We start from the raw sequence: 112,978 nt of genomic DNA on the forward strand, positions 1-112,978 counted from the left end.
GTGGCAGCGGTGCGCAGCCACCGCGAGCTGGAAGCGCTACCGCTGGTGTCGCCCGAGGTGCGCACGCCCATCGGCTTCATGACGCAGGACGGCGTGCGAAGTTCGCGCGCGCTCGACGCCGCACGGGCTTTCCTGCAAACGCCCGAGTGGCAGGCACAGGTGCAGCAGCACAGCGGCACGCTCGGCGCCTAGCGCATCGATCATTCAAAAATTGAATCGGGGCATGCGCTGATCGAATTTGACGGCGCATGAAGCGCTCACTCACACTCCGCGGCCAACATTCGGCAACAAATTACACATCAGGCGAACAAGGAGAAACATGGCAGGATCATCTGCAGGCGTTCTTGAAGGAGAGCGTATCGGTGGAGGCGGATCGCAACGGCAACCCGGCTTCCTGGAAAAAGAACGCATCATCGCGGGCCCCGGTTTCAACCGCTGGCTGGTACCCCCGGCCGCACTGGCCATCCACCTGTGCATCGGCATGGCCTACGGCTTCTCGGTGTTCTGGCTGCCGCTTTCGAAGGCGCTGGGCACTGCCGGCACCGGCGCACAGGCCTGCGCCAAGGACATGAGCTTCTTCGCGGAGCTGTTCGCCACCAACTGCGACTGGCGCGTGGCCACGCTCGGCTGGATGTACACGCTGTTCTTCGTCTTCCTCGGCTGTTCCGCAGCCCTGTGGGGCGGCTGGCTCGAACGCGCGGGTCCGCGCAAGGCCGGCGTGGTGTCTGCGCTGTGCTGGTGCGGCGGCATGCTGCTGTCGGCACTGGGCATCCACCTGCACCAGTTCTGGCTGATGATCCTCGGCTCGGGCGTGATCGGCGGCATCGGGCTGGGCCTGGGCTACATCTCCCCGGTGAGCACGCTGATCAAGTGGTTCCCCGACCGCCGCGGCATGGCGACCGGCATGGCCATCATGGGCTTCGGCGGCGGCGCGATGATCGGCTCGCCGCTGGCGGTCGACCTGATGAAGCGCTTCTCCACCACCACCGACGTGGGCGTGATGCAGACCTTCGTGGTCATGGCCATCGGCTACTTCGTCTTCATGATGGCCGGCGCGCTGGGCTACCGCGTGCCGCCCTCGGGCTGGAAGCCCGAAGGCTGGACGCCGCCCCCGGCGCAGACCAGCAACACCATGATCACGCAGCGCCACGTGCACGTGAAGAAGGTCTGGGGCATTCCGCAGTTCTGGCTCGTGTGGCTGGTGCTGTGCATGAACGTGAGCGCCGGCATCGGCGTGATCGGCATGGCGTCTCCGATGCTGCAGGAAGTGTTCGGCGGCGCGCTGATCGACCTGCCGGCCAAGTACGGCCAGCTCGACAAGACCCAGTTGGCGGCCATCGCGGTGGTGGCGGGCGGCTTCACGGCGCTGCTGTCGCTGTTCAACATCGGTGGGCGCTTCGTGTGGGCGAGCCTGTCGGACAAGCTGGGCCGCAAGCTCACCTACACGGTGTTCTTCGTGCTCGGCGCCGTCTTGTACGCGAGCATTCCCTCGTCGGCCGGCGCGGGCAGCAAGCTGCTGTTCGTGGGCGCATGCTGCGTGATCGTGTCGATGTACGGCGGCGGCTTCGCCACCGTGCCGGCCTACCTGGCCGACCTGTTCGGCACGCAGTTCGTGGGCGCCATCCATGGCCGCCTGCTCACGGCGTGGGCCACCGCGGGCATCCTCGGCCCGGTGGTGGTGAACTACATGCGCGAATACCAGCTGGGCCTGGGCCTGCCGCGCGAGCAGGTCTACAACCAGACCATGTACATCCTGGTGGGCATGCTGGTGATCGGCTTCATCGCCAACCTGCTGGTGCGCCCGGTGGCCGACAAGCACTTCATGACCGACGCCGAACTGGCCGTCGAGAAGAAGCTGGCGCACGAGAAGGCCTCCGCGGCCGAAGTCGGCAGCGGCTCTGGCCGTGCCGACACGGTGAGCCCGCTGGTGGTGGCGCTGGCCTGGGTGGCGGTGGGCATTCCGCTGGCTTGGGGCGTCTACAAGACGCTGGTGAGCGCGGCCAAGTTCTTCAACTGACCGCGGCTGTCCGGGCGACGCCGCCGCGCTTGGGCGGCTCGCACCGGGCAGACAATGGCGCTCCGCATTGGTTTACGCTTCGCGCCAACATGAAATCCAAAGTCCAGTTCCGCCTGCGCATCTACCGGGACGACGCCATTGCCATCGGCCCCGGCAAGATCGCGGTGCTCGAGGCCGTGGCCGAGACGGGATCGATTTCCGCGGCGGCCCGCTTGCTCGGCATGTCGTACCGCCGCGCCTGGATGCTGATCGACGAAATGAACAAGGCGCTGGTCTCGCCGGCCGTGAACACCGCCGCCGGCGGCTCGCGCGGCGGCGGCACCGCGCTGACGCCGGTGGGCGAGGAAATCGTCAAGCACTACCGGGCCATCGAGAACGCGGCGCGCCTTGCCGCATCGGCCGACATTCGCGCGCTGACGCGTCTGCTCGCGCCATGAAGGCCGAAACCCTCGAGCGCGCCGGCTGGTTCGGGGCCGGGCCCGATCAGCTGCCGGGCACGCGATCCGGCGACAGGATCGGCTGATCAGGGCGCAGCATGCGCTGCATTGCGGCGCAATACTTCGCCGATGTCGTTGGCGTCGGCCTCGGCCACCAGGAAAGACTGGCTCTCGCCGTCGGGCGCGGTGATGGACAGCACGAAGCCCGCGGCGTCCATGGCACGCTCGATGCGCCACTCCTGCACCTGCGTCACGTGGCGAAGCTCCGGCCTGCCTGAGATCGAACGGACAACGGTGTCGTGGGCGGATGGGCGCATGGGTTCCAGGGTGTCCAACGCTATATCCACCAGTATATGAAGACTCATCGGTTTGCGCACCCCCGTGACAACCTCGGGGCTGCGCGTGTAACAATCGCCGCCGTATTCCAATGAACACGACGAATTCACTCATCGCCTCGACCGACTGGTTCCCGCTGGTGCTGTCGCTCAAGGTCGCCGCCGTGGCCACCGTGCTGGCGCTTGTCGCCGGCGTGGCGCTGGGCTGGATCTTCGCCCGCAAGAAGTTCTTCGGCAGCAGCGTGCTCGAGGCCGTGTTCATGCTGCCGCTGGTGCTGCCGCCCACCGTCATCGGCTACGCCATCCTGGTGGCGGCCGGGCGCCGCAGCCCGCTGGGCGCGTGGCTGCGCGAGCACCTCGACTACACCATCATCTTCAGCTGGCACGGTGCCGTGGTGGCGTCCGCCGTGGTGGCGCTGCCGCTGGTGCTCAAGTCGGCCAGCGCCGCGTTCGCCGGGGTGGACCGCTCGCTCGAGGCGGCGGCCAGCACGCTGCGGCAATCGCCGTTCTCCGTGTTCCTGCGCGTCACGCTGCCGCTGGCGTGGCCCGGCATCCTGGCCGGCACGCTGCTGGCCTTCGCGCGCGCCATGGGCGAGTTCGGTGCCTCGCTGATGGTGGCCGGCTCCATTCCCAAGCAGACCCAGACGCTGTCCATGGCCATCTACGACGCGGTGCAGGCGGGGCATGACGATCTCGCGCTGCTGCTGGTCATCGTGACTTCGCTGCTGTCTATCACCGTGCTGGTGCTGTCGAACCGCTTCTTTTCTCTTCGCTGATTTCGTTTCAACCATCTGGAGTTGTCCATGCGTCCGTTTCGCCTTCTGTCGTTGGTTCTTGCGCTCGCCTTGCCGCTGGTTGCGGGCGCGCAGCAGATCACCGTGTCCGCCGCCGCCAGCCTGACCGACGCATTCAAGGAAATCGGCCCCAAGTTCGAGGCCGCCAAGCCGGGCGCCACCGTGCGCTTCAACTTCGCGGCCTCGGGCGTGCTGCTGCAGCAGATCGGGCAGGGTGCGCCGGTGGACGTGTTCGCCAGCGCCGACCAGGAAACGATGAACCGCGGCGTCGAGCAGAAAGCCATCGACGCCGCCACGCGAAAGGACTTCGTCACCAACAGCCTGGTGCTGATCGAGCCCGCCACGGGCGCCGTGGGCGTGAAGACCCTGCAGGACCTGGGCGGCGCCAGCGTCAAGAAGATCGCCGTGGGCAAGGTCGCGACCGTGCCGGTCGGCCGCTACACCAAGCAGGTGCTCGACGGCGCCAACCTGTGGACCACGCTCGAGCCCAAGTTCGTGCAGGCCGACAGCGTGCGCCAGGTGCTCGACTACGTGAGCCGCGGCGAGGTCGAGGCCGGCTTCGTCTACCGCACCGACGCGGCCGTGGCCGGCGACAAGGTCAGGATCGCCTTCACGCCCACCGGCCATACACCGGTGACATACCCGATCGCCGTGGTGGCCGACAGCAGGCAGAAGCCGCTGGCCGGCGACTTCATCGCGTTCCTGTCGACGCCCGCCGCGCAGGAAGTGCTCACGCGCTACGGTTTCGGCAAGCCATGATCGACGTCGATATGAAGCTCTCGGTGCAGGACGGGGCACGCCGCTTCGACCTGGCCGTGCGCTTTCAGACCGACGTGCCCTTTGCCGCGCTCTACGGCCCGTCGGGCGCGGGCAAGTCGCTCACGCTGCAGGCCATTGCGGGGCTTCTGCAGCCGTCGGCCGGCCATGTGCGGCTCGACGGCCGCACGCTGTACGACGCGACCCGGGGCATCGACGTGCCCGCGCCGGAACGCCGCATCGGCTACCTGTTCCAGGACTACGCGCTGTTCCCGCACCTCACGGTGCGCCAGAACGTCGGCTTCGGCCTGACCGCGTGGCACCGCCGCAGGCCGTCCGCAAAGGATGCCGAGCGCGTGCAGGCGCTGCTGGAGAGCTTCGGCCTCGCGGCGCTGGCAGACAGCCGCCCGCGCAACCTCTCGGGCGGCCAGCAGCAGCGCGTGGCGCTGGCGCGCGCACTGGCCTGCGAGCCGCAGGTGCTGCTGCTCGACGAGCCCTTCGCCGCGCTCAACCCCATGCTGCGCAGCGAACTGCGCAACGAGCTGGCCCAGGTGCGCAAGCAGTGGGGCATTCCGGTGCTGATGATCACGCACGACATCGAGGACGTGCTCGCGCTGGCCGACGTGGCCTTCGTCTACAGGGACGGCCAGGTGGTGCGCGAGATCGATCTGCACAACGCCGAAAGCCGCGAGTTTGCGCTGCATGACATCGCAGGCGCGCAGGTTGTTGAAGAGACGCCGCTGCGCAGCAAGCTGCGCGGGTTGCTGATGCAGGACGCGCGCGGCGCCTGAGGCCTCGCTTCATTTCCATTTTGAATCGCCGCATGTGCCGATCCAATTTGACGGCAGGCCCCCGCGCGCGAACACTCCCGGCATGAGCGAGCAGAAGATCGAGTTTTACAAGGGCCCCGCCGGCGGCTGGGGCGCTTTGCGCAGCGTCACGAATGCACTGCTGCGGCAGGACATTCCCATCAAGGGTGCGAAGACGCTGCTGTCGGCCAACCAGCCCGACGGCTTCGACTGCCCCGGCTGCGCCTGGCCCGACCGCAACCACGCCTCCACCTTCGAGTTCTGCGAGAACGGCGTCAAGGCCGTGGCCGCCGAAGCCACCGCGCGCCGTGCCGGCCCCGAACTGTTCGCGAAGCACACCGTGGCCGAACTGGCCGAGCAGAGCGACTTCTGGCTCGAGGACCAGGGGCGCCTCACGCACCCCATGGCCTACGACGCGGGCAGCGACAAGTACGTGCCCATCGAATGGGACGACGCCTTCGCGCGCATCGCGCAGCACCTGAACGCGCTGCCCGACCCGAACCAGGCCATCTTCTACACATCGGGCCGCGCGAGCAACGAGGCCGCCTTCCTGTACCAGCTGTTCGTGCGCGAATACGGCACCAACAATTTCCCCGATTGCTCGAACATGTGCCACGAGCCCAGCGGCAGCGGCATGCGCCCGCAGCTCGGCGTGGGCAAGGGCACGGTCACCCTCGACGACTTCGAGAAGGCCGACGCGATCTTCATCTTCGGCCAGAACCCCGGCACCAACCATCCGCGCATGCTGGGCGAGCTGCGCGCGGCTTCCAGGCGCGGCGCGCGCATCGTGAGCTTCAACCCGCTGCGCGAGCGCGGCCTGGAGCGCTTTGCCGATCCGCAGGACAAGCTCGAGATGGCGACCATGGGCTCCACGCCCATCAGCACGCACTACTTCCAGCTGCGCGTGGGCGGCGACTTCGCCGCCATCAAGGGAATGATGAAGCACGTCATCGAGCGCGAGGACGCGGCCGTGGCGCGCGGCGAGCCCTCGGTGCTCGACCATGAATTCATCGCCGCCCACACCGTCGGTTTCGAGTCGCTGGCGGCCGACCTGCGCGCCGAGTCGTGGGACATCCTAGTGCGCGAGTCGGGCCTGAGCGAGGCGCAGATCCGCGCTGCCGCCGACGTGTACCTGGGCGCCAGGCGCGTCATCGCGTGCTGGGGCATGGGCATCACGCAGCACCAGCATTCGGTGGCCACCATCCAGATGATCGGCAACTGGCTCATGCTCTGCGGCCACGTGGGCCGTGAGGGCGCGGGCGCCTGCCCGGTGCGCGGGCACAGCAACGTGCAGGGCGACCGAACCATGGGCATCTGGGAAAAGCCGCCGGCCGCGCTGCTCGACCGGCTGCAGCAGGTGTTCGGCTTCGAGCCGCCGCGCCAGAACGGCGTCGACACGGTCGAGGCCATCCGGCTCATGCTCGACGGCAAGGGCAAGGTGTTCTTCGCGCTCGGCGGCAACTTCGCGGCCGCCACGCCCGACACCTACCAGACCTGGAAGGGCCTGCAGCAGTGCGACTTGACGGTGCACGTGACCACCAAGCTCAACCGCAGCCACGTGATCCACGGGCGCGAGGCGATCATTCTTCCGTGCCTGGGCCGCACCGAGATCGACATGCAGGCCAGCGGCCCCCAGGGCGTGACGGTGGAAGACTCCATGAGCATGGTGCACATCTCGATGGGCATCAACCCGCCTGCGTCCGAGCACCTGCTGTCCGAGCCGGCCATCGTGGCGCGGCTCGCGGCCGCGACCATCGGCGCGCGCAGCAGGACGCCGTGGCTCTGGCTGGTGGAAGACTACGCGCGCATCCGCGACAAGATCGAAGCCGTGTTCGACGACTTCAAGGACTTCAACACGCGCGTGGCGCACCCCGGCGGCTTCCGCCTGCGCAACACCGCGAGCGAGCGGGTGTGGAACACCGCGTCGAAGAAAGCTGTTTTCTTCACGCACGCGGTGCCGCTGGACACCCATTCGCACCGCGCCCGCGCGCGCTTCGCGAAGAAGGGCGACACCATCGTCTTCACGCTGCTCACCACGCGCTCGCACGACCAGTACAACACCACCATCTACGGCATGGACGACCGCTACCGCGGCGTGTTCGGCCAGCGCCGCGTGGTCTTCATCAACAAGGAAGACATCCGCCAGCTGGGCATGAAGGACGGCGACTGGGTCGACATCCAGACCGTGTGGAGCGACGGCCAGGAGCGCCGCGCCGACCGCTTCAGGCTCGTGGCCTACGACATCCCTCGCGGCAACCTCGCGGCCTACTACCCCGAGACCAATCCGCTGGTGCCGCTGTCGTCGGTGGCCGAGAACGCGGGCACGCCGACCTCCAAGTCCATTCCCGTGGTGCTGTCGCTGCATGCGGCGCCTGCCCCGGCCCCGTCAGACGCTGATACCGTGGCGGCATGACCGCCGCTTCCTTCGACGCCGATTCCTTCTCCATCGCCATCCTGCGCGCCCTTGCCGAAGCGCCGGGCGAGGGCGGCATGTCGCTGCCGCGCCTGGGCAAGCGGCTGGGGCAGGGCGCGAGCGTGGTCATGCGCCAGCTCACGCTGATGGGCGATGCCGCCATCGGCGGCGTGCGCGGCCCCGGCTGGGTGCGCGTGGTGCAGCTGGACGACCGCTGGGTCGCGCACCTCACCGACGCCGGGCGCGCACGGGTCGACGCCCTGCCGGCTGACGAAAACCCCGGCTGAGCGGACAATGGCCGCGGCCATGCAAGACGACCCCATCCCCGAACCCGATTCCCTGCCGCCACTTGCGCGGCACGCCGTGCATGTCTTCGGCGAGCGCGGCCTCGCGCCCGAAGGCGTGGTGCGCGACGACACGCTGGCGTCCGAGGTGCCGGTGGCGCTGGTGTTCAACGGCGTCTCGCACGCGGTGATGATGGCCACGCCGCAAGACCTCGAAGCCTTCGCGCTCGGCTTCGCGCTGAGCGAAGGAATCCTCGACGCTGCAGCCGATTGCCGGGGCATCGACGTGCGGACGATCGATGCCTCCGATGCCGGATTGCCCCAGGGCATGCCCGGCATCGAAGTGCAACTGGAGATCTCCACACGCAGCTTCGAGCGCCTGAAAGACCGCCGCCGCAGCCTCGCGGGCCGCACCGGCTGCGGCGTGTGCGGCGTCGAGAGCTTCGCGGGGCTCGACCTCACGCCGCAGCGTGTGCCGCCACGCGACTGGATCGAACGCATCGACCTGGCGACAGTGCTTCGCGCCTTCGCCGCCATGCCGCCGCGCCAGGCGCTCAACGCAGAAGCCGGCGCAATCCATGCTGCAGCTTGGGCGACGGTCGACGGCGAGCTCACCGACCTGATGGAAGACGTCGGGCGCCACAACGCGCTCGACAAGCTGCTCGGCAAGCTCGCGCTGGCGGGGCGGCTCGAGGAGCCGGGCTTCGTGCTGATGTCCAGCCGCGGCAGCCACGAACTCGTGCGCAAATGCGCGCGCCTGGGCATCGCCGCGATGGCGACCATCTCCGCGCCGACCTCGATGGGCGTGCGCATGGCCGAACTCAGCGGCCTGCGTTTCTGGGGGTTGTGCCGTGCGCCGCGTGGGGTGCTTTATGCCGATGGGCTGAGCCCCGGCAACTGAAGTGCCGCCAACGCCCGACCATCGCGCGCTGATAACAAATGGTCGAATTCTGTTAATTCCAATGCCGGTGAGCAGCGCAACGGTGTTGCATATCTAACGAAATCTCCAGGAAATCTCCAGGAAATCTCCAGGAATTCTGCAAGTCACTTTTGGCCACAAATGTGCAGCCAAATGCGACATGACAATCCGCGCCCCGCAACGTATTCCTCGTTGCATTCGTCCGGGTTGTCATGCTCCTTCGATCACGCTTTCTCACGCCGCCATCACTGCGCGCAGTTTCTGTCGCTTGCCTGTGGCAGGGTGCTGCGTCGGGCGCTCTGGCTCAAGCCAACCCTTCGGCACCCCATCCCTTCGTAGAGCAACTGCGCCAGCAGGAGCGTGAGCGAGCCCTGCGGGAGCAGCAGGAGAAGTCGGTCGACAGCCATCTTCGACAATCGACGCAAAAAGATTCGGGCCGGCTGGCCGAGTCAGAGTCGCCTTGCTTTCGCGTCGAACGTCTCGCCCTGTCTGGTGAGCGTTCCGCGGACTTCCAGTGGGCGCTGGATGCCGCCGCGGGCCCGGATACAAACGACAGCCCGTTTGGCCGCTGCCTGGGCACGCAGGGCGTCAACACCGTCATGGCGCGGCTCCAGCAAGCGATCATCGCCAGGGGCTTCGTCACCACCCGTGTGCTGGCGGCGCCGCAGGATCTGTCCACCGGGCTGCTGACCTTCACACTGGTTCCCGGACGCATCGCCGCCGTCCGTGCCACTGCGGATTCGAGCACTCGCTTCGGCGGCAACCGTCTGCTGCTCGAAGGCGCGATTCCTGCGCGTCCCGGCGACCTGCTCAACCTGCGTGACATCGAGCAGGGCCTGGAGAACCTCAAGCGCACACCCACCGCCGAAGCCGATATCCAGATCGAGTCTTCGACCGCGCCCGACGCCCGGCCGGGCGACAGCGACCTCGTCGTCAAGTACACGCAGGCCCGCATGCTGCGAGGCACCCTGAGCCTGGACGACAGCGGCACCGAAGCCACCGGCAGATACCAGGCAGGCGCCACGGTCTCGGCCGACAACCTCTTCGACCTCAATGATCTTTTTTACGTCAGTGCCAACCACAGCGTGGACGGGCACGTCCTGGGCAACCCGCGACGCGGCACGGAGGGCCAGACCGCTCATTACTCGCTGCCCTGGGGCTACTGGCAACTCGGCTTCACTGCTTCGAACAGCCACTACCGGCAAACCGTGGCCGGCCTGAACCAGGACTACATCTATGCAGGCAAGGCCGACAACGCCGAAGTGAGGCTATCGCGCCTGGTCTACCGCGACCAGCGACGCAAGACCACCGTTGCGATCCGCGCCTTTCGCCGCGAGTCGCGCAGCTTCATCGACGACACCCAGATCGAGAACCAGCACCGCGTGGTCGGCGGTTGGGAGGCCAGCCTGAGCCACAAGGAGTTCATCGGCGAAGCCACGCTGGACGGCACCTTCGCCTTGCGCCAGGGCACCGGCGCCTTCGGTGCCAGGCGGGCACCCGAAGAGGCCTTCGACGAGGGCACCAGCCGCTTCCGGCTCATGACGGCAGACGTGAGCCTCAACCTGCCTTTCAAGCTCGGCGAGCAGAAGCTGCGCTATGCCGGCCAGTGGCGAGCGCAGTGGAACCAGACCCAGCTCACGCCGCAAGAACGCTTCGGCATCGGCGGGCGCTACACCGTGCGCGGCTTCGACGGCGAGACCAGCCTGCTCGGCGAGCGGGGTTGGCTGCTGCGCAACGACGTCGGTTGGGCCATGGGCCAGGGCGGAGCCGAGCTCTACGTGGGCATCGACTACGGCCGCGTGGCCGGGAGGTCGGTCGCATGGCTGCTCGGAAATCACCTGGGGGGCGGCGTGATCGGCGTGCGTGGTGCATGGCAGGGGCTGAACTACGACATCTTCATCGGCGCTCCGATCAGCAAGCCCGAGGGCTACCGCACGGCCGGGGTCACGACGGGGTTCAACCTCAACTTCAGCTTTTGAGGAGGAAGGCGCAACAGAGAAAAAGCCACATCGCATCACCCAATCAATCGCAATCACATCACACAAGATCCCATGAAAAACAAGATTCTCTTTTCGTTCTCATTGCTGTCACTTGGCCTGCTTCACGCTTGCGGTGGAGGCAGCGGCGGTGGAGGCGGCGGCATGCCGATGGGCGCCATTCCAGCCGTTGCTCCGTCGGCGACCGCAGAAGCGGCTGCAGCAGCGCCCGCAGCAGCCGACTCCGGCTCGGTCTCGGCACCGTTCGCTCGCGGCGAGCGGGCGCGCTACCTGCTGCTGGGTGTGGGTGCGCAGTCGTTCGGTGTGCTGTCGCAAAGCGAGCAGGCGGCCAGCGGCGCGATGACGCGCCTGAACGACAACACGCTGACGGGGTCGAGCGCGACGAAGGAAATCAACGGCGACGCGAACTTCGCGATCGGCCGTTGGACCGCCGGCACCGTCACGCGCAGTTCGGGCGCGGAAACCCTCACTGGCGGCGACAACCGTGCGTATCACTACCTTGCACTGAACGAGCTGAAGACCCTGCCTGAGAGCGGAAGCCCCACCTGCGATGCGGGCGTCTTCACCAATCCCACCTATGTGGGCGGCGGCAGCGGCGCCGCGGCCAACAGCGGCGCGGCCAGCGGATCTTCGACGCTGGCATTTGGCAGCGAAGGCGCTGCCGTCAAGGGCGCGGTAAAGGTAACGGTCGGCGACGCCGTCGGCTCGGTGAATTTCGATACCAAGGTCAAGTCGCCATCCAGCACGTCCGTGACCGGCAGCTTCCTGAGTGCTGGTGCGGGCGCCGGCATCACGCTGGGCGATCACGGCAGCGGTGCCTATGCGATTGCCGTGGGCTATTCGGCAACCCTTCCTTCCGGCGCGCGGTACATGGGCGTCGCGAAATTCCGCTGCGCTTGAGATCGTGAGCACGGAGCCGGAGTGACCGCGTCGCGGCGGTCATTGCCGGCTTCATTCAGAGGCCGAATTGCCGAGCCACCAGGGAGAGAAAAAAATGAACAGGCATCTTCACCGGATCATCTTCAACGCCGCGCGCGGCATGCGCATGGTGGTTCAGGAAACGGCCACCAGCATCGGCAAGGGTGCCTCCAAAGGCACCGTGGCTGCAGTCGCGCTCTTCGGCCTGTTGCTCGCAGGCGCCGTTCGGGCGCAGATCGTCGGGGCGCCCAACGTCCCCGGGCATCTTCGGCCGACCGTGCTCGTCGCGCCCAACGGCGTGCCGCTGGTCAACATCCAGACGCCCTCGGCCGCGGGCGTGAGCCGCAACGTCTACAACCAGTTCGACGTGATGCGCAACGGCGCCATCCTGAACAACAGCCGGGTGAACGTGCAGACGCAGCTCGGTGGCTTCGTCCAAGGCAACCCGTGGCTCGCGAGAGGTCCGGCGCGCGTCATCCTCAACGAGATCAATGGCGGCAACCCGACGCAGTTGCGTGGCCACGTCGAGGTGGGCGGGCAGCGCGCGGAGGTGATCATCGCCAATCCGGCGGGCATCTCCGTGGATGGCGGCGGCTTCATCAACGCATCGCGCGCGACCCTGACCACCGGCGTGCCGCAGTTCAGTGCGCTGGGCGGGCTCGACGGGTTTCTCGTGCGCGATGGCATGGTGAGCGTCGAAGGCGCCGGGCTCGACGCCGGCAAGACGGACTACGCGGCGATCCTTGCGCGGGCCGTGCAGGTCAATGCGGGCATCTGGGCGAACGAGCTCCAGGTGGTCGCTGGCGCCAACCAGGTCAGCGCCGATCACGGCAGCGCTGCGCCCATCGCGGGCAACGGGCCTGCGCCTGCCTTTGCGCTCGACGTTGCCGCGCTGGGCGGTATGTATGCCCGGAAGATCACGCTCATCGGCACCGAGACGGGACTTGGTGTGCGCAACGCGGGCAACGTCGGCGCGGGTGCGGGCGGCCTTGTCGTGACGGCGCAGGGGCGACTGGAAAACACCGGGACGCTCGAAGGCGCGCGGGTTCAACTCACCAGCGGCGCGGACATCGACAACCGCGGCGGCACCGTCCGGCAGACGAGCATGGCCGGCCTCACGATTGATTCGCCGGTGCTCAGCAATACGAATGGGGGCGTGATCGGCGCGGAGCCTTTTGCGCCGGCAGCGGGTGAGGGCGGCGCGTCCTCCGCCCTCGCCGGGGCACCTGGCGCCATCACCGCCGCGGGCACGGTCCGGAACGACGGCGGCCGCATCTACGCCGGCGGCCCTATCGCGCTCAAGACGCCGCAGATCGACAACACGGGAGGCACTCTCAGCGTGGCGACCATGGCCGTGACCGGTGCCAGGTTCAGCAACGCGGGTGGCACGCTCGACGTCAGCCAAAGCTTCAGCGCGAACGTCGGCCAGTTCGACAACACAGGCGGCAAGCTCAATGCGGGCAGCCTGCAGATCTCCACCAGCGGCGACCTGATCAATGTGGGCGGCACGCTCACCAGCGCCGGCGATGCGAGCCTCGCCGCCGGCGGCCGGGCCGACAACACGCGCGGGATCATCACGGCGGTTGGTCGCCTGACTGCCAATGTGGCGAAGGCCGTCGACAACAGCGCCGGTAAGCTGGTTGCAAATGAAGGGCTGTCGCTCGACGCAGGCGCGCTGCGCAACAGCGGGGCGATCCGCGCGGGCAACGACGTCAGACTCGCTGTCGCCGGTGCGCTTGTCAATGACGGCGGCATCACCGCCGGCGGCAACACCGCGATCACGGCTGGCAGCCTGGCGTCAAGCGGCGGCAGCGTGCTCGGTGCCGGCGTTCAAGGCGACGGCAAGCCGGGCCTTGCAGGTGAACTGAGCGTCGCGGTCTCGGGTTCGCTGGTTGCAAATGGCGTGAACCTGGCTGTAGGCGACGCAACGCTGCGAGGCGCGAGCGTCGATCTCTCGGGCAGCCAGACCGGCGCGGCGAACATTTCGGTGACTGCGACGCAGGGCAACGTGAAAACCAGCGACAAGGCGAAGGTGGTGACGCCGGGCGCCTTGCGCATCACTGCCAACGCACAGGCGGACCAGGCCTTGCTCAACGACGCCGGCGTACTCAATGCCGGCCGGCTGAATCTGCGGGCATCGAACATCGCGAACACCCGCGGCGGCGAGATCGTGCAGACCGGTGCCGAGGCCACCACGCTGGCCGTCTCCGGCATCCTGAACAACGATGGCGGGCGCATTGCCAGCAACGGCCGCGACCTGACGCTGAGTGCTGCCAGGCTGGGAAATGCCGGCGGCGTGGTCGAGCATGCGGGTGAGCATGCGCGCACCGGCACCTTGCGCATCGCGGGTGGCAGCTTCAGTGGAGCCAGCGGCCGCATCGCCGGCAACGGCGCTCTCGCCATCGACCTGAAGAACGGCTTCGAGCAAGACAACGGCCGTACTGAAGCCAGGCAGATCAGCATCGAGGCCGGTTCATTGAGCAATCGCGCCGGCAAGATCTTGGGACGCTCGCTGTCGGTCGATACACGCGGCGGGGACCTCGACAACGGCGCCAAGGGCACCATCGCCGCATCGGGAGCGCTCGTGCTGCGATCCGGCGCCTTGAACAACGACTCGGGCTTGATCCAGTCGGGCGAGTCGCTGCGCATCGACACCAACGGCCGGGTCCTCGTCAACACCAACGCGTCCGGCTATCGGACTCCACCGGCGGATTTGGCCGGAGGCATCACGAGCGGCGGCACGCTCATCCTGAAGACGGGCGAAGTCAAGAACACCGCCGGTTCCATCGATTCGAAGGGAGCGTTGATTGCCGAAACCCAGGCGTTCACCAACGCCGGCGGCAAGACGCTGGCCGTGGGCAGCCTGGACCTCGATGCCGGCAATGGAGCGATCGACAACACCGGCGGATTGATCCGCGCGAACGGAGCGGCCCGGCTCCGTGCCGGCAGCGTCGTCAATGCCAACACCTCAGGCGACGAGCAAGGCATCGAAGCAAGGAACGTCACGGTTCTTGGCGGGGCGGAACTGAACAACATCTCGGGGCGGATCGCCGCCGTGGAGGCGCTTGACGTCAAGGATCGGAACGCGGGCAACTCCGCGGCCAGGGGCCTGGCCATCACCAACACCGATGGCGTGCTCAAGGCCGGGATACCTGCTGCGCCCGGTGCGGACGGCAAGATGCGCAGTGGTGTCGGCGGCGTGTTCATCGACGCGAAGTCCTTCAGCGGCGACGGCCGGATTACCTCCGCCAACGACCTGAACGTTGCGCTCGTACAGGACGTCACGAACAACACGAAGATGGACGTCGATGGAAACCTGAACTTCAGCACCGCCGGCAAGTTCACCAACAACACGAAGTTGTCGGCAGGGCGCAAGCTCACGGTCGATGCAAGCGTCATCGAAAACGCGGCGGACGCCGAGATGTCGGGCAGGGACACCGCAGTGAAGGCGGCGACGACACTGACCAATCGAGGCTTGATAGACAGCCAGGGCGCGACACAAATCGACGCGGGCACGCTGCACAACATCGGCACGGGCCGCATCTACGGCAACGCGGTGTCCGCTGCGGTGGGCACGCTCGACAACTCTGCTGAAACCGTCAATGGCATCACCAAGGCCGCGACCATCGCGGCACGCGAGTCGCTGAACATCGGTGCCGACATCGTCCGCAACCGCGAGCACGCGCTGATCTTCAGCGCTGGAACAGGCGCGAAGGCACTGAACATCGGCGGCGGGCTCGACGGCAACCGCGAAGCCGCGACCAGCGGCAGTGCCCTGGAAAACCTGAGCGCGCGTATCGAGTCGCTGGGCGACATGAGTGTCTCGATGGGGCGCATCGACAACCTGGACACGCGCATCAAGCTCGGGCCGAAGACGACGACCAAGGTGTTCTCCAGAACCATCGGCGTGGAAGGCATCGGCCACTTCAAGCCGGAGGATGTTGTCTACACCGCGGGCGAGGCCGACCTCTTGCTGCGCAACCCCGATGGAAGCTGGAGGCCAGCCAATGGCCATGTCTGGGGAGTTTGGGACAAAACCGTTCTCACGACGACCGACACTGCCATCGACGCCGACCCGGCCGCCATCGTCGCCGGCAGGGACATGACCCTCACTGGCAACGGGCTGAACCGCGACAGCCGGATCACCGCCGGCGCTGTGCTGGACGCGCCCGGCATCAGGAACGAGGCGCTACAGGGGGAGCTCACCAAGCAGACCAGCTTCATCGTGAATTGGCGCGCCACCCGGCAGGCGCCGGATGTCATCGAACCCCTGTCGAGAGTGAGCAGGGATGTGGGCGCCTACGAGAAAACAGGCAACTTCAACGCCACCAAGGGATACGACGCGGGCAAAGGCTCCGGCGGTGCGAGCGGCCCGAGCCCTGTGGCGACAATCGTCGAGGTGCCGGCCAACGTCGGTGGCGTCGTGAATGCCGGAGGGCGCTCGGTCGATGCCGCCATCACCCAAGCAAGCAACGCCAAGGTGGGTGTCGGCCAGACCGTACCCATGGTGGTGCGCACCAGTTCGCCCCGCATCGATATTCCCCAAGCCAGTCTTTTCAATCTGAATGGCGGGCCGCGCGGCTATCTCGTCGAGGCCGACCCGCGCTTCGCCGGCTACCGGAACTGGCTCAGCAGCGACTACCTGCTGAACAACCTCGGCCAAGACCCCGGTAACACGCTCAAGCGCCTGGGCGACGGCTTCTACGAGCAGAAGCTCATTCGCGAGCAGGTCGCGCAGCTCACCGGCTATCGCTACCTGGGTGGCCACTACAACGACGAGGAGCAGTACACGGCGCTGATGAATAACGGGGCCACCTTCGCGCGGCAGCACGGCTTGCGGCCGGGCATCGGCCTGTCGGAAGTCCAGATGGCGCAGCTCACCAGCGACATCGTCTGGCTGGTCGAGAAGACGGTGACGCTGCCCGAGGGAGTCACCCGGCAAGTACTGGCGCCGCAGCTGTACGTGCGCGTGCGACCCGGAGACATCGACGGCTCTGGTGCACTGCTGAGTGCCGACGCCACCGTCATCAAGGGCGATGGCGATCTGGTCAACACAGGCACCATCGCTGGGCGCACGCTGGTCAGGATAGACAAGGACAATGTCGAGAACCCGGGCGGACGCATCAGTGGTGGCAGCGTCGGCTTGAATGCCAGGACCGACCTCAACAACGTCGGTGGGACCATCGATGCTCGCGATAGTTTGAAGATCGAAGCTGGGCGCGATATCAACATCCGCAGCACAGCCCGGGCCGACGGAATCAACAGATACGCTGACCGCATCGCCGGCCTCTATGTAAAAAACCCGGGTGGCGCGCTGGTTGCCAGCGCGGGCCGCGACGTGAATTTGATCGGCGGGATGATCTCCAATCAGGGTGCTGGCGGCTACACCTCCATCACGGCGAAGCAGGACATCAACCTCGGGACGGTGACCGAGAGGCGGGTGATGACCGGCTCCAGTGCGAGAACGTCGATGGCGATGGCCGGCTCAGCGGAGATCGGAAGCACCATCTCCACGAACGGCACGACGGTGCTGAAGGCTGGGCGTGACATCAATGCGCGACAGGCCGTTGTGGATGCGGGCCAGGGCCTGCTGAGCGTGCATGCGGATCGTGACATCAACATCGAGGCGGGCGAGGCCAGGATTGCCGGCAGCTACTCCGCGCGATGGACCGAAAAGAAAGTCTTCGGTCGCACGACCAACAACCTTTTCAGCAGCTTCGATGCGATGACGAGCGTGGAAAGCAAGTTCTCTGGCGGACTGGTCTCTGTTGGCGCGAAGAACGATATCAACATCGTCGGATCCAGCATCAGCGGAAAGGACGGCGTTGCCGTGGTGGCGAAAGGCAATCTCACGATTGTCGAAGGACGAAACACCTCGAGCGCCAGTTTCCAGCTGAATCAACAGAAAAGAGGGATCAGCGCACTGGGTGCCTCCATGGGCCTTGTGATGCCTTCCGGAAGGGCAACTGCAACAGGCAGCAAGGTTACCTCCGACACCGCAGCGTCCAGCAGCATCGCGAGCAGCAACGGGGGCATCCTGCTGCAGGGAGACAACGGTGTTTTCCTGCAGGGGGTGCGGGTGGATGCGGCCAAGGACGTCGCAATCAAAGGCGGCAACGTGGTCATTCAAGCGGCCACCAACCTATATACGACGATTGGAACTACAGCCAACAAGAGCGCTTGGTACGACTTTGGCAGCGCAGCGATCCTCAAGGATGTTGGCAAGGGGATCAAAGCCCAGGAGACGACCTCCACTGAGGTGGACGTCTCGACATTGACCCGTACAACCCTCAATGGCGCGAACGTCAACATCACTGCTGCCGATACGCTGGCGATCGCGGGAACGACGATCAACACGCCGGGCAAGGTCAGCCTGAGTGCGGACACGTTGCTTCTGGGTACGCAGACGACTGAAGCGACCACGCGCACGACCAGTCAGGGCCGCGATTTGGTGTACCAAGTCAACCGGGACAACGGCAGCACCAACCAGACAACGAACTACAACCAGATCAATGCGGGGAGCCTGTCCGTCGCGGCGAACCATATACAGGTCGGCCTGGGGGCTCGAGACAGTATTGAAGAACTGTCCAAGCAGCCGGGCATGGGCTGGGTGGATCAGTTGGCCAATGACCCGAAGCTCAGCGGCAAAGTCGATTGGCAGAAGGTCGATGAAGTCCACAAGAACTGGAACTACGACAAGCAGGGGCTGACTCCAGAGGGCGCGGCGGTGGTGACCCTCGTCGTTGCGTACTTCACGGCAGGGGCGGCCTCGGGGGTCGGGGGGGCCGTTGCATCAGGCGTGGGCGCAACCGGAACCACGGCGACCGTGGTGAGCGGCGCGGTCACGGCGGGTTTGACCGCGTTGGCCAGTCAGACTGCGGTGGCCGTGGTCAATAACCAAGGCGATATCGGCAAGGCCCTGAATGACCTTGGCAGCAGCGCCAACGTGAAGAGCCTGTTGACGGCCATTATTACGGGGGGCGTACTCGGTGGGCTCGACCTCAATCCGACGGGGTCGCCGACGGCGGGTGCAGGCAGCCGAGAATTCTTTACTCAGCTTGGGCAGAACTTGAAGGCTGGCGCGGCCCGTGCGTTGATTGGCACCGCGATCAATGGGGGCAGTCTAGAGGACAGCCTCAAGAACGGCCTCAAGACCGCCATCCTTGATACGGTGGCCGCGCAGGGCGCCATCGAGATCGGGAAGGAATTCCCTGTCGGCGGCTTCAGCAACTACGTGGCGCATGCTATTGCTGGCTGTGCAGTCGGGGCGGCCCGCGCCAGCAACGGCTGTAGCAGTGGGGCACTCGGAGCGGTGGTGGGCGAAGCCAGCGCTATCGCGTACAACGATGGCCGCAATGTCCTGACTGAGGGGTTGCGGGCCGAAACGGTGGCCTTCGCCAGCATGTTCGGAGGCTTGGCTGCGGCCATCGCGGACGGGAATGCGAGCCAGATTGACATCGGCAGCCAGGCGGCCGGCAACGCCGCGGCGAACAATTTCGCTCAAGCCGTGGCTCGAGGAGCTACCGTCTGCTTGGAATTCGCGCTCTGTCGCAACACTACGCTCTTGGCCGGAGCGGCTTTGGCCATCGACGCCAAGGTGCAATCGATACGCGCTGAACACCCAGACTGGAGCGACCGTACGGTCAACGCCTCGGCGATCGCTGACGTAATGAGTCGGGGGATGGTTGAAGGTGTCAGGAGCACGTACGACAGGTTTTCTGGTACGCAAAGGCCCGCTACCTCCGATACGGGCAACACCAACCCGCCGCCGAACTATGGACCGTCCCACACGGGCAATACGACGACGCCGCCACGCGTAGACCCGACCACGGGCGGCAGTCAGATTGCTCAACCAAACCAGGACCGAAGTAGCTCGGGCGGTGGATACGGAGCAGGGGGAGTTCCTAGATACGAGGGCCTGCTGACGACACCACACAATAGGCCAACAGGGCCGAACCTAGTGATGAGTCAGTCAAATTCGGGACAGCCCGTTTTTGATAATCAACTTCCGGAAAGGCTTCGAAGCGAGATCGCAATAGCAAACGCTGCTGGCGTGAAACCAATATCGCCGAATGATCCATCTTTTGGTTCTACTGTTAATCAAGGAAGGATAAAATTTGTCATTACGGTGGATGGAAATATATCTTTGGCGCCGCATACAAAAAATGGAGTAGAAATATCACATGCTGTCTTGTCAGGTGGAAAGTCAGTTATTTCTGCGGGCGAAGCTGATATTTCGGAATTTTCGGGCTCTTACTTTGGATTGGAGGTGCGACCTCATTCCGGGCATTTTTTAAATGGAGCAACAAAAGATCAAACTGAAGCTTCGGATCGTGCGGCCCGTGCCGCTTTTGAGCGGATTGGAATTAAATTTCCCCCAAATTGATTTGGAGAAGCTGGTATGAGTGATTTTGAGATTCTTGAGTGCAATGTCTGGAGTCAAGAGAATTTTGAAAATGCGATTCGAGAAAAATTTCCCCCGCCGGAGTACCGGGTAAGTTCAAGGAAATATCGAAGCGATGAGAGTTGCCCTCCTGGCGCTGCTCGTGCTGGGCTGCTCTTTGTAGTCAACGGAAAATGCAGATGCAAGTTTGGTAGTGACGAGATTCCAGTCGTTCTTGGTTCGGGACAGTATGTGAATTTTCCGGAGGGGCGTTATCAGATCGAGCCTTTGGAAGGGAAGGATGCAGAAATTGTTTTTGTTTGGAATGTCTCGAAATTATTCAAAGAAATACTCTCAGATAAATCTGGTAATTCGTCATAAAGTGCTAGGCCTCTTCATCCTGAATGAGCGGCAAATTTTTAATTCGCGAATGGCGGCGGTCTTGCCATGCATGCTACGGCCGACCAAGAACATCGGCGAAAGCATCAATTCCAACGACGCCGCAAGCTTGACGGCCGGTCGCGACGTTCGCATCGAGAAAACCTCTAGAAGGACCAACATAGATCGCGTGGCCGGGGACCATGTGAGCAATCCGGGACACCGACACGGATAGCAAGGCGCTGCTGAAGGCCAAGAGAGACATCAGCGTCTCGACGGTCAAGTAAAAGGAACATCAAAAAGCGAGGCAGCGGCCCGCGCAACTTCTACAGCCAGAGCAGCAGCCGGGAGGTCGGCAGCCAGATTGCCGGCGGCGGCAATGTGACCCTTGACGCCGGGAACAACATCCGCATCCACGGATCCTGCACAACGCCGAGGGCGACCTGGCAGTGAAGTCCAGAGAAGGCGACGTGCGCATCAAGACCGGGCGTGCCACCGACTCGGTCGACTCGGCGAGTGAGGCGAGGAAGAAAGGCTTTCTCTCCAGCAAGACCACCACGCAGCGCGACAGTTCGCGCGAGGAAACAGCCACCGGCAGCACGCTGGGCAGGCGCAACTCCAGGCTTCGGTGGCGCAGCAGGTGTTGAACGATCCGGGCGCGAGTGACGAGCAGAGGGCGCAGGCGAATGCGGCTTTGGCGAATGCCGGCAGCACCCTCGCGGCGGAGCAGCAGAACTACGAAAACTGGAAGGAAGGCGGTGCTTCACGCGTGTGGGCGCATGCCTTGGTCGGCGGGCTCGAAGGGCGAGGCCGATCAGAGAAAGCTGGCCGATGCGATGTGCGCGCTTCTGAAGTGCGCGGCAGGCGCGGACCCGAACAGCGCCGGCTACGCTGCAAAGGTCTCTTCGCAAAACAGAGGGACTGACTACAAGGATGAGCAACAGTTGCTGCTCAAGACCGGGGTGTTCTCGGAGTACGGATGGTCCGATGGCGCCATTGACATCGCGAGCACGCTTTTGCACAACGCCAAGGACGGGATGCAAGGGGCGGCCAGTGGTGCTGGCTATCTTGGGAATGCGCTGGCTCGGGACTTTCAACTGGCGGTGGCGGGGGCGAACCCGCCGGATACTCCGCCTGACCTGGATAACGGTGGCGAGCCACCTGCGGCGGGAGGCAGTTCGGTCTTAGTCGGAATGGCGCCGACGGTTTGGTGCGCAGTCCCACCGACTTGCGTTCCTGTCTTGGCGCCAATTGCGTCGGGAGGGCGACTTGGGCATGCGCCTGGCAATTGGACGTTGTCCAGTGAATCTGAAGCGGGAGGTGGTGGCGTTGCAGATGGACCCGGCAACCTGCCGGTAGGAAACGGTCCGCGCCCTGCAGATGCCCCAGGCATCGGATTCAATGGCTACGCGCCACCAGCAAGTGCTACGCCGCATGCTACGGGCACCGTGCGTCTTGGTAATTCATCGTTGGACACGCACCTGACTGACGAAGGGCGTGCAGCGTATTCAGGAACGGGGAAGAATATTTATGGCAAGCATGATTTGATCGCTTTCGAGACGGCGTTGAGAACCAACAATGGAGTTCTTGTAAGTTCGACAAAAATTGCCGGAACGGATGGGATCTATCAAGTGCAATATCGTTTGCCTGGACAAAGTGTTGCAATCAAGACTGTTTTCGACCCCAAAATATATCCTCACAAAGAGATGACAAAAATGGCCCAATCGGCCAGTCAATTGGCCATTGATAAATACATATCCTCCGGTGCAACCGGACCGATGGCGGTCAGCGTTGATGTGGGCGGTCTAAAATGGACTGTGGGCATTGGCGCAGGTCCAGGCGGAATTCCCAATGTCAGAACAGCTTATCCAACAGGAGGTGCCTCGTGGCCATGAATAAATTTAGATTTGCATGCGACAGTAAAAAATTAGAAGATCTTCTTGGATTTGCCTTGTCGGTAATTGTTCGGGATGATCTCGATAGATTTGATATGCCTGGCATCGCACTAAATCTGGATGTTTTATATGCAGAGCGCGGAGTGGGGCATGAAGTTTGTATTGAGATTGATTTCTTGCCTCCGCTCAAAACGGGCAAGGCATTGCCCATTGATTTTGTAGTTATTAGCTATAGAGACTGTAATCTTGGCGAGGAAGATGCTGGACTTTACGCATACGGTGAATTCGCCAGAGGGTTGAACGAAGAACTGTTAAAGCAAAGCGAGGGTGATGCCGTGCTCAGAGAAAGAGCATTGAGATTGATTGAAAAATACGATCTAAAGAAATATGAAAACATCTGAGCAGGAGCCTGTCCTGTTCTTGTGCCTGCTGACGTATCCATCCCCGATCTCAACACCATGCCCTCACCCCAACCTCAACACCGCCGCAGCCACAGCCCCAATCCCCTCATCCGACAGATCGACCGCCCCCACGCTCCGGCGCCGCCCCCACGCCCGAAAGTGCAGCTCCTGCGACTTCTCATAGTGCGGGTCATAGTGCAGCGCCATCAGCTCCGCAAACAGATGCGGCAGATCGCCTTCATGCGCCCAATGCTGCCAGCGCGCCACTGTCTCCTTGCCCTGCAATTCCTTCAGCGCTCCCAGCTTGTCGGCCAGTGCGTCGCGGTCGTCGCCCAGGTAGGCGTAGTCGCGCAGCAGATACGCCAGCCGCGCTTCCGGCGTAGCGCACACCTCGATGCACGGCGCCGCGCGCATCCGGGCCACCAGCGACAAAGGCAGCGACAGCCGTCCGATGCGGATGCTCTCTCCCTCGACATACAGCGGGCGCGACAGATCGACGGTTTCCAGTACCGCTGCGATCAGCGTCTCGAAGTGCTTCTGCGAAGGCTGCGGCACGCCCGGCAGCGAACCGAGCAGCGAGCCCTTGTGGCTGGCGAAATCTTCCAGATCGAGCACTTGTGCGCCGCGCGCGGCAAGCGCATGCAGCACGCGCGTCTTCGCACTGCCGGTGGCGCCGCAGATCACGCGCAGGTCGAGTTTCGGGGTCAGTGCGTCGATCTGCGAAATGACGTGCCGGCGAAAGCTCTTGTAGCCGCCCGCGAGTTGCTGCGCGTCCCAGCCGACCAAGCGCAGCCACGTCACCATGGAGCCGCTGCGCATGCCGCCGCGCCAGCAGTACACCAGCGGCTTCCAGTTCTCGGGCCGGTCGGCCAGGGTTTCGCGCAGGTGCCGCGCGATGTTGGCGGCGACCATCGCACCGCCGATGCGCCGCGCCTCGAAAGCGCCGGTCTGCACGTAGACGGTGCCGACGATGCGGCGCTCCTCGTCGTCCAGCACCGGGCAGTTGATGGCACCGGGAATGTGGTCGAGCGCGAACTCGGCCGGTGAGCGGGCGTCGATCAGCGTGTCGAAGGCGTGGCGGTCGCCGACGCGCACGGGCTGGCGATGACTCATGGCGGGAACCTCATGCCCCGATTGTCAGGCGTATGCAGGTCCGAGGCCACGGCGCAAGCGAGCGCTCGCAAAATCGACAAAGGTCACCAGCACGAACATCGCGATGAGCACGGTCATTGCCTGCTGCTGCTGGAAGATCGACAGGTGGAAGTACAGCAATTGCCCCAGTCCGCCGCCGCCGACGAAGCCCAGCACGGCGGCCATGCGGATGTTCATTTCCCAGCGGTAGAGCGCGTAGGCCACCCACTGCGGCAGCACGATGGGCAGGCTGGCGTAGCTGAAGGCGGTGACGGGGTTGGCGCCCGAGAGCGCCAGCGCATGTTCCGGCTCGCGCGGCGCGTTTTCCAGCGCCTCGGCGAAGAGCCGGCCCAGCACGCCCGTGGTGTGCAGGGCCAGCGCCAGCGCCCCCGCGAAGGGGCCGATGCCTGCGGCCAGCACCATCAGCGCGGCCCATACCAGTTCAGGCACGCTGCGCAGGAAGTTCAGCACGAAGCGCGAGCCGTGGCGCAAGGCGCCGCCTGCGCGGCCCGAAGCCGGCAACGCCAGCACCGCGCCGGCAACGGCCGCCAGCACCGTGCCGAGCGCCGACACCGCCAGCGTCTGCAGCGCGCCATGGCCGACCTTCGAGAGAAAGTCGGGCGACAGGTCGGGCGGGAAGAACTCGGCGATGAACTTGCCCATGAGCCTGAGCGATTCGGAGGAGCCCAGCGCGCGGTAGTCGATGCCCAGGTAGGCAAAGCTCGCCACCACCGCCGCGCCGATCAGCAGCAAGGCGATGCGGCAGCGCCAGCAGGGCGGCGGGCGCGGAGGCAACATCGGGCGGTTCGCCGTCATGCCAGCAGCCTCCGCAGCGCATTGCTGAGCAGGTCGGCCAGCAGCACCAGCGCCAGGAATACCAGCAGGATGCTGCTGGCCTCGCCGCCGTTGAGCATCTTCATCGACTGGTCCATCAGCTGCCCCAGCCCGCCCGCGCCGACGAACCCCATCACCACCGACGCGCGCACCGCGCATTCCCAGCGGTAGACGGTGTAGGAGGCCAGCTCCTGCGCCGTGTTTGGCAGCAGGCCGTAGCAGAGCGCCGCGAGCCGGCCGCTGCCGCTTTCGAGCAGGGCGCGCGCCGGACGCGTGTCGGTCGATTCGAGGATCTCGGCGTAGACCTTGCCCAGCATGCCGCCGTAGGTGATGGCCAGCGCCAGCACGCCCGCGGCAGGGCCGAGCCCGAAAACGCGCACGAACAGCAGCGCCCAGACGATCTCCGGAATGGCGCGCAGCACCATCAGCAGCCAGCGCGCGGCCTGCCGCACGATGCCAGCCCGCGCACGGCCGGGGCCTGGACCGATGCGCGAGACGGAGAGGGCGCGCGTGGTCACGAAGCCCAGCGGCGCGCCGATCAGCAATGCCAGCGCGGTGCCGGCCGTGGCCATGGCCAGCGTCTCGAGCGTGGCCTTGAAGAGCAGCGCGAGAAAGGCCGGCGAGCCGTCGGGCGGGAAGAAGCCCGCCAGGAAGCCGCCGATGACCGCAAGATTGCCGCCGGTGAAAAGCGCCCACGGATTGAATTCGGACAGCGCCAGCATCGGCCATGCGATGACGAGCACGGCGACGCAGCCGGCCAGCCGCCGCATGGCTTGCGGGTCGCGTCGGACGGCGGCGGCGGATCTGGCCGCGGATGCAGCGGCGTTCAAGGGCAGTCCGGACGAGTGAACGCAGCCTCGGCCGCGACCGGCTGAGCCGACTTCTGCACCGCCACGCCGCCTTCGCTCGCATAGAGCGCGTCGAGCATCGCGGCCGTCACCTGCGCCGCGGGCAGGTCGAACATCACCAGCCCGTTGCGCATGCCGACGATGCGCGGAAACCAGCGCAGCGCCAGGTCCACCGCATGCAGCGAGGCCAGCAGCGTGGCCCCGGTCGATTCGCTCTGCGCGACGAGCTGGCCGATGGCGGCGTCGGCCAGCGTGGGGTCGAGTGCGGATACAGGCTCGTCGGCCAGCAGCAGGGCCGGGCGCTGGTACAGCACGCGCGCAATGCCCACGCGCTGCAACTGGCCGCCCGAAAGGCGGTCGCAGCGCTCGAACAGGCGGTCTTCCAGCGACAGGCGCGACAGCACTTCGTGCGCGCCGGCAATGTCCGACGGATGGAAGAGCGAGCCCAGCGCACGCAGCGTCGACCACTCGCCGAGCCGGCCAGCGAGCACGGCTGTGACCACGCGCAGGCGCGGCGCGATGGGTGGCGCCTGGTGCACGGTGCCGATGCGGGCGCGCAGCTTCTTCAGCGCCGCGGCCGGCAATTGCCACGCCTTCGCGCCAAGGGTCTCGACCACGCCTTCCGTAGGCCGCAGCGCCGCGCCGAGCACACGCAGCAGCGTGGTCTTGCCGGCGCCCGAGGGCCCGATGACGGCGATGCGCTCGCCGTCGCGCGCGGCCAGCGTCACCCCGGCCAGCGCTCGCTGGCCGTTGGGGTGCACGACACCCACGCCTTCCAGCGAAAAACTCATTCGCGCAGGCTCACTTGATCAGGCCCGCCGACTTGCCCGCCGTCTCGATGCCGTCGTAGTTCGACGACTTGGTCGGAATGAACTTGCTCGCACGCTGCAGCGCCATGATTTCCTTCTGCGCCGGGTTGGCCGGGTCGAGCTTCAGGAACGCGTCGGTCAGCTTTTTGGTGATGGCCGGATCGAGGCCGGGGCGCACCGTCCAGTTGTAGTCGTAGTAGGTCGGCGTGGTCGCCAGCACGCGCACCTTGGCGGCGTTGGGGTTCTTGGCCTCGACCAGCTTGTCCCACACCGATGCGTTGAGCACGCCGGCTTCGGCGCGCGACGCGGCCACGAAGGCCACCGTGGCGTCGTGCGCGCCCGAGAACGCGACCGTCTTGAAGTCTTTCTCGGGGTTGATGCCGGCCTGCAGCAGGAAGTAGCGCGGCATCAGGCTGCCCGAGGTGGACGAGGGCGCGCCGAACGCGAAGGTCTTGCCCTTCAGGTCGGCCAGCGTCTTCGCGGTGCTGTCCACCGGCACGATGAACTTGCTGGTGAACACCTCGTCTTCCGCGCGCTGCACGATGGGCACCGCGCCGCCGTTGGTGCGGATGCGCGCCTGCACGTAGGTGAAGCCGCCCAGCCATGCCAGGTCGATCTTGTTGGTGGCCAGGCCTTCGACCACCGCGGCGTAGTCGGTCACGGGCGTGAACTGCACGTCCATGCCGGTTTCCTTCTTGAGGTAGTCGCCCAGCGGCGTGAACTTGCGCTGCAGCTCGGTGGGCGCCTCGTCGGGAATGGCCGACACGCGCAGCACGCCCTGGGCGAAGGCGCCGAGGCTTGCGACGGAGAAGGCCAGTGCCAGGGTCAGTCGGGTGAGATTCTTTTTCATGGTTGCGCCTCGGTGAAGTGCGGGTTTGGAAGGGACGGGATTGTAGAAAGCCGGGGCGATTCGATAATCGCCGCATGAACCCAACGCTCATGAACCCGCTCGCGCCTTTGCGCCTCACGAGTTTTTCGCATGGCGGCGGCTGCGGCTGCAAGATCGCGCCCGGCGTGCTGTCGCAGATTCTCAAGAACCACGCGGGCGGCATGATCCCGCCCGAGCTCATGGTGGGCATCGAGACCGCCGACGACGCGGCCGTCTACCGGCTCAACGACCAGCAGGCGCTGATCGCGACCACCGACTTCTTCATGCCCATCGTGGACGACCCCTACGAGTTCGGCCGCATCGCCGCCACCAACGCCATCAGCGACGTGTACGCGATGGGCGGCCGGCCGATCATGGCGCTGGCGCTCGTCGCCATGCCGATCAACCAGCTGCCGGTGGAAGTGATCGCCGAGATCGTGCGCGGCGGGCAGGACGTGTGCCGCGCCGCCGGCATCCCGATTGCCGGCGGCCACACCATCGATTCGGTCGAGCCGATCTACGGCCTCGTCGCCATGGGCCTCGTGCACCCCGACCGCGTGCGCCGCAACGCCGATGCGAAGGCCGGCGACGTGCTGGTGCTGGGCAAGCCGCTGGGCGTGGGCGTGCTGTCGGCGGCGCTCAAGAAGGAGCAGCTGTCGGGCATCGGCTACCGCCAGCTGATCGAGAACACGACCAAGCTCAACACCCCCGGCATCGCCCTGGCGGCGCTCGACGGCGTGCATGCGCTGACCGACGTGACCGGCTTCGGCCTGGCCGGCCACACGCTCGAACTGGCGCGCGGCGCGAAGCTGAAGGCGGTGATCGAGTGGTCGAAGGTGCCGCTGCTCGACAACGTGGTGGTGATGGCCGCCGACGGCATGGTCACCGGTGCCTCGGGGCGCAACTGGGCCGGCTACGGCGCCGACGTGGAGCTGGCCGCCGGCCTGCACGCCACCGCGCAGAACCTGCTGAGCGACCCGCAGACCTCGGGCGGCCTGCTCGTGAGCTGCGCGCCGGAAGCGGTCGATGCAGTGCTGAAGATCTTCCGCGACGAAGGCTTCGGGCAGGCGGCGGTGATCGGCCGTGTCGAGGCGGGAGAGCCTTCGCTGCGTGTGGTTCCTTGAGATCCCGTATTCCTCCCTCCCCTTCCGGGGGAGGGCAGGGGTGGGGGTAAGCGTCGGTCGATGAAGCACCGCGCCAAAACCACCGCCGCTTGCCCCCATCCCAGCCTTCCCCCAGAGGGGGAAGGAGCAAGATAAAGACGGCGGAAGGGGGAAGGAGTCGAACCTTCCCGGCGACGACTGGCGCCACCAACCGGGTTTGAAGCCCGGCCGCCCCACCAGGGACGATCCCCTCCCATGAACGCTGTTCAAGGCCTTGCCCCGAACAACGACGTATCGGGCCGCAGCAGATGCGCATCTTTCACGCGCCGCGTCAGCCCCACACGGTCGAAAAACTCCAGCAGCTGGATCGCGCGCTTGCGTCCCAACCCCGTCGCATCCCTGAAGCTCGCGGCCTGCAGCCCTTGCGGGCCTTCGAGGCAGTCGCGCGCAATCGCAGCCAGCCGCTCGACGGTCGCCAGCGGATAGTACAAGTCCTTCACCACCTGGAAGGCCTCGCCCCGGCGCGCGAGGCTCGCGAGCGTCTGCCGCACCATCGCCTCGCTCGCCGCGCAGTCCTTCGCAAGATCGCGCACCCACGGCGGATCGAAGCCGCCATCGGCCAGCCGCGGCAGCAGCTTCTGCGCGAGCTTCTGTTCGGCCTCACCGAGGCGCGCCGCATGGTCCGGCAGATGCAGCCAGGTGCCGCTGCGCACCAGCGCACCGCGCGCTACCAGCGCGTCGAGCGCATGGCGCCACAGCGCATCGTCCGTGCGTGGCGCGGCCAGCCGCTTGAGGCGGCGCGCATCGGGGCCGACCTCATCGGGCGCCGTGCGATGGAAGTCCGCGAGCCGGCCGGTGATCTGCGCCTCGAGCGCATCCAGGTGCCGCTGCACGATGGCCGTGTGCTCGATGCGCACCGCATCCGCAGGCAGCGGCAGGGCGGCTTCGCCGGGCAGCGACAGCGCACGCGCCAGCCGCGCGGTGTCGATGCCCAGCGGCGCGTTGTCCAGCAGCGCGGCCACGCGGGCGGCCCGGTCGTCGATGACCCAGGCGGCCAGCGTGTGCAGCCGTTCTGAAGTGCGGCGGTAGCGCACCGGCGCGAACGGGTCGAGCACGCGCACGCCGGCCATGGTGCGCGTGGCCGAGGCATCGCGCAGCACGCCCCGGTCGCCATGCCACGCGCCGACGCTCTCCTTCGTCACCAACTGCGCCAGGGCGGTTTCGCCGGGCGCGAGCACGTCGCGGTCGAGCAGTGCGAGCGAAGCCATCACGTCGCTCGCGCCGAGGTGCGCGTGCACGGTGGTGCCGGAGCGCAGCGGCTTGGCCTCGTCGGGCCACAACGTGAGCAGCACGTCGATGCGGTCCGTGGCAAGCGCGATGGCGGGCGTGCAGACCCAGTCGCCGCGATGCATCTCGTCCTTGGTGGCCCCGGCCAGCGCCAGCGCGCAGCGCTGCCCCGCATGCGCCGATTCGGCCTTCTGGTTCTGCGCATGGATGCCGCGCACGCGCACCGTGCGGTCGCCGGGCACCACGCGCAGCTCGTCGCCGATGCGCACCGTGCCGCTGAAGACCGTGCCGGTGACGACCGTGCCCACGCCCGAGAGCGTGAAAGCCCGATCGACCGCGAGGCGAAACGCCAGGCCGTCTTCGCGCCCATGCTCCCTGCGCGCCGCGTCGAGCAGGCGTTCGCGCAGCGCATCGATGCCGTCGCCGGTGGTCGCCGACACCGCGAGCATCGGCGCGCCCGCGAGCGGCGTGGGCGCCAGCAGCGCGGCGATGTCCGCGCGCACCTCGGCCAGCCGCGTATCGCGCATGGTCTCATCGATGCGGTCGATCTTGGTGATGGCCACCGTCGCCTCGCGCACGCCCAGCAGCGCCACCACCGCCAGGTGCTCGCGCGTCTGCGGCATCACGCCGTCGTCGGCTGCCACCACCAGCAGTGCGTGGTCGATGCCGGTGGCGCCGGCGAGCATGGTGTGCAGCAGGCGTTCGTGGCCGGGCACGTCGACGAAACCCAGCGACATGCCGTCGGGCGCATGCAGGTAGGCATAGCCGAGCTCGATGGAGATGCCGCGCCGCTTTTCCTCGGGCAGCCGGTCGGTGTCGACGCCGGTGAGCGCGCGCACCAGCGTGGTCTTGCCGTGGTCGATGTGGCCCGCGGTGCCGATGATCATTGCAGTCGCTCGCGCAGCAGCGCCAATTGCGCGACGAATTCGGCGCTGTCCTCCAGGCAGCGCAGGTCGAGCAGCAGCCGGTCTTCGGCGATGCGGCCGATCACCGGCAGGGGCAGGCCGCGCAGCGCGGTGGCGAGGGCATCGAGCGCGGTGCCCGTGCCCTTCTTCGACGTGCCGGCCGGCGCGAGCGCGAGCCCGGCCGAGGGCAGCCGCTCGACCGGCAGCGAGCCCGAGCCGATCTGCCCGAGCAGCGGAACGACCTCGACGGTGAAGCGCGGCGACACGGCCGCTTGCACCGGTGCCTTCAAGCGCTCTGCCATTTCGCGGATCGCATCCGCGGGCCGCGTGAGCAGCCGCAGCGTCGGCAGGTCTTGCGCGAGGCGCTCGGGCCGCAGGTACAGCGACAGCGTGGCTTCCAGCGCCGCCAGCGGCAGCTTGCTCATGCGCAGCGCGCGCTTCATCGGGAACTTGCGGATGCGGCCGACAGCCTCCCTGCTGCCGACGATGAGGCCGGTCTGCGGACCGCCCAGCAGCTTGTCGCCCGAGAAGGTGACCACGTCGCAGCCGGCCGCAAGCATCTCCTGCGGCAGCGGCTCTCGCGGCAGGCCGTAGTGGGCCAGGTCGATCAGCGAGCCGCTGCCCAGGTCGGTGGCCAGCGGCACGCCGCGCGCGTGCGCGATGCCGGCGAGCGTGGCTTCGTCGACCGCGGCGGTGAAGCCCTGCACGGCGTAGTTGCTGGTGTGCACCTTCATCACCAGCGCGGTGTGCGCGTTGATGGCGCGCTCGTAGTCCTGCGGATGCGTGCGGTTGGTGGTGCCGACCTCGACCATGCGCGCGCCCGCGCTGGCCATCACGTCGGGCATGCGGAAGGCGCCGCCGATTTCCACCAGTTCGCCGCGCGAGACGATCACCTCGCGCTCGCGCGCCAGGGCCGCGATGGTCAGCAGCACGGCGGCCGCGTTGTTGTTGACCACCGTGGCGGCTTGGGCGCCGGTGATGCTGCAAAGCAGTTCTTCGACCAGCGAGTCGCGGTCGCCGCGGCTGCCGGTGGCGAGGTCGTACTCGAGGTTGTTGGGCGATGTCATCACCGCGAGCAGTCGCTGCAGCGCCGCGTCGGCCAGCAGCGCGCGGCCTAGGTTGGTGTGGATGACGGTGCCGGTGAGGTTCAGCACCGCGCGCATGCGCGGCGCGAGGCGGGCCCGGACGCGCGCGGCGAGTGCGTTGCCTAGCGCCTCTTGCTCGATGTCGGTAGCCGCCAGCTTGCCCGCCACGGCCCGCGCGCGAAGCCCCTCGAGCAGCGCGCGCGCTTCCTTCACCACCAGCGTGCGGCCGTGCTCGGCCAGCAACGCGCCCGGCACGGCGAGACGCAGCAGTTGATCGACAGAAGGAAGATCCTGGGGCCTTGCCGTCGAGCCGTGGACCACGGACTCTTTCGGCGCTGCCATCAGCCGCCTCCGCCGTCGTCGGGGATCTCCGGCTCTCCGAACAGCAGCATCAGGTTGTGGCCGCTGCGCTGGTGGCCGGCTTCGGAGACGAGCAGGTCAAGGGTGACGCTGGCGAGGTCGTCCGCGACGGGCTCGACCTCGGGGTCTTTCTCCATCGCGACCTGCTTGAGATAGTGGCCGCAGGTGTCGCAGCACTCGGCCTTGACCGCGCCTTCGCGCGCGCCGGTGGCCGGCAGTTCCACGCCGGGCTGCGGCGACAGCGATTCGAAATGGATGCCCTTGGTGCTTTCGCAATGCGTGCACTTGATGCGCACGTAGTGCCACTCGGTGCTGCACAGCGAGCAGTGCAGATACCTGAAGCCCGCTTCGTCCGCGCCGATGCGCGTGATGCTCACGGTAGGTGCGCTGCCGCAGCAGGGGCATTCGTTGCCGGGGTCAGTGCGGCCGAAGATGTTCTCGCCTTCGCGGCCGGCCACCTGCAGCACGAGCTGCGTCCAGTAGGCCTGCAGCCCGGCGGCGATCAGCGGCGCGGCAGCGAGGTCGAGCCCGAACATGATGCGGCGCGAGAGGCGGTCGGCCTGCTGGTCGATCCATGCGTCGTCGGCGGCCACCACGCGGTCGAGCGTGTCGCGCGCCGGGCCTTCGGGCAGCCGGGCGCGGAAGAGGCCGAGCAGGCGGCGCAGTTCACGCAGCCACATCGGGTCGCGCGTCCATCCGAAGGCAGGCATCGGCGGCTTCAGCACCTTGGCAGCGGCTTCGAGCGCGTCGGATTCGGGCAGCGCGACGGGCGCATAGTCCTGCAGCACCTGGTGCTGCGCCTGCGCGAGGTCGGCAATGAAGATCAGGTACTCGCGCATCGGATGCGAGGCCGCGAGCTGGCGCAGTCGAAGCTGCCGGTCGGAGAACGCGAGGGAGCGCACCGGCAGGCGCAGGAACGGCATCTGCCGCCCGGCCTGCATTGCAATCTGCTCGGGATCGAGAACGCGCGTGGTCCGGATCGGCGGCGGGGTGCCGGTTGAACTCGTCATCGGATCAGTATCACTCACCTCGCGTCATTTTGCGATGCCAGAGTGGGTGGTTGAGCTTGGCCCATCCCTCGGTGACGGTGCCGCGCGTCATGGCGCGCAGCGTGCCCTTGACCCAGATGGCCGCATAGATGTGCGTGATGACCGAAAGAATCAGCACCACCGCCGACACCGCATGCACCACCACCGCGATGCGCCGCAGCAATATCGGGAAGAAGCCGACGAACCACGGGCTCCAGAACATGAAGCCCGTCACCAGCAACAGCAGCAGGCTGATGCCGAAGGCCCAGAACACCAGCTTCTGACCGGCGTTGTACTTGCCCACCGGCGGCATGCCCGACTTGTCGCCCTTGAGCATCTTCGGCGCGTTGGCGATCCATTCGCGGTCTCCCTTGTCGAGGATGTTCTCGCGCCACATCGTGAAGAACAGGAACACGAAGCCCAGCACCATCAGCAGCCCCATGAACGGATGCAGGATGCGCGTCCACGGGCCGCCGCCGAACAGGTTGGTCAGGAAGAACAGGGCAGGGTGGAAGAAGGCCAGGCCCGAGAGCGCGGCCGCGAAGAACATGATCGCGACAAACCAGTGGTTCATGCGCGTGGCGTCTCGGTAGCGGCGAAGGTAGTAGCGTGTCATCGCAATCTCCTCATGCACGGGGCGCGGTGGGCGGCGGTGTCCGTGGCGGCTCTTCGATCACCACCACGTCGTCCGGGTGGCCGTCGCGGTCGGCATCGGGGTGGTCGTCCTTGGGCTCGATGGGGCCGGTCTTCATGTAGTGGAAGAAGCTGCCCACCATCGCGCCGATCATCGCGACCATCGCGAGCGGCTTGGCCACGCCCTTCCACAGCGACACCAGCGGGCTGATGTGCGGGTCTTTCGGCAGGTCGGCGTACAGGCCGGGGCGGTCGGCGTGCTGCAGCACGTACATCACGTGCGTGCCGCCCACGCCGGCCGGGTCGTACACGCCGGCGTTGGCGAAGCCGCGCTCCTTCAGGTCCACGATGCGCTCCGAGGCGTATTCGTGCATGTCTTCCTTGGTGCCGAAATGCAGCGCGCCGGTGGGGCAGGCCTTCACGCAGGCGGGTTCCAGGCCCACGCCCACGCGGTCGGAGCACAGCGAGCACTTGTAGGCCTTGTTGTCGACCTTGCTGATGCGCGGCACGTCGAATGGGCAGCCGGTGACGCAGTTGCCGCAGCCCACGCAATGCTCGCTGATGAAGTCGACGATGCCATTGGCGTACTTGACGATGGCGCCCGGCGAGGGGCACGACTTCAGGCAGCCGGGGTCGTCGCAGTGCATGCAGCCGTCCTTGCGGATCAGCCATTCGAGCTTGCCGGCCTCGGGCTCCACCTCGGAGAACTTCATCACCGTCCAGGAAGACGGGGTGAGGTCGACCGGGTTGTCGTAGGTGCCGTGGTTGGTGCCGACCTCGTCGCGCAGATCGTTCCACTGCATGCACGCGACCTGGCAGGCCTTGCAGCCGATGCAGGTCGACACGTCGATCAGCTTCGCCACCTGCTGCACCTGCGGGCGGCTGCGGATCTCGGGCGAGGGCGTGGTCGTGGCCGAGCGGGCGGCGATGTCCAGGGTTTGAAGGGAGGACATCAGTGGCTCCGGTCTTCTGTATTGCTCCTTCCCCTTCCGGGGGAAGGCTGGGATGGGGGCAGGCTTTCGGACAGGCGCCGCGCATGATGAGATGAGGCCGCTGTGCCCCCACCCCTGCCCTCCCCCGGAAGGGGAGGGAGAAAGTCGTCGAGTACGTGCTTCTTCATGTCACGCCTTCTCGATGTTCACCGTGAACGACTTGTACTCGGGCGTCTGCGTGTTCGCATCGCCGACGAAAGGCGTGAGCGTGTTCACCAGATACCCCGGCTTGGCCACGCCGACGAAGCCCCAGTGGTTCGGCAGCCCCACCGTGTGCACCGTGCGGCCATCGACCTGCAGCCCGACGATGCGCTTGGTCACCACGGCCACCGCCTTGATGAAGCCGCGCTTGCTCGACACCTTCACCATGTCGCCGTGGCCGATGCCCTTTTCCTTTGCCAGCTCTTCGCCGATCTCGACGAACTGCTGCGGCTGGATGATGGCCGAGGTGCGCACGTTCTTGGTCCAGTAGTGGAAGTGCTCGGTGAGCCGGTAGCTGGTTGCCACGTATGGAAAGTCCTTCGGCACGCCGAGCCGCTCGAGGTCACCCTTGAAGATGCGCGCCGCGGGGTTGGCGCGCGCCTTCTCGTTGTTCGGGTGCATCAGGTTGTTGACCAGCGGCGACTCGAAGGGCTCGTAGTGCTCCGGCAGTGGCCCTTCGGCCATGCCCGTGGGCGCGAACAGCCGCGCCACGCCCTCGGCCGTCATGATGAATGGGCGCACCGCGTCGGCTTCCATCGGGTTGGCGTCGGGCCGAATGTCGGGAATGTCCGAGCCGGTCCACTGCTTGCCGTTCCACGCGATGAGGCTGCGTTTGGCGATCCACGGCTTGCCGGTGGTGGGATCGGTGGAGGCGCCGTTGTAGAGAATGCGCCGGTTCGCGGGCCAGGCCCACGCCCAGTTCTGCACCATGCCGATGCCGTACGGGTCGGCGTTGTCGCGCCGCGCCATCTGGTTGCCGGCCTGCGTCCAGGCGCCGCTGTAGATCCAGCAGCCGCTGGCGGTGGTGCCGTCGTCGCGCAAGAGGCCGAAGCCGGAGAGCTGTTCGCCCGCCTTGGCTGTCGGCGGCTTGCTCGGGTCCTTCGGATCGACCAGGTCGACCAGCGCGCGGCCGTTGTATTCCATCGCCAGTTCCTGCGCGGAAGGCGAGTGCGGAATCTTGTAGGGCCAGGTCAGCTTGACGATCGGGTCGGGGAAGGCGCCGCCGTCCTTGATGTAGGCCTGGCGCATTCGGTTGAAGATGCCCGCCACGATCTCGATGTCGCCCTTGGCCTCGCCCGGCGGCTCCGCGCCCTTCCAGTGCCACTGCAGCCAGCGGCTGGAGTTGGTGAGCGAGCCGTCTTCCTCCGCGAAGCAGGTGGAAGGCAGGCGGAACACCGTGGTCTGGATGTCGGTGGTCTTGACGTCGTTGAACTCGCCGAAGTTGCGCCAGAACTCGCTGGTCTCCGTCACCAGCGGATCGATGGTGACGAGGAACTTGAGCTTGGAGAGCCCGTCGACGATCTTCTTCTTGTCCGGGAACGAGCCCACCGGGTTGAAGCCCTGGCAGATGTAGCCGTTGAGCTTGCCCTGGTTCATGAGCTCGAAGGCCTGCAGCACGTCGTAGAGCTTGTCGATCTTGGGCAGGTAGTGGAAGCCCCACTCGTTGTCGGCCGTGGCCGCGTCGCCCCACCACGACTTCTGCATGCTGACGAAGAACTTCGGGTAGTTCTGCCAGTAGCTCATCTGGTTGGGCCGCAGCGGCTTCAGCGCGCGGGTCTTGTAGTAGTCCTCCAGGGTCTGCTCGCTGTCACGCGCGAGCGACATGTAGCCCGGCAGCGAGTTCGACAGCAGCCCCAGGTCGGTCAGGCCCTGGATGTTGCTGTGCCCGCGCAGCGCGTTCATGCCGCCGCCCGCCACGCCGATGTTGCCCAGCAGCAGCTGCACGATGGCGCCGGTGCGGATCATCTGCGAGCCCTGGCTGTGCTGCGTCCAGCCCAGCGCATACATGATGGTCATGGTGCGCGTGGACGTGCTGGTGCTCGCGATGTACTCGCACACCTTCAGGAACTTGTCCTGCGGCGTGCCGGTGATGCGGCTCACCATCTCCGGCGTGTAGCGCGAATAGTGCCGCTTCATGACCTGCAGCACGCACTGCGGGTCCTGCATGGTCATGTCGACCTTGGCCATGCCCTGCTCGTCGAGCGCGTAGTTCCACGACTTGGGGTCGTAGTTGCGCTTCTCTGCGTTGTAGCCGCTGAAGATGCCGTCCTCGAACTTGTAGTCGGGCCCGACGATGAACGGCGCGTTGGTGTAGTTGCGCACGTACTCCGTCTGGATCTTCTCGTTGCTCAGCAGGTAGTTGATGACCCCCGAGAGGAACGCGATGTCCGAGCCCGCGCGCACCGGGGCGTAGTAGTCGGCCATGGCGGCCGAGCGCGTGAAGCGCGGGTCGACCACGACCAGGCGCGCCTTGTTCTGCTTCTTGGCCTCGATGACCCACTTGAAGCCGCACGGATGCGCCTCCGCCGCGTTGCCGCCCATGATCAGCACGACATCCGCGTTCTGGATGTCCTGCCAGTGGTTGGTCATCGCGCCTCTGCCGAACGTCGGGGCCAGACTGGCCACCGTGGGTCCGTGTCAGACGCGTGCCTGGTTGTCGAACACCAGCATTCCGGTCGAGCGGAATGCCTTGTGCGTGATGTACCCGGTTTCGTTGGACGATGCCGAAGCGCAGAGCATGCCGCTGCTGGTCCAGCGGTTCACGGTCTTGCCGTCGGCGTTGGTGGTCTGGAAGTTGGCGTCGCGGTCGGCCTTCAGCAGCTTGGCGATGCGGTCGAGCGCCTCGTCCCAGCCGATGCGCTTCCACTCGGTGCTGCCGGCCTCGCGCACCTCGGGGTACTTCAGGCGGTTGGGGCTGTGTACGAAGTCGAGCAGGCCCGCGCCCTTGGGGCAGAGCGTGCCGCGGTTCACGGGGTGGTCGGCATCGCCCTCGATGTGGAGGATGTCGGACACCACGTTCTTCGCCTTGTCGCCCAGGCTGTACATGATGAGCCCGCATCCCACCGAGCAGTACGGGCAGGTGTTGCGGGTCTCGGTGGTGCGCGCGAGCTTGAAGTTGCGGGCCTCGGCCAGCGCGGCGGTCGGCGAGAAGCCGAGCGCCACGATGCTGGAGCCGACCAGCCCCGCGCTGCTCACGCGGAAGAATTGGCGGCGGTTCATGTCCATGACACGACCTCCTGCCTCGCTGAAGTGGGGTGTTTCATCGTGGGCTCTTCTTCTTTGCTTTGCGTGGGAAATCTGTTTCGGGCCGGCCGCGCTACTTGGGCGCGGAGCCGTCGCCGCCGCTCGGCGCGGGTGCCGCGCCGCCGGACGTGCCGCCGCCGTTCGGGCCGCTCATGCCGCCGATGGCCGAGCCGCCCTCGGACGGGCCCTTGTGGGCGGCGGACTCTTCGACCTTGTCGCCGGAATCGGCGGGCTTGATGCCGCTCGGGCTCGCGCCGGAAGTGCCCGAGGCACCGGCAGACGGTGCGGCGGGGCTGGCCGAAGGCTTGGGATCGCAGGCACTCAACAGCATGCCGAGGGCCAGGCACAGGCCCAGGGTTTGCAGGCGCTGACATTGCAGCATTGACACTCCTTCGGGGGAAAGGACGGCCAGATAGTGGAATGTTTTTATTTCACCCGCCGCGACCCGCAATAAATGCCTGATCGGCGCGGTGGGGTGTTTGTCACATCATGCGACAGCGCCAAGACGCGGGCAAGTAGGCCGAAACCGGCAATAACCCTTGAATCCGGCCGTGCGCGGGCCTCTGGGCTATCGTCGCGGCCATGAATGCCTCCCTCCGCCTGGGTTGGCGCACGCTCTGGCGCGACCTGCGCGCCGGCGAGCTGCGCCTGTTGATCGTCGCCGTGCTGCTGGCCGTGGCCGCGCTCACGGCCGTCGGCTTCTTCGCCGACCGCCTGCAGGGCGGGCTGCAGCGCGATGCGCGCCAGCTGCTGGGCGGCGACGCCGTGGTGGTCAGCGACAACCCGACGCCCGAGGCCTTCGTGGCGCAGGCCAGGTCGCTGGGCCTGGAAGGCACCGGCACCTACGGCTTCCCCACCATGGCCCGGGCCGAAGACGCACAGGGCGGCGCCAGCAAGCTGGTGGCGCTGAAGGCGGTGACGGCGGGCTACCCGCTGCGCGGCAGCCTGCAGACATCGGCCACGCTGGACGGCCCGGGCGCCGTCACCCGCGACATCCCGCCGCCGGGCGAAGTCTGGGTCGATGCCTCGCTGCTCGACTCGCTGGGCCTGAAGATCGACGACACCCTGCTGCTCGGCGACGCCGGCCTTCGCGTGGGCCGCGTCATCACGCTGGAGCCCGACCGCGGCGCCGGCTTCATGAGCTTTTCTCCGCGTGTCATGCTCAACCAGGCCGACGTGGCGCGCACCGCGCTCGTGCAGCCGGCCAGCCGCGTGGGCTACCGCTATGCCGTGGCGGGCGACGACGCGGCCGTCAAGCGCTTCACCGACTGGGCCGACGCCACGCTCAAGAAGGGCGAACTGCGCGGCGTGCGGCTCGATTCCTTCGAAAGCGGCCGGCCCGAGATGCGCCAGACGCTCGACCGCGCCGAGAAATTCCTGAGCCTGGTCGCGCTGCTCGCGGCGCTGCTGTCGGCGGTGGCCGTCGCGCTGGCCGCGCGCGGATTCGCGGCCAGTCACCTCGACGACTGCGCCATGCTGCGGGTGCTGGGCCAGAGCCAGCGCACCATCGCGGCGGCCTATACCTTCGAGTTCGCGGTGATCGGCGTGGTCGCCAGCGGGCTGGGCGTGGCCATCGGCTTCGCGGTGCACTACGTGTTCGTGCTGCTGCTGTCGGGCCTGGTCGAGACCGCGCTGCCGGCCGCCACGCTGTGGCCCGTGGCCTTCGGCCTGGGCATGGGGCTCACGCTGCTGTTCGCCTTCGGCCTGCCGCCGGTGCTGCAGCTGGCCCGCGTGCCGCCGCTGCGCGTGATCCGGCGCGACGTGGGCGGGCTCAAGCCGGCCTCGCTGGCGGTGCTGGGCGTGGGCGTGGCCGGCTTCGCGGCGCTGCTCATGGCGGCCAGTAGCGACATCAAGCTGGGCCTGATCGCCGTCGGCGGCTTCGCGGGCGCGGTGGCGGTGTTCGCGCTGCTGAGCTGGCTCGCGGTGAAGGTGCTGCGCCGCAGCGTGAACGAAACCACCGCGCCGCGCTGGCTGGTGCTGGCCACGCGGCAGATCTCCGCCCGGCCGGCCTATGCGGTGGTGCAGGTCAGCGCGCTGGCCGTGGGCCTGCTGGCGCTGGTGCTGCTGGTGCTGCTGCGCACCGACCTGGTGGCGAGCTGGCGCCAGGCCACGCCGCCGGACGCGCCCAACCGCTTCGTCATCAACGTCATGCCCGACCAGAGCGAGGCCTTCCAGAAGTCGCTGCGCGACGCGGGCGTGAGCAAGTTCGACTGGTACCCGATGATCCGCGGCCGCCTCGTGGCCATCAACGACAAGCCTGTCACGCCCGACGACTACACCGAAGACCGCGCCAAGCGCCTCGTCGACCGCGAGTTCAACCTCAGCAACAGCGCGGAGGCGCCCGCGCACAACAGCATCACCGCCGGCAAGTGGACGCCCGGCGCGAAGAACGAGGTGAGCGTGGAAGAGGGCCTGGCCGAGACGCTCGGCCTGAAGCTGGGCGACACGCTGCGCTTCGACATCGGCGGCATGCAGAACGACGCGCGCATCACCTCGTTGCGCAAGGTCGACTGGGGTTCGCTGCATGCCAACTTCTTCGTGATGTACACGGTGGCCTCGCTGGCCGACGTGCCCACCACCTACATGGGCGCCTTCCGCGCGCCCGAGACGCGCGGCTTCGACAACGCGCTGGTGCGCAGCTACCCCAACGTGACCAACGTCGACATGAGCGCCACCATCAACCAGGTGCAGCGCGTGCTCGACCAGGTGATCCGCGCGGTGGAGTTCCTGTTCGGCTTCACGCTGGCCGCCGGGCTGGTGGTGCTGTTCGCGGCCGTGACGGCCACGCGCGAGGAGCGTGCGCGCGAGTTCGCGGTGATGCGCGCGGTGGGCGCGCGCGCCAGCCTGCTGCGCCAGGTGCAGCGCGCCGAGCTGGCGGGCGTCGGGCTGCTCGCGGGTTTTCTCGCGAGCATCGTGGCCTCGGTGATCGGCTGGGCGCTGGCGCGCTACGTGTTCGAGTTCAGCTGGACCGCCTCGCCGGTGGTTCCGCTCGCGGGCGCGCTGGCGGGCGCGGTGCTGGCGCTGGGCGCGGGATGGTGGGGCCTGCGCGACGTGCTGCGCCGCCCGGTGGTGGACACCCTGCGCCGCGCGGCCGAGTAGCAATCTTTTTCTTCGGCAGGGGGCCGGACGGGGCCGGGGAATGCAATACATTCCCCGGCCCCGTATTCAATTCCGAAGTGAACCCCCTTACATGCGCTTGGCGTCATTCCAGATCACCAACTTTCGCTCGATCAACAACAGCGGTTCCATCGACTCCACACAGATCACGGCGATCCTCGGTCGAAATGACAGCGGCAAATCGAATCTGCTGCGTGCGCTCCACAGCCTGAACCCGGCCGACGGCCTGGTCGAACTCAGCCCCATCAAGGACTTTCCGCGGCATCGCCGCTTGGAGGAGTGCAGCGGCGACACGCCCGTGGTCTCCACCCGCTGGGCGCTCAACGAGAGCGAGCAGGCGGCCCTGGCCGAGATCCTGCCGCGCGCCGCGGGCGTGCGCCACGTCACCGCCGGCCGCGGCTACGCCGCCGTGCGCTGGGCCGGGCTCGAAGGCCTGAACGCGCTGTCGCTCGATGTCGGCGACATCAAGGCCAAGGTCCGCAAGATCGTGCCGGCGGTCAAGGCCGCCGCCGAGAAGGTGTCCGAAGAACAGCGCGCCCTGCTCGAGCAGGAGTCCGACACCTTCGACGCCGCGATGATCATGAGCCCCGACTACGTCAAGTGGTCGGAAGGCGCGGTGAAGGCCATGCAGGCGCTGCGCAAGGCACTGGCCGCGGCCGATGCCGAGCTCAGCGACAAGCAGGACCAGATGCTCGCCGAGCTGGAAGACATGGCACGCGCCATTGCCAACGACGAGCCCGCGCTGGCCCGCGCCCGCGCCTGGGTGCTGGAGAAGCTGCCGCGCTTCGTGTACGTGGACGAATACCCGGCGCTGCCGGGCCGCCAGAACATCGCCGAGTACCTGGGCCGCGAGGGCTGGGGCCAGCTCACGCCGGAGCAGCAGAGCTTCGGCAAGCTGTGCAAGGTGGCGGGGCTCGATCCGCGCAAGCTGCAGGAACTGCTCGACAGGAACGACCAGGCCACGCGCAACCAGCTCGCCAACCGCGCCGGCTCGGTGGTGACGGCCGAGATCCGCCGGCTCTGGAAAGACCGCCCGCTCAAGGTGCGCTTCAACCTCGACGGCCAGTACCTCGACACGCTGGTGTCCGACCCGAACGGCGCCTACGAAGTCGAGGTGAACCTGGAGGAGCGCAGCCGCGGCTTCCAGTGGTTCTTCTCGTTCTACATCGCGTTCTTCGCCGACACCCAGGGCGGCCGCGCGCAAGACGCCATCCTGCTGCTGGACGAACCCGGCCTGCACCTGCACGCCCATTCGCAGGCCGACCTGCTGGCGCACTTCGAGAAAGACTTCGGCAACCAGATCATCTACACCACGCATTCGCCGTTCATGGTGCCTGTGCACCGGCTCGACGCCGTGCGCACGGCCAGCCTGGACGAGACCAGCGGCACCACGGTGAGCAACGCCGCCGAGGGCGACGAGCGCACGCTGTTCCCGCTGAAGGCCGCGCTGGCGCTGAGCCGCATGGCGAGCGAACCGGTGAAGGTGGAAGCCGCGAAGCCGGTGGCTGCGAAGGCTGTGGCCGGGGAGGTGACCAAGCCTGCCAAGGTGGCGAAGCCCATGGATGCGGTGGTGGCTGTTGCGGCAGCACCTGCAGTTGCAGCCGAGGCTGCCGTGGAGCCGGCACCTGTCGGCGCTGTCGTCGAACCGGCGGACAGCGAACTGACTCAAGCCGCCTGAGACCTGCGCCGGCGAACCACCCGGCTCATGCGGCACCGACCATGCGCCGCATGAGCAGGCCTTTGAGGTCTCTTCGCGTGTCGCAGACGAGGTGGATGTAGGCGGTGTCCGCCCGTACTTCGTAGATGACCCGATTCATGCCCGAAATGAGCTGGCGGTACTGGGCCGTGTTCAGGTTCTCGAGCTCATCGGGGACCCGTCCTGAATGAGGGTGTGCTTCGATCATCGCCACGGTTTCCTTGATCTTTCCGTAGCTGCCGGCCCAGGCCGCGGGGCCGAAGTTCTTGATGATGTAGCGGCGCAGGTCCTTCAGGTCGGCTTCTGCAGACCGCAGGAACACGACCTTCATTGACCGTCTTCTTTGTCCAGGTCGGCGAACACATCCGTGGCGGAGCGGAAGTGGCCCTGTTCGATTTCACGATTGCCGAGCGCAAGAACCTTGAGCAGCGCCAGCGTGGCTTCGTGTTCCTCGTAGGACTGGACGTCCATCACCACGAGCTTGGCTTCGCCGTTCTGCGTGATGACCAGCGGTTCACGGGTCTCTGCAAGCGTCTTCACGATGTCCGCGGCGTGGCTCTTGAGATAGCTGATGGGCTTGACCTGCGTGGAGAAATTCATGCGTTCACCCTGAGGGAATCGGTTGTCGGACTGATTATGGTCTGAATTCGGTCTGAAACATCCGCACGCTGGCGAAGTCCACGAACGCCCGCACCTTCGGCGACAGCTGCCGGCTCGACGGCCACAACGCCGAGAACTGGCCCTGCCGCGCGACGTGCCCGGCCAGCACGCAGTGCAGCTCGCCGCGCCCCAGCGAATCGCGCGCAAGGAAGTCGGGCATGTAAGCCACGCCCAGCCCGGCGACGGCTGCGCCGAGCATGGCTTCCATGTTGTTGCACAGCAGGGTGGTAGGCAGTTGTTCGGGCAGGCCGGGCAGGTCCCATTCCTCGATCTTTCCGCCGGTGACGAACTTGTAGCGCAGGCATGCATGCTGCGCGAGCTCGGCCGGCACGCGTGGTTCGCCGTGACGCGCCAGGTACGCGGGCGAGGCGACCAGCACGAACTGGAACGGCCCCAGCCGCCGCGCCACCAGCTGCGAATCGACCAGTTCGCCGCTGCGGATGGCGACGTCGACGTCCTCGGCGATCACGTCGACCAGCCGGTCGTTGAAGTCGAGGTCGAGTTCGATCTCGGGGTAGGTGGCCTTGAACTCCGGCAGGATCGGCAGCAGGAAGCGATAGCCGATGGTCGGCAGGCTCACGCGCAGCCGGCCGCGCGGCGCGGCGACGGCGTCCTGCATCATGGCCCGCGCGTCGTCCAGTTCGTCGAGGATGCGCCGGCAGCGCTCGTGGAACAGCACGCCTTCCTGGGTGAGCCGCGTGTGGCGCGTGGTGCGGTTGAAGAGCCGCACGCCGAGCTGCTGTTCGAGCCGCGCCACGTTCTTGCCCACCGCCGAGGCCGAAATGCCGAGCAGGCGGCCGGCCTTGGCAAAGCTGAGCTGGTCCGCCGCCCGCACGAAAGATTCGAGCCCGCTGAAACTGTCCATCAATTGGCAACCTGTGGTTGGGAGTGATAGGACCAATGGTGCCATTTCCATTCCATTGGTTCCTTTCTATCTTCTCTTCATCGTCTTCTTTCGTGCGAAAGCACCTTTTTCCGATGTCTTCTTCGTCATCTTCCAGGAACTGGCTGCTGGTCGCCGTGTGCCTCGCGGCGCTTGGCATGCCGCTGAGCTTCACCGGCCCGGCGGTGGTGCTGCCCGCGATCCGCGACGCGCTCGGCGGCAGCCCGGTGCAGCTCAACTGGGTGACCAACGCCTTCATGCTGAGCTTCGGCGCGACGCTGATGGCGGCCGGTGCGCTGGCCGACGCGTATGGCCGCAAGCGCGTGTTCCTGCTGGGGCTTGCCGTTGTGGCGTCGAGCAGTTCGCTGCTCACGCTGGCGCCCGGCATCGTTTCGTTCGATCTGGCGCGTGCCCTGCAGGGGCTCGGCTCCGCCGCGGCCTTCGCGGCGGGCACGGCGGCGCTGGCGCAGGTGTTCGACGGCACGGCGCGCACGCGGGCCTTCAGCCTGATCGGCACTTCCTTCGGCGTGGGCCTGTCGTGCGGCTCGATTCTTTCGGGCTGGCTCGCGCAGGGCTTCGGCTGGCAGGCGGTGATGCTGAGCCCGGCCGCGGTGAGCCTGCTGGCGCTGTGCATCGCGTCGGTGAGCATGCGCGAGTCGCGCAACCCGAACGCGATGGGCCTGGACATGCCGGGCACGCTCAGCTTCACCGCCGCGCTGAGCCTGCTCACGCTGGGTGTGCTGCAGGCGCCCGACAGCGGCTGGTGCAGCCCCTGGGTCATCGGTGCGCTGGCCGGCGCGGCGCTGATGGGCGCGGCCTTCGTCGCGATCGAGCGGCGCGTGGCGCATCCGATGCTCGACCTGTCGCTGTTCCGCTTTCCGCGTTTCGTCGGCGTGCAACTGCTGGCCGCGGCGCCGGCCTACGGGTTCGTGGTGCTGCTGGTGCTGCTGCCGATCCGCTTCGTGGGGCTCGAGGGGCGCGGCGCGATCGAGGCGGGGGCCTTCATGTTCGCGCTTTCGGGGCCGATCCTTGTCGTGCCGACGCTGGCGGCATCGCTCGCGCACCGGTTCTCGGCGGGTGCAATTTCGGCCGTGGGGCTGCTGGTGTGCGCCGCGGGGCTTTTCTGGCTCAGCCGCAGCGCGCCGGGCACGCCGCTGGGCGTGATGGTGTGGCCGCTGCTGCTGATCGGCGGCGGCATCGGCCTGCCCTGGGGCCTGATGGACGGCCTTGCCGTGAGCGTGGTGCCGCGCGAAAGGGCGGGCATGGCCTCGGGCATCTTCAACACGGTGCGGGTGGCAGGCGAGGGCATTGCCCTGGCACTGGTGGGCGCCGGGCTGACGGCATTGGTGGCGCTGCAGCTGGGATCGTCTTCAGGCGCGTCGCAGGCGGCGCAACGCGTGACGACGGGCGACCTGCCACAGGCGCTGGCGTTGTTGCCCGGCGTGGGCCGTGCCGCGCTGTTGCATGCGTACGGCGCGGCGTTCGGCACGCTGCTGTGCGTGCTGGCTGGGGTGACCGTGTTGACGGCGCTGGTGGTGCTTGTGTTCCTGCGCGGGCAGACGCATTCGGAGACAAGCGCGGCGGCGCTGGAGTCGCCGGCCTGCTGAAGGGCCCTGTCTTGCTCCTTGCCCTTTCGGGGGGGGGGGTGGGATGGGGGCACGCGGCGATGGTTTTTGCGCGGGGATTTTTCGAGCGCCGCCTGCCCCCACCCCGGCCCTCCCCCGGGAGGGGAGGGAGAAAGACCGCGACCGGGGTTCGGCCTGCGCAACCACTCGATGCCAGCGTCTGGCGCGGCTGGGCGCGGCGTCACAAAACTTCAGGCGGTCTTCCTGTCCAATAGCGGCACCATGGAAAACCAACCGAACGAACTCGAACCGCGCGTGACCGAGCTCGAAATCAAGTCGAGCTACGCCGAAGACCTGCTGGACCAGCTGAACATGACGATCTACCGCCAACAGCAGCAGATCGACCGGCTGATCCTGCAGGTCACGCAACTCAGGGAGCAGAGCCAGAACGCGTCACAGGACGGCGCGGCCCGCAACCCGCGCGACGAACTGCCGCCGCATTACTGAGCCAGGCAGATCAGCCGTGCGAATGCCAGAGCACGGCGAAGAAGTGGCAGGTGCTGCCGGCCAGCACGAACAGATGCCAGACGGAGTGGGCGTAGCGCACCTTGTTGTCGAACAGGAACACTACTGCACCGGCGGTGTAGAAAAGTCCACCGGCTACCAGCCAGCCCAGGCCCGCCGCCGACATACGCTCGTACAGCGGCACGGCCGCCATCAGCGCCATCCAGCCCATCGCCACATAGAGCCCCGTCGACCACAGCGGATGCCGCAGCCGGTTGAACAGCTTGGCGCTCACGCCCAGCGCGGCCGCAGCGCAGATCGCGCCGAACAGGGTCCAGCCCAGCGGCCCGCGCAGCACGCCGAACAGGAAGGGCATGTAGCTCCCCGCGATGAACAGGTAGATGGCCGCATGGTCCAGCCGGTTGAACCAGGCCTTGGCCCGGCCCATCGGCAGCGCGTGGTACAGCGTGGAAATCAGGTACAGCACGATGGCCGTGCCCGCGAACAGGCAGGCGCCGACCACGCCGGCCGCCTGGCCCTTCTGCGCCGCGCTGTAGACCAGGATGGGCAGCGCCGCGATGGCCAGCGCCAGGCCCAGGCCGTGGCTCAGGGCGTTGAAGAGCTCTTCCATCGCGGTCTGGTCGCGGGCCGCCAGCACCGAAGCGCGAGGCGAGGAACGGGTCTGTGCAGGTGCAGTCATCAGGAGCGGAACCTCATGAAAAATGGATTTGCGGCATCAAGCTTGCCAGAAGCGTGCCACGCGTTTCTGGCTACTTGACCTGCTGCTTGCCCAGCTTGCGCGCCAGCGTGCGCCGGTGCATGCCGAGCCTGCGCGCGGTTTCTGAAATATTGAAGCCGGTCTCGGCCAGCGTCTCGTGGATGCGCTCCCATTCGAGCGTCTTGATCGAGGTGGAGCGGTTGGTCAGCTCGACCTCGGTGGTGCCGGCGGCGCGCCCGAAGGCGGCCTCGATGTCGTCGGTGTTCGACGGCTTGGCCAGGTAGTGGCAGGCGCCGAGCTTGATGGCCTCCACCGCCGTGGCAATGCTCGCAAAGCCCGTCAGCACCACGATCAGCATCTTGGCGTTGTGACGGTGCAGCATCTGCACGCAGGCCAGGCCCGAGGCCTCGCCGTTGAGCTTGAGGTCGACCACCGCATAGCCGGGCGACAGCGTTTCCAGCAGGGCGCCGGTCTCCTCGAGGTTGCTCGCGTGCGTCACCACGTAGCCGCGTCGCTCGAACGAACGGCCGAGCGTGCGCGCGAAGGCATCGTCGTCCTCGACGATCAGCAACTGGCGCTCAGCTTCGGTTTCGGTCATGGCCTTGTGTTTCAGTGGTGCCGTGGTGGTCGAGGGCCGCGGGTTCCTGCTCGTCGTCCTCTTCCTCGTCTTCCTCTTCTTCCAGCACGATGGCTGCCAGGGGCAGCGTGATCTTGACGATCGCGCCGCCCTCGGGCCGGTTGCCCGCGGCGACCCTGCCGCCGACGGTGCGCGCCACGTTCACGACCAGGAACAGCCCCAGCCCGCCGCCCGGGCGGCCCTTGCTCGACTGGTAGGGTTTGCCGAACTCCTTCAGGATGGCCGGCAGGAAGCCGGGGCCCGCGTCCGTGACAGTGATCGTCAGCGCGTCGGCGTCGTGCGCCGCCTCCAGGCGCAGCCAGTGCGGCGACGCCTCCAGCGCATTGTCCAGCACGTTGCAGATCATCTGCTTGAGGGCCGAGTCGGAAACCATGGGCAGGTCCCGGCCAAAGTGGTTGTCGTACTCGAAGTCCTCGATGGGGCGCGTGGTGCGCCACTCTTCGATCAGGTCGTCCAGGAAGGTGCTGACCGTGGTTTCCTCGGACGACTCGCCGCGCGCCTCGCCGGCCGACAGCAGGATGCCGCTCACGATGCTCTTGCAGCGCTGGATCTGCAGCTCCATCTCGGCCACTTCGGTCAGCAGCTCGGGGTCGGAGCTGAAGTGCGGCAGCCGGCGCCAGTCGCCCAGGATCACCGCCAGCGTGGCCAGCGGCGTGCCCAGTTCGTGCGCCGCGCCCGAGGCCAGCAGGCCCATGCGCACGATGTGTTCTTCCTCCGAGGCGCGCTGGCGCAGGTCGGCCAGCCGGGCGTCGCGGGCGCGCAGGTTGCGGCTGATGCGGGTAATGAAGATCACCAGCAGCGCGGCGTTCAGCGCAAAGCACACCAGCATGCCCTGGATGTAGGGGCTCCAGAGGCCCCGGTTGTGGTCCAGCGGCAGCGCCAGCGGGCGCGAGAACAGCGCCAGCCCGGCAAAGCAGATGCTGGTGATGACCACGATGGTCCAGGTCGACCAGGGCTTCAGCAGCACCGCGCCCAGCGTCACCTGCAGCAGGAACAGGAACACAAACGGGTTGGTGGCGCCGCCGCTCAGGTAGAGCTGGGCCGTGAGCGTGGCCACGTCGACCAGCAGCGCGAGGAACAGTTCGCCGTTGGTCACGCGCCGGTGGCTGCGCGCGCGCAGCAGGCTCACCATGTTGAAGAGCGCCAGGCAGGTCAGCACCTGCAGCATGTGGTCCAGCGGCAGCCGGATGGCGAAGCCGTAGTGCACCACGAGGATGGTGACGACCTGCCCGACCACGGCAAACCAGCGCAGCTGGATCAGCTGCTGCATGTTCTGGTGGCCGGTGGCGTTGTCGAGGCTGGCGACGCCGGCGCGGGGGGCATGAAGCTCCCCCGCGACCGCGACGGCCTCAGTCGCGGCGGGCATCTTGGGGGGTGGAGCGGGCGTCGGCATCGGCCGCATTTTCGCTGCGGCGCACGAACCAGGCTGCGATCAGCACCATCAGCGCCAGGCCATACCAGGTCAGTGCGTAGACCAGGTGGCTGTTGGGGAAGGCGATGACGGTCAGGCCCGCGGCGGGCCAGGCGGGTGTTTGGTCGGCCGGCGTATCGGCCGGGGCGGGCGCGGCTTCGGCGTCGATGAAGTAGGGCGCCACGTCGGCCAGGCCGCGCGCGGCGGCAATGGCCTGCACGTCGCGCGAGAACCAGCGGTCGGCTGCCGGGTCGTTCGTGCGCAGGAAGCCGCCCTTGGGCTCGGTGAGGCGCAGCAGCCCGGCGACGGTGGTCTCGCCCTGGGGCTCGGCCGCGGTGCGGGCCGCGCGCTCGCGCGCCTCGGGCGGCACGAAGCCCCGGTTGACCAGCACCACGGTGCCGTCGGCCGCGCGCAGCGGGGTCAGCACCCAGAAGCCTGCGCCGAGCCGGGTGCTCGCCTGCACCAGGGTTTCCTTGTCGTGGAGGAAAGTGCCGGCGATGCGGATGTGCCGGTATTCGTCGTTGGCCGCGTTGACGGTGGGCCATTCGTTTCGCCCGGGGGCCGTGGTGGCCGGGGCATGCACGCGCTGCTCGACGCGGGCGATGAGATCGAGCTTCCAGGCCCTGCGCTCGACCTGCCAGGTGCCGAGCGCGAGAAAGCCGAAGAAGGCGATGGCGGCAAGGACCGCCAGCGCCACCCGTGCGGCGGTGGAGCGCTGGCGGACTGCCGGCGCCATCAGGGCATGTTCTTCATGTCGTGCATCGAGTGCGGCATCATGTTGGTGTTCATGTGGTACATGACCCACAGCGAACCGGCCAGCGTGATGACCACGACGACGAGCGTGAAGATCAGCGCCAGCATGTTCCAGCCGCCTTCGGACTTGGCGTCCATGTGCAGGAAATAGACCATGTGCACCACGATCTGCACCACGGCGAAGGCCAGGATGACGAGGGCGGTGGTGTTCGGCTTGTCGAACACCTTGGCCATCACCAGCCAGAACGGAATGGCGGTGAGGATCACGGCCAGCACGAAGCCGGTCATGTAGCCCTTGAAGGTGCTGTGGCTCACCGGACCATCGTCGTGGTGGTCATGGCTGTCGTGGCCATGTGCGCCATGGCCGGCGGTTTCGATATGCGCGCTCATTGCAGCGATCCCATCAGGTACACGAAGGTGAAGACGCCGATCCAGACCACGTCCAGAAAGTGCCAGAACATCGACAGGCACATCAGGCGGCGGCGGTTGGCGGCGGTGAAGCCGTGCTTGGGCAGCTGGAACATCAGCACGATGAGCCAGACGATGCCGAAGGTCACGTGCAGGCCGTGGGTGCCCACCAGCGCGAAGAACGACGACAGGAACGCGCTGCGCTGCGGGCCGGCGCCTTCGTGGATCAGGTGCGCGAATTCATACAGCTCGAGGCCGATGAAGCCCGCGCCCAGCAGGCCGGTGATGGCCAGCCACACCAGCACGCCGCCCATGCGGCGCTGCTGCATCTGCAGCATGGCGAAGCCGTAGGTGATGGACGACAGCAGCAGCAGCGAGGTGTTGATCGCCACCAGCGGCAGGTCGAACAGGTCGGCGCCCGAGGGGCCGGCCGCGTAGCTGCGGCCCAGCACGCCGTACACCGCGAACAGGCAGGCGAAGATCAGGCAGTCGCTCATCAGGTAGAGCCAGAACCCCAGCAGGGTCCCGTTCTCCGGATGATGGTCTTCGTTGCGGACGTTGAACAGCTCGAAGGTGGGCACGCTCGCGGCGTTGCCCACGGTGTTCGCGTGGCTGGGGGAGAGGGCGGAACTGTTAGACATTGGCTGCCAGCAGGCGCGTACGCGCTTCTTCGGTGCGGACGACTTCTTCCGTGGGGATGTGGTAGTCGCGCTTGTAGTTGAAGGTATGGATGATCGTGGCGGCGAGCATGGCGACGAAGCCGATGCCGGCCACGAGCCACATCTGCCAGATCAGCGCGAAGCCGCACGCCGCTGCCAGCGCAGCGATGATGAAGCCGGCGGCCGTGTTCTTGGGCATGTGGATCGGGCTGAAGCCTTCCAGCGGACGCTCGTAGCCGCGCGCCTTCATGTCGGACCAGGCGTCGTTGTCATGCACGCGCGGCGTGAACGCGAAGTTGTAGGCCGGCGGAGGCGACGAGGTCGACCATTCCAGCGTGCGGCCATTCCACGGGTCGCCCGTGGTGTCGCGCAGCGATTCGCGGCGGATGAAGCTCACCACCAGCTGGATGATGAACGAGGCGATGCCCAGCGCGATCAGCACGGCGCCGAAGGCGGCGATCTGGAACCAGATCTGCAGCGACATGTCCTGGAAGTGGCTCATGCGGCGGGTCACGCCCATCAGGCCCAGGATGTACAGCGGCATGAAGGCGAACCAGAAGCCGACGATCCAGAACCAGAACGAGCACTTGCCCCAGAACGGGTCGAGCTTGTAGCCGAAGGCCTTCGGGAACCAGTAGGTGATGCCCGCCAGCATGCCGAACAGCACGCCGCCGATGATCACGTTGTGGAAGTGGGCGATCAGGAACAGGCTGTTGTGCAGCACGAAGTCGGCCGGGGGAACGGCCAGCAGCACGCCGGTCATGCCGCCGATCACGAAGGTGATCATGAAGCCGATGGTCCACATCATGGGCAGCTCGAAACGGATGCGGCCGCGGTACATGGTGAAGAGCCAGTTGAAGATCTTCGCCCCCGTCGGGATCGAGATGATCATCGTCGTGATGCCGAAGAACGAGTTCACGCTGGCGCCGGAGCCCATGGTGAAGAAGTGGTGCAGCCAGACGAGGTAGGACAGGATGGTGATCACGACCGTGGCGTACACCATGGAGGCGTAGCCGAACAGGCGCTTGCCGGAGAAGGTGGAGACCACTTCCGAGAAGATGCCGAAGGCCGGCAGGATCAGGATGTACACCTCGGGGTGGCCCCAGATCCAGATCAGGTTCACGTACATCATGGCGTTGCCGCCCATGTCGTTCGTGAAGAAGTTGGTGCCGACGTAGCGGTCGAGCGACAGCAGGGCCAGCACGGCGGTCAGCACCGGGAAGGCGGCGACGATCAGCACGTTGGTGCACAGGGCGGTCCAGGTGAAGACGGGCATCTTCATCATGGTCATGCCGGGCGCGCGCATCTTCACGATGGTCGCCAGCAGGTTCACGCCGGACAGCAACGTGCCCACCCCCGCTATCTGCAACGACCATATGTAGTAGTCGACCCCCACGTCGGGGCTGTAGAGAATGCCCGACAGCGGCGGATAGGCCAGCCAGCCGGTCTTGGCGAACTCGCCGACGAACAGCGACGCCATCACGAGGCCGGCGCCGAAGGTGGTCATCCAGAAGCTGAAGTTGTTCAGGAACGGGAAGGCCACGTCGCGCGCGCCGATCTGCAGCGGCACCACGAAGTTCATGAGGCCGGTGACCAGCGGCATCGCCACGAAGAAGATCATGATCACGCCGTGGGCAGTGAAGACCTGGTCGTAGTGGTGCGGCGGCAGGAAGCCGGCGTTGTCGCCGAAGGACATGGCCTGCTGGGCCCGCATCATCAGGGCGTCGGCGAAGCCGCGCAGCAGCATCACCAGGCCCAGGATGATGTACATGATGCCGATCTTCTTGTGGTCGATGCTGGTGATCCAGTCGCGCCACAGCATGCCCCACAGCTTGAAGTAGGTGATTGCGCCGAGGACGGCGATGCCGCCCAGCACCACGCCCGCGAAGGTCGCGAGCAGGATGGGCTCGTGGTAGGGAATCGCCTCCCAGGTGAGGCGGCCGAAGACGAGCTTCGTCAGGTCTAGGTTCTGCAACATCTTATTCTTCGGTGGTGCACATCGCGGTGACGTACTTGCGCTTGGGCGTGTCGAGGGAATCGGTCAGCCAGGCTTGCTTGGTGGCAACGTTGAAGGCGCCGGGCTTGCCCATGCCGCCGTCGGCGTCGATGGCCATCATTTCCTTCATGCACATCTTGTTGCGGTCGACGCACAGGTTCAGGATGGCGTCGTACAGCGCGGGGTCCACGGCGGCGTAGTGGCGCACGGGCTCGCGCTCGCTGGGAGCCTCGAGCTTCTTGTAGAGCTCGCGCGTGAGTTCGCCGTCCTTGCCGGCCTTGACCTTCTGGACCCACTGGTCGAAGTCGCCGTCGCTCAGGCCGTGGAACTTGAAGCGCATGCCCGAGAAGCCCGCGCCGCTGTAGTTGGCGGAGAAGCCGTCGAACTCGCCAGGCTTGTTGATCACCGCGTGCAGCTTGGTCTCCATGCCGGGCATGGCGTAGATCTGGCCGGCCAGCGCGGGGATGAAGAAGGAGTTCATGACCGAGGAGGCCGTGATCTTGAAGCTGATCGGGCGGTCGACCGGCGCGGCCAGTTCGTTCACCGTGGCGATGCCCTGCTCGGGGTAGATGAACAGCCACTTCCAGTCGAGCGCCACCACTTCGACCACCAGCGGCTTGGTGTCCGCGGGGATCGGGCGCTGGGCGTCGAGGCGACGCAGCGGCTGGTAGGGGTCGAGCACGTGGGTGCTGATCCAGGTGATCGCGCCCAGCGCGATGATGATGAGCAGCGGCGCCGCCCAGATCGCCAGCTCGAGTTGGGTGGAGTGGTCCCAGTCGGGGCTGTAGGTGGCCTCCTTGTTCGACTGGCGGTATCGCCAGGCGAAGAAGATGGTCAGGGCGATCACCGGGATGATGATGATCAGCATCAGCACGGTGGAGACGACGATGAGCCGTCCCTGCTGGTGGGCGATGTCGCCGGATGGGTTCATCAGCACCGTGTTGCAGCCCGCCAGGAGGACGGCGGGAAGCAGCAGGAGCGATCGGCGAAAGTTCTTGAGGATGTGCATGCCGGGGGAAAAGAGGTGCGGGGGCGACGCAAAAAGACCCCACAATCTACGCCCGAAGACGGGTTTCGCCTATTGGACGTTTTGTCCTATGGCGGTAAATGTGTTTCGGTGAGACGCTATAGGTTGTCCATGATCCCATGTGTCACTTCCTGAGGTGACACCCGAATTACAGAAGCAATGACGACGTCCAGCATCAGTCCGCAAGGCGCCCATCCGCTGCCGAACTCGCCCGAAGCCGGCGCCCGGCAGGGTGACGACCACTCGCACATCGCCCCCGGCGAGATCGCGGTTGGCGTGATCATCGGCCGCGCATCCGAATATTTCGACTTTTTCGTCTACGGCATCGCCTCGGTGCTGGTGTTTCCTGCGGTCTTCTTCCCGTTCGAGCAACATCTTGAAGGTGTTCTCTACTCTTTCCTGATTTTCTCGTTCGCCTTCATTGCGCGTCCGTTCGGAACGGTCATCTCCATGGCCATCCAGCGACGTTTCGGGCGGGAAGCCAAGCTGACCCTGGCGCTTTTCGTGCTCGGCACGTCCACCGCCGGCATTGCCTTCCTGCCGGGCTACGCCAGCCTGGGCTTCACGGCCATCGTGCTGCTGTCGGTGTTCCGGTTCGGCCAGGGCCTGGCGCTGGGCGGCTCGTGGGACGGCCTGCCGTCGCTGCTCGCGCTGAACGCGCCGGCCAACCGCCGCGGCTGGTACGCCATGCTGGGCCAGCTGGGCGCTCCCATCGGCTTCTTCATCGCCAGCGCGCTGTTCGCGTACCTGTATTCGAGCCTGCCGTCGGAAGACTTCCTCGACTGGGGCTGGCGCTACAGCTTCTACGTGGCCTTCGCGATCAACGTGGTGGCGCTGTTCGCCCGCCTGCGCCTGGTGGCGACCGACGAATACTCGCGCCTGCTCGAAGAGCGCGAACTGGAACCCACCAGCGTGACCGAACTGGTCGGCTCGCAAGGCTCGAACGTCCTGATCGGCGCCTTCGCTGCGCTGGCCAGCTATGCGCTGTTCCACCTGATCACCGTGTTCCCGCTGTCCTGGATCACGCTGTATTCCGACCAGTCCGTCACCGAATTCCTGGTCGTGCAGATGATCGGCGCTGTGCTCGGCGCCGCCGGCATCGTGGCCTCGGGCCTGCTGGCCGACCGCATCGGCCGCCGCTTCACGCTGGGCGGCCTGGCTGCAGTGATCGCCGCGTTCAGCGGCTTCGCGCCCACGCTGCTCGACGGCGGGCGCATCGGCCAGGACATCTTCATCCTGGTGGGCTTCGTGATCCTGGGCTTGTCGTACGGCCAGGCAGCCGGTGCCGTGACCTCGAACTTCGCGCCCAAGTACCGCTACGTGGGTGCCGCCCTGACGGCCGACGTGGCATGGCTGGTCGGCGCTGCGTTCGCACCGCTGGTCGCGCTGGGCCTGTCGGCTCACTTCGGCCTGGCCTATGTGAGCGTGTACCTGCTGTCGGGTGCCGTCGCCACGCTGGCTGCGCTGGGGCTGAACCGGGCGCTGGCGCGCGACTGACCAGGTTGCCGAACCGCAGCGCGCGCAGCGGTTGTTTCTTTCAAAGGGGCCGTGTCGGCCCCTTTTTCATTAGGATGCCCCGATGTTCGCCGCCGCAATTTTCGACATGGACGGGCTGCTCATCGATTCGGAGCGCCCCATCATGGCCGCCTGGATCGAGGCCGCCCGCACGCTCGACATCGAGCTTTCGCACAGCCAGTACCTGCAGGTGGTGGGGCTGGCCATGACCGAGTCGCAGCACATCCTCGCGTCGCTGCTGGGCGGGCCGGACGCCTACGACCACGCCGCGGCCCATGTGCGCCAGCGCCTGCAGCTCGAGCGCTCCGACGGCACGCCGTTGTTTCCCGTCAAGCCCGGCGCGGCCGAGTTCCTGGCTGCGCTGCGTGAACGCGGCACGCGCTGCGCCGTGGCTTCGTCGTCGACCAGCGGGCAGATCCAGGCCTGCCTCGGCAGTCTCGGCCTGCTGCACCATTTCTCGGCCTTCGCGGGCGGCGACGAGGTGGCGCGCGCCAAGCCCGATCCGGCGCTCTACCTGCTGGCAGCCGAGCGGCTGGGCGTGGATCCGGCGGAGTGCATCGCCTTCGAGGACAGCGAGAACGGCGCCAAGGCGGCGCTGGCGGCGGGGCTGCGGGTCGTGGTGGTGCCCGACCTCAAGCATCCGCCCGAGGCCATCACCGGCCGGGCGTTCCATGTGCTCGAGTCGCTGCACGACGCGGTGCCGCACCTGCCGCGCTGGTTTCCGTCGCCGGCCGGGACGCAGGGAAAGCAACCCGCATGATCAAGATCGGCACGCTCTGCCATGTGGTCGACAGCTGCCTGGCGTCGCCCTTCACCGAGCGTGCGGTGGGCCGGATCGTGGAAGTGGTTTCGCCGCCCTACGAAGCGCCGAGCGAGCGCTACCTGCCCGGCACCTACTACGACGTGGCGTTCGAGGGCTGGACCTTCTATTGCCGCAGCGACAAGCTCGTGCCGATTTCCGACCCCGATGCCGAGATCGAGCGCTGGGAAGACGCCTTCCTCGACGAGCCGTCGCCGGCCGTTCAGAGCACTTCGTCGCGCAGTTGCGGGAACACCTTCGACACCTTCGCCAGCAGGTAGTCGCCGTAGCGCCCGCTGAAGGCGTGCACGTTGGCGCGGTCCCAGCGCCCGGCGCTGTCGTCGCGTGCCTCGGCGCCAGCCAGGCCCTCGATGCGCTGCACGCGCGCCTCGAAGTTCGGGTCGAAGAACAGCGGAAACGACAGCCGGTCGTGCCCCGAGGTGTTGCGCTTCACGCGGTGCGGCGTCGACTTGTAGAGCCCGCCGGTCATGCGGTCGAGCATGTCGCCGATGTTGCAGACGAACGACCCCGCGACCGGCGGCGCGTCGATCCAGCCGCCGGGCGTATGCACCGCGAGGCCGCCGATCTGGTCTTGGTGCAGGATCGTGAGCAGCCCGTAGTCGGTGTGCTCGCCCACGCCCCATTGCACGTCCAGGCCTTCGGGCACCGGTTGCGACGGATAGTTGAACAGGCGGAACAGGATCAGCGGATCGCCCGTGTAGCGCTCGGCGAAGTAGCCGGCCGGCAGGCCCAGGCTCAGCGCGATGCCTTCCATGAGCCGGTGGCCGAGTTGCGTGACGGCCGCCATGTAGTCGAGGATGGTTTCGCGAAAACCCGGCACGTCGGGGAACAGGTTGGGCCCGTGCACCGGCGTCTTCGCCAGCACCAGCGGGTGCGTGGCGGGCAGCTCGGTGCCCAGGTAGAGGCCTTCCTTCCAGTCGGGCCGGCCGGAGGTCAGCTCGCCGCCGAGCGGAAAGTAGCCGCGCCATGCGCGACCGCCCAGGGCCATGCGCCACTGCATCTTGGTTTCCTCGGGCAGCTCGAAGAAGCGGTGGCTCAGGTCTTCGAGCCGCCGCACCAGCGCGGGGTCGACGCCGTGGCCGGTCACGTAGAAGAAGCCGTGGGCGCGGCAGGTGGCGCCGATCTGCGAGGCGACGGCCTCGCGCCCGACGGAGCCGGCAACGAGCGCCGAAACGTCGATGAGGGGGAGCGATGCGTCGGTCATGCGTCTCTCGAGAAAGGGGATCGGATGTCGGACAGGAACTGCTGCGCGCGCGGATGCTGCGGGCGGTTGAAGAAGTCGTCGGGCGTGGCGCGTTCCAGCACCTTGCCTTCGTCCATGAACAGCACGCGGTCGGCCACCTCGCGCGCGAAGCCCATCTCGTGCGTCACGCAGACCATCGTCATGCCGTCGCGCGTGAGGTCGCGCATCACCAGCAGCACCTCGCCGACCATCTCGGGGTCGAGCGCGCTGGTGGGCTCGTCGAACAGCATCAGCGGCGGCTGCATGGCCAGCGCGCGCGCAATGGCCACGCGCTGCTGCTGGCCGCCGGACAGTTCGCTCGGCCATGCGTCGGCCTTGTTCGACAGGCCCACGCGGTGCAGCAGCGCCAGCGCGCGCTCGTCGGCTTCCTTGCGCGTGAGGCCGCGCAGCTGCATGGGCGCCATCGTGCAGTTCTGCAGCACCGTGAGATGCGGGAACAGGTTGAACTGCTGAAAGACGAAGCCGATGCGCGAGCGAAAGGCGTTCACGTCCAGGCCCGGCGCATGGATGTCCTGCCCGTCGACCACGATGCGGCCCGACTGGATCGGCTCCAGCCGGTTGAAGGTGCGGATCAGCGTCGACTTGCCCGAGCCCGATGGCCCGCACACCACGACGACTTCGCCCTTGCGGATGGTCTCGGTCACGTCGACCAGCGCGTGGTAGCTGCCGTACCACTTGTTGACTTTTTCGAGTTCGATCATGCGGACACCTTGGCGGTGGCTGTGGAGATGCCGCGGCGCGCGAGCCGGCGTTCGAGCCAGTAGGCGAAGCGCGACAGGCCGAAGCAGAGAATGAAATACGTACCGCCCAATATCAGGTAGATCTGCGCGGGCTTGGTGAACACCTGCGTGTTGATCTGCGTCGCGATGAACGACACCTCGGCCAGCCCGATGATGTAGCCCAGAGAGGTCTCCTTGATGGTCGAGACGAACTGGTTCACCAGCGAAGGCAGCATGCTGCGCAGCGCCTGCGGCAGCACCACCAGCCGCATCGCGCGGCCGTAGCCCAGGCCGAGCGCGCGGGCGGTTTCCATCTGCCCGCGCGGCAGGCCCTGGATGCCGGCGCGCACGATCTCGGCGAGATAGGCGGCGTCGAACACCACCAGCGCGATCAGCATGGTGGTGAACTGGTCGGTCTTTACTCCGGTGACGCTGGGCAGGAAGAAGTAGGCCCAGAAGATCACCATCAGGAGCGGCAGCCCGCGCACCACGAACACGAAGCCCGTGACCGGCCAGCGCAGCCAGCGCCACGGGCTCACGCGCGCCAGGCCCAGCACGATGCCCAGCGGCAGTGCGAGCACCAGCCCGCAGGAGGCCAGCAGCAGCGTGAGCACGAGCCCGCCGAGCGGGCCGTTCGGGTACTGCCCGATGAGGAAGTAGACCCAGTAGTCGTTGATGATCTGAAGCATCGCGTCGGGCCTTCAGATGGTCCGCACCGGATAGCGGTGGTGGTACCAGGTCGCCAGCCCTGTGATGGCCAGTGATACGGTGAGGTACGCGGCGCTCGCGAACGCGAACGACTCGAAGCTGCGGAAGGTCGCGCTCTCGACCTGCCCGGCTTGGTACATCAGCTCGGCCACGCCGATCACGGTGGCGATGGAAGTGTTCTTCCACAGGCTCAGCGTCTGCGAGATGAGCGGCGGAACGGTCACGCGCAGCGCCTGCGGCAGCACCACGCGGCGCATGGTGGCCAGGTAGCTGAAGCCCATCGCGCGCCCGGCTTCGAACTGCACCAGCGGAATTGCGCGGATGCCGCTGCGGATGTCCTCGGCCATGAAGGCCGCCGTGTACAGCGCCAGCGCGATCACCGCGCTGAAGGCCTCGATGTGCCCCGCGTAGAGCCATTGCTTGATGCCCTCGGGCAGCAGCTCGGGCGCGCCGAAATACCAGAAAAGCATGTGCGCGAGCAGCGGGATGTTGCGGATCGACTCGACGTATGCAAAGCCGAGCCAGCGCAGCGGCGCGAAGGGCGACAGCCGCAGCAGCGCCACCACCAGCGCGATGGGCAGGGCCAGCACCAGCGCGGCCGCGAGCAGCTGCAGCGACAGCAGCAGGCCCGCGACCAGCATGTCGTGGTACTTGCCGGTGAGCAGCAAGGAATAGTCGAACAGGGGCATGAGGGGCGACAGTATCACCGTCGCGCGCGGTCTTGGCTCCCTCCCCCGCTGGGGGAGGGTTGGGGTGGGGGCACGACGGCGCCCGGAAAGACGCGGCGCTCATGCGGAGCCCGCGCGCCCCAACCCGGCCTTCCCCCGGCGGGGGAAGGAGAAAGACAGGCTCAGTCGATCTTGTCGCTGTCGAGCTTGAAGTCGCGCGTCTGGAAGCCCGACGCCGTGTTCGGGCCATACCACTTGATGAAGATCTTCTCGGCCTCGCCGGACTTCTCGAGCTCGCGCAGCGTGTCGTCCACCACCGCCTTCAGGCCGGCCTCGCCCTTCTTGATGCCGATGGCCAGTGCCTCGGTGCTCAGGTTCTGCTTGAGCACCACGTACTGCGCCTTCTGCGGGCCCAGCTTGGCGTAGCTGCGCAGCAGCGCGGCTTCGTCGTCCACATAGCCCACGCCCTTGCCCTGCTGCAGCGCCTGGAAGGCCTGCTGGCTGGTGTCGAAGGTGACCACCTCGACATTGGGCACGGCCTTGCGGATGTTCGGCTCCTGCGTGCCGCCGCGGATGGTCAGCACCTTCTTGCCGGCGAGCTGCGGCACGTCGGTGATGCCGCTGTCCTTCTTCACGATGGCCTTCTGGCCGGTGACGAAGGTGGTGAGCGAGAAGTCGATCTGCGCCTCGCGCTCCTTGTTGTGCGTGAGGCCTGCGGCCACCAGGTCGACGTGCCCCTGCTGCAGTTCCGGAATGCGCGCGGCCACCGCGATCTGCTTGAGCACCGGCTTCACGCCGATCTTCTTTGCGATGGCGTTCACCAGGTCGACCTCGTAGCCGACGATCTGGCGCGTCTTCGGATCGATGAAGGTCGCGGGCTCGTCGGTGCCGAGCACGCCGACGACCAGTTCGCCTTTCTTCTTGATGTCGGCCAACTGGTCGGCGTGTGCGACGGTGCCGAGCAGCAGGGCGGAGGCGGCAACTGCCGCGGCAATCAGGTTCAAGCGCATGTTCTTCTCCTTCAGGGAAAGCAGGGCGAGACCATATCAATAAAACCTCGGATCATTAAATGGTCAATTCATATATCGACATGTGCGCGGGGCTATGTGTGGCACGCCGGCCTGTGCATGCCTGTGGGGCTGCTGAAGGCGCGGCTTTCGCGCTGGGTTAAATTCACGTCGCCGACCGGCCGGTCGCGAACGAAAGCGTGCTCTCCCCCAGGCATGCCCCGGCCGCTCTTTCCAGATATCCCATCCAGCGAGTTTTCCATGATCATCAAACCGCGTGTGCGCGGCTTCATCTGCGTGACCACCCATCCGACGGGTTGCGAAGCCAACGTCCGGCAACAGATCGACTACGTCAAGGCCCGGCCTCCCATCGCGGGCGGCCCGAAGAAGGTGCTGGTCATCGGCGCGTCCACCGGTTATGGCCTGGCCGCGCGCATCACCGCCGCCTTCGGCTGCGGCGCCGACACGCTCGGCGTGTTCTTCGAGCGCGCGGGCAGCGAGAACCGCCCCGGCTCGCCCGGCTGGTACAACACCGCCGCCTTCCATCGCGCCGCCGAGGCCGAGGGCCGCTATGCGAAGAGCATCAACGGCGACGGCTTCTCCGACGAGGTGAAGCAGCTGACCATCGACGCCATCCGTGCCGATCTGGGGCAGGTCGACCTCGTGGTCTACAGCCTGGCCGCGCCGCGCCGCACGCATCCGAAGACTGGCCAGGTCTTCAACTCGGTGCTCAAGCCCATCGGCAAGCCGGTGACCCTGCGCGGGCTCGACACCGACAGCGGTACCGTGAAGGAATCGGTGCTCGAGCCCGCGACGCAGGAAGAGATCGACAACACCGTGGCCGTCATGGGCGGTGAAGACTGGCAGATGTGGATCGACGCCCTGCAGCAGGCCGGCGTGCTGGCCGACGGCGCCAGGACCACCGCCTTCACCTACCTGGGCGAGCAGATCACGCACGACATCTACTGGAACGGCTCCATCGGCGCGGCCAAGAAAGACCTCGACCAGAAGGTTCTGGGCATTCGCGAGACGCTGGCCGCGAAGGGCGGCGATGCGCGGGTATCGGTGCTGAAGGCGGTCGTCACGCAGGCCAGCTCGGCCATTCCGATGATGCCGCTGTACCTGTCGCTGCTGTTCAAGGTGATGAAGGCGCAGGGCACGCACGAGGGCTGCATCGAGCAGGTGCACGGCCTCTACGCCGACAGCCTCTACGGCGGCGCACCGCACATCGACGACGAAGGCCGCCTGCGCGCCGACTACAAGGAACTGGCGCCGCAGGTGCAGGCCCGCGTGCTCGAACTCTGGCCGCAGGTGACCGACGAGAACCTCAACACCATCAGCGATTTCGCGGGCTACAAGGCCGAGTTCCTGCGGCTCTTCGGCTTCGGGGTGGAAGGCGTGGACTACGAGGCCGACGTGAACCCCGACGTGGGCATTCCGAACCTCGTGCAGGCCTGAGCACCTGCGGCACGGATACTTGCGCCCATGCAGATTCAAGAAAAGCCGCCCGCCGGCACGCCGTTCGACTGGATCGGCGGCGAGCCGAAGGTGGAGGCGCTGGTCGAGCGCTTCTACGACCTGATGGACCTCGAGCCCGCCTACGCGCAGCTGCGCGCGGTGCACGGCACCAGCCTCGACAACGCACGCCAGCGCCTGTTCTGGTTCCTGTGCGGATGGCTCGGCGGCCCGCAGCACTACACCGACCGCTTCGGCCACCCGATGCTGCGCGCGCGCCACCTGCCGCAGAGCATCGGCGGCCACACCATCGGCATCAAGGAACGCGACCAGTGGCTGGCCTGCATGGACCAGGCCATGGGCGAGACGGGCGTGCCGGAAGACCTGCGCGCGAGGTTGCGTGACTCCTTCTTCAAGACCGCCGACTGGATGCGCAACCGCGGCGAATGACGCGGCCACAGCGCGACCGAATACATAACGACTCCGAAAGACGCTTTCCAATGAACTCCATCGTCATCATCGGCGGCGGCCACGCCGCGGCCCAGCTCTGTGCCGGCCTTGCCGAAGCGGGGCAGGGCGCGCGCGTGCACCTGGTCTGCGAAGAGGCCTGCGAGCCCTATCACCGTCCGCCGCTGTCCAAGGCCTTCCTCAAGAGCGCCGAGGAAACCACGCAGCCGCACAAGGCTGCCGACTGGTACCGCGAAGCGGGCATCACGCTGCACCTGGGCGACGCGGCCGTGGCCATCGACCGCGAGGCACATACCGTCACGCTGCGTTCGGGCGCCGTGCTGCCTTGGGAGCGGCTGGTGCTGGCCACCGGCACACGCGCGCGCCAGATGCCCGACCTGAAGCCTGGCCTGGAGAACGTCGCCAGCCTGCGCGCCGCGGACGAGGCGCATCGCCTGCGCACCCGGCTCGCATCGGCCGAGAAGGTCACGGTACTGGGCGGCGGCTTCATCGGGCTCGAAGTGGCGGCAACGGCCAAGGCGCTGGGCAAGTCGGTGCAGGTGATCGAAAGCGCGCCGCGCCTGCTGGGCCGCGCGGTGTCGCCCGAGCTGTCGGCACACGTGCTGGCCACGCATCGCGCGGCAGGCATCGACATCGTGCTCGGTGCGCAGACGGGCGCGTTCGAGGTCGAAGGCGACCGGCTGGTGTCGGTGCAGGTCAACGGCGTTAAGCAGCCCGTCGACCTGCTGCTGCTGGGCATCGGCGCCGTGCCCGAGACCGCGCTCGCGCAGGCGGCCGGCATCGAGTGCGCCGACGGCATCGTGGTCGACGCACAGATGCAGACCAGCGCCGCCGGCGTGCTGGCCGTGGGTGACTGCACGCGCTTCCCCGATCGCCGCGCGGGCCGCGCATTGCGGCTCGAGTCGGTGCAGAACGCGAACGACCAGGCGCGCACGGCGGTCGCCACGCTGACCGGCGCGGCACGCGACCACGACGCGGTGGCGTGGTTCTGGTCCGACCAGGGCAGCATGCGGCTGCAGATGGTGGGCCTGATGCCGGCAGAGGGCACGGCGGGCCTGACCAGCGTGCGCCGTCCCGGCCCGGGCGCGAACCCCAATGCGTTCTCGCTCTTCCACTATGTCGATGGGCATCTGGTGTGCGTCGAATCGGTCAACGCACCGGTCGACCACATGATGAGCCGCAAGCTGCTCGAAGCGGGCCGCAGCCCCGATCCGGCTGTGATTGCCGATGCTTCGATTCCCCTGAAAAACCACCTGTCGTAATTGCGCCGCAAGTCAGGCCGGGTTCACCAGCCTGTCATTGCGCTTTCAGAGACTGCTTCCTTCTCCAATACTGCAGAGGGAGTTCTCGATGAAAAACGCAGCGGCCGCGTCGCTATTGCGCCTTGCCCCCATGTCCACCTGTGCCGCCGTGATCGCCGCCGTGCTGACCGCCTGTGGCGGCGGCAGCGGCGGTGGCGGCACCGTGTTTCCCCCGGTCGCGTCCACGCCCGCGACCGACACCACGCCGGCACCCGTTGCCAAGGGCACGCGCGCCACGGTCGCCTTGCTGGAGACCACCGACCTGCACGCCAACGTGCGCAGCTACGACTACTTCAAGCTCGCCGAAGACAAGTCGTACGGCTACGAGCGCACCGCCACGCTGATCAACGCGGCGCGCAAGGAATTCCCGAACACGATGCTGTTCGACAACGGCGACACCATCCAGGGCACGGCGCTGGCCGACTACGAAGCCCTGGTGAGCCGCGTTCCGTGCACGCAGCCGCTGTCGATCTACAAGGCCATGAACGCCACCGGCTACGACGCCGGCACGCTGGGCAACCACGAGTTCAACTACGGCCTCGATTTCCTCAACCAGGTGATCGGCGGCGGCCTCGACGTCGAAGGCGTGGACGGCAGCAAGAAGTGCGCAGGCCCGGCTTTCCCCATGGTGCTGGCCAACGTGCAGAGCGTGAAGAGCGGCAAGCCGCTGCTCGCGCCGTACACCATCGTGACCAGGCAGTTCACCGCCATGGCGCCCGACGGCAAGACCGTGACCGTGCCGGTGAAGGTCGGCGTGATCGGCTTCACCACGCCCGGCATCCTGAACTGGGACAAGCGCTTCCTCGAAGGCAAGGTGCGCACCGAAGGCGCCGTCGAAGCCGCCACCAAATACATCCCCGAACTGCGCGCCAAGGGCGCCGACATCGTGGTCGCGCTGCAGCACGGCGGCCTCGATGCATCGCCGTACTCGCCGACGATGGAAAGCCCCGGCCTCTACCTGTCGAAGGTGGCGGGCATCGACGCTCTGATGATGGGCCACCAGCATGGCACGTTCCCCGATCGCAGCGCGAAGCCGGGCTACACGCAGGCCGGCGTGGACAACGCCGCAGGCACCGTCAACGGCGTGCCGGCCGTGATGGCCAGCTCGTGGGGCAAGGCGCTGGGCCTGATCAGGCTCGACCTGGTGTACGACGGCAAGGCATGGGGCGTGGACAAGACCAGGACCTTCGTCGAGGCGCGCTCCACGCAGACCGGCAAGGACGGCGCGGGCAAGGCGATCTACGCCGATGCCGACCCGAGCGTCGCGCCGCTGGTCGAAACGCAGCACCAGGCCACCATCGCCTACGTGAAGACGCCCATCGGCACCACCGACTTCCAGATGAGCACCTACTTCGCGGACGTGGGCGACCCCGGCGCGATCCAGATCGTGAACCAGGCGCAGGCCGACTACGTGAAGAACTACATCGCGGCCAACCTGCCGCAGTACGCGAGCCTGCCGGTGCTGTCGGTGAGCGCGCCCTTCAAGTCGGGCTATGAAGGCGCCCGCGACTACACGGACGTGGCCGCCGGCAACGTGGCGATCAACAACGCGGCCGACCTGTACCTCTACCCCAACACGGTGTATGCGGTGAAGGTGACGGGCGCCGAGATCAAGGGCTGGCTCGAAGCCGCCGCCAAGCGCTTCAACCGGATCGATCCGGCACTGGCGACGGACCAGCAGCTGATCAGCACCTTCCCGGGCTACAACTTCGACATGTTCACCACGCCGGATGTGCAGTACGAGATCGACGTGACCCAGGCGGTGGGCAGCCGGGTCAAGAACCTGATGTACATGGGCGCGCCGATGGACCCGGCGAAGGACTTCGTCATCGCGACGAACAACTACCGTGCGACCAGCGGCGCGAGCTTCATCCCCGCGCTGGACGGCCGCGCGACGATCTACCCGTCGCCCGACGCGAACCGCGACGTGCTGATCGACTACATCAAGGCCAAGAAGACCATCACGCGCGCAGCCAACGGTTCAGCGCGCAGCTGGGCCTTCACCAAGGTCGCGACGGCGGGCAACGTGGTCTTCTCTTCGGCGCCGAATCAACTGGGCGCGGCCACGGCCGCGGGACTGGCCAACATTTCGCTGCTGGCCGCGGACGACGGCGGCGGCAAGGGTCAATCGCGCTACAAGCTCGACCTGAACAACTGACCGAAACCGGGCCGGCGTCCGCGTGGCTCAGCGCCGCGCGGGCGCCAGCAGTACCACCAGCGCCCCGGCGCCGCCCTCCGCCGGCTTCGCCTGCACGAAGGCGATCACTTCGTTCTTCTGGATCAGCCAGCGCTGCGTCTTGGTCTTGAGCACGGGCTGCCTGCCCGGCGAGCCCAGGCCCTTGCCGTGCACCACGCGTACACAGCGCAGACCCTGCTTGTGGGCATTGCGGATGAAGCCACCGAGCGCTTCGCGCGCCTCGTCGCTGCGCAGGCCGTGCAGGTCGACCTGGGCCTGGATGGACCAGTCGCCCTTGCGCAGCCGCGCCGTCACGTCGGTGCCGATGCCGGGACGGCGAAAGCTCATGGCGTCGTCCACGTCGAGCAGCGTGGTCACGTCGAACTCGTCGGACAGCGATTCGCGCAGCACGCGCTGCTCGTCGAGCTGGTGCTGCACCGGGATGGGGGCCGGCGGTTCCGGCGCGAGTGGCACTGCCGCCTTGCGGCGCAGCGGTTCGGTGGCGCCGATGGCGCGGGCGAACAGGTCTTTCTCGGCGGCGCGCTTGCGTTCGGCGGCGGCCTTCGCGGCCGCCTCGGCCGCTTCGCGCTCGCGGGTTTCGGCGAGCACGCGCTGCACCTGCTTGAGGTCGGCGAGGTTCTTGAGCGCGGTTGAACGCTGGGGCATCAGAGCAGTCCTTTCTCGGCCATCGAGAAGCTCTGGCCGGGGCTCACGATGACGTGGTCGAGCACGCGCACGTCGACCAGCGCGAGCGCGGCGCGCAGCGTCTGCGTGAGCGATTCGTCGGCGCGCGACGGCTCGATGGCGCCGCTGGGATGGTTGTGGGCCAGCACCACGGCCGCGGCCTGGTGGTGGATGGCGCGCGTGACCACTTCGCGCGGGTAGACGCTGGTCTGCGTGAGCGTGCCGCGGAACATTTCTTCCAGCATGATGAGGCGGTGCTGCACGTCGAGGAAGACGACCACGAACACCTCGTGCGGGCGCGAGCCGATGTGCAGCTGCAGGTATTGCTTGACCGCCTCGGGCGAGTCGAACACCGTGCGCTCCTTGAGCTTCTCGCCCATGGCGCGCCGCGCCAGCTCGAGCACCGCGATCAGCTCGGAGCGCTTGGCGGTGCCGCCCATGCCCTTGACGGCCTTGAGGTCGTCAGGGCCGGTGTGCAGCAGGCCCGACAGGCCGCCGAAGCGCTCGAGCAGTTGCTGGGCCAGTTGCAGCACGTTCTTGCCCGCCACGCCGGTGCGCAGCAGCAGGGCCAGCAACTCGGCATCCGCCAGCGCGGCGGCGCCTCGCGAGATGAGCTTTTCGCGTGGACGGGCGTCGAGAGGGAGATCCTTGAATGCCATGAAACCCTGGGTGAAACCTTGGCGGAGCCGGGTGGAAGCCCCGGTCCTTAAAATGAAGTCCAGTTTATCGGGACACCCACCTTGTCTTTGCCCACCTCCGCCGCTCCCATGTCCCAAGTCGTGACTTTCGGCTCCTTCCTGACCTTGCACTACCGGCTGGCCGGTCCGGCAGGCGACATCATCAACACTTTCACCGACAAGCCGGCGACCCTGTCGCTGGGCACCGGCGAGCTTTCGCCCGCCATGGAGCAGCGCCTGATGGGCCTGGAAGAGGGCACCCACGCCACCTTCGAGCTCCCCGCCGGCGAGGCCTTCGGCGAGCGCAATCCCGACATGCAGCAGTGGGTGGCGCGCAAGCTGCTCGCCCAGATGGGCGACCCCGACGAGCAGTACGCCGTGGGCGACGTGGTGCAGTTCCCCACGCCCGACGGCACCGGCAGCTACGCCGGCGCGGTGATCGAATCGAACGAGACCGGCGTGCGCTTCGACTTCAACCATCCGCTGGCCGGCCAGCCCGTGACCTTCGAAGTGAAGCTCATCGGCGTGCTATGAATACAGGCATCTCCGAAGTCATCCTGGCCGAGCCGCGCGGCTTCTGCGCGGGCGTGGACCGTGCCATCGAGATCGTCGAGCGCGCCATCGCCAAGTTCGGCGCGCCGATCTACGTGCGCCACGAGATCGTGCACAACACCTACGTGGTGAACGAGCTCAAGGCCAAGGGCGCGATCTTCATCGAGGAACTGTCCGACGTGCCCCCCGGCGCCACGCTGGTCTTCAGCGCGCACGGCGTGAGCAAGGCCGTGGAGCAGGAGGCGCGCGACCGCGGCTTCGAGATCTTCGACGCCACCTGCCCGCTGGTGACCAAGGTGCACGTCGAGGTGGCCAAGCTCGCGAAAGAGGGCTACGAGTTCATCATGATCGGCCACAAGGGGCACCCCGAGGTCGAGGGCACGATGGGCCAGCTGTCCAGCGGCATCCACCTGGTGGAAGACGTGGAAGACGTGGCCAGGGTCTCGCCGGGGCAGACCGACAAGCTCGCGGTCGTCACGCAGACCACGCTGAGCGTGGACGACGCCGCCGAGATCGCTGCCGCGGTGCGCGCGCGCTTTCCGGCCGTGCGCGAGCCCAAGCAGCAGGACATCTGCTACGCCACCCAGAACCGCCAGGACGCGGTCAAGATCATGAGCCCGCAGGTCGACCTGGTGATCGTGGTCGGCAGCCCCACCAGCTCCAACAGCAACCGGCTGCGCGAATTGGCGCAGCGCCTGGGCACCGAGAGCTACATGGTCGACTCCGCCGAAGAGCTCAAGCCCGAGTGGTTCGAGGGCAAGACGCGCATCGGCCTCACCGCCGGCGCCTCGGCCCCCGAGGTGCTGGTGCGCGAGGTGATCGACCGCGTGCGCGCTTTCGGCGCGGTGTCCGTGCGCAAGATGGACGGCATCGAGGAAACCATCAAGTTTCCGCTCCCCAAGGGCCTCAAGCTCGACGACATCCCCCCTCCCGGACACATCTCTTGAACGACAAGAACACGAACCGCTGGCGCTCCGAAATCGAGAGCGCCGCCGCCAGGCTGGACGCGCGCGCCGGTCATTTCCTGCGCCAGACGCCGCTGTGGAAGCTACCGGCGGCCGCCTTCGGCGTCACGGCGCCGGGCGCCGAGGTCTGGCTCAAGCTCGAGCACATGCAGGTCAGCGGCAGCTTCAAGGCACGCGGCATGATGAACCGGCTGCTGGCCAACGACATTCCCGAAAGCGGCGTGGTCGTGGCTTCGGGCGGCAATGCCGGCATCGCCACCGCCGCCGCGGCGCAGGCGCTGGGCGTGCCTTGCCAGGTTTTCCTGCCGGGTGTCTCGCCGGAAGCCAAGCGTGCGCGCCTGCGCGCGCTGGGCGCCGAAGTGGTCGTCGTCGGCCAGCTCTATCCCGATGCGCTGGCGGCCTGCCTCACGCGCCAGAAGGAGTCCGGCGCCTTGCTCACGCACGCCTACGACCAGCCCGAAGTGGTGGCCGGCGCAGGCACGCTGGGCCGTGAAATCGAAGCGCAGGGCGGCCTGCCCGACGCGGTGCTCGTGAGCGTCGGCGGGGGCGGCCTGATCGGCGGCCTCGCCGGCTGGTTCGAGAAGCGCGCCCGCGTGGTGGCGCTGGAGCCCGAGAAGGCGCCGACCCTGTTGCGCGCCCGCGAAGCCGGCGAGCCGGTCGACGTCGAAGTGGGCGGCATCGCGGCCGACTCGCTCGGCGCGCGCCGCATCGGCGCCATCGCCTGGGAAATCACGCAGCAGCAGGTCGCGCAGGCGCTGCTGCTGTCCGACGAATCCATCCGCGCCGCGCAGCAGTGGCTGTGGAAGGAGCTCAAGCTCGCCGTGGAGCCGGCCGCCGCGCTGCCGCTGGCCGCGCTGCAAACGGGCGCCTATGTGCCGCGCGAAGGCGAGAAGGTGTGCCTGATCGTCTGCGGCGCCAACGTCGACCCCGCCACCGTCGCCTGACAAGCCGCCCTCTAAAATCGACCGATGCTCGACATCACCCTGCTCCGCAAAGACCTGGCCTCCGCCGTGGCCGGCCTTGAAAAACGCAAGAAAAACCAGCCTTACCTCGACGTGTCGGCGTTCACCACGCTCGAGGCCGAGCGCAAGACGCTGCAAACCCGCACCGAGGAAATCCAGGCGCGCCGCAATTCGCTGAACAAGCAGATCGGCCCGCTCAAGGCCAAGGGCGAGTCGGTGGATGCGCTGATGGCCGAAGTCAACGCGCTCAAGGCCGAGCAGGAATCGCAGTCCAGACGCCTCGAAGAAATCCAGCCCGAGCTGCAGGCCCTGCTGCTCGCCGTGCCCAACCTGCCGCACGCCAGCGTGCCGCTGGGCGAAGACGAGAGCGGCAACGTCGAAATGCGCCGCTGGGCCCCGCAGGGCGGCGCCGGCGCCAACGCCAAGCCGCTGGGCTTTGCCGCCAGAGACCATGTCGACCTGGGTGCGCCGCTGGGCCTCGATTTCGAGATGGGCGCCAAGCTCGCGGGCTCGCGCTTCACCGTGATGAAGGGCCCGATCGCCCGCCTGCACCGCGCGCTTGCGCAGTTCATGCTCGACATGCAGACCGAGAAGCACGGCTACACCGAGTGCTACGTGCCCTACATCGTCAATGCCGCCACGCTCAGCGGCACCGGCCAGTTGCCCAAGTTCGAGGGCGACCTGTTCGCCGCGAAGAAGGGCGGCCAGGACGGCGAGCCGGCGCCCGACCATTCGGCGCTGTACCTCATTCCCACCAGCGAAGTGCCGCTGACCAACTTCGTGCGCGACGAGGTGGTGGCCGAGTCGCAACTGCCGATCAAGGTCACGGCCCACACGCCGTGCTTCCGCTCCGAAGCCGGCAGCGCCGGCCGCGACACGCGCGGCATGATCCGCCAGCACCAGTTCGACAAGGTCGAGATGGTGCAGATCGTGCACCCAGAAAAGAGCTACGACGCGCTCGAAGAGATGACGGGGCACGCCGAAGCCGTGCTGCAGGCCTTGGAGCTGCCGTACCGTGTGGTGCTGTTGTGCACGGGTGACATGGGCTTCGGCTCCACCAAGACCTACGACCTCGAGGTTTGGCTGCCGGCGCAGGACACCTACCGCGAGATCAGTTCGGTCTCCAACTGCGAAGCCTTCCAGGCACGGCGCCTGCAGGCCCGCTTCAAGAACGCGCAGGGCAAGAACGAACTCGTGCACACGCTCAACGGCTCCGGCCTTGCCGTGGGACGCGCGCTGGTGGCCGTGTTGGAGAACCATCAGAACGAAGACGGCTCGATCAACGTGCCGGCCGCGTTGCGGCCGTACATCGGCGGCGCCGAAGTTTTGCGCGCCTGAGGCGCAGGGCTTCAAATAGCGGAAATTTCTCCGCTATAATCAGAGGCTCGACAGCACCGGAGAGGTGGCAGAGTGGTCGAATGTACCTGACTCGAAATCAGGCGTACTAGCGATAGTACCGAGGGTTCGAATCCCTCCCTCTCCTCCAAGAATGGCCCCGCAAGGGGCTATTTTTTTGCCTGTTCCATCCCAGGGAAAAGCCGCTTTCAGATTCAGGTCGGCTTAAGTTTCCCCGCCGATACTGCAGAGGACGGTCTTTTGGCGTTGGTAGAGGTCGCTTCGGCACCCGCCTTCACGGCGGTTCCTCGAGGCTGGAGGTCGTCATTTCCTTTGTATGGCCGAGGGCGCATGTCGCTCGTTCGGCCGGCTGTCAGAAAGCCCTTGCGGCACATGGCCCGGCATTGAGCGCCTGCCTTCGGAGAACTATTTCTTCGAACCGACATGACCCTGAACGCGTGCGCTCACGGGTGAAATATTTTCTCGAAGAATGGCTGAGCCGCGCTCAAGACGGCGCTCATCGGGTGTAGGAAAAGCGCCGTTTCCCGGCCCGAACGTCGAAGTTTTCCACGCTGCCCATTTCGCAGGCACCGTGTTGCAGGCCACGCCAGGCAACGATTCCGCGCGCAATCCCCTTGGTTTTCCCCAAAGTTGTCCCCAGTCGGCGGGGAAAACCCAAGGACGCCTTTTCAGGCCCCGCGCTTACGCCCGGGCGCGCTCTGTTTCCTCTAGCCAGGTGGGCTCGTTGGAGGTGTCCGGAAAGCCGCTGTCGGCCATGGCCGGCAACCCTGCCGATCCCGGCACGTGCCGCAGCTCATACCCCCGTCCATAGACCGAGTGCAGGACGAACTCGCTTTCCTTGTGCAGCGACAGCTTGCGGCGGATGTTCGCCACGCAGCAGTCGAGCACGCGGCTTTTGCGTTCGATCCGCGAATCGACCCACAGCGAGGCCAGCAGCCATTCACGCTCCAGCAGCCGCCCCGCGTTGCGGAACAGCAGCAGCGCCAGTTCGAACTCGCGCGGCTTCAGCCGGATCTCGCTGCCGTGGTGCACCACCACCTTGCGGCTGCCGAGGAAGTGGTAGCTGCCGAACAGCGCGCTCACCGAAAGTGGGTGCAGCAGGGTTTCATTGCGGCGCAGCGCCTCGCGCACGCGCAGTTCCACCTCGAAATCGTCGACCGGCAGCACCGCGAAGTCGATGCCGGCACCGGGGGAATCGTTACCGGTCACCGCCAGCACCTCGTTCAGCAGGTCGCGCTGCAGTGCATTGACCACCAGGAAGATGGGAATGCGCAGCGCCTTGCACATGGCGGTGAGCACCGGCCAGGCGCCTTCGTCCTTGAGCACGACCAGCAGCAGGTCGAATGGCGCGCCGTTGGTCACGGCGCTCAGGAAATCGGCGCTGGAGTCGAATGGCGCCGATGTGCAGCCGATCTGCTGCAGGCGCTGGCCCCAGGCCTTCGCCTGGGCCTTGTCGCAGCCCACCATGGCCACGTGGCGCGAGCCTTGAGCGTTGTTCATGTCCATAGTTCGATGCGGTTTGGAGGGCAGGGCGGCGGCGGTGCCGCTCAACCCACTGCCAGGCGGCTTCCGCCGCCGGATTGCGTCTTGCGGATGCCGTCCGGGCCGTAGAAGAGCTGTGCGCTGGCCTGCAGGAAGTGCAGCGCCTGCTGGGTGAAATCGAGGTGCGCGTACACCATCGAGCCGTTGCGCAGGTTGTGGCTGCGCGCCTGCACCGCCAGCACCAGCAGCTCGGCCCAGGCCTGTTGCAGTTCGGGGCCGCCGCCCGCCGCAGCGGCGTCCGCGCCCGCGCGGCCCGGCTCGTAGCCCATGGCCGCCTGCATGGCTTCGCGCTCGCGGTCGAGCTCGGCCATGCGGTCGAGCAGGCGGGTCTTCTCGCTGGCGATGGCCGCGAGATCGGTGAAAACGCCGGCCGACATGGCCTTGGCCTCCCGGTCCAGCACGGCCAGGAATTCCCCGATGCAGGCCGCTTCCGTGCGCAGCCTGGCCAGCAGAGCCTGGGCGTCGTTCATTGGCCGTCCTTCTTGCCGTCGAGCAGGTCGCGCACGCTGGCCAGCAGGCCGTCGGCGATGCGCTCCGGGCGCACCTGGTAGCGGCCCGCGCGGATGTCCTCGCGGATCGCCGCCACGCGGGCCGCGTCGAAATCGCTGCCATCCGTGGCCGCGGGCAGCGCATGGACGTGCGCGGAGGCCTGCCGCGCAGCTTCCTTGGCTTCCTTGGTGCGCTCGGGCGCGTCGGCGCCGGTCATCGGGGCCGCGCCCGTGGCGGGCGAGCGATGGAGGGGCGTGGCCGAAGGGGCGGGTTGATCGATTTTCAAGGTGATTCCTCAGGGGCTGACCGGTATATCGGCAGCCCTGGCAAGAACTTTAGGAATTGCGTGCACGAAGGTTGAAACGGGCGCCAGCGGCTACTGCGCGAGCTGGATCTGCCCCTCCTCGTCCGCCACGCCGCTGACCAGCCGGCCCTCCCGGGTCTTGGCCTGCACCACCGCGCCGACCCTCGCCCCGCTCAGGGCCTTGCCCTCGGTGCTGACCACGAATCCTTCGCCCTGGGCCACCAGCTTCACCGCCTGGCCCTGCTGGATGACCGTCACCCCGCGCACCGATTCCTTGCGCAGCGGCGCGCCCGGGCCGATGCGGTTGGCCGCCACCACCCCGACCAGTTCGGCCGCGCTGGTGATGACGGAGCGCGGCAGCCGCGTGAGGTCGCCGGTGCGCTCGGTGACGTCGCCCGCGCCCAGCGGGCGGCCGGTCTCGATGGCGCGCGCGGCCACGAAATAGCTGCCTTCCACCGACACGTGCGCCTGCACGAAGCGCGTCCAGGGCCGCTCCGTCTGGCAGCGCACGCCGACCGACACCCGGCCCCACGGCGTGGCGCCCGGCGGCAGGAAGGCCTCGGGCGCCTCGCAGGGCGGCAGCGCCTCGGTGCCGCGGCCTTCCAGGCTGATCGTGACCTTGCCCGGCAGGCCGGCGGTCTGCACCTGCAGGTATTTCTGGATGGCCGTGCCGGCGGCATCGGCCGCGGGTGCCGAAGAAGCCCACGCGGGAGCCATGCACGCGGCCATCGCCAGCAGTGTCGGCAGCACGGTGCGCAGCAGGCGGGTCCGGAGCTGTAGGAGGTTCATCGGCAGCGTGAGGAAAGGGCAAAAAAACAGGTGGCGCCGGAGTCGACGCAGACACGCCGACGCCGGGCAATTCTAGAAATCCGGTGCCGGATCGAAGGTGCGAGCAGCAGGCGAAAACCCCCTTTGTTCGGACGATTGCAAACGCGATGCATGCATAGACTCGCTTTCCATCTGTCGCTGCGCCTCGTGCATCGGCGACGCCACAACGGATGGAAAAAAGATGATCGACAAGCTGGATGCGGCGCTTCGCTTCAATCGCGAAGCCCTCAACCTCCGGGCCGAGCGCCAGGAGGTGCTCGCGGCCAATATCGCGCATGCCGACACGCCCAACTACAAGGCGCGCGACTTCGACTTCGGCAGCCGCCTGAGCGAAGCCGTCGAGCGCGGCCGCGCGTCGCAGTCGATGTCGCTGGCCACCACCTCGGCGCGCCATCTCGCGGGCCAGGCGCAGGCCATGCCCGACAAAGACCTGCTCTACCGCACGCCCAACCAGTCGAGCCTGGACGGCAACACCGTCGAGATGGACGTCGAGCGCATCGCCTTCGCCGACAACGCGCTGCGCTACGAGTCCAACCTCACCGTCATCAACGCCAAGATCAAGTCGCTGCTCTCCGCGGCGCAGCAGTAAGCCATGCCGTTCCCAAGCAGTTCCATGAACATCTTCAACGTGGCGGGCTCGGCCATGACCGCGCAATCGCAGCGCATGAACGTGACCGCGAGCAACCTGGCCAACGCCGAGAGCGTGGCCGGCCCCGACGGCATGCCCTACCGCGCCAGGCAGGTGGTGTTCGAGGTCGCGCCTTCGGGCCACCAGGACATCGGCGGCGTGAAGGTGTCGGGCGTGATCGAAGACCCGTCGCCGCCCAGGATGGTGTTCGACCCCAAGAGCCCGCATGCCAACGGCGAAGGCTACGTCGCGATGCCCAACGTCAACGTGGTCGAAGAGATGACCAACATGATCTCGGCCTCGCGCAGCTACCAGGCCAACGTCGAAGTGCTCAACACGGCCAAGACGCTGATGGTCAAGACGCTGACCATCGGCCAGTAAACCCCCTCATACCCACCACGCCATGGCCATCTCCGACACATCTTCCATCTCCGGTCAGAACGCATCGACCGCGACCGGCAACACCGTCTCCAGCCAGGACAACGAGCAGCGCTTCCTCAAGCTGCTGGTCACGCAGCTCAACAACCAGGACCCGCTCAACCCGATGCAGAACGCCGAGCTCACCTCGCAGCTCGCGCAGATGAGCACCGTGACCGGCATCGAAAAGCTCAACACCACGCTCTCGGGCCTGGTGAACCAGACCGGCGCCAACCAGCTGCTGCAGGCGACCTCCCTCATCGGCTACAACGTGCTGTCGCCGGGCGACGTGCTCACCACCAAGAAGCCCGAAGAGGGCAAGGACCCCGCCACGCAGGCCTTCGGCGTGCAGCTGCCGGGCACCGCCGCGGACGTCACGATCAAGATCCTCGACGACAAGGGCAACGTGGTTCGTACCCTCGACGCCGGCCCCATGAAGGAAGGCGTCAACGCCGTCACCTGGGACGGCAAGGACGAGGCCGGAAACGCGGTCGCCGAAGGCGCCTACCGCTTCACCGTCGATGCCAAGAACGGCACCTCCGCCGTGACCTCCACCGCGCTCACCTTCTCGCAGGTGGCGGCCGTCAAGCAGGGCGCCGGCGGCGTCACGCTCGAACTGGGCTCGGGCGCCAGCATCGGCCTGTCCGACGTGCGCCTGTTCCTGTGAGGCGCGTGCCTCCTCTCTCATCCATCGCAGCACTGAACGCATTGAAGTAAGGAACCATCATGAGCTTTTCCCAGGGCATCAGCGGACTCGGCGTGGCCGCGGCCAACCTCGACGTCATCGGCAACAACATCGCCAACTCGGGCACCGTGGGCTACAAGTCCGCCGCCGCCACCTTCCAGGACGTGTATGCCGGCTCGCGCGTCGGCCTCGGTGCCTCGGTGTCGGGCGTGGTGCAGAACTTCACGCAGGGCGTGACGCAGTCGAGCAGCCGTCCGCTGGACGTGGCCATCCTGAACGGCGACGGCTTCTTCCGCCTGAGCAGCGCCACCGGCGAGGTCGCGTATTCGCGCAACGGCCAGTTCACCCGCGACAAGGACGGCTACATCGTCAATGCATCCGGCCTGCGCCTGACGGGCTACGGCGTGAACGCCAGCGGCGGCATCAACGGCGGCACGCCGTCGGCCATCCAGATCCCGACCGCGTCGATGACCCCCAGCGCCACCGGCAACGTCAATGCCGAGTTCAACCTCGACGCGCGCCTCGGCGTACCCGCCAAGACGCCGTTCAACCCGGCCGACTCCGGCACGTTCAACTACTCGAACGCCCTCGGCCCGGTGTACGACTCGCTCGGCAATCCGCATGACCTGTCCGTGTACTTCGTGAAGAGCGCCACGCCGGCCAACACCTGGAACGTGTACGGCACCGCCGACGGCGCGCCGCTGAACGCGGGCGCCGCGCTCACCACGCTCACGTTCGACAGCAAGGGCGTGATGACCGCGCCGGCCGGCGGCAAGCTGAGCACCGGCGCCATCACCTTCACCAACGGCGCGGCACCGCTGACCGCGTCGATTGACCTGTCGGGCACCACCCAGTTCGGCGCCGCCAACGGCATGAGCAAGCTGAGCCAGGACGGCTACCGTTCGGGCGAACTGACCTCGTTCTCCATCAACCCCGACGGCACCATCACCGGCAAGTTCTCCAACGAGCAGACCAAGCTGCTGGGCCAGGTCGTGCTGTCGTCCTTCGCCAACCCGAACGGCCTGGAGCCCAAGGGCAACAACGTGTGGGGCGAGACGCTGGCTTCGGGCAACGCGCTCACCGGCACGCCCGGCGAGGGCACCAAGCTCGGCTCGCTGAAGTCGGGCGCACTGGAGTCGTCCAACGTCGACCTGACCTCCGAACTCGTCAACCTCATCGTCGCGCAGCGCAACTACCAGGCCAACGCGCAGACCGTGAAGACGCAGGACCAGGTCATGCAGACGCTGATGAACATCCGCTGACGCGGCACCCCGACCACCACCACCGAACGACCGGCACCAGGAGCACCCAGTGGATCGAATGTTGTATGTCGCGATGAGCGGCGCCAAGCAGGCCATGGATCAGCAGGCCACCGTGGCCAACAACATGGCGAACGTCTCTACGCCGGGCTTCCGCGCGCAGATCGCCAACTTCCGCGCGGTGCCCGTGGTCGGCCAGGAGGCGCCCACGCGGGCCTTCGTGGCCGCGACCACGCCCGGTGCGGATTTCACGCACGGCCCGCTCACCGAAACCGGCCGCGCGCTCGACTTGGCCGTCAGCGGCCAGGGCTGGCTGGTGGTGCAGACGCCCGACGGCGGCGAGGCCTACACCCGCGTGGGCAACCTGCAGATCGGCGCCGACGGCCAGATCACCACCATGGGCGGACGCGCCGTGATGGGCGACAACGGCGCCATGACCGTGCCGCCCGGCTCGGCCGTGGCCATCGCGCCCAACGGCCTGGTCGGCGCGCGCGACCCCGCCTCGGGCACGCTCACCGGCATTGCCGAGGTGGGCCGCCTGAAGCTGGTCAACCCGCCCACCACCGACCTCGTGCGCGGCGACGACGGGCTCTTCCGCATGCGCGAAGGCCTGCCGCCGGCCCAGGCCGACGAGGCCGTCACTGTCGTCACCGGCGCGGTCGAGGGCAGCAACGTGAACCCGGTCGAGGCCATGGTCGCCATGCTCGCCAATGCACGCAGCTTCGAGATGCAGATGAAGTCGCTGCAGACCGCCGACACCAACGCGCAGGCGGCCAACAAGCTGCTGGCCTACGGCTGATCGGCCGCAGGCACCGCATCCCGGCCATCACGCGGCCCGCACGCAACACACGCAGGATTTTCAAGAAATGATTCGTTCCCTCTACATCGCCAAGACCGGCCTCGATGCGCAGCAGACGCAGCTCGACGTCGTGTCGAACAACCTGGCCAACGTCGGCACCACCGGCTTCAAACGCAGCCGCGCCGTGTTCGAAGACCTGGTCTACCAGAACCTGCGCCAGAGCGGCGCCCAGTCGTCCGACCAGACCCGCCTGCCTTCGGGCCTGCAGGTCGGCACCGGCGTGCACGTGGTCGCCACCGAGCGCATCCACTCGCAAGGCAACCTCACCAAGACCGACAAGCCGACCGACGTGGCCATCAGCGGCGGCGGCTTCTTCCAGGTGCTGATGCCCGACGGCACCACCTCGTACACGCGCGACGGCTCGTTCCAGAAAGACCGCGACGGCCAGCTCGTGACCGCCAGCGGCTTCCCGGTGCAGCCCGCCATCACCATCCCGGCCAACGCCACCAGCATCACGGTGGGCCGCGACGGCATCGTGTCGGTGGTACAGGCAGGCAGCACGAACACCGTGCAGATCGGCCAGCTGCAGCTCGCGACCTTCGTCAACCCGACGGGCCTGGAAAGCCGTGGCGAGAACCTGTATGCCGAAACCGACGCCTCGGGCGCGCCCAACCAGGTGAACCCCGGCGTCGACGGCGCGGGCACGCTGAGCCAGGGTTACGTGGAGGCTTCGAACGTGAACGTGGTGGAAGAGCTGGTCAACATGATCGCCACCCAGCGTTCGTACGAAATCAACAGCAAGGCGGTCCAGACTTCGGACCAGATGCTGCAGCGCCTGGCCCAGCTGTGATGCAGGGTGCGCGTCTTCTTCGTCGGGGCGGCGCCGCCAGGGTGCTGGTGGCGATGCTCGTCGCCGCGCTGGCCGCGGGCTGCGCGCAGTTGCCGCGCGAGCCGCTGGTGCACCAGCCGATGACGGCGCGCGCCGAGAGCTATGCGCAGCTGCAGCCGCGGCGCTCGCCCGGCGCGATCTTCCAGGACGGTCCGGGCGCCAACGCGCTGTTCGAGGACCGGCGCCCGCGCAACATCGGCGACATCCTGACCATCGTGATCAACGAGAAGGTCAATGCCACCAAGAACTCGGGCGCGAACGCCAGCCGCGCGGGCAGCACCACGAGCGTGTTCGCGGCGATTCCGAAACTCATCGGCGGCCTGCTCGACGGGCAGGACACCAAGCTCAGCGGCACCAACTCGCTCACCGCCAAGGGCGGCGCCAACGCCAACAACACCTTCAGCGGCGTGATCACGGTCACGGTGGTGGACGTGATGGGCAACGGCAACCTGCTGGTGAGCGGCGAGAAGCAGATGGGCATCAACCAGGGCACGGAGTTCATCCGCTTCTCTGGCGTGGTGAATCCGCGCACCGTGTCGGGCAACAACACCGTGCCTTCGACGCTGGTGGCCGACGCACGCATCGAGTACTCGGCCAAGGGCTACATCGACGAGGCCCAGACCATGGGTTGGATGCAGCGCATCTTCCTCAACGTCATGCCATTTTGACTATGAAAAACCCCCAGGCTTCGCGCACTTCGTGTCGCTTCTCCTTCCCCCTTGCAGGGGGCGATGCCTGCGGCCCGGCAAAGCCGGTTCCGCGGCATCTCACGAACTTTCTGGCTCGCTTGCGCATCGCCTCGGCGGTGGTGGTGGCGCTGGGTGTCTTCGGGTTTGCGCCCGCGCATGCGGAGCGCCTCAAGGAGCTGGCGAGCATCCAGGGGGTGCGGGACAACCCGTTGATCGGCTATGGGCTCATGGTGGGCCTGGACGGTACGGGCGACCAGACGATGCAGACGCCGTTCACGACGCAGAGCCTGAACAACATGCTGCAGCAGCTGGGCATCACGATTCCGCAGGGCGTGAACATGCAGCTGAAGAACGTGGCAGCCGTCATGGTGACGGCCACGCTGCCTTCGTTCGCGCGGGCGGGGCAGAACATCGACGTGACGGTGTCGTCCATGGGCAATGCGAAGAGCCTGCGCGGCGGCACGCTGCTGATGACGCCGCTGAAGGGCGTCGACGGCGCGACCTATGCGGTGGCGCAAGGCAACATGGTGGTCGGCGGCGCGGGAGCGTCGGCCAATGGCAGCAAGGTGCAGGTCAACCAGCTGAGCTCGGGCCGCATTCCGGGCGGTGCGCTGGTCGAGCGCACGGTCGAGGCGCCGGTGGGGGGCGAAGGCACGTTCACGCTCGAACTCAACCGCTCCGACTTCGGCACCACGCAGCGCGCGGTCGATGCCATCAACCGGCAGTTCGGCGCGGGCTCGGCCGAGGCGATCGACGCGCGCGTGATCCGCGTGCGGGCGCCCGAGCCGCAGCAGCGCGTGGGTTTCCTCGCGAAGCTCGAAGATCTCGAAGTGACGCCGACGCAGGCCGGCGCGCGCGTGGTGGTCAATGCGCGCACTGGCTCGGTGGTCATGAACCAGGCGGTGCGGGTGAAGGACTGTGCCATCGCGCACGGCAACCTGTCGGTGGTCATCAACACCGAGCCCGTCATCAGCCAGCCGGGTGCGCTCTCGGGCGGCACCACGGTGGCGGCGCAGACCTCGCAGATTTCAGTGAACCAGGGCGGCGGCGCCATGCAGATGGTGCGCGGCGGTGCCTCGCTGTCGGACGTGGTCAAGGGGCTCAATGCCCTGGGCGCGAATCCGCAGGACCTGGTGTCGATCCTGCAGGCCATGAAATCGGCCGGCGCGCTGAGCGCCGAGCTGGAAATCATCTGAGGCCGCACGCATGACCGTCTCGAACATGGGCGCCGGCGCGGGCGCATGGAACACCTCCGACGTGGCCAGCCGCGCCGGCGCGCTCGACCAGCGCTTTGCGCTGGACGTGCAGGGCGTCGATGCGCTGCGCCGCACCGTGCGCGCGTCGCCGGAAGAGGGGCTGCAGCAGGTCTCTCGCCAGTTCGAAGCCATGTTCATGAACATGGTGCTCAAGAGCATGCGCGAAGCCACGCCTTCCAGCGGCATGCTCGACAGCCAGAGCCAGAAGGTCTACCAGTCGATGTTCGACCAGCAGCTCGCGCAGAACCTCTCGGGGCGCGGCGTGGGGCTGGCCGAGGCCATGCTCGAGCAACTGCGCCGCACCTTGCCCTCGGGCCCGCCCGATGCAGAGGCCGACGCCGAGATCGGCATCCGGCCGATGCTGCTCGAGCCTCGCGCCAGCGGCCTGCCGTTGTCTCCGCGCGCGGGCATTCCCATCGGCTCCGCGCCCACCGGACGTGTCTCCACGGCGGCCGACCTGGGCGTGTACCAGTACAGCGGCGAGCGCCGTGCGCCGGCAGCGAATGCTTCGCTGCAGGGCCAGGTCGACGAGTTCGTGGGCCGCATGGGCGCTTCCGCGCAGGTGGCCAGCACGGCCAGCGGCGTGCCCGCGCCGTTGATCCTGGCGCAGGCCGCGCTGGAGTCGGGCTGGGGCAAGCGCGAGATCCGCGCGGACGACGGCACGCAGAGCTTCAACCTGTTCGGCATCAAGGCCGACCGCAGCTGGAAGGGCCCGACGGTCGAGACCACCACCACCGAATACGTCGACGGCGAGCCGCAGAAGGTGCGCGCCAAGTTCCGCGCCTACGCGTCGTACGACGAAGCCTTCACCGACTACGCGCGCTTCATCACGCGCAACCCGCGCTACGCGAACGTGCTGGCCACCGACGACCCGCACGAAGCCGCGCACGGCCTGCAGCGCGCGGGCTACGCCACCGATCCGAAGTACGGCGAGAAGCTGGTTCGCATCATGCAGAAATTCGGCTGAGCCCCACGCGGCGCAGCCTTGCCCGGTAACGGCCGCCGCACGCGCGGCAAGCCTTTCCCCAACACTGGAATACACAGGAATTCCCATGGCAGAGATCGCAAGCATCCAGCAACGGCAACAGCAGCAGCCCGGCGCTTCCACAGGCGCGGGCCGCCTGGAGGTGGTGACGTTCAAGCTGGGCGAAGAGGAATACGGGATCGACATCCAGAAGGTGCAGGAGCTGCGCGGCTACGACGCGGTGACGCGGATCGCGAACGCGCCGGAGTACATCAAGGGGGTGGTGAACCTGCGCGGGATCATCGTCCCGATCATCGACATGCGCATCAAGTTCAAGCTGGGCGACCCGACGTACGACCAGTTCACGGTGGTGATCGTGCTGAACATCGGCGGTCGCGTGGTGGGGATGGTGGTGGACAGCGTGTCGGACGTGATCACGCTGTCGGCCGAGCAGATCAAGCCGGCGCCGGAGATGGGTTCGGTGCTGGACGCGGACTACCTGATCGGGCTGGGCACGCTGGAAGAGCGGATGCTGATCCTGGTGGACATCGACCGGCTCATGTCGAGCCAGGAAATGGGCCTCATCGAGAAGATGGCGGCCTGAGCTTTCTCCGGGCACCGCATAAAGAAGACACCAGAGGGTCCGAGAGGAGACAAGCCACATGAAGAATTGGAATACGAGCCGGCGCCTGGGCGCCGGATTCGCGGTCGTGCTCGCGCTGGTGGTGCTGATCGCCGGCCTGGGCGTGCTGCGCCTGCAGGCCGTGGGCGAGGCCACGAAGGAACTGGCCCGGCAGTCGCTGGTGAAGGAGCGCCTGGCCTCGGCCTGGCACTTGGGCACCACCTCCAACGGCGTGCGCACCATCTCGCTGCTCAAGAGCACCGACGCCACGGTGCAGGACTACCTGAAAAAAGGCATCACCGTCACCAGCGCCGGAATCTCCGAGACACAGAAGAAGCTCGAGGACATGCTGGTGTCCCCCGCGGAGCTGGCGCTGAGCGCCGACATCAAGAAAAAGCGCGGCGACTACGTCGAGCTGCGCAACAAGCTGCTCAAGCTGAAGGCCGACGGCCAGCCGGAAGAGGCCGCGAAGCTCACCGACACTCAGCTGCTGCCCGTGCTCGAAACCTACGATGCCAGCATCCGCGCGATGGCCGCGCTGCAGCAGCAGCAGATCGACAGCACGGCCAGCGACATCGAAGCCCGGTACCAGTCGGGCCGCGTCTACCTCGTCGTGCTGGCGGCGCTTGCCCTGGCGCTGGGTTCGGTCATTGCATGGCTGCTGACGCGCGGCATCGTGCAGCCGATCGGCGAGGCGCTGCTCATCGCCGAGACCGTGGCGTCCGGCGACCTGAGCCAGGAATTCGAGACCGATCGCGGCGGCGACTTTGGCCGGCTGCTGCGCGGCATGGGCGACATGGAAGACACGCTGACCGACCTGGTGACGCGCATCAAGGCGTCGACCGACGCGATTGCCGTGGCGTCCCGGCAGATCGCGGCGGGCAACGAAGACCTGTCGTCGCGCACCGAACAGCAGGCCAGTTCGCTGGAGCAGACGGCCGCCTCGATGGAAGAGCTGACCTCCACGGTGAAGCAGAACGCGGACAACGCACGGCAAGCCAACCAGCTGGCCGTGTCGGCCTCCGAGGTGGCGGTGAAGGGCGGCAGCGTCGTCTCTCAAGTGGTCGACACCATGGGCTCGATCAATGCGTCGTCCAAGAAGATCGTCGACATCATCGGCGTGATCGACGGCATCGCCTTCCAGACCAACATCCTCGCGTTGAATGCGGCGGTGGAGGCCGCACGCGCCGGCGAGCAGGGCAAGGGCTTTGCCGTGGTGGCTTCCGAAGTGCGCAACCTCGCGCAGCGCTCGGCATCGGCGGCCAAGGAAATCAAGACCCTCATCGGCGACTCCGTGGAGAAGGTCGAGGAAGGCAGCAAGCAAGTCAGCGAAGCCGGCCGCACGATGGAAGAGATCGTCGGCAGCGTGCGCCGCGTGACCGACATCATGGGCGAGATCACGGCAGCGAGCCAGGAGCAGACCTCGGGCATCGAGCAGATCAACCAGGCCATCACGCAGATGGACCAGGTCACGCAGCAGAACGCCGCGCTGGTCGAGCAGGCCTCGGCCGCCGCCCAGTCGCTGCAGGAACAGGCCGACAACCTCGTCAGGGCTGTGAGCACCTTCAAGATCGACGCCGACGAGGCCGTTGCCGTGGCGGTTTGACGAGGTGTTGTCCCATGCCCGCCTTTCTCCGAAGTTCGCCCTGCGCCTGGGCGCCGGCATTGCCGTGTTCTTCCTGTTGCTTGCGGCGGCGCTCGGCGTCGGTTTCCAGGCCGGCGCCGGCCTGGCGTGGGCCCGCAGCGCGATGCTGGCGATGGGCGCCGCATCGCTGCTTGCCGGAATTGTCATTGCGTGGTTCATCGCGCGCTCCTTCCACCGTTCCAGCCATAACGCGCTGAAGACCGCCAAAAGGCTGGACCGGGTTCTTCAAAACGTCAACGCAAGAGATTCCTGAAACACCCATGCGCTCATTTCTCAATCTACGGATCGGCACCCGCCTGGGTGCCGGCTTTGCCGCCGTTCTGCTGATGCTGGCCGGGGCCATCGGCCTCGGGCTCCAGGCCATGGGCGACGTGCAGTCGCGGCTCGAAGGCATCGTCGAGGGCAACAACGTCAGGATGGCCGCGGTCAACACGATGTCGGACGCCGTCCGCGAGATCGCCATCCTCGACGGCAACCTGATCCTGCTGACCGAAGAAGCCGCCATGCGCGAGGAGTCGAAGAAGATCGCCAGCGCCCGCGAACGCTACACGGAAGCCCACAAGACCTTGGAGAAGACGCTGACCGGGCCGGAAGGCAAGGCCCTGCTGGCCAGGGCCGACGAGAAGGCTGCGCTGCTCCTGCCGCTGAATTCCCAGCTGTCCGAGCTGGCGCTGCAGAACAAGAACGAGGAAGCGACGCAGGTCTTCATCACGAAGTTCCAGCCGGCCGTGCGGGGCGTGCTGGCCGAACTCGATGCCATGGACGCCACCGAAAGCAGGCAGGCCCAAGCCGCCAACCGGGAAGCCGCCGAAGGCTATGCATGGTCGCGCAACCTGATGCTCGCGCTGGGCGGCTTCGCCATACTGTTCGGCGCGGCCATCGCATGGTTCACCACGCGATCGATCACGCGTCCGATCGGCGAGGCCGTGCAGGTGGCCGAGAAGGTGGCCGCGGGCGACATCACTTCGCGCATCGAAGTGCACTCGAAAGACGAGACCGGTCGGCTGATGGCCGCGCTGAAGGCGATGAACGAAAGCCTGATTCGCATCGTGCGGGACGTGCGCATGGGAACGGACACGATCGCCACGGCGTCCAGCCAGATCGCTTCCGGCAACCAGGACCTGTCGTCGCGCACGGAGCAGCAGGCCAGCTCGCTGGAGCAGACCGCTGCCTCGATGGAACAGCTCACGAGCACGGTGAAGCAGAACGCCGACAACGCGCGCCAGGCGAACCAGCTGGCGGTTTCGGCCTCCGAAGTGGCGGTGAAGGGCGGAAGCGTCGTGTCGCAGGTGGTCGGCACGATGGGCTCCATCGACGCTTCTTCCAAGAAGATCGTGGACATCATCGGCGTGATCGACGGCATCGCGTTCCAGACCAACATCCTGGCGCTGAATGCGGCTGTGGAAGCCGCCCGGGCCGGAGAGCAGGGCCGCGGCTTCGCGGTGGTGGCATCGGAAGTGCGCAGCCTCGCGCAGCGCTCGGCAGCGGCAGCCAAGGAAATCAAGACGCTGATCGGCGATTCCGTGGAGAAGGTCGAGGAAGGCAGCAAGCAGGTTGCCGAGGCGGGCCGCACGATGGAAGAAATCGTCGGCAGCGTGAAGCGTGTGACGGACATCATGGGCGAGATCACCGCAGCGAGCCAAGAGCAGACCTCCGGCATCGAACAGATCAACCAGGCCATCACGCAGATGGACCAGGTGACGCAGCAGAACGCCGCGCTGGTGGAAGAGGCCTCGGCCGCCGCCCAGTCGCTGCAGGAGCAGGCCGGCAGCCTCGTGCAGACCGTGAGCATCTTCAAGATCGATGCCAATGCCGTCGCCACCGTGCGCCCCGGCTTCACCCGCATCACCCCCATCCCCCGGCCCGCGAAACCCGCGCGGCCGTTGGCGAAGCAGCCTGCCAAGGCGCTGCCCGCACGCCGTGCGCCGGCCGCCGCTCCGGCGCCGCAGTTGGCGATGGCCGGCGACCCCAAAGGCGATTGGACCGAGTTTTGACACGAAAGGACTCAAGTCTGGCGATCCGATGCCGATAACAGGATGACGGCGTTGCCGCTTTGCGTGCAACAGCCGCCGTCTCCCGTTATTGAAAGAAGAGAGCGATGAGTTTGAAGGATCTGAAAATCGGCACGCGCCTGGGGCTCGGCTTCGCGGTGATGCTGCTGCTGATGGCTTTCATTGCCGGCACCGGCGTGCTGCGGCTGACCAATGTGGGCCATGCCACCGACGAGATGGTGGAGAAGGCGCTGGTGAAGGAGCGCCTGGCCAACGAATGGCTGAGCAACCTCAGGTCGAACACGGTGGCCAACTTCGCGATGGTCAAGACCACCGATCCCGCCATTGCCGCCTACTTCTCCAAGCTGCAGGCGGCCGGCTCGGCACGCATCAGCCCGGCGCAGAAGAAGCTCGAATCGATGCTGGACACGCCGGAGGAGAAGGCGCTGTATGCCAGGGTGTCGGCCTCGCGCGCCGTGGTGCTCGAGACGGTGGGCGTGCTCAACAAGCTCAAGGACAGCGGCCAGCTCGCCGAAGCGAACACGCTGGTCGACACCAAGTTCAGCGAAGCGCTGGGCGTGTATGGCGGCGCCGTCGAGGCGCTGGCCCAGCACCAGCGCGAGAAGATCGATGCCGCCGCCAAGCGCATCGGTGCCGACTACATGGCGGGCCGCACCACGCTGATCGTGCTGGCGTGCATCGCCGTCGTGCTCGGCGCGCTGTTCGCCTGGCGCCTGAGCGTGGGCATCGTGCGCCCGCTGGGCCACGCGCTGGAAGTGGCCGAGACCGTGGCGGCCGGCGACCTGAGCGCCGACATTCGCGTGGAAAGCCGCGACGAGGCGGGCCAGTTGATGCAGGCGCTCAAGAACATGAACGAGAGCCTGGCCAAGGTGGTGGGCGAAGTGCGTACCGGCACGGAGACGATCGCGACGGCTTCGGGGCAGATCGCCTCGGGCAACCAGGACCTGTCTTCGCGCACGGAACAGCAGGCCAGTTCGCTGGAGCAGACGGCTGCTTCGATGGAAGAGCTGACTTCGACCGTGAAACAGAACGCGGACAACGCACGTCAGGCCAACCAGCTGGCTGTGTCTGCTTCGGAAGTTGCCGTGAAGGGCGGCAGCGTCGTGTCGCAAGTGGTCGACACCATGGGCTCGATCAATGCGTCGTCCAAGAAGATCGTCGACATCATCGGCGTGATCGACGGCATCGCATTCCAGACCAACATCCTGGCGCTGAATGCGGCTGTGGAAGCGGCCCGTGCGGGTGAGCAGGGCCGCGGCTTTGCGGTGGTGGCATCGGAAGTGCGCAGCCTCGCACAGCGCTCGGCAGCAGCAGCCAAGGAGATCAAGACGCTGATCGGCGACTCCGTGGAGAAGGTCGAGGAAGGCAGCAAGCAGGTCGCCGAGGCGGGCCGCACGATGGAAGAAATCGTCGGCAGCGTGAAGCGCGTGACGGACATCATGGGCGAGATCACCGCAGCGAGCCAGGAGCAGACCTCCGGCATCGAGCAGATCAACCAGGCCATCACGCAGATGGACCAAGTGACGCAGCAGAACGCCGCGCTGGTCGAAGAGGCCTCGGCCGCCGCCCAGTCGCTGCAGGAGCAGGCAGGCAGCCTGTCGCAAGTCGTCGGCGTGTTCCAGCTCGGCCGCAATCAACTGGCCCTGGCCTGAAAGCGAGGCCCGGATCATGCGTGTCAATCTACCAGTCACCGGCATCGAATACGAACTCCCGAAGGACGCCGCCCTGGTGTCCCGCACCGACCTCAAGGGTCGCATCACGTACGTCAACCCGGCCTTCGTCGAGGCCAGCGGCTTTACCGTGGACGAGCTCATGGGCAAGGCGCACAACATCGTGCGCCATCCCGACGTGCCGCCCGAAGCCTTTGCCGACCTGTGGCAGACGCTGGGGCAGGGCCTGCCCTGGACCGGCCTCATCAAGAACCGGCGCAGCAACGGCGACTTCTACTGGGTGCTCGCGAATGTCACGCCGATCCGGCGCGACGGCCGCGTACAGGGCTACATGTCGGTGCGCAGCCGGCCCGACCGCGCTGACGTGGCCGAGGCCGATGCGCTCTACCGCCGCCTGCGCGAAGGCGGCGCCAAGGGCATCACGCTGCAGCAGGGGCAGGTGGTACAGCGCGGCTGGATGAACCCGCTGGCGCAGCTGCGGCGCATACCGGTGCGCCAGCGCGTGTTCGGCGTGACCACGGCGGCCGCGCTGCTGTCGTTCGGTTTGGGCATTGCGGGCTGGATGGAAGCGGGCCGGCTGGTCGCTTCCGCCGGTGCGCACAGCTGGCTGCCCGGTGCCGCGGCGGCCGGCGGCGTGGGCTTAGCGCTCGCATGGCTGGGGCTCGGGCAGTTCCTGGGCCGTACCGTCTTCCGTCCGCTCGACGAGGCCCTGCATGTGGCGCGGGCCATTGCCGGCGGCGATCTTGCCAAGTTCGAGATCCGTCGCGGCGACGAGATCACGGGGCTGCTGCGCGCGCTGAACCAGATGAGCGCGAACCTGTTCGCGATCGTTGCGGACGTCGGCACCAACGTGGCGGGCGTGATGTCGGCCTCGAGCCAGATCGCCTCGGGCAACCAGGACCTGTCTTCGCGCACCGAGCAGCAGGCCAGTTCGCTGGAGCAGACGGCGGCCTCGATGGAAGAGCTCACTAGCACGGTGAAGCAGAACGCGGACAACGCGCGCCAGGCGAACCAGCTGGCCGTGTCGGCCTCGGAAGTGGCGGTGAAGGGCGGCAGCGTGGTGTCGCAGGTGGTGGACACCATGGGCTCGATCAATGCGTCGTCCCGCAAGATCGTGGACATCATCGGCGTGATCGACGGTATCGCCTTCCAGACCAACATCCTGGCGCTGAATGCCGCTGTGGAAGCCGCACGCGCCGGCGAGCAGGGCAAAGGCTTTGCCGTGGTGGCAGCCGAGGTGCGCAGCCTCGCGCAGCGCTCTGCGGCAGCAGCCAAGGAAATCAAGACGCTGATCGGCGATTCCGTCGAGAAGGTCGAAGCCGGCAGCAAGCAGGTCGCGGAAGCGGGCCGCACGATGGAGGAGATCGTGGGCAGCGTGCGCCGCGTGACCGACATCATGGGCGAGATCACCACCGCGAGCCAGGAGCAGACCTCCGGCATCGAGCAGATCAACCAGGCCATCGCGCAGATGGACCAGGTCACGCAACAGAACGCCGCACTGGTCGAGGAGGCTTCGGCCACGGCGCAGTCGCTGCAGGAGCAGGCCGACGGCCTGGTCAGGGCCGTGCGCGTGTTCAGGGCCGAAGTGGCCGAGACCCATTAATTTCAAACCGGAGAGAACAGATGCTGACCAAGGCAAAAGACCCCTTGCAACAAGCCGCCTCGGCGCCGTCGCCTTCCACGGGCGGCAGCCGCCTGGAAGTGGTGACGTTCAAGCTGGGCGAAGAGGAATACGGGATCGACATCCAGAAGGTGCAGGAGCTGCGCGGCTACGACGCGGTGACGCGGATCGCGAACGCGCCGGAGTACATCAAGGGGGTGGTGAACCTGCGCGGGATCATCGTCCCGATCATCGACATGCGCATCAAGTTCAAGCTGGGCGACCCGACGTACGACCAGTTCACGGTGGTGATCGTGCTGAACATCGGCGGTCGCGTGGTGGGGATGGTGGTGGACAGCGTGTCGGACGTGATCACGCTGTCGGCCGAGCAGATAAAGCCGGCGCCGGAGATGGGTTCGGTGCTGGACGCGGACTACCTGATCGGGCTGGGCACGCTGGAAGAGCGGATGCTGATCCTGGTGGACATCGACCGGCTCATGTCGAGCCAGGAAATGGGCCTCATCGAAGCGGCGGCCACCGCCTGATTTCTTGCCGCCCCGCCTTCTCCATCCAACGCCCGCACCATGAACTTCTTCTCGAACCTGCGCATCGGCACGCGGCTTGCCGCGGCCTTTGCCGTCGTCCTCGGACTGGTGGTGCTTTCCACCGCCTTCGCGCTTTTCTCCGCGCGCAGCAACGCGGAAGCCACGCGGGTGATGATGGAAAGCCCGCTGGCGAAGGAGCGGCTGATTGCCGACTGGTATGTGCTGACCTACTCGGCCATCGCACGCACGTCGATGATCGCGCGCACCACCGACGAGAGCTTGCCGGTCGTCTTCGCCGACGTCATTTCCGACAGCGTGAAAAAGGGGTCGCAGACCATCGCCAAGGTCGAGAAGCTGCTGGTGACCGACGAGGAGAAGGCCACCTTCAAGTCGATCATCGAGCTGCGCGCCAAGTACCAGGCGGCCAAGGAGGAAGTGGGCAAGGCCAAGGCGGGCGGCGACACGGTGGAAACCGCGCGCGTCTTCAAGGAAAGCTTCCAGCCCGCGGCCAAGGCCTATGAAAACCGGGTGCTCGAACTGCTGTCGATCGAGCGCAAGGCCATCGACGACATGAGCGCCAGGATCGACGCGGCGAATACGCGCAGCTTCAACCTGCGGCTGTTCCTGACGCTGGCGACCGTGGTGATCGGCGCGATCCTCGCGTTCCTTATCTCGCGCAGCATCGTGCGGCCGTTGGCGCGCGCCGTCGAGGTGGCTGAAACCGTCGCGGCCGGCGACCTGAGCGTCGACATTCGCGTGGAAAGCCGCGACGAGACGGGCCAACTGATGCAGGCGCTCAAGAACATGAACGAGAGCCTGGCCAAGGTGGTGGGCGAAGTGCGTACCGGCACGGAGACGATCGCGACGGCTTCGGGGCAGATCGCCTCGGGCAACCAGGACCTGTCTTCGCGTACGGAGCATCAAGCGAGTTCGCTGCAGCAGACGGCTGCTTCCATGGAAGAGCTGACTTCGACGGTGAAGCAGAACGCAGACAACGCACGGCAGGCTAACCAGCTGGCTGTGTCGGCTTCGGAAGTCGCGGTGAAGGGCGGCAGTGTCGTCTCGCAGGTGGTCGACACGATGGGCTCGATCAACGCGTCGTCCAAGAAGATCGTCGACATCATCGGCGTGATCGACGGCATCGCGTTCCAGACCAACATCCTGGCGCTGAACGCGGCGGTGGAAGCCGCCCGCGCGGGCGAACAAGGTCGAGGCTTTGCGGTCGTCGCTTCCGAAGTCCGCAGCCTCGCGCAGCGCTCGGCAGCGGCAGCCAAGGAAATCAAGACCCTCATCGGCGACTCGGTGGAGAAGGTCGAAGAGGGCAGCAAGCAGGTGGAAGAAGCCGGGCGCACCATGGACGAGATCGTCGGCAGCGTGAAGCGCGTGACGGACATCATGGGCGAGATCACCGCTGCAAGCCAGGAGCAGACCTCGGGCATCGAGCAGATCAACCAGGCCATCACGCAGATGGACCAGGTCACACAACAGAACGCGGCGCTGGTCGAAGAGGCTTCGGCGGCAGCTCAATCGCTGCAGGAGCAGGCAAGCAGCCTGTCGCAGGTGGTCGGCGTGTTTCGCCTGGAAGGCAGCCGCGCTGCCGTCCCGGCGCATCGGCTGGCACTCACTGCATAAGCAGCAGCACAAATCGGAAAAAAAGACATGCAGTGGTTCCAGAATCTTCGCGTCACCGTCCGGCTGATCCTCAGCTTTCTCGTGGTCGCCGCCATCGGCGCGGCGGTGAGCGCGCTCGGCATCTTCCACATGGGGCGCATCAGCGCCTCGACCGAAGAGCTCTACGCCAACGAGCTTCGCGCCCTGCAGGCCGTGCAGGAAGCCAACATCCACCTGCTGTACGCCAGCCGCGCCCAGATGACGCTGCTGTCGGCCGGCACGCGCGGTGAACGCAACGCGGGTGCGAACGAGCTCAAGGCTTCCATGGAAAGCCTCTCGTCGCGCGCCGCCGAGGTCAAGTCGTTCTTCGGCGAGACCGAGGAAGGCACGAAGCTCTTCAGCCAGTTCGAAGGCCTGGTCGGCCCGCTGGGCAAGCACATGAACGACTTCGTGGCGCTGGTGAACAAGCAGCCGCTGGACAGCTCGCAGTTCGACAACCAGGTGACCGAGGACAGCGCGCGCCTGCTGAAGGAATCGCGCGGCTTGGAAGAAGTGCTCAAGGGCATGGTCGCGCACAGCAAGGACCTGGCGCGCGCGCGTGCGGAGCATGCCGACGACACCTACAAGACCTCGCGGCTGATGATGCTGGTGCTGGCACTGGCCGGCATCGTGGTCAGCGTGGGGCTGGGCGTGGTGGTGGCGCGCCTGATCGGCCGGCAACTCGGCGGCGAGCCGCAGTACGCCGCCGACGTGGTCGGCCGCATCGCCGACGGCGACCTGTCGCTGGCAGTGGAGGCCGACGCCGCGCGTGACGGCAGCCTGCTGCATTCCATCAAGCAGATGCAGGTGCAGCTGACCTCGATCGTCGGGAAGATCAAGGATTCGAGCGAAACCATTGCCAGGGCTTCGGGGCAGATCGCTTCGGGCAACCAGGACCTGTCGTCGCGTACGGAGGAGCAGGCAAGCTCGCTGGAGCAGACGGCTGCTTCGATGGAAGAGCTGACTTCGACCGTGAAGCAGAACGCGGACAACGCACGTCAGGCCAACCAGCTGGCTGTGTCTGCCTCCGAAGTTGCCGTGAAGGGCGGCAGCGTCGTGTCTCAGGTGGTCGACACCATGGGCTCGATCAATGCGTCGTCCAAGAAGATCGTCGACATCATCGGCGTGATCGACGGCATCGCATTCCAGACCAACATCCTGGCGCTGAATGCGGCGGTGGAAGCGGCCCGTGCGGGTGAGCAGGGCCGCGGCTTTGCGGTGGTGGCATCGGAAGTGCGCAGCCTCGCACAGCGCTCGGCAGCAGCAGCCAAGGAAATCAAGACGCTGATCGGCGACTCCGTGGAGAAGGTCGAGGAAGGCAGCAAGCAGGTCGCCGAGGCGGGCCGCACGATGGAGGAGATCGTCGGTAGCGTGCGTCGCGTGACCGACATCATGGGCGAGATCACCGCAGCGAGCCAGGAGCAGACCTCGGGCATCGAGCAGATCAACCAGGCCATCACGCAGATGGACCAGGTGACGCAGCAGAACGCCGCGCTGGTCGAAGAAGCTTCGGCCGCCGCCCAGTCGCTGCAGCAAGAGGCGGGCAGCCTGGTGCAGGCCGTCAGCATCTTCAAGCTGGAAGCGGGCCACCAAGCCGAGTCCGGCGCGCGCGCCCAGGCATTGCCGGCCGCGCAGGACGACAAATCATCGTTGCCCGCCGTGCCGCAGCTCGCTGTGGCGGGCGCCGGCGACTGGCGCGAGTTCTGAGAGGAACGCGCCCGACGCGACAACCCACGAATCGGCTCCAGAGCCACAAGGAAAAATCATTAAAACTTTCTACAACTTCAAGATAGCCACCAAGCTGCTTGTGTCTTTCATCGCCGTCCTCGTGTTGACGGTTTGCGTCGGTGTCATCGCGGTGATGCAACTGGGCAAGGTCCATGACATGTCGACCGAAATGTCGACCACCTGGATGCCTGCCACGCGCTCGCTGCTCGAAATGAAGAACCTGGTGTCGCGCTACCGCACCCAGGAGATGCAACACATCCTTTCGGGTTCCTACGACGAGATGGCCGCGTACGAAAAGGCGATGGACGAGACGTGGGCCAACCTGCAGAAGAACCGCACCACGTACGAGAGCCTCATCACCGAGCCGGAAGAACGCGAGATCTACCCGGAACTCCAGAAGCTGCTGAACCAGTACGCGGTCGAGCACAACAAGATCGTCGCGATCTCCCACACGCAGGAGAACGAGCAGGCGAACGCGCTTATCCGCGGCAAGTCGCTGCAGTTGACCCGCGAGATCAACACGATGCTCGACAAGCTGACCGAGATCAACGTGGCCGGTGCGACCCGCGCCGGCCAGACTGCCGACGGCGTTTATTCGCAGGCGCGCCTCTGGGTGCTCGGCCTGCTGCTGGGCAGCGTGGCGCTGGGCCTGGTGCTCGCGCTGTGGATCGCACGCATCGTCTCGCGGCCCCTGTCGGAAGCGGTGAAGGTGGCGCAGTCGGTAGCTGCCGGTGACCTGACCAGCCGCATCGAGGCACGCACGACCGACGAGACCGGCCAGTTGCTCGAAGCGCTGAAGGGCATGAACGACAGCCTCTCGAAGATCGTCGGCGAAGTGCGCATGGGAACGGACACGATCGCCACGGCGTCCAGCCAGATTGCTTCGGGCAACCAGGACCTGTCTTCGCGCACCGAGGAACAGGCCAGCTCACTGGAACAGACGGCTGCTTCGATGGAGGAGCTGACCTCGACCGTCAAGCAGAACGCCGACAACGCGCGGCAAGCCAACCAGCTGGCTGTGTCGGCTTCGGAAGTCGCTGTGAAGGGCGGCAGCGTCGTCTCTCAAGTGGTGGACACCATGGGCTCGATCAATGCGTCGTCCAAGAAGATCGTCGACATCATCGGCGTGATCGACGGGATCGCCTTCCAGACCAACATCCTGGCGCTCAATGCGGCTGTCGAAGCCGCCCGCGCTGGGGAACAAGGCCGCGGCTTCGCGGTCGTTGCTTCCGAAGTTCGCAGCCTCGCACAGCGCTCGGCAGCAGCAGCCAAGGAAATCAAGACCCTCATCGGCGACTCGGTGGAGAAAGTCGAAGAGGGCAGCAAGCAGGTGGAAGAAGCCGGCCGCACCATGGACGAGATCGTCGGCAGCGTGAAGCGCGTGACGGACATCATGGGCGAGATCACTGCGGCAAGCCAGGAGCAGACCTCCGGCATCGAGCAGATCAACCAGGCCATCACGCAGATGGACCAGGTGACGCAACAGAACGCGGCGCTGGTCGAAGAGGCTTCGGCTGCGGCGCAATCGCTGCAGGAGCAGGCCGGCAGCCTCGTGCAGTCCGTCAGCATCTTCAAGCTCGATGCCAATGCCCTGGCCACGCGCACCAGCTTCACGCGCCTGACGCCGATCCCCAGGCCCGCCGCCGCGGCCAAGCCGGCACCGAAGGGTCCGGCCAAGGCGCTCCCCTCGCGCCGCGAGCCGGGTGGCCGCCCCGCACCGCAGTTGGCCATGGCCGGCGACGCCAAGGGCGACTGGACGGAATTTTGATCTTCGGGTGTTCAACCTTGCCGCATCCGTGCCGATAACGAACCCATGGCGCCGCATCCCGCGGCGGGTTTGCTCCAGTTCCGAGAAAGAAGAAGCCAAATGAATTTGAAGAATCTGAAAATCGGCACCCGCCTGGGCTTCGGCTTCGCGGTGGTTCTGCTGTTGATGGCGGCCATCGCGGCCACGGGCATGCTGCGCCTGGGCAAGGTGGGCAAGGCCACGGAAGATCTGATGCAGAACGCGCTGGTCAAGGAGCGCCTTGCCAGCCAGTGGTCCAACCTGCTCGGACCGGCGATCGCGAACTCGTTCGCGATGGTCAAGGCGACCGATCCCAAGGCGGTCGCGTTCTTCGAGAAGGCACGGGTCGACAAATCGGTGCTGATCAATCCGGTGCAGAAGAAGCTCGAGGAACTGCTGACCTCCCCGGAAGAGAAGAAGCTGTATGCCGAGGCGGCCGCTGCGCGCGGGGTCGCTGTGGTGACCATCGCCCAGATCAACAAGCTGAAGACCGAGGGCAAAGACGAGGAGGCCATGCAGATGGCCGACAACCAATGGGCGCCTTCGCTCGTCGTCTACGAAGATATCGTCGCCAGGCTCGCGGCATACCAGCGTGAACGCATCGACGAGCTGGCCAAGGGCATCGAGGTCGACCACGCGAACGGCGAGATCACGCTGCTGGCGCTGTCGGTCATCGGCCTGCTGCTGGGTGCGCTGCTGGCCTGGCGCCTGACGCTGGGCATCGTGCGACCCCTGGGGCAGGCCCTGCAGGTGGCCGAGACCGTGGCGGCCGGCGACCTGAGCACGAACATCAAGGTGGAAAGCCGCGACGAGGCGGGCCAGCTGATGCAGGCGCTCAAGAACATGAACGAGAGCCTGGCGAAGGTGGTGGGCGAAGTGCGTACCGGCACGGAGACGATCGCGACGGCTTCAGGGCAGATCGCCTCAGGTAACCAGGACCTGTCTTCGCGCACCGAGGAACAGGCGAGCTCGCTGGAACAGACGGCTGCGTCCATGGAAGAGCTGACTTCGACCGTCAAGCAGAACGCGGACAACGCGCGCCAGGCCAACCAGCTGGCCGTATCGGCTTCGGAAGTCGCGGTGAAGGGCGGCAGCGTCGTCTCTCAAGTGGTCGACACCATGGGCTCGATCAATGCGTCGTCCAAGAAGATCGTCGACATCATCGGCGTGATCGACGGCATCGCGTTCCAGACCAACATCCTGGCGCTGAACGCGGCGGTGGAAGCCGCCCGCGCAGGAGAACAAGGCCGCGGCTTTGCGGTGGTGGCATCGGAAGTGCGCAGCCTCGCACAGCGCTCGGCAGCAGCAGCCAAGGAAATCAAGACCCTCATCGGCGACTCGGTGGAGAAGGTCGAAGAGGGCAGCAAGCAGGTGGAAGAAGCCGGCCGCACCATGGACGAGATCGTCGGCAGCGTGAAGCGCGTGACGGACATCATGGGCGAGATCACTGCGGCCAGCCAGGAGCAGACCTCCGGCATCGAGCAGATCAACCAGGCCATCACGCAGATGGACCAGGTGACGCAACAGAACGCCGCGCTGGTGGAAGAGGCTTCGGCCGCCGCCCAGTCGCTGCAGGAGCAGGCCGGCAGCCTCGTGCAGACGGTCAGCATCTTCAAGCTCGACGGCAACGCCGTTGCCACCGCGCGCCCCGGTTTCACCCGCATCACCCCCATCGCCAAGCCGGCCAAACCGGCGCCTGCCGCGGCCAAGCGTCCGGCCAAGGCGCTGCCCACGCGCCGCGAGCCGGGCGGCGGCCCGGCGCCGCAACTGGCCATGGCCGGCGACGCCAAGGGCGACTGGACCGAGTTCTGACTCCGGCCCTCAAGTTTTGTCCGGCGCTGCCGATAGATACAAAGAAGGCGTCTTCGCGGCGCCAAACACACTCTCCAATTGACAGGTAAAGCCTTATGTCCGGAAGCATGTTCTACACAGGTCTGAGCGGCCTCGGCGTCGCCCGCACCGCGCTGATGACCACGGCCCACAACACCGCCAACGTCTACACGGCCGGCTACAGCCGCCAGGTGGCGGAGATCGCCACGGGCAGCGCCATTTCCAGCGGCTCGGGCTACATCGGCACGGGCGCCAACGTCACGACCGTCTCGCGCAGCTACGACCGCTACCTGACCGCTCAGCTTGCCAGCGCGCAGTCGAACTCGGTCGCGCTGGCCACCAACGGCACGCAGATCAACCGCATCGACACCCTGCTGGCCGACAAGACCTCGGGCATTTCGGCGCTGATGCAGAACTTCTTCACCAGCATCCAGGGCGTGGCCAACACCCCGGCCGACCCCGCCGCGCGCCAGCAGATGATCAGTTCCGCGCAGGCGCTGGCCAGCAAGTTCCGCTCGACCGACCAGTACCTGTCGGACCTGAACTCGTCGGTGAACGAGCAGATCGACGGCAGCGTCGACCAGATCAACACCTACGCCAGCAAGATCGCCGGCCTGAACCAGCAGATCAGCCAGGCCACGGCCATGGCCAGCGGCCAGCCGCCGAACGACCTGCTCGACCAGCGCGACCTGCTGGTGAGCCAGCTGAGCCAGGTGGTCGACGTCAAGGTGCTGCAGCAGGACAACGGCAAGTACAACGTGTTCATCGCCACCGGCCAGTCGCTGGTGGTGGGGGACTACGCCTCCCAGATGGTCTCGGTCAACTCGGCCGCCGACCCCACCCGCAAGGCGGTGGCGCTCAAGGGCTTCGGCGGCAACACCGCCGAGCTCGACGACGGCACCTTCAAGGGCGGCGTGCTTGGCGGCCTCATGACCTTCCGCAGCGAAACCCTCATTCCCACGCAAAATTCCATCGGCCGGCTCGCCATGTCGGTGGCCGATGCGGTCAATGCACAGCACAAGCTGGGCGTCGACCTGAACGGCGCGCTGGGCCAGAATTTCTTCAACCAGGCGGTGCCGGGCGTGATGTCCAACGCAAAGAACACAGGCAACCTCGAAATCGGCGCGTCTCTGACCGATGCCTCGAAGCTCACGACCAGCGACTACGACGTCAGCGTCACCAACGTGTCGGGCACGCTCACCTACACGGTCACGCGGCTGTCGGACAAGACGTCGATGGGCAGCTTCACCGCCTTCCCGATCAACTTCGACGGCGTGAGCCTCACCGCCGCCAGCGGCACCGCGCAGGCCGGCGACTCGTTCCTGGTGCAGCCGACCCGCACCGGCGCGCGCGACCTCGACGTGGCGGTGCGCGACCCCGCCAAGGTGGCGGCCGCGTCGCCGCTCGTCACCGGCAACACCGCGGGCAACAAGGGCAGCGCCGCGCTGGGCACCGCGACCGTCGACGCCTCCTACCCCGGCACGCCGCTGGCAGGCACGGTCACGCTGAGCTTCGACGCCGCCACGGGCAACCTGACGGGCTTTCCCGCGACATCGGCCGTTTCGGTGACGCTGCCCAACGGCACCACCACCAACTACCCGGCCGGCACGCCCGTGCCCTACAGCGCCGGCGCGAAGATGAGCTTCGACGGCGTCACCGTCAGCATGACCGGCGCGCCTGCGCAGGGCGACACCTTCACCATCAAGAACAACACCTCGGGCGTGTCCGACGGCAGCAATGCGCTGCTGCTGGGCGCACTGCAGCGCAAGGCCGTGATGGCCAACGGCACGTCGACCTTCAACGGCGCCTACTCGCAGCTGGTCAGCGAAGTCGGCAACCGGGCCATGGCCGTGAAGGTGGCGGCGGCCACGCAAGACAGCGTGACCGGCCAGATCAAGGCCAGCCAGCAAGCCGTCTCCGGCGTCAACCAGGACGAGGAAACCGCCAACCTGCTGATGTTCCAGCAGATGTACCAGGCCAACGCGAAGGTGATCCAGACCGCCTCGACCATGTTCGACGCGATCCTCGGCATCCGCAGCTGAGCCGTTTCACCGAAGCACAGAATCAGGAGCCGCGATGCGCATCAGCACCTCATCCTTCTACGAGCAGAACGTCAGCGCCATGGGCCTGCAGCAGCAGAAGCTGTTCAAGGTCCAGCAGCAGCTGGCGACCAATTCCAAGTTCCTGTCCGCCGGCGACGACCCGGTCGGCGCGGCGCGCTCCCTGGGCGTCAGCCAGACGCTGTCGGAAAACGCGCAGTACGCCACCAGCCGCCAGCGCGCGAGCCTGGCGCTGTCGACCGAAGAGAACGCGCTGAACTCGGTGACTTCGATCCTGCAGAACATCAAGACGCTGACGGTGAACGCCGGCAACGGCACGCTCACCGATGCCGACCGCGCCTCGCTCGCCACCACCATCCAGAGCGCCTACGACCAGCTGGTGGGCGTGGCCAACACCGACGACGGCAACGGCCAGTACCTGTTTGCCGGCTTCAAGAGCGGCAGCCCGCCGTTCGTGGCGGCCGCCGGCGGCGGCGTGCAGTACGTGGGCGACCAGGGCCAGCGGCTGATGCAGGTCGACGTGTCGCGCCAGATGTCCACGGGCGACGACGGCCGCAGCATCTTCCAGTCGGTGCAGGGCGGCGCGGGCTACGTGGCATCGAGCGCGGCCAGCAACACCGGCAGCGCCGTGTTCGGCTCCATCAGCATCGCCGACGCCACGGCAACGAACTACGGCAAGGACTTCACCATCACCTTCAACGGTGGCAACTACACCGTGATGACCAAGGACGTGCCGCCCGTGGTGGCCGGCGCCGGTGCGTACACGGCGGGCTCGCCCGTCAACTTCGGCGGCGTGCAGGTCAAGTTCACCGGCAAGCCGGCGGATGGCGACAGCTTCGACGTGTCGACCGCGCAGAACGCCGGCACCGACGTGTTCGCGGCCATCGGCCAGCTGGTGACCGCGCTGCGCACGCCGCTGGCCGGCGGCGGCGAGGCCGCCCAGGCGCAACTGCAGAACGCGCTGGCCACGGCCAACCGCAAGGTGACGAATGCGCACGACAACGTGCTGACGGTGCTGTCCTCGGTCGGCTCGCGGCAGACGGAACTCGATGCGCTGGACAGCGGCGGTGCCTCGCGCAAGCTGCAGGAAGAGTCCTACCTGTCTTCCATCGAAGACCTGGACCCGTACAGCGCGATCGCCGAGTTCTACCAGCGCCAGTCTTCGCTGCAGGCAACGCAGATGACCTTCGCCAAGCTGAACAGCATTTCGCTATTCAACTACCTGTGAGCGGCGGGGGGACAATCGGGGGAGTTCCATTCGACACCCCACGACCATGCCCCGCCTAGACGACCCCCTCCACGACGCAGAAATCGGCTCCCGCGACAGCACGCTGGACACCACCCGCATCGACGACGTGCGCATCGGCGCCGTCCGTCCGCTCATGACCCCCGCGCTGCTGCAGGAGCGCGTGCCGGTGCGCGACAACACCCTGGCGCTGGTCGAAGGCAGCCGCGCGGCCATTGCCGACGTGCTGCACGGCCGCGACGACCGGCTGGTGGTGGTGGTCGGCCCCTGCTCCATCCACGACCACGACCAGGCCATCGAATACGCACAGCGCCTGAAGAAGGTCGCCGATTCGCTGCAGGACGACCTGCTGATCGTGATGCGCGCCTACTTCGAGAAGCCGCGCACCACCGTCGGCTGGAAGGGCTACATCAACGACCCGCACCTGGACGGCAGCTTCGCCATCAACGAGGGCCTGGAGCGCGCGCGGCGCCTGCTGCTCGAGCTGACCACGCTGGGCCTGCCGACCGGCACCGAATTCCTCGACCTGCTGAGCCCGCAGTTCATTGCCGACCTGATTGCCTGGGGTGCCATCGGCGCGCGCACCACCGAGAGCCAGAGCCACCGGCAGCTCGCCTCCGGCCTGAGCTGCCCGGTCGGCTTCAAGAACGGCACCGACGGCAGCGTGAAGGTCGCGGCCGACGCCATCCTCGCGGCCCGCGCGCCGCATGCCTTCATGGGCATGACCAAGATGGGCATGGCCGCTATCTTCGAGACGCGCGGCAACGACGACTGCCACGTCATCCTGCGCGGTGGCAAGGCGCCCAACTACTCGGCGGCGGACGTCGCGGCCAGCTGCGAGGCGCTGCTGGCGAACGGCCTGCGGCCCCAGGTCATGGTCGACGTTTCGCACGGCAACAGCAGCAAGCAGCACCAGCGGCAGATCGTGGTCGCCGAAGACGTGGCCGCGCAGATCGCGGCCGGCGAGCGGCGCATCACCGGCATCATGATCGAGAGCCATCTCGAGGAAGGCCGGCAGGACCTGTCGCCGGGCGTTCCGCTGAAGCACGGCGTCTCGATCACCGATGCCTGCATCGGCTTCGCGCAGACAGTGCCGGTGCTCGAGGGGCTGGCGACGGCGGTCAAGGCGCGGCGCCGGTCGGCCAAGGGCTAGGCTAGAGCTAGGGCCGCAGCCCCTGCGTGAACCGCAGCATGTTCGCGATCCCCTGCGCGAACCGCGGTTCCAGGAACGCCGCCAGGTTCGGCATCAGCAGCTGGAGCATGAAGATGCCCGCCAGCAGCGTGAGCGGGAAGCCCACCGCGAAGATGCTGAACTGCGGCGACGCGCGGTTCAGGATGCCCATGGCCAGGTTCAGCGTGAGCAGCGCGGTGATGAGCGGCAGCGACAGCAGCAGCCCGCTGGCGAAGATCTCTCCCGCTGCCAGCACCAGGAACATCCATCCTCCCGCCACCAGCGGCCCGTCCGAGATGGGCAGCGTGGCGAAGCTGTCGGCCAGAGCGTTCACGATCAGCAGGTGACCGTCGAGCGCAAGGAAGATCAGCGTCGCCAGCATGTTCAGCAGCCTCGAGACCACCATGGTGCTGCCGCGGCTCATGGGGTCGTAGAAGGACGCGAACGACAGGCCCATCTGCAGGCCGATGTATTCGCCCGCCGCCAGCACGGCGGTGAACACCATCCGCATCGCGAAGCCCATGGCCACGCCGATGAGCACCTGCTGCACGATGATCCACAGCCCGCCGGCGGACACCACGGGCACCGCGGGAAACGGCCCGATGAGCGGCGAGATCACCAGCGTGAGCATGGCGGCGATGCCCACCTTGACCTGCCTCGGCACCCAGGACTCCGCGAAGATGGGCGCGGTGCTCACCAGCGCGAGCATGCGCACGAAGGGCCACAGGAAGGCCACCACCCAGCCCTCAAGCTGGCCCGAAGTGACGGAGAAGATCGAAGGCGTCACGCCAGCATCTGCGGGATGCCGGCGAACAGCGCGCGCATGTAGTCGAGCATGCGGTCGAGCATCCACGGCCCGGCGATGACCAGCGTCGCGAACACGGCGAGCAGCTTGGGAATGAAGGAGAGGGTGGCCTCGTTGATCTGCGTGGCCGCCTGGAAGATGCTGACGATCAGGCCGATGACGAGCGCCACCAGCAGCAGCGGGGCGCCCAGCAGCAGCGAGATTTCCATGGCCCGATGGCCCATGGTCATGACTGATTCGGGTGTCATGTGGCGGTCCTGCCTAGAGATAGAAGCTTTGCGCGAGCGCGCCGATCATCAGCTGCCAGCCGTCGGCCAGCACGAAGAGCATCAGCTTGAAGGGCAGCGCGATGGACGCGGGCGGCACCATCATCATGCCCATCGACATGAGCACGCTGGCCACCACCAGGTCGATGATGAGGAACGGGATGAAGATGGTGAAGCCGATCTGGAACGCGGTCTTCAGCTCGCTGATGACGAAGGAGGGCAGCAGTATGCGCAGCGGCACGTCTTCGGGGCCCTGCATCTCGGGCGCCTTGGCGAGCCGGGCGAACAGGGCCAGGTCGGTCTCGCGGGTCTGCTTGAGCATGAAGGTCTTGAAGGGGGCGATGCCGCGCTCCAGCGCCTTTTCCGCGCTGATCTTGTTCTCCGAGAAGGGCTGGTAGGCCTCGGTGTAGGCCTTGTCGAACACCGGCGACATCACGAAGAAGGTGAGGAAAAGCGACAGCCCCACCAGGATCTGGTTGGGCGGCGAGGTCTGCGTGCCGATGGCCGTGCGCAGCAGGCCGAGCACGATCAGGATGCGCGTGAAGCTGGTCATCGACAGCAGCAGCGCGGGCAGGAAGGTGAGCGAGGTCAGCAGCACCAGCGTCTGCACGCTCAGCGACCAGGTCTGGCTGCCGGCGGGCCCTGGGGTGCTGGTGAGGCCGGGCAGGCCCTGGGTCCAGGCGGCCAGGGGCAGCGTGGCGGCGAGCAGCAACAACGCGGCGCGCAGGCCGCGGCGCAAGGCGGGATGCGTCATGGAGCGGAGTGCGCCTTGCCCCAGAGGGATTCGCGCAGCTTGCGGGCAAAGAGTTCGACCGGACTGTTCGTGCCGGCGGCCTGCGCCGCGGCATGGTGGTCCGGGGCCGATGCCTGGGCAGGCAGCGTGTGCAGCGTGTTCACATGGGTCGCGGTAACGCCGAGCACCACCCAGGTGCCGGCAACCTCGATCACCACCACGCGTTCGCGCTGGCCGACCATGGCGCTGGACACCACCTTCACATGCTGGCCGCCGCCCAGGCGCTGCAGCCCGAAGCGGCGCGCGAGCCAGGCGCACAGGAAGATCAGCCCGACCACCACCGCCATGCCGAAGCCGGCCTGCAGCAGGCTGCCGGCACCGACGGCCGACGGCGCGGCCGCGGCGGCTTCGTGCGTGGGCGAGGGCACGGTGGGCAGCGCGGCGTGCGCGCCCCGTGCGCAGAACAACAACAGCAGGGCCGGCGCCGCCGCGCCCCATGCAGGCAGGTGCCGGCGCAGGTTCATGAGCGGGCGAGCTTCTGCATGCGCTCGGACGGGGTGACGATGTCGGTCAGGCGGATGCCGTATTTCTCGTTCACCACCACCACTTCGCCTTGCGCGATCAGGTAGCCGTTGATCAGCACGTCCAGCGGCTGGCCGGCCAGGCCGTCGAGCTCGACCACCGAGCCCTGCGACAGCTGCAGCAGGTTCTTGATGGTGATGCGGGTGCGGCCGATCTCGGCGGTCAGCTGCACCGGCACGTCGAGCACGCGCGCGATGTCCACCGGGCCGGCGCCCGGGTTGGCGGCGGCGGGCGTGTCCTGGATCTGCTGGAAGACCTGCGCGGTGGCGGGTGCCACGGCGGCGGCTGCGGCTGCCTGGGCTTCCTGCACCGGCGCGGGCGCGGTGGCGGCCGTCTGCTCGGCCAAGGCGGCGGCCCAGTCGTCCGCGTCGCTGCTGGCGGAAGAGTTGTTGTCAGTCATGGTCGTTCTTCAAATCGCTGTCTTGGTGGGAGATCATTTGTTGCACGCGCAGTGCGTAGCGCTCGTTGGAGGTGCCGTAGCCGCACTCCATCACCGGCACGCCGCCGACCTTGGCGACGACGGTCTCGGGCAGCTCGATGGGAATCACGTCGCCGACCTGCAGCTTCATGACCTCGCCCAGCGTCGAGGGCATGGTCACGAAGTCGGCCACCAGCTCCACGTCCGCGGCCTGCATCTGGCGCGACATCTGCTTGACCCAGCGCTTGTCGATCTCGACCTCGTCCTGGATCGGGTTGGACAGCAGGTCGCGGATCGGCTCGATCATCGAGTAGGGCAGGCACACGTGCAGGAAGCCGCCGATGGGGCCGAACTCGATCTGCAGCGTGGTGTTGATCACCACCTCGTTGGGCGCCACGATGTTGGCGAGCTTGCCGTGCATCTCGGCGCGCACGTAGTCGAAGTCGAGCGGGAACACGGGCTGCCACGCCTCGCCGTAGCACTGCAGCGAGATGTCGAGCAGCCGCTTGATGATGCGCTGCTCGGTGCGCGTGAAGTCGCGGCCTTCCACGCGCACGTGGTAGCGGCCGTCGCTGCCGAAGAGGTTGTCCACCACGAGGAACACCAGCTTCGGGTCGAACACGAAGAGGGCCGTGCCGCGCAGCGGCTTCATGTGGATCATGTTGATGTTCGCTGGCACCGGCAGGTGCCGCACGAACTCGCCGAACTGCTGGATCTGGACCTGCCCCACCGAGATGTCGGGGCTGCGGCGCATGAAGTTCAGCAGCGCGCCGCGCAGGCCGCGCGCGAAGCGGTCGTTGATGACCTCCAGCGTGTGCATGCGGTTGCGCACCACGCGGTCGGGCGCGCCGAGGTCGTAGGCCGGCAGGCCGTCCTTGGGCGGGGGCGGCGGGGCCGACGACTGGTCGATGTCTCCGCCGGTGACGCCTTGCAGGAGAGCATCGACCTCGTCCTGGGAAAGCACCTGTTCATACGCCATGGGTCGCTTGTCTGGAGGAAGGGGTGGTCACTGCACGACGAACGTGTTGAACGAGACGCTGGCAATGCCCAGTTCGGGCGCGCCGGCGCTCAGCGGTGTGCTCAGCGCCTTGCGGATCTCCTCGGCCAGCCTGGCCTTGTCTTCCGGCGACACGACGGAGTCGGGCGAACGGTTGGACAGCAGCATCAGCAGCCGGCTGCGCACCTCGGGCATGAACTCGACGAGCTGGGCCTTGGTCTGCTCGTCGCGCACGCGCAGCGCCATGCCGACCTGCAGGAAGCGGCCGCGGCCCTCGGACTGCAGGTTGACCGTCACCGGATCGAGCATCAGATAGATCGGCTTCTCGGGCACCGGCGCCTTGGCGGTCTCGGCGGTGGCGGGCGTGCCCATGAAGCGGGGAACGAGCACGTAGGCGGCCGCGCCCACGGCGACAAGGCCGACGGCGAGCAGCAGCCCGATCATCAGCTTCGAGGAGCGGCGTGAGCCCGGTTCGGCGGGAATGGCGTTGGCGGCGGAAGAGGAGGTAGCCATGGTGAAGCGTTTAACTTGTCCGATCTATTCTTTGCGAAGTCCCTCCTGGATGAACGGCCGAACAAGCGCGAAAAGACGCTTCACATCCGTTCATTGCGCGGCACCGGTGAGGGCGCCGCCGCGGGCGGGGGCAGGTATGGGTTGTCGCCTCAGGCGAAGGTGTCGACCCCCGAGCGCGCAGTGTTGCCCGCAAGGCTGGCGCGCGCGGGCGCCACGGGTTCGGCCGCCGCGCTGTTGCCGGCACGGCCGGCGCCGGGGTAGGCCGGCGCGCCTTGCTGGCGGGCCGCCTGCTGCTGCTGTTGCTGGTTCTGCTGCGCGAAGGCCGCGTCCTGGCCGAAGGGCTGGCGGGTTTCCGCGCCGACGGAGGTCTGGCCCAGCGTGATGCCCTGCTCCGAGAGCGAATTGCGCAACTGCGGCAGCGCGGCCTCCACGGCCTTGCGCACGCTTTCATGCGCCGACACGAACATGGCCTGCGCCTGGTTGTCGCCGATCGACAGCGTGACCTTCAGCGGACCGAGTCCGGCGGGGTTGAGGTTGAGCTCGGCCGTGTGATGGCCGGTGGTGCTCATGCGCGCCAGCTGCTGGCCGAGCGCCGGTGCCCACTTCTCGCTGCCGACTTCGGGGGCGACGGTGTACGCGCCCGGGCGCGTGGCCTGGCCGGTGTCGGCGCTGCGTTCGGCCGGGGCCGCCACCGTGGCGGCCTGCTGCACGGCGATGGGCGTCGCGGCGGGTTGTGCGTCGTCGCCGCCGGTGGATGCGGCGGCGGCAGCGGCGGCCACGGGCAGCGCGGCGGCCTTGGTGTCTTCGGCGGAGGCCTTCGGCTGTGCCGCGCCTGCCAACTGCTCGGCCGTGGCGGCGCTCGCCGTGGTGCGTGCGGAGGCGCGGCCCGAAGCCGCCGTGCCGGCCGGTGCGCCTGCGGCCGCGGCTGGCTTGGTGGCACCCACGGCGATGGTCTGCGCCGCGACGGCCGCGCTGGCGATGTCGTGCAGCGGCGTGGCCGGGGTGTCGTCGGCAGCCGGCTGGCTGGCGGCCGCGCCCGGCCTGGCGGCGGCGTCCCTGGCCGCGGCCTGGAGGTCGGCGGCCTTCGCGGCATCGGGCGCGGCCTTGGCGTCCGCGCTTGGTGCGGCGCCCTCGGGCAGCGGTTTGGCCAGCGGGTCCTGCACTGCGGCTTCCAGCGGCGTGTCGGCGGCGGCCGCGACCGTGGCCGTGCCGGCGGCATCGGCGCCGCGCGCGGCCTGCGCGCTGGCGCGTCCCGCCAGCGTCAGCGCGTGCAGCGGCGTGTGCGCCGGCGCCAGGAAGGCGAGGTTCGGGTCGGCCGGCAGCGGGGCATCTTTGGTGTCGTCGTCGATGCCGGGCCGGCGCACGGTCTTGCGGTCGGCGGAGGCGACGTCGCTGGCCGGCGCTGCGCCGTCCTGCGGCGTGGCCGCGGCATTGCGGCTGCCGGCCCGCGAGCGCTCGAGCGCGGCGCCGAAGCTGGCGCCTTGCGCGTCGTCCGCGCCACGGCCTCGCTGGCCGGCCTGGGCGGCCGAAGAAGTCGCAGAAGACCCGTTGGCGGCGACGGAGGGCGTGATCATGGGTGGCATGTCGGTTCCTGGAGATTCAAAGGGTCGGATGCGATGCGCGGTCGAAGAACTTGCGCGCCGCGCGTTCGTCGCTGTCGCGCTGCTCGCGCTTGGCCTCGGCCATCAGTTCCTGCATGCGCACGCGCTCGGCCAGGGTGTCGAACGAGCTCAGGCGGCGCTTCTGGTGCTGCCAGTCGGTGCGGCCGTTGTCGAGCCGGGTCTCGGTCTGCGCGGCGATGGCGCGCTGCTGCTCGATGGCGCCGTCTAGCGTACCGAGGAAGTTGCGGTAGTTGCGCCACTGCGAAGAGGGCAGGCCGCCGCGCATCAGCGCGTCGAGCTGGTCGTGGTAGTCCTGCCGGTACTGCAGCAGCAGTTCCAGCTTCTGGCTGGCGTTGAGGTGTGCGCTCTGCAGGGCGCCAAGGCGCCGCGCAGCATCGTCGGTCTGCGTGTGCGCCAAGTCGATCAGCATGCCGAGGGGGAGCTTGCGTGTCATGTCTGGAACTTCTTGGTGTTGGGTGTCCTGGAGTCGAAGCCTTGCGTGGACGCTGGCTCGGGCACGAAGAGGTGCTCGAGCTGCGCGATCGCGTCTTCATAGCCGGTGCGTTCGTCCATCGACTGCTGCAGGAAGGCCTCGATGCGCGGGTACATCGCGATCGCCTTGTCCAGCTGCAGGTCGTGGCCGGGCGCGTAGGCGCCCACGCTGATCAGGTCACGGTTGCGCTGGTAGCGCGACAGCATCTGCTTGAAGCGGCGCACCGTGTCGAACTGCGAGGACGGGATCAGCGCGGTCATGGCGCGGCTGATGGAGGCCTCGATGTCGATGGCCGGGTAGTGCCCGGCTTCGGCCAGCGTGCGCGAGAGCACCACGTGCCCGTCCAGGATGGCGCGCGCCGAGTCCGCGATCGGGTCCTGCTGGTCGTCGCCTTCGGACAGCACCGTGTAGAAGGCGGTGATGGAGCCGCCGCGCCCCTGCGCGTCGCGCGCGCCGTTGCCCGCGCGCTCCACCAGCGCGGGCAGCCGCGCGAACACCGAAGGCGGATAGCCCTTGGTGGCGGGCGGCTCGCCCACGGCCAGCGCGATCTCGCGCTGCGCCATCGCGTAGCGGGTGAGCGAGTCCATGATGAGCAGCACGTCCTTGCCGCGGTCGCGGAAATACTCGGCCAGGCAGGTCGCGTAGGCCGCGCCCTGCAGGCGCAGCAGCGGCGAGTTGTCGGCCGGCGCCGCAACCACCACCGCGCGCGCCAGGCCTTCCTCGCCCAGCGTGTTCTCGATGAAGTCCTTCACCTCGCGGCCGCGTTCGCCGATCAGGCCGACCACGATGACTTCGGCGCTGGTGTAGCGCGCCATCATGCCCAGCAGCACGCTCTTGCCCACGCCGGAGCCGGCGAACAGGCCCATGCGCTGGCCGCGGCCGACGGTGAGCATGGCGTTGATGGCGCGCACGCCGACGTCGAGCACCGAATCGATGGGCGCGCGCGACAGCGGGTTGATGGGCGGCGAGCTCAGCGGCACCTTGCGCACCACGTCGAGCGGGCCGAGCCCGTCGAGCGGGCGGCCGGCCGCGTCGACCACGCGCCCGAGCATGCCTTCGCCCACCGGCAGGCGCTTGGTGTGGGCGTCGCCGCTGGTGCCGGGCTCGGTGGCGCCGGGCCGCGCGAACACGCGCGCGCCGGGCAGCAGGCCCGCCACTTCGGTCTGGGACATCAGGAACAGGCGGTCTCCGGCGAAGCCCACCACTTCGGCCTCCGCATGGCGCTGCGCGTTGCCGGGCGGCAGCTCGATCAGGCAGTCGCTGCCCACGGGCAGCTGCAGGCCGACGGCTTCCAGCACCAGGCCGACGGCGCGCGTGAGGCGGCCCGAGGCGGTGGTGGTTTCGCAGCGCGCGACATTGCCGCGCGCCTTCTCCAGCGCGGCGCGCACTGTCTGCAGATGGGGGTTGGCGGTGGCGGTCTGCATGGCGCTCAGAAGGTCTCGGCTTCGCCGTCGTCGCCCGTGCCGCGCACGGCCGCGGCCACGCGCTTCCAGCGGGTCTGCAGCGTGCCGTCGAGCTCGCCGTTGGCGGACTGCACGCGGCAGCCGCCGCGTTCGATGTGGTCGTCGGCGCGCATCTGCCAGCCGGCGGCCTCGATCTCCTCGCCCAGGCTGTTGCGCACCAGCGCAACGTCGTCGGGGTGCAGCAGCAGGCGCGGTTCGCCGCGCAGCGCGGGCTCGGTGTTGAGCAGGTCGCGCACCACCGGCAGCACCCATTCGGGCTCGGTCTTCAGCGTGCGGTGCACCACCTGGCGCGCCACGTCGAGCGCAAGCGCGAGCACGGCCTCGGCCAGTTCGCTCTCTGCGCGCTGCAGGGCGTCGGGCAGCGACTGCGCCAGCGCGCGCAGGCGTTCAGCGTGCACGCTGGCGGCGGCGAGGCCGGTCGCCAGGCCCTCGGTGTGGCCGACCTTGCGGCCTTCGGCCAGCCCCGCGGCGCGGCCCTCGGCTTCGCCGGCGGCGCGCGCGTCCTTGCGGATGCGGGCCAGCTCGGCCAGGTCGATCTTGGGGGCGGGCGGCGGCGCGGGCGGCAGGGCGCCGCCGTTGGCATTGCCGTGGGCGTTGCGTTCGGTGGCCTTGCGCCGCTCGGGCGTCTTGCCGCCGTCGAGCGTGCCCATTTCCCAGCGCTCCCATGCCGAGAGCGCGGGAACGCTGGCGGCGGCCGCGTGGCGAGCGGCGGCCTGGATGGCGGCGAGGCGTTCGCGCGATTCGCCGAACGCGCGGGTGGTGTCAGACGAAGTCATCGGTGCCAGGCGCCGCAATCACGATTTCGCCGGCCTCCGCCAGACGGCGGGCGACCTGCAGGATGGCCTTCTGTTCGGTCTCGACCTGCGAGACGCGAACCGGGCCGCGCAATTCCATGTCCTCGCGCAGCGTCTCGGCGGCGCGTTGCGACATGTTGTTGAGGAACTTGTCGCGCAGCTCCATCGGCGCGCCTTTGAGCGCGATGATGAGCGAGTCGGACTCGATGTCCTTGAGCAGGCGCTGGATGCTGCGGTCTTCCAGGCCCAGCAGGTTCTCGAACACGAACATCTCGTCGACGATGCGCTGTGCCAGCGCCTCGTCCTTCTCGCGGACGTGGGCGATGGCTTCTTCTTCGACCGCGGTGCTCATGAGGTTGACGATCTCGGCCGCCGCGCGCACGCCGCCCAGGCGGCTGCGTCGCACGCCCTGGCCCGCGAGCATTTCGGTCAGCACGTCGGTCAGCTCCTTCAGCGCGGACGGCTGCACGCCGCCGAGCGTCGCCACGCGCATGATCACGTCGTGGCGCAGGCGCGTGGGCAGCTTCTCCAGCACTTCGGAAGCCTTCATGCGGTCCAGGTGAACCACCAGCGTCGCGAGGATCTGCGGATGCTCGTCGCGGATGAGCTCGGCCACCTCGCCGGCCTCGAGTTCGTTGAGCCGCTCGATGCCGCCGCGCGGCTCGTCGGGCTGCAGGATGTCTTCCAGCAGGTTGCTCGCGCGGTCGTCGCCCAGTGCCTTCTTCAGCACGGCACGGATGTAGCTGGTGGAGCCCAGGTGCAGGGCCGACAGCTGCTCGGTCTCTTCGCGGAACTCGGCCAGCACGGATGCCAGCTCCTCCTTGGAGACGGAGGTCAGCTTGGACATCGCCAGGCCCAGTGCCTGCACCTCGGAGGTGGGCAGCTGGTGCAGTGCGGCGGCCGCGCGGTCTTCGCCCAGCGCCATCAGCAAGATGGCGCTCTTGCGGGTTCCCAGTTCGCTACTCATCGGTGTTCATCCAGTGCTGGATCAGGGCGGCCACCAGCTTCGGATCCTTGTCGGCGAGCTGGTGGGCATAGTCCATGTCGGCCTTCTTGCGGCTGGCCTCGCGTTCGCGCAGGCTCTCCTCGGCGGACGGCGTGTCGGGGTCGGGCGCGGCGGCCGGCTCGACGGCGGCCACGGGGGCCGGTGCCGGCGCGGCGGGCGCATGGCGGCGCGTCAGCGGCCGCAGCACGGCCAGCCAGGCGAACAGCGCGATCAGCGCATACAGCAGGTACTGGCCCACCGTCTTGCCGATCTCGATGTTCTCGCGGTCGCGCCAGAACGGTACTTCGGGCGCGGGGCCGCTGTCGGCGTCGCGGGCGAAGGCGCTGTTGACCACGTTGAGCGAGTCGCCGCGGTCCTGGCTGAAGCCCATGGCTTCCTTCGCCAGGTTGCGGATCTGCTCCAGCTCGGCGGGCGTGAGCGCGCGGCTGTTGACCTTGCCGGCGGCATCGACCGCGTCGCGGTTGTTCACGACCACCGCGACCGACAGCCGCTTCACGCCGCCGGCGGCCTGCTGGACGTGGCGGATGGTGCGGTCGAGTTCGTAGTTGGTGGTGGTGTCCTTGCGGGTGCTGCTCGGGCCGGTGGCCGCGCCCGCGGTGGAGGCGGTGGTCGCACCTTGGGCGCCCTGGGCGCCGGGCGCACCTGGCGTTCCGGGCGGCGGCGTGCCGGGGGCGTTGGGCGCGCGCGGGCCGACGATGGGTGCCGTCGGGTTCACCGGCGGCTGGTTGGTCAGGGCGCCGGGCACGCCGCCGGGCGGGGCGCCGTTGTGCTGCGCCGACTCGCTCGACTGCTGGCTGCGCACGGCGGCCTGCGACGGGTCCTGGTTGGGCTTGTACTTCTCGTCGGTGTGCTCGACCACCGAGAAGTCGATGTCGGCCGCGACCTGGGCGCGCACGTTGTTCGCGCCCACGATGGGTTGCAGGATGGCCTCGATGCGGCGGATGTAGTTCTGCTCGATCTCCTGCGCGTACTTGAGCTGGCTCACGTCCAGCCCGCGCTCGGTGCCGCGCGCGGAAGACAGCAGGTTGCCGCGCTGGTCGACCACGGTCACGCTCTTGGCGTCCAGGTCGGGCACGCTGCTGGAGACCATGTGCACGATGGCGCTGACCTGGCCTTCGTCGATGCTGCGCCCGCGCATCAGGTTCAGCACCACGGAGGCCGAAGGCTTCTTCTGGTCGCGCACGAACAGCGACGGCTTGGGCAGCGCCAGGTGCACCCGGGCCGACTCGATGCTGCCGATGGATTCGATGGAGCGCGCCAGCTCTCCTTCCAGCCCGCGCTGGTAGTTGATCTGCTCGGCGAACTGGCTGGTGCCGAACTTCTGGTTGTCCATCAGTTCGAAGCCGACGCCGCCGGCCTTGGGCAGGCCCTGGGCCGCGAGCTTGAGGCGCGTTTCCGCGACCTTGTCGCCGGCGATCAGGATCGCGCCGCCGCCATCGGCGAACTTGTAGGGAACGTTCATCTGCTGCAGCGACGCGATGATCGCGCCGCCGTCGCGGTCCGACACATTGGTATAGAGCACCTTGTAGTCGGGCGTGCGGCTCCACAGCACGAACGCGGCGGCCGCGGCCACCAGGGCCGCGCCGCCGACGATCAGCGGCAGCTTCGGCTGCGCGCGCAGGCGTTCCAGGATCGGTGGCAGGCCGTTGCCGGCCGCCGGCGGCTCGCCGGCAGGTGCCGCCGTGCTCATGCAGGCACCTTGGTCATGGCCGGGCGGCCGCAGGGGTCGAGAGCCATGTCGAGAGAAGAAATTCGGTGTTGAGATGTCATTCCGGGTGGCCGGTGATGTCATCCGCGGCCTGTTCGTTTCGCGAACGATTGTCAACAGACGCAAGGAAT

104 protein-coding genes and 2 tRNA genes (1 of these 106 cut by a window edge) are annotated in these 112,978 nt (G+C 67.2%); 57 read left to right on the top strand and 49 right to left on the bottom strand.

Translation table 11 applies throughout. From position 1 onward, the window contains the following. The 3 genes from C4F17_RS25240 to C4F17_RS25250 all read left to right on the top strand — a co-directional run. On the top strand, positions 1 to 192 hold the 3' portion of the coding sequence (locus tag C4F17_RS25240) for a LysR substrate-binding domain-containing protein (RefSeq protein ID WP_106937071.1). Its footprint begins 753 nt before the window's first position; the window shows 192 of its 945 coding nt (coding positions 754-945); its start codon lies beyond the left edge, outside the window; the stop codon is at positions 190 to 192. Positions 193 to 319: 127 nt separating this feature from the next. Beyond that, on the top strand, positions 320 to 2,017 hold the full coding sequence (locus tag C4F17_RS25245) for an OFA family MFS transporter (RefSeq protein WP_081265965.1): 1,698 nt from the start codon (positions 320 to 322) through the stop codon (positions 2,015 to 2,017). 89 nt (positions 2,018 to 2,106) lie between these two features. Further along, positions 2,107 to 2,454, top strand: coding sequence for a winged helix-turn-helix domain-containing protein (locus tag C4F17_RS25250; protein WP_081265964.1), 348 nt, complete (start codon positions 2,107 to 2,109; stop codon positions 2,452 to 2,454). Between the two features lie 86 nt (positions 2,455 to 2,540). On the opposite strand, the gene C4F17_RS25255 is transcribed toward C4F17_RS25250, so the two are convergent. Continuing rightward, positions 2,541 to 2,771, bottom strand: a complete 231-nt coding sequence (locus tag C4F17_RS25255) for a hypothetical protein (RefSeq protein ID WP_106937705.1) — start codon at positions 2,769 to 2,771, stop codon at positions 2,541 to 2,543. A gap of 110 nt (positions 2,772 to 2,881) precedes the next feature. On the opposite strand from C4F17_RS25255, the gene modB reads away from it, so the two are divergent. From modB to C4F17_RS32920, 14 genes are all read left to right on the top strand, one after another. Next, positions 2,882 to 3,565: a molybdate ABC transporter permease subunit gene (modB, locus tag C4F17_RS25260; RefSeq protein WP_081265963.1), complete on the top strand. Its 684-nt coding sequence runs from the start codon at positions 2,882 to 2,884 to the stop codon at positions 3,563 to 3,565. Positions 3,566 to 3,592: 27 nt separating this feature from the next. Then, positions 3,593 to 4,342: a molybdate ABC transporter substrate-binding protein gene (gene modA / locus C4F17_RS25265; protein ID WP_106937072.1), complete on the top strand. Its 750-nt coding sequence runs from the start codon at positions 3,593 to 3,595 to the stop codon at positions 4,340 to 4,342. After that, entirely contained in the window at positions 4,339 to 5,130 is a 792-nt protein-coding gene (locus tag C4F17_RS25270; RefSeq protein ID WP_106937073.1) for an ABC transporter ATP-binding protein, read from the top strand. The genes modA and C4F17_RS25270 overlap by 4 nt, the downstream gene beginning before the upstream one ends. An 82-nt stretch (positions 5,131 to 5,212) precedes the next feature. Further along, a complete protein-coding gene (locus tag C4F17_RS25275) occupies positions 5,213 to 7,561 on the top strand; it encodes an FdhF/YdeP family oxidoreductase (RefSeq protein WP_106937074.1) in 2,349 nt (782 codons plus the stop codon). After that, on the top strand, positions 7,558 to 7,848 hold the full coding sequence (locus tag C4F17_RS25280; protein ID WP_081265957.1) for a hypothetical protein: 291 nt from the start codon (positions 7,558 to 7,560) through the stop codon (positions 7,846 to 7,848). The genes C4F17_RS25275 and C4F17_RS25280 overlap by 4 nt, the downstream gene beginning before the upstream one ends. 19 nt (positions 7,849 to 7,867) lie before the next feature. Next, positions 7,868 to 8,746, top strand: a complete 879-nt coding sequence (gene fdhD / locus C4F17_RS25285; RefSeq protein ID WP_106937706.1) for a formate dehydrogenase accessory sulfurtransferase FdhD — start codon at positions 7,868 to 7,870, stop codon at positions 8,744 to 8,746. A 230-nt stretch (positions 8,747 to 8,976) separates the two neighbouring features. Further along, complete coding sequence (locus C4F17_RS25290; protein ID WP_106937075.1) at positions 8,977 to 10,743, top strand: ShlB/FhaC/HecB family hemolysin secretion/activation protein; 1,767 nt, start codon at positions 8,977 to 8,979, stop codon at positions 10,741 to 10,743. Between the two features lie 72 nt (positions 10,744 to 10,815). Beyond that, complete coding sequence (locus tag C4F17_RS25295) at positions 10,816 to 11,661, top strand: hypothetical protein (protein WP_159053712.1); 846 nt, start codon at positions 10,816 to 10,818, stop codon at positions 11,659 to 11,661. A 94-nt stretch (positions 11,662 to 11,755) separates the two neighbouring features. Continuing rightward, positions 11,756 to 20,065 (top strand): two-partner secretion domain-containing protein, encoded by an 8,310-nt coding sequence (locus tag C4F17_RS25300; protein WP_106937077.1) that lies wholly within the window; start codon positions 11,756 to 11,758, stop codon positions 20,063 to 20,065. Between the two features lie 15 nt (positions 20,066 to 20,080). Next, on the top strand, positions 20,081 to 20,443 hold the full coding sequence (locus C4F17_RS32905; protein ID WP_159053713.1) for a hypothetical protein: 363 nt from the start codon (positions 20,081 to 20,083) through the stop codon (positions 20,441 to 20,443). A gap of 291 nt (positions 20,444 to 20,734) precedes the next feature. Further along, positions 20,735 to 20,893, top strand: a complete 159-nt coding sequence (locus tag C4F17_RS33805; protein WP_106937707.1) for a hemagglutinin repeat-containing protein — start codon at positions 20,735 to 20,737, stop codon at positions 20,891 to 20,893. Next, positions 20,890 to 21,087 carry a hypothetical protein gene (locus tag C4F17_RS32910; protein ID WP_159053714.1) on the top strand — a complete coding sequence of 66 codons (198 nt, stop codon included), beginning with the start codon at positions 20,890 to 20,892 and terminating at the stop codon, positions 21,085 to 21,087. Before C4F17_RS33805 ends, C4F17_RS32910 begins: the two co-directional genes overlap by 4 nt. Positions 21,088 to 21,219: 132 nt before the next feature. Next, positions 21,220 to 22,335, top strand: coding sequence for a CdiA family toxin C-terminal domain-containing protein (locus C4F17_RS32915; protein WP_159053715.1), 1,116 nt, complete (start codon positions 21,220 to 21,222; stop codon positions 22,333 to 22,335). Next, the gene (locus C4F17_RS32920; protein WP_159053716.1) at positions 22,326 to 22,736 is read left to right on the top strand and encodes a hypothetical protein; all 411 of its coding nucleotides are present in this window, start codon (positions 22,326 to 22,328) and stop codon (positions 22,734 to 22,736) included. The genes C4F17_RS32915 and C4F17_RS32920 overlap by 10 nt, the downstream gene beginning before the upstream one ends. A 63-nt stretch (positions 22,737 to 22,799) precedes the next feature. Here the strand turns inward: C4F17_RS32920 and mnmH are convergent, their stop codons facing one another. The 5 genes from mnmH to C4F17_RS25330 are packed head-to-tail and all read right to left on the bottom strand — an operon-like array spanning position 22,800 to position 27,208. Then, a complete protein-coding gene (gene mnmH, locus C4F17_RS25310) occupies positions 22,800 to 23,849 on the bottom strand; it encodes a tRNA 2-selenouridine(34) synthase MnmH (RefSeq protein WP_106937078.1) in 1,050 nt (349 codons plus the stop codon). A gap of 24 nt (positions 23,850 to 23,873) precedes the next feature. Next, the gene (gene phnE / locus C4F17_RS25315; RefSeq protein ID WP_199851891.1) at positions 23,874 to 24,683 is read right to left on the bottom strand and encodes a phosphonate ABC transporter, permease protein PhnE; all 810 of its coding nucleotides are present in this window, start codon (positions 24,681 to 24,683) and stop codon (positions 23,874 to 23,876) included. Beyond that, on the bottom strand, positions 24,680 to 25,471 hold the full coding sequence (locus C4F17_RS25320; RefSeq protein ID WP_106937079.1) for a PhnE/PtxC family ABC transporter permease: 792 nt from the start codon (positions 25,469 to 25,471) through the stop codon (positions 24,680 to 24,682). The genes phnE and C4F17_RS25320 overlap by 4 nt, the downstream gene beginning before the upstream one ends. A 56-nt stretch (positions 25,472 to 25,527) precedes the next feature. Further along, positions 25,528 to 26,340: a phosphonate ABC transporter ATP-binding protein gene (locus tag C4F17_RS25325; protein ID WP_081265951.1), complete on the bottom strand. Its 813-nt coding sequence runs from the start codon at positions 26,338 to 26,340 to the stop codon at positions 25,528 to 25,530. Between the two features lie 10 nt (positions 26,341 to 26,350). Then, positions 26,351 to 27,208 (bottom strand): putative selenate ABC transporter substrate-binding protein, encoded by an 858-nt coding sequence (locus C4F17_RS25330; protein WP_106937080.1) that lies wholly within the window; start codon positions 27,206 to 27,208, stop codon positions 26,351 to 26,353. A gap of 74 nt (positions 27,209 to 27,282) precedes the next feature. On the opposite strand from C4F17_RS25330, the gene selD reads away from it, so the two are divergent. Then, a complete protein-coding gene (selD, locus tag C4F17_RS25335; RefSeq protein WP_234382371.1) occupies positions 27,283 to 28,350 on the top strand; it encodes a selenide, water dikinase SelD in 1,068 nt (355 codons plus the stop codon). A gap of 141 nt (positions 28,351 to 28,491) precedes the next feature. On the opposite strand, the gene C4F17_RS25340 is transcribed toward selD, so the two are convergent. The 8 genes from C4F17_RS25340 to C4F17_RS25380 form a co-directional block, all read right to left on the bottom strand. After that, positions 28,492 to 28,584, bottom strand: a tRNA-Sec gene (locus C4F17_RS25340). 11 nt (positions 28,585 to 28,595) lie between these two features. Next, a complete protein-coding gene (gene selB / locus C4F17_RS25345) occupies positions 28,596 to 30,503 on the bottom strand; it encodes a selenocysteine-specific translation elongation factor (RefSeq protein WP_106937082.1) in 1,908 nt (635 codons plus the stop codon). Beyond that, entirely contained in the window at positions 30,500 to 31,948 is a 1,449-nt protein-coding gene (selA, locus tag C4F17_RS25350; protein WP_106937083.1) for an L-seryl-tRNA(Sec) selenium transferase, read from the bottom strand. Before selA ends, selB begins: the two co-directional genes overlap by 4 nt. Beyond that, the gene (fdhE, locus tag C4F17_RS25355) at positions 31,948 to 32,976 is read right to left on the bottom strand and encodes a formate dehydrogenase accessory protein FdhE (RefSeq protein ID WP_106937084.1); all 1,029 of its coding nucleotides are present in this window, start codon (positions 32,974 to 32,976) and stop codon (positions 31,948 to 31,950) included. The genes selA and fdhE overlap by 1 nt, the downstream gene beginning before the upstream one ends. Before the next feature lie 10 nt (positions 32,977 to 32,986). Next, positions 32,987 to 33,610, bottom strand: a complete 624-nt coding sequence (locus C4F17_RS25360; RefSeq protein ID WP_106937085.1) for a formate dehydrogenase subunit gamma — start codon at positions 33,608 to 33,610, stop codon at positions 32,987 to 32,989. Positions 33,611 to 33,620: 10 nt separating this feature from the next. After that, a complete protein-coding gene (gene fdxH / locus C4F17_RS25365; protein ID WP_106937086.1) occupies positions 33,621 to 34,580 on the bottom strand; it encodes a formate dehydrogenase subunit beta in 960 nt (319 codons plus the stop codon). A gap of 168 nt (positions 34,581 to 34,748) precedes the next feature. Beyond that, positions 34,749 to 37,826 (bottom strand): formate dehydrogenase-N subunit alpha, encoded by a 3,078-nt coding sequence (gene fdnG, locus C4F17_RS25370; RefSeq protein ID WP_159053717.1) that lies wholly within the window; start codon positions 37,824 to 37,826, stop codon positions 34,749 to 34,751. Between the two features lie 91 nt (positions 37,827 to 37,917). Beyond that, positions 37,918 to 38,226, bottom strand: a complete 309-nt coding sequence (locus tag C4F17_RS25380; protein WP_081265942.1) for a hypothetical protein — start codon at positions 38,224 to 38,226, stop codon at positions 37,918 to 37,920. A 200-nt stretch (positions 38,227 to 38,426) separates the two neighbouring features. Here C4F17_RS25380 and C4F17_RS25385 point away from each other — a divergent pair, with 200 nt between their 5' ends. Next, a complete protein-coding gene (locus C4F17_RS25385) occupies positions 38,427 to 40,943 on the top strand; it encodes an ABC transporter permease (RefSeq protein WP_106937089.1) in 2,517 nt (838 codons plus the stop codon). A gap of 91 nt (positions 40,944 to 41,034) precedes the next feature. Beyond that, on the top strand, positions 41,035 to 42,639 hold the full coding sequence (locus tag C4F17_RS25390) for an AAA family ATPase (RefSeq protein ID WP_106937090.1): 1,605 nt from the start codon (positions 41,035 to 41,037) through the stop codon (positions 42,637 to 42,639). Positions 42,640 to 42,664: 25 nt separating this feature from the next. On the opposite strand, the gene C4F17_RS25395 is transcribed toward C4F17_RS25390, so the two are convergent. From C4F17_RS25395 to C4F17_RS25405, 3 genes are read right to left on the bottom strand one after another with little or no spacing between them, the layout of a single operon-like run. After that, a complete protein-coding gene (locus tag C4F17_RS25395; RefSeq protein WP_106937091.1) occupies positions 42,665 to 42,988 on the bottom strand; it encodes a type II toxin-antitoxin system RelE/ParE family toxin in 324 nt (107 codons plus the stop codon). Beyond that, positions 42,985 to 43,257, bottom strand: coding sequence for a type II toxin-antitoxin system Phd/YefM family antitoxin (locus tag C4F17_RS25400; protein ID WP_081265938.1), 273 nt, complete (start codon positions 43,255 to 43,257; stop codon positions 42,985 to 42,987). The genes C4F17_RS25395 and C4F17_RS25400 overlap by 4 nt, the downstream gene beginning before the upstream one ends. 34 nt (positions 43,258 to 43,291) lie before the next feature. After that, positions 43,292 to 44,182 (bottom strand): LysR family transcriptional regulator, encoded by an 891-nt coding sequence (locus C4F17_RS25405; RefSeq protein ID WP_106937092.1) that lies wholly within the window; start codon positions 44,180 to 44,182, stop codon positions 43,292 to 43,294. Between the two features lie 113 nt (positions 44,183 to 44,295). Between C4F17_RS25405 and C4F17_RS25410 the strand changes: the two genes are divergently transcribed. Both C4F17_RS25410 and C4F17_RS25420 read left to right on the top strand, forming a co-directional pair. After that, entirely contained in the window at positions 44,296 to 45,807 is a 1,512-nt protein-coding gene (locus tag C4F17_RS25410) for an MFS transporter (protein ID WP_106937093.1), read from the top strand. A 240-nt stretch (positions 45,808 to 46,047) separates the two neighbouring features. Next, positions 46,048 to 46,272 (top strand): SlyX family protein, encoded by a 225-nt coding sequence (locus C4F17_RS25420; RefSeq protein WP_081265935.1) that lies wholly within the window; start codon positions 46,048 to 46,050, stop codon positions 46,270 to 46,272. Between the two features lie 10 nt (positions 46,273 to 46,282). Here C4F17_RS25420 and trhA read toward each other — a convergent pair whose 3' ends face one another. The 8 genes from trhA to cyoA all read right to left on the bottom strand — a co-directional run bounded on the left by trhA (position 46,283) and on the right by cyoA (position 53,860). Then, positions 46,283 to 46,969, bottom strand: a complete 687-nt coding sequence (gene trhA / locus C4F17_RS25425) for a PAQR family membrane homeostasis protein TrhA (protein WP_106937095.1) — start codon at positions 46,967 to 46,969, stop codon at positions 46,283 to 46,285. Positions 46,970 to 47,039: 70 nt separating this feature from the next. Next, positions 47,040 to 47,585 carry a response regulator transcription factor gene (locus C4F17_RS25430; RefSeq protein ID WP_081265933.1) on the bottom strand — a complete coding sequence of 182 codons (546 nt, stop codon included), beginning with the start codon at positions 47,583 to 47,585 and terminating at the stop codon, positions 47,040 to 47,042. Next, positions 47,566 to 48,990, bottom strand: coding sequence for an ATP-binding protein (locus tag C4F17_RS25435; RefSeq protein WP_234382374.1), 1,425 nt, complete (start codon positions 48,988 to 48,990; stop codon positions 47,566 to 47,568). Before C4F17_RS25435 ends, C4F17_RS25430 begins: the two co-directional genes overlap by 20 nt. Further along, positions 48,974 to 49,771 carry an SURF1 family protein gene (locus C4F17_RS25440; RefSeq protein WP_106937097.1) on the bottom strand — a complete coding sequence of 266 codons (798 nt, stop codon included), beginning with the start codon at positions 49,769 to 49,771 and terminating at the stop codon, positions 48,974 to 48,976. The genes C4F17_RS25435 and C4F17_RS25440 overlap by 17 nt, the downstream gene beginning before the upstream one ends. Beyond that, positions 49,771 to 50,178: a cytochrome o ubiquinol oxidase subunit IV gene (cyoD, locus tag C4F17_RS25445; RefSeq protein ID WP_081265931.1), complete on the bottom strand. Its 408-nt coding sequence runs from the start codon at positions 50,176 to 50,178 to the stop codon at positions 49,771 to 49,773. The genes C4F17_RS25440 and cyoD overlap by 1 nt, the downstream gene beginning before the upstream one ends. Then, positions 50,175 to 50,837: a cytochrome o ubiquinol oxidase subunit III gene (gene cyoC / locus C4F17_RS25450; protein ID WP_081265930.1), complete on the bottom strand. Its 663-nt coding sequence runs from the start codon at positions 50,835 to 50,837 to the stop codon at positions 50,175 to 50,177. Before cyoC ends, cyoD begins: the two co-directional genes overlap by 4 nt. Beyond that, on the bottom strand, positions 50,830 to 52,833 hold the full coding sequence (cyoB, locus tag C4F17_RS25455) for a cytochrome o ubiquinol oxidase subunit I (protein WP_081265929.1): 2,004 nt from the start codon (positions 52,831 to 52,833) through the stop codon (positions 50,830 to 50,832). The genes cyoC and cyoB overlap by 8 nt, the downstream gene beginning before the upstream one ends. A gap of 1 nt (position 52,834) precedes the next feature. After that, on the bottom strand, positions 52,835 to 53,860 hold the full coding sequence (cyoA, locus tag C4F17_RS25460; RefSeq protein ID WP_081265928.1) for a ubiquinol oxidase subunit II: 1,026 nt from the start codon (positions 53,858 to 53,860) through the stop codon (positions 52,835 to 52,837). Between the two features lie 177 nt (positions 53,861 to 54,037). Here cyoA and C4F17_RS25465 point away from each other — a divergent pair, with 177 nt between their 5' ends. The 3 genes from C4F17_RS25465 to C4F17_RS25475 all read left to right on the top strand — a co-directional run bounded on the left by C4F17_RS25465 (position 54,038) and on the right by C4F17_RS25475 (position 56,473). Further along, positions 54,038 to 55,375 (top strand): MFS transporter, encoded by a 1,338-nt coding sequence (locus C4F17_RS25465; protein WP_081265927.1) that lies wholly within the window; start codon positions 54,038 to 54,040, stop codon positions 55,373 to 55,375. Between the two features lie 82 nt (positions 55,376 to 55,457). Beyond that, complete coding sequence (locus tag C4F17_RS25470; RefSeq protein ID WP_106937098.1) at positions 55,458 to 56,153, top strand: HAD family hydrolase; 696 nt, start codon at positions 55,458 to 55,460, stop codon at positions 56,151 to 56,153. Further along, entirely contained in the window at positions 56,150 to 56,473 is a 324-nt protein-coding gene (locus C4F17_RS25475; protein ID WP_106937099.1) for a hypothetical protein, read from the top strand. The genes C4F17_RS25470 and C4F17_RS25475 overlap by 4 nt, the downstream gene beginning before the upstream one ends. On the opposite strand, the gene C4F17_RS25480 is transcribed toward C4F17_RS25475, so the two are convergent. The 5 genes from C4F17_RS25480 to C4F17_RS25505 all read right to left on the bottom strand — a co-directional run bounded on the left by C4F17_RS25480 (position 56,416) and on the right by C4F17_RS25505 (position 60,561). Next, positions 56,416 to 57,417 (bottom strand): isopenicillin N synthase family dioxygenase, encoded by a 1,002-nt coding sequence (locus tag C4F17_RS25480; RefSeq protein WP_106937100.1) that lies wholly within the window; start codon positions 57,415 to 57,417, stop codon positions 56,416 to 56,418. The genes C4F17_RS25475 and C4F17_RS25480 overlap by 58 nt on opposite strands. Next, entirely contained in the window at positions 57,414 to 58,157 is a 744-nt protein-coding gene (locus C4F17_RS25485; RefSeq protein ID WP_106937101.1) for an amino acid ABC transporter ATP-binding protein, read from the bottom strand. The genes C4F17_RS25480 and C4F17_RS25485 overlap by 4 nt, the downstream gene beginning before the upstream one ends. Beyond that, positions 58,154 to 58,864, bottom strand: a complete 711-nt coding sequence (locus tag C4F17_RS25490) for an amino acid ABC transporter permease (protein WP_081265922.1) — start codon at positions 58,862 to 58,864, stop codon at positions 58,154 to 58,156. Before C4F17_RS25490 ends, C4F17_RS25485 begins: the two co-directional genes overlap by 4 nt. 12 nt (positions 58,865 to 58,876) lie before the next feature. Beyond that, positions 58,877 to 59,572 carry an amino acid ABC transporter permease gene (locus C4F17_RS25495; RefSeq protein WP_081265921.1) on the bottom strand — a complete coding sequence of 232 codons (696 nt, stop codon included), beginning with the start codon at positions 59,570 to 59,572 and terminating at the stop codon, positions 58,877 to 58,879. A gap of 161 nt (positions 59,573 to 59,733) precedes the next feature. Then, complete coding sequence (locus C4F17_RS25505; RefSeq protein ID WP_106937103.1) at positions 59,734 to 60,561, bottom strand: ABC transporter substrate-binding protein; 828 nt, start codon at positions 60,559 to 60,561, stop codon at positions 59,734 to 59,736. Positions 60,562 to 60,819: 258 nt separating this feature from the next. Between C4F17_RS25505 and fabV the strand changes: the two genes are divergently transcribed. From fabV to C4F17_RS25525, 4 genes are all read left to right on the top strand, one after another. Further along, positions 60,820 to 62,016, top strand: a complete 1,197-nt coding sequence (fabV, locus tag C4F17_RS25510) for an enoyl-ACP reductase FabV (RefSeq protein WP_106937104.1) — start codon at positions 60,820 to 60,822, stop codon at positions 62,014 to 62,016. 27 nt (positions 62,017 to 62,043) lie between these two features. Next, positions 62,044 to 62,463: a group II truncated hemoglobin gene (locus tag C4F17_RS25515; RefSeq protein ID WP_007839268.1), complete on the top strand. Its 420-nt coding sequence runs from the start codon at positions 62,044 to 62,046 to the stop codon at positions 62,461 to 62,463. Positions 62,464 to 62,513: 50 nt separating this feature from the next. After that, positions 62,514 to 63,743 (top strand): NAD(P)/FAD-dependent oxidoreductase, encoded by a 1,230-nt coding sequence (locus tag C4F17_RS25520; protein ID WP_106937105.1) that lies wholly within the window; start codon positions 62,514 to 62,516, stop codon positions 63,741 to 63,743. Between the two features lie 130 nt (positions 63,744 to 63,873). After that, the gene (locus C4F17_RS25525; RefSeq protein WP_106937106.1) at positions 63,874 to 65,940 is read left to right on the top strand and encodes a bifunctional 2',3'-cyclic-nucleotide 2'-phosphodiesterase/3'-nucleotidase; all 2,067 of its coding nucleotides are present in this window, start codon (positions 63,874 to 63,876) and stop codon (positions 65,938 to 65,940) included. A 27-nt stretch (positions 65,941 to 65,967) separates the two neighbouring features. On the opposite strand, the gene C4F17_RS25530 is transcribed toward C4F17_RS25525, so the two are convergent. Further along, complete coding sequence (locus C4F17_RS25530; RefSeq protein ID WP_081265916.1) at positions 65,968 to 66,624, bottom strand: Smr/MutS family protein; 657 nt, start codon at positions 66,622 to 66,624, stop codon at positions 65,968 to 65,970. Then, positions 66,624 to 67,301, bottom strand: coding sequence for a RadC family protein (gene radC / locus C4F17_RS25535; RefSeq protein ID WP_106937107.1), 678 nt, complete (start codon positions 67,299 to 67,301; stop codon positions 66,624 to 66,626). The genes C4F17_RS25530 and radC overlap by 1 nt, the downstream gene beginning before the upstream one ends. A 108-nt stretch (positions 67,302 to 67,409) precedes the next feature. Here radC and C4F17_RS25540 point away from each other — a divergent pair, with 108 nt between their 5' ends. The 5 genes from C4F17_RS25540 (at position 67,410) to C4F17_RS25560 (ending at position 71,284) form a co-directional block, all read left to right on the top strand. Further along, a complete protein-coding gene (locus C4F17_RS25540) occupies positions 67,410 to 67,853 on the top strand; it encodes an FKBP-type peptidyl-prolyl cis-trans isomerase (RefSeq protein WP_106937108.1) in 444 nt (147 codons plus the stop codon). Beyond that, on the top strand, positions 67,850 to 68,818 hold the full coding sequence (gene ispH, locus C4F17_RS25545; protein WP_081265913.1) for a 4-hydroxy-3-methylbut-2-enyl diphosphate reductase: 969 nt from the start codon (positions 67,850 to 67,852) through the stop codon (positions 68,816 to 68,818). The genes C4F17_RS25540 and ispH overlap by 4 nt, the downstream gene beginning before the upstream one ends. Next, on the top strand, positions 68,815 to 69,780 hold the full coding sequence (locus tag C4F17_RS25550) for a threonine/serine dehydratase (RefSeq protein ID WP_081265912.1): 966 nt from the start codon (positions 68,815 to 68,817) through the stop codon (positions 69,778 to 69,780). The genes ispH and C4F17_RS25550 overlap by 4 nt, the downstream gene beginning before the upstream one ends. A gap of 24 nt (positions 69,781 to 69,804) precedes the next feature. Next, on the top strand, positions 69,805 to 71,136 hold the full coding sequence (serS, locus tag C4F17_RS25555) for a serine--tRNA ligase (protein ID WP_106937109.1): 1,332 nt from the start codon (positions 69,805 to 69,807) through the stop codon (positions 71,134 to 71,136). Between the two features lie 58 nt (positions 71,137 to 71,194). Further along, positions 71,195 to 71,284 (top strand) — tRNA-Ser (locus tag C4F17_RS25560). A 551-nt stretch (positions 71,285 to 71,835) separates the two neighbouring features. On the opposite strand, the gene C4F17_RS25565 is transcribed toward C4F17_RS25560, so the two are convergent. The 4 genes from C4F17_RS25565 to flgA form a co-directional block, all read right to left on the bottom strand. Then, positions 71,836 to 72,654 carry a winged helix-turn-helix domain-containing protein gene (locus tag C4F17_RS25565; protein WP_159053718.1) on the bottom strand — a complete coding sequence of 273 codons (819 nt, stop codon included), beginning with the start codon at positions 72,652 to 72,654 and terminating at the stop codon, positions 71,836 to 71,838. A gap of 47 nt (positions 72,655 to 72,701) precedes the next feature. Further along, a complete protein-coding gene (locus tag C4F17_RS25570) occupies positions 72,702 to 73,166 on the bottom strand; it encodes a flagella synthesis protein FlgN (protein ID WP_081265907.1) in 465 nt (154 codons plus the stop codon). Next, on the bottom strand, positions 73,163 to 73,471 hold the full coding sequence (gene flgM, locus C4F17_RS25575; protein WP_081265906.1) for a flagellar biosynthesis anti-sigma factor FlgM: 309 nt from the start codon (positions 73,469 to 73,471) through the stop codon (positions 73,163 to 73,165). Before flgM ends, C4F17_RS25570 begins: the two co-directional genes overlap by 4 nt. A 90-nt stretch (positions 73,472 to 73,561) precedes the next feature. Then, on the bottom strand, positions 73,562 to 74,278 hold the full coding sequence (gene flgA / locus C4F17_RS25580; protein WP_081265905.1) for a flagellar basal body P-ring formation chaperone FlgA: 717 nt from the start codon (positions 74,276 to 74,278) through the stop codon (positions 73,562 to 73,564). Between the two features lie 220 nt (positions 74,279 to 74,498). Between flgA and flgB the strand changes: the two genes are divergently transcribed. The 23 genes from flgB to C4F17_RS25695 all read left to right on the top strand — a co-directional run bounded on the left by flgB (position 74,499) and on the right by C4F17_RS25695 (position 101,450). After that, on the top strand, positions 74,499 to 74,906 hold the full coding sequence (gene flgB / locus C4F17_RS25585; protein ID WP_081266019.1) for a flagellar basal body rod protein FlgB: 408 nt from the start codon (positions 74,499 to 74,501) through the stop codon (positions 74,904 to 74,906). A gap of 3 nt (positions 74,907 to 74,909) precedes the next feature. Continuing rightward, positions 74,910 to 75,326, top strand: a complete 417-nt coding sequence (gene flgC, locus C4F17_RS25590; protein ID WP_081265904.1) for a flagellar basal body rod protein FlgC — start codon at positions 74,910 to 74,912, stop codon at positions 75,324 to 75,326. A 22-nt stretch (positions 75,327 to 75,348) separates the two neighbouring features. Continuing rightward, positions 75,349 to 76,029 (top strand): flagellar hook assembly protein FlgD, encoded by a 681-nt coding sequence (locus C4F17_RS25595; RefSeq protein ID WP_081265903.1) that lies wholly within the window; start codon positions 75,349 to 75,351, stop codon positions 76,027 to 76,029. A gap of 59 nt (positions 76,030 to 76,088) precedes the next feature. Beyond that, positions 76,089 to 77,309 (top strand): flagellar hook protein FlgE, encoded by a 1,221-nt coding sequence (gene flgE, locus C4F17_RS25600; protein WP_081265902.1) that lies wholly within the window; start codon positions 76,089 to 76,091, stop codon positions 77,307 to 77,309. Positions 77,310 to 77,358: 49 nt separating this feature from the next. Beyond that, positions 77,359 to 78,105: a flagellar basal body rod protein FlgF gene (locus C4F17_RS25605; protein ID WP_106937111.1), complete on the top strand. Its 747-nt coding sequence runs from the start codon at positions 77,359 to 77,361 to the stop codon at positions 78,103 to 78,105. A 67-nt stretch (positions 78,106 to 78,172) separates the two neighbouring features. Continuing rightward, a complete protein-coding gene (gene flgG / locus C4F17_RS25610) occupies positions 78,173 to 78,955 on the top strand; it encodes a flagellar basal-body rod protein FlgG (protein ID WP_081265900.1) in 783 nt (260 codons plus the stop codon). Next, on the top strand, positions 78,955 to 79,662 hold the full coding sequence (locus tag C4F17_RS25615; protein WP_106937112.1) for a flagellar basal body L-ring protein FlgH: 708 nt from the start codon (positions 78,955 to 78,957) through the stop codon (positions 79,660 to 79,662). The genes flgG and C4F17_RS25615 overlap by 1 nt, the downstream gene beginning before the upstream one ends. Before the next feature lie 119 nt (positions 79,663 to 79,781). Beyond that, entirely contained in the window at positions 79,782 to 80,879 is a 1,098-nt protein-coding gene (locus C4F17_RS25620; RefSeq protein ID WP_106937113.1) for a flagellar basal body P-ring protein FlgI, read from the top strand. Positions 80,880 to 80,889: 10 nt separating this feature from the next. After that, complete coding sequence (gene flgJ / locus C4F17_RS25625) at positions 80,890 to 81,906, top strand: flagellar assembly peptidoglycan hydrolase FlgJ (RefSeq protein ID WP_234382376.1); 1,017 nt, start codon at positions 80,890 to 80,892, stop codon at positions 81,904 to 81,906. 85 nt (positions 81,907 to 81,991) lie between these two features. Then, positions 81,992 to 82,507, top strand: a complete 516-nt coding sequence (locus tag C4F17_RS25630) for a chemotaxis protein CheW (protein ID WP_234382378.1) — start codon at positions 81,992 to 81,994, stop codon at positions 82,505 to 82,507. Positions 82,508 to 82,565: 58 nt separating this feature from the next. Next, the gene (locus C4F17_RS25635; RefSeq protein ID WP_106937114.1) at positions 82,566 to 84,131 is read left to right on the top strand and encodes a methyl-accepting chemotaxis protein; all 1,566 of its coding nucleotides are present in this window, start codon (positions 82,566 to 82,568) and stop codon (positions 84,129 to 84,131) included. Positions 84,132 to 84,138: 7 nt separating this feature from the next. After that, on the top strand, positions 84,139 to 84,423 hold the full coding sequence (locus tag C4F17_RS25640; protein ID WP_106937712.1) for a hypothetical protein: 285 nt from the start codon (positions 84,139 to 84,141) through the stop codon (positions 84,421 to 84,423). Positions 84,424 to 84,430: 7 nt separating this feature from the next. Beyond that, positions 84,431 to 86,164, top strand: a complete 1,734-nt coding sequence (locus C4F17_RS25645; protein ID WP_081265896.1) for a methyl-accepting chemotaxis protein — start codon at positions 84,431 to 84,433, stop codon at positions 86,162 to 86,164. A gap of 104 nt (positions 86,165 to 86,268) precedes the next feature. Then, positions 86,269 to 87,834, top strand: coding sequence for a methyl-accepting chemotaxis protein (locus tag C4F17_RS25650; RefSeq protein WP_106937115.1), 1,566 nt, complete (start codon positions 86,269 to 86,271; stop codon positions 87,832 to 87,834). Between the two features lie 16 nt (positions 87,835 to 87,850). Then, the gene (locus C4F17_RS25655; protein ID WP_106937116.1) at positions 87,851 to 89,455 is read left to right on the top strand and encodes a methyl-accepting chemotaxis protein; all 1,605 of its coding nucleotides are present in this window, start codon (positions 87,851 to 87,853) and stop codon (positions 89,453 to 89,455) included. 20 nt (positions 89,456 to 89,475) lie between these two features. Then, on the top strand, positions 89,476 to 89,997 hold the full coding sequence (locus C4F17_RS25660) for a chemotaxis protein CheW (RefSeq protein WP_106937117.1): 522 nt from the start codon (positions 89,476 to 89,478) through the stop codon (positions 89,995 to 89,997). Between the two features lie 39 nt (positions 89,998 to 90,036). Continuing rightward, the gene (locus tag C4F17_RS25665; protein ID WP_081265893.1) at positions 90,037 to 91,629 is read left to right on the top strand and encodes a methyl-accepting chemotaxis protein; all 1,593 of its coding nucleotides are present in this window, start codon (positions 90,037 to 90,039) and stop codon (positions 91,627 to 91,629) included. Between the two features lie 27 nt (positions 91,630 to 91,656). Further along, positions 91,657 to 93,354, top strand: a complete 1,698-nt coding sequence (locus C4F17_RS25670; protein WP_106937118.1) for a methyl-accepting chemotaxis protein — start codon at positions 91,657 to 91,659, stop codon at positions 93,352 to 93,354. Between the two features lie 58 nt (positions 93,355 to 93,412). After that, positions 93,413 to 95,143 carry a methyl-accepting chemotaxis protein gene (locus tag C4F17_RS25675; RefSeq protein WP_106937119.1) on the top strand — a complete coding sequence of 577 codons (1,731 nt, stop codon included), beginning with the start codon at positions 93,413 to 93,415 and terminating at the stop codon, positions 95,141 to 95,143. A gap of 99 nt (positions 95,144 to 95,242) precedes the next feature. Next, the gene (locus C4F17_RS25680; RefSeq protein ID WP_106937120.1) at positions 95,243 to 96,973 is read left to right on the top strand and encodes a methyl-accepting chemotaxis protein; all 1,731 of its coding nucleotides are present in this window, start codon (positions 95,243 to 95,245) and stop codon (positions 96,971 to 96,973) included. Between the two features lie 107 nt (positions 96,974 to 97,080). After that, a complete protein-coding gene (gene flgK / locus C4F17_RS25685) occupies positions 97,081 to 99,033 on the top strand; it encodes a flagellar hook-associated protein FlgK (protein WP_234382380.1) in 1,953 nt (650 codons plus the stop codon). Positions 99,034 to 99,067: 34 nt separating this feature from the next. After that, positions 99,068 to 100,279, top strand: a complete 1,212-nt coding sequence (gene flgL / locus C4F17_RS25690; protein ID WP_106937121.1) for a flagellar hook-associated protein FlgL — start codon at positions 99,068 to 99,070, stop codon at positions 100,277 to 100,279. A 46-nt stretch (positions 100,280 to 100,325) separates the two neighbouring features. Next, a complete protein-coding gene (locus C4F17_RS25695) occupies positions 100,326 to 101,450 on the top strand; it encodes a 3-deoxy-7-phosphoheptulonate synthase (protein ID WP_106937122.1) in 1,125 nt (374 codons plus the stop codon). A 7-nt stretch (positions 101,451 to 101,457) separates the two neighbouring features. On the opposite strand, the gene fliR is transcribed toward C4F17_RS25695, so the two are convergent. From fliR to fliF, 13 genes are all read right to left on the bottom strand, one after another. Next, on the bottom strand, positions 101,458 to 102,243 hold the full coding sequence (gene fliR, locus C4F17_RS25700) for a flagellar biosynthetic protein FliR (RefSeq protein ID WP_199851993.1): 786 nt from the start codon (positions 102,241 to 102,243) through the stop codon (positions 101,458 to 101,460). Between the two features lie 8 nt (positions 102,244 to 102,251). Beyond that, the gene (gene fliQ / locus C4F17_RS25705) at positions 102,252 to 102,521 is read right to left on the bottom strand and encodes a flagellar biosynthesis protein FliQ (RefSeq protein WP_081265887.1); all 270 of its coding nucleotides are present in this window, start codon (positions 102,519 to 102,521) and stop codon (positions 102,252 to 102,254) included. Positions 102,522 to 102,534: 13 nt separating this feature from the next. Beyond that, positions 102,535 to 103,293: a flagellar type III secretion system pore protein FliP gene (gene fliP / locus C4F17_RS25710; RefSeq protein WP_081265886.1), complete on the bottom strand. Its 759-nt coding sequence runs from the start codon at positions 103,291 to 103,293 to the stop codon at positions 102,535 to 102,537. After that, positions 103,290 to 103,796 (bottom strand): flagellar biosynthetic protein FliO, encoded by a 507-nt coding sequence (fliO, locus tag C4F17_RS25715; protein ID WP_106937124.1) that lies wholly within the window; start codon positions 103,794 to 103,796, stop codon positions 103,290 to 103,292. The genes fliP and fliO overlap by 4 nt, the downstream gene beginning before the upstream one ends. Then, positions 103,793 to 104,254 (bottom strand): flagellar motor switch protein FliN, encoded by a 462-nt coding sequence (gene fliN, locus C4F17_RS25720; RefSeq protein WP_081265884.1) that lies wholly within the window; start codon positions 104,252 to 104,254, stop codon positions 103,793 to 103,795. The genes fliO and fliN overlap by 4 nt, the downstream gene beginning before the upstream one ends. Continuing rightward, complete coding sequence (gene fliM / locus C4F17_RS25725; protein ID WP_081265883.1) at positions 104,247 to 105,251, bottom strand: flagellar motor switch protein FliM; 1,005 nt, start codon at positions 105,249 to 105,251, stop codon at positions 104,247 to 104,249. The genes fliN and fliM overlap by 8 nt, the downstream gene beginning before the upstream one ends. 27 nt (positions 105,252 to 105,278) lie before the next feature. Beyond that, positions 105,279 to 105,782: a flagellar basal body-associated protein FliL gene (gene fliL / locus C4F17_RS25730; RefSeq protein WP_106937125.1), complete on the bottom strand. Its 504-nt coding sequence runs from the start codon at positions 105,780 to 105,782 to the stop codon at positions 105,279 to 105,281. Between the two features lie 149 nt (positions 105,783 to 105,931). Beyond that, on the bottom strand, positions 105,932 to 107,365 hold the full coding sequence (locus C4F17_RS25735) for a flagellar hook-length control protein FliK (protein WP_106937126.1): 1,434 nt from the start codon (positions 107,363 to 107,365) through the stop codon (positions 105,932 to 105,934). 16 nt (positions 107,366 to 107,381) lie between these two features. Next, a complete protein-coding gene (gene fliJ, locus C4F17_RS25740) occupies positions 107,382 to 107,837 on the bottom strand; it encodes a flagellar export protein FliJ (RefSeq protein ID WP_106937127.1) in 456 nt (151 codons plus the stop codon). Then, complete coding sequence (gene fliI / locus C4F17_RS25745) at positions 107,834 to 109,300, bottom strand: flagellar protein export ATPase FliI (RefSeq protein WP_106937128.1); 1,467 nt, start codon at positions 109,298 to 109,300, stop codon at positions 107,834 to 107,836. The genes fliJ and fliI overlap by 4 nt, the downstream gene beginning before the upstream one ends. A 5-nt stretch (positions 109,301 to 109,305) precedes the next feature. Then, positions 109,306 to 110,115, bottom strand: coding sequence for a flagellar assembly protein FliH (fliH, locus tag C4F17_RS25750; protein WP_106937129.1), 810 nt, complete (start codon positions 110,113 to 110,115; stop codon positions 109,306 to 109,308). Beyond that, entirely contained in the window at positions 110,102 to 111,100 is a 999-nt protein-coding gene (gene fliG, locus C4F17_RS25755; RefSeq protein ID WP_081271455.1) for a flagellar motor switch protein FliG, read from the bottom strand. Before fliG ends, fliH begins: the two co-directional genes overlap by 14 nt. Further along, entirely contained in the window at positions 111,093 to 112,829 is a 1,737-nt protein-coding gene (fliF, locus tag C4F17_RS25760) for a flagellar basal-body MS-ring/collar protein FliF (protein ID WP_106937130.1), read from the bottom strand. Before fliF ends, fliG begins: the two co-directional genes overlap by 8 nt. Positions 112,830 to 112,978: the final 149 nt, after the last annotated feature.

Source organism: Variovorax sp. PMC12, assembly GCF_003019815.1.
Classification (GTDB): domain Bacteria; phylum Pseudomonadota; class Gammaproteobacteria; order Burkholderiales; family Burkholderiaceae_C; genus Variovorax.

Excerpts from the sequence above, each read along its gene's own strand:
- C4F17_RS25380 (WP_081265942.1), bottom strand. The coding sequence starts at position 38,226 with ATGCTGCAATGTCAGCGCCTGCAAACCCTGGGCCTGTGCCTGGCCCTC.
- mnmH (WP_106937078.1), bottom strand. The coding sequence starts at position 23,849 with ATGAGTCATCGCCAGCCCGTGCGCGTCGGCGACCGCCACGCCTTCGAC.
- C4F17_RS25660 (WP_106937117.1), top strand. The coding sequence starts at position 89,476 with ATGCTGACCAAGGCAAAAGACCCCTTGCAACAAGCCGCCTCGGCGCCG.
- fliH (WP_106937129.1), bottom strand. The coding sequence starts at position 110,115 with ATGACTTCGTCTGACACCACCCGCGCGTTCGGCGAATCGCGCGAACGC.
- C4F17_RS25435 (WP_234382374.1), bottom strand. The coding sequence starts at position 48,990 with ATGCCCGCCGCGACTGAGGCCGTCGCGGTCGCGGGGGAGCTTCATGCC.
- C4F17_RS25250 (WP_081265964.1), top strand. The coding sequence starts at position 2,107 with ATGAAATCCAAAGTCCAGTTCCGCCTGCGCATCTACCGGGACGACGCC.
- flgB (WP_081266019.1), top strand. The coding sequence starts at position 74,499 with ATGATCGACAAGCTGGATGCGGCGCTTCGCTTCAATCGCGAAGCCCTC.
- C4F17_RS25520 (WP_106937105.1), top strand. The coding sequence starts at position 62,514 with ATGAACTCCATCGTCATCATCGGCGGCGGCCACGCCGCGGCCCAGCTC.
- C4F17_RS25485 (WP_106937101.1), bottom strand. The coding sequence starts at position 58,157 with ATGATCGAACTCGAAAAAGTCAACAAGTGGTACGGCAGCTACCACGCG.
- C4F17_RS25495 (WP_081265921.1), bottom strand. The coding sequence starts at position 59,572 with ATGCCCCTGTTCGACTATTCCTTGCTGCTCACCGGCAAGTACCACGAC.
- C4F17_RS25390 (WP_106937090.1), top strand. The coding sequence starts at position 41,035 with ATGCGCTTGGCGTCATTCCAGATCACCAACTTTCGCTCGATCAACAAC.
- C4F17_RS25400 (WP_081265938.1), bottom strand. The coding sequence starts at position 43,257 with ATGAATTTCTCCACGCAGGTCAAGCCCATCAGCTATCTCAAGAGCCAC.
- fliF (WP_106937130.1), bottom strand. The coding sequence starts at position 112,829 with ATGAGCACGGCGGCACCTGCCGGCGAGCCGCCGGCGGCCGGCAACGGC.
- fliP (WP_081265886.1), bottom strand. The coding sequence starts at position 103,293 with ATGACGCATCCCGCCTTGCGCCGCGGCCTGCGCGCCGCGTTGTTGCTG.
- flgC (WP_081265904.1), top strand. The coding sequence starts at position 74,910 with ATGCCGTTCCCAAGCAGTTCCATGAACATCTTCAACGTGGCGGGCTCG.
- C4F17_RS25665 (WP_081265893.1), top strand. The coding sequence starts at position 90,037 with ATGAACTTCTTCTCGAACCTGCGCATCGGCACGCGGCTTGCCGCGGCC.
- C4F17_RS25645 (WP_081265896.1), top strand. The coding sequence starts at position 84,431 with ATGCGCTCATTTCTCAATCTACGGATCGGCACCCGCCTGGGTGCCGGC.
- C4F17_RS25295 (WP_159053712.1), top strand. The coding sequence starts at position 10,816 with ATGAAAAACAAGATTCTCTTTTCGTTCTCATTGCTGTCACTTGGCCTG.
- C4F17_RS25650 (WP_106937115.1), top strand. The coding sequence starts at position 86,269 with ATGAGTTTGAAGGATCTGAAAATCGGCACGCGCCTGGGGCTCGGCTTC.
- C4F17_RS25440 (WP_106937097.1), bottom strand. The coding sequence starts at position 49,771 with ATGGCGCCGGCAGTCCGCCAGCGCTCCACCGCCGCACGGGTGGCGCTG.
- modA (WP_106937072.1), top strand. The coding sequence starts at position 3,593 with ATGCGTCCGTTTCGCCTTCTGTCGTTGGTTCTTGCGCTCGCCTTGCCG.
- C4F17_RS25395 (WP_106937091.1), bottom strand. The coding sequence starts at position 42,988 with ATGAAGGTCGTGTTCCTGCGGTCTGCAGAAGCCGACCTGAAGGACCTG.
- fliO (WP_106937124.1), bottom strand. The coding sequence starts at position 103,796 with ATGAACCTGCGCCGGCACCTGCCTGCATGGGGCGCGGCGGCGCCGGCC.
- flgK (WP_234382380.1), top strand. The coding sequence starts at position 97,081 with ATGTTCTACACAGGTCTGAGCGGCCTCGGCGTCGCCCGCACCGCGCTG.
- C4F17_RS25695 (WP_106937122.1), top strand. The coding sequence starts at position 100,326 with ATGCCCCGCCTAGACGACCCCCTCCACGACGCAGAAATCGGCTCCCGC.
- ispH (WP_081265913.1), top strand. The coding sequence starts at position 67,850 with ATGAATACAGGCATCTCCGAAGTCATCCTGGCCGAGCCGCGCGGCTTC.
- C4F17_RS25525 (WP_106937106.1), top strand. The coding sequence starts at position 63,874 with ATGTCCACCTGTGCCGCCGTGATCGCCGCCGTGCTGACCGCCTGTGGC.
- C4F17_RS25615 (WP_106937112.1), top strand. The coding sequence starts at position 78,955 with ATGCAGGGTGCGCGTCTTCTTCGTCGGGGCGGCGCCGCCAGGGTGCTG.
- fdhD (WP_106937706.1), top strand. The coding sequence starts at position 7,868 with ATGCAAGACGACCCCATCCCCGAACCCGATTCCCTGCCGCCACTTGCG.
- C4F17_RS25245 (WP_081265965.1), top strand. The coding sequence starts at position 320 with ATGGCAGGATCATCTGCAGGCGTTCTTGAAGGAGAGCGTATCGGTGGA.
- flgJ (WP_234382376.1), top strand. The coding sequence starts at position 80,890 with ATGACCGTCTCGAACATGGGCGCCGGCGCGGGCGCATGGAACACCTCC.
- fliQ (WP_081265887.1), bottom strand. The coding sequence starts at position 102,521 with ATGACACCCGAATCAGTCATGACCATGGGCCATCGGGCCATGGAAATC.
- C4F17_RS25490 (WP_081265922.1), bottom strand. The coding sequence starts at position 58,864 with ATGCTTCAGATCATCAACGACTACTGGGTCTACTTCCTCATCGGGCAG.
- C4F17_RS25255 (WP_106937705.1), bottom strand. The coding sequence starts at position 2,771 with ATGCGCCCATCCGCCCACGACACCGTTGTCCGTTCGATCTCAGGCAGG.
- trhA (WP_106937095.1), bottom strand. The coding sequence starts at position 46,969 with ATGACTGCACCTGCACAGACCCGTTCCTCGCCTCGCGCTTCGGTGCTG.
- C4F17_RS25410 (WP_106937093.1), top strand. The coding sequence starts at position 44,296 with ATGTCTTCTTCGTCATCTTCCAGGAACTGGCTGCTGGTCGCCGTGTGC.
- flgE (WP_081265902.1), top strand. The coding sequence starts at position 76,089 with ATGAGCTTTTCCCAGGGCATCAGCGGACTCGGCGTGGCCGCGGCCAAC.
- C4F17_RS25595 (WP_081265903.1), top strand. The coding sequence starts at position 75,349 with ATGGCCATCTCCGACACATCTTCCATCTCCGGTCAGAACGCATCGACC.
- fdhE (WP_106937084.1), bottom strand. The coding sequence starts at position 32,976 with ATGACGAGTTCAACCGGCACCCCGCCGCCGATCCGGACCACGCGCGTT.
- C4F17_RS25320 (WP_106937079.1), bottom strand. The coding sequence starts at position 25,471 with ATGCGGCGGCTGGCCGGCTGCGTCGCCGTGCTCGTCATCGCATGGCCG.
- C4F17_RS25680 (WP_106937120.1), top strand. The coding sequence starts at position 95,243 with ATGAATTTGAAGAATCTGAAAATCGGCACCCGCCTGGGCTTCGGCTTC.
- C4F17_RS25290 (WP_106937075.1), top strand. The coding sequence starts at position 8,977 with ATGCTCCTTCGATCACGCTTTCTCACGCCGCCATCACTGCGCGCAGTT.
- fliI (WP_106937128.1), bottom strand. The coding sequence starts at position 109,300 with ATGCAGACCGCCACCGCCAACCCCCATCTGCAGACAGTGCGCGCCGCG.
- fliL (WP_106937125.1), bottom strand. The coding sequence starts at position 105,782 with ATGGCTACCTCCTCTTCCGCCGCCAACGCCATTCCCGCCGAACCGGGC.
- C4F17_RS25635 (WP_106937114.1), top strand. The coding sequence starts at position 82,566 with ATGAAGAATTGGAATACGAGCCGGCGCCTGGGCGCCGGATTCGCGGTC.
- phnE (WP_199851891.1), bottom strand. The coding sequence starts at position 24,683 with ATGACGGCGAACCGCCCGATGTTGCCTCCGCGCCCGCCGCCCTGCTGG.
- flgG (WP_081265900.1), top strand. The coding sequence starts at position 78,173 with ATGATTCGTTCCCTCTACATCGCCAAGACCGGCCTCGATGCGCAGCAG.
- C4F17_RS25570 (WP_081265907.1), bottom strand. The coding sequence starts at position 73,166 with ATGAACGACGCCCAGGCTCTGCTGGCCAGGCTGCGCACGGAAGCGGCC.
- fliM (WP_081265883.1), bottom strand. The coding sequence starts at position 105,251 with ATGGCGTATGAACAGGTGCTTTCCCAGGACGAGGTCGATGCTCTCCTG.
- cyoB (WP_081265929.1), bottom strand. The coding sequence starts at position 52,833 with ATGTTGCAGAACCTAGACCTGACGAAGCTCGTCTTCGGCCGCCTCACC.
- cyoA (WP_081265928.1), bottom strand. The coding sequence starts at position 53,860 with ATGCACATCCTCAAGAACTTTCGCCGATCGCTCCTGCTGCTTCCCGCC.
- selD (WP_234382371.1), top strand. The coding sequence starts at position 27,283 with ATGAACCCAACGCTCATGAACCCGCTCGCGCCTTTGCGCCTCACGAGT.
- C4F17_RS32915 (WP_159053715.1), top strand. The coding sequence starts at position 21,220 with ATGCCTTGGTCGGCGGGCTCGAAGGGCGAGGCCGATCAGAGAAAGCTG.
- selA (WP_106937083.1), bottom strand. The coding sequence starts at position 31,948 with ATGGCAGCGCCGAAAGAGTCCGTGGTCCACGGCTCGACGGCAAGGCCC.
- radC (WP_106937107.1), bottom strand. The coding sequence starts at position 67,301 with ATGGCATTCAAGGATCTCCCTCTCGACGCCCGTCCACGCGAAAAGCTC.
- C4F17_RS25420 (WP_081265935.1), top strand. The coding sequence starts at position 46,048 with ATGGAAAACCAACCGAACGAACTCGAACCGCGCGTGACCGAGCTCGAA.
- C4F17_RS25565 (WP_159053718.1), bottom strand. The coding sequence starts at position 72,654 with ATGAACAACGCTCAAGGCTCGCGCCACGTGGCCATGGTGGGCTGCGAC.
- C4F17_RS25275 (WP_106937074.1), top strand. The coding sequence starts at position 5,213 with ATGAGCGAGCAGAAGATCGAGTTTTACAAGGGCCCCGCCGGCGGCTGG.
- C4F17_RS25530 (WP_081265916.1), bottom strand. The coding sequence starts at position 66,624 with ATGCCCCAGCGTTCAACCGCGCTCAAGAACCTCGCCGACCTCAAGCAG.
- fliJ (WP_106937127.1), bottom strand. The coding sequence starts at position 107,837 with ATGACACGCAAGCTCCCCCTCGGCATGCTGATCGACTTGGCGCACACG.
- fdxH (WP_106937086.1), bottom strand. The coding sequence starts at position 34,580 with ATGTCCTCCCTTCAAACCCTGGACATCGCCGCCCGCTCGGCCACGACC.
- C4F17_RS25385 (WP_106937089.1), top strand. The coding sequence starts at position 38,427 with ATGAATGCCTCCCTCCGCCTGGGTTGGCGCACGCTCTGGCGCGACCTG.
- C4F17_RS25630 (WP_234382378.1), top strand. The coding sequence starts at position 81,992 with ATGGCAGAGATCGCAAGCATCCAGCAACGGCAACAGCAGCAGCCCGGC.
- serS (WP_106937109.1), top strand. The coding sequence starts at position 69,805 with ATGCTCGACATCACCCTGCTCCGCAAAGACCTGGCCTCCGCCGTGGCC.
- C4F17_RS25270 (WP_106937073.1), top strand. The coding sequence starts at position 4,339 with ATGATCGACGTCGATATGAAGCTCTCGGTGCAGGACGGGGCACGCCGC.
- C4F17_RS25480 (WP_106937100.1), bottom strand. The coding sequence starts at position 57,417 with ATGACCGACGCATCGCTCCCCCTCATCGACGTTTCGGCGCTCGTTGCC.
- C4F17_RS25360 (WP_106937085.1), bottom strand. The coding sequence starts at position 33,610 with ATGACACGCTACTACCTTCGCCGCTACCGAGACGCCACGCGCATGAAC.
- C4F17_RS25475 (WP_106937099.1), top strand. The coding sequence starts at position 56,150 with ATGATCAAGATCGGCACGCTCTGCCATGTGGTCGACAGCTGCCTGGCG.
- C4F17_RS25515 (WP_007839268.1), top strand. The coding sequence starts at position 62,044 with ATGCAGATTCAAGAAAAGCCGCCCGCCGGCACGCCGTTCGACTGGATC.
- selB (WP_106937082.1), bottom strand. The coding sequence starts at position 30,503 with ATGATCATCGGCACCGCGGGCCACATCGACCACGGCAAGACCACGCTG.
- C4F17_RS25540 (WP_106937108.1), top strand. The coding sequence starts at position 67,410 with ATGTCCCAAGTCGTGACTTTCGGCTCCTTCCTGACCTTGCACTACCGG.
- modB (WP_081265963.1), top strand. The coding sequence starts at position 2,882 with ATGAACACGACGAATTCACTCATCGCCTCGACCGACTGGTTCCCGCTG.
- fabV (WP_106937104.1), top strand. The coding sequence starts at position 60,820 with ATGATCATCAAACCGCGTGTGCGCGGCTTCATCTGCGTGACCACCCAT.
- C4F17_RS25470 (WP_106937098.1), top strand. The coding sequence starts at position 55,458 with ATGTTCGCCGCCGCAATTTTCGACATGGACGGGCTGCTCATCGATTCG.
- C4F17_RS32905 (WP_159053713.1), top strand. The coding sequence starts at position 20,081 with ATGAGTGATTTTGAGATTCTTGAGTGCAATGTCTGGAGTCAAGAGAAT.
- C4F17_RS25280 (WP_081265957.1), top strand. The coding sequence starts at position 7,558 with ATGACCGCCGCTTCCTTCGACGCCGATTCCTTCTCCATCGCCATCCTG.
- flgA (WP_081265905.1), bottom strand. The coding sequence starts at position 74,278 with ATGAACCTCCTACAGCTCCGGACCCGCCTGCTGCGCACCGTGCTGCCG.
- C4F17_RS25330 (WP_106937080.1), bottom strand. The coding sequence starts at position 27,208 with ATGAAAAAGAATCTCACCCGACTGACCCTGGCACTGGCCTTCTCCGTC.
- C4F17_RS25430 (WP_081265933.1), bottom strand. The coding sequence starts at position 47,585 with ATGACCGAAACCGAAGCTGAGCGCCAGTTGCTGATCGTCGAGGACGAC.
- C4F17_RS25670 (WP_106937118.1), top strand. The coding sequence starts at position 91,657 with ATGCAGTGGTTCCAGAATCTTCGCGTCACCGTCCGGCTGATCCTCAGC.
- flgL (WP_106937121.1), top strand. The coding sequence starts at position 99,068 with ATGCGCATCAGCACCTCATCCTTCTACGAGCAGAACGTCAGCGCCATG.
- C4F17_RS25655 (WP_106937116.1), top strand. The coding sequence starts at position 87,851 with ATGCGTGTCAATCTACCAGTCACCGGCATCGAATACGAACTCCCGAAG.
- C4F17_RS25505 (WP_106937103.1), bottom strand. The coding sequence starts at position 60,561 with ATGCGCTTGAACCTGATTGCCGCGGCAGTTGCCGCCTCCGCCCTGCTG.
- fliG (WP_081271455.1), bottom strand. The coding sequence starts at position 111,100 with ATGAGTAGCGAACTGGGAACCCGCAAGAGCGCCATCTTGCTGATGGCG.
- C4F17_RS25325 (WP_081265951.1), bottom strand. The coding sequence starts at position 26,340 with ATGAGTTTTTCGCTGGAAGGCGTGGGTGTCGTGCACCCCAACGGCCAG.
- C4F17_RS25465 (WP_081265927.1), top strand. The coding sequence starts at position 54,038 with ATGACGACGTCCAGCATCAGTCCGCAAGGCGCCCATCCGCTGCCGAAC.
- C4F17_RS25300 (WP_106937077.1), top strand. The coding sequence starts at position 11,756 with ATGAACAGGCATCTTCACCGGATCATCTTCAACGCCGCGCGCGGCATG.
- C4F17_RS25735 (WP_106937126.1), bottom strand. The coding sequence starts at position 107,365 with ATGCCACCCATGATCACGCCCTCCGTCGCCGCCAACGGGTCTTCTGCG.
- fliN (WP_081265884.1), bottom strand. The coding sequence starts at position 104,254 with ATGACTGACAACAACTCTTCCGCCAGCAGCGACGCGGACGACTGGGCC.
- C4F17_RS25405 (WP_106937092.1), bottom strand. The coding sequence starts at position 44,182 with ATGGACAGTTTCAGCGGGCTCGAATCTTTCGTGCGGGCGGCGGACCAG.
- cyoC (WP_081265930.1), bottom strand. The coding sequence starts at position 50,837 with ATGTCTAACAGTTCCGCCCTCTCCCCCAGCCACGCGAACACCGTGGGC.
- cyoD (WP_081265931.1), bottom strand. The coding sequence starts at position 50,178 with ATGAGCGCGCATATCGAAACCGCCGGCCATGGCGCACATGGCCACGAC.